This is a genomic window from Mycobacterium palustre (assembly GCF_002101785.1).
Lineage (GTDB): Bacteria > Actinomycetota > Actinomycetes > Mycobacteriales > Mycobacteriaceae > Mycobacterium > Mycobacterium palustre.
The window spans coordinates 1-94,372 of sequence record NZ_LQPJ01000094.1 but is presented as its reverse complement, the minus strand read 5'-3'; the positions used below and the strand labels follow the sequence as shown (position 1 = coordinate 94,372).

The following is a 94,372-nucleotide window of genomic DNA, read 5'->3' as shown; positions in this document are numbered from 1 at the left end:
CAGAAAATCCCAACGCACCGCGAAGGGGGGGCCAAAACTAGCCGTCACACTGGGGCCACTTCAAGTTGACATTGCCAGGCATGTCCGGCAGTTGTTCGATCATCAGGTTCTCCTTTTTCGCTCCCGCCCTGTCATTCCGACGCTTTGTGGGGCATCTCCGGTGCGGACGGGATAGCGGTCGCGGCGCGCGGTGGCATCGCAGCCACCAGCGGCGTGTCGACACCGAGCCGGCCTACGTTGGCCGCGCCACCAGGGGATCCCAGCGGGCCGTCCCGGCCGGGGAGCGGCCGATCGAAAAAGGCAGCGTTGTCTTCGAGGTGCTCTAACTGGTCATCGGGCAGATCGCCCTCCCAGTAAATCGCTTCGACGCGGCAAGCCGGCTTGCAAGCGCCGCAGTCCACGCACTCGTTGGGATTGATATACATCGCTCGGGCGCCCTCATAGATGCAGTCGACGGGGCACTCCTGAAGACAGGACTTGTCCATCACGTCTACACAGGCGGCGCCGATCACATAGGTCATAAGCTTTGAAGCTAGCCCACCGGTGGCGGGGTTGCTCTTGCCGAATGGCCTCAACTGTGATGACCAAAGACCCTTGTGTGCAATGCCGTACGGCTATCTGGCGCGAACGACAACGACCGGAACTCGTGCCGCCTGCGCCACGGCAGAGCTGACCGAGCCGAGAAGCATGCCGGGAAAGCCCCCGCGGCCGTGGCTTCCCAACACCACCAGCTGAGCGCGTTCGGACTCCTTGAGGAGCCACTGGGAGGGCTTGTCGCAGAAGAGCAATCGCTGGACGTGCACGTCCGGATACTGTTCTTGCCAGCCGGCGAGGCGCTCGGCGAGGATTTCCCGCCCTTCGCGCTCGCGGTCACGCCAGTCCATGCCGAGCACCGGAAATACCCCCACGTCGCTCCACACGTGTAGCGCCAGCAGTTGGACTTTACGGCGCGAGGCTTCATCGAAAGCCAGGGCGGTCGCCGCTTCAGACGCCGGCGATCCGTCGATGCCCAGCAGCACAGGCGCGTCGGGATCGGGAGTTGCGCCTTCTTCGGAGTGGACAACCGCGACCGGACAGTGGGCGTGGTGAAGCAGTCCCGTCGTGACGGAGCCCAGCAGCAGGCGGGCCAGCGCGCCCAGGCCCTGGCTGCCGACGACGATCATCCGGGCATCCTTGGAGGCATCGATCAGCGCCCGCATGACGACGGAATAAACGATCTCCGTGTGTATTTCGGGCGGCTCTGAGTCACCAAGGCTGGCGCTCAGCGTCTTGCGCGCCCGGTCGATGACATGCTGCGCATCGTCTAGCTGCCACTCGGGCATGTCCGCGTACAGTTCACCCGCCGGCCACCCGGCAATCACGGGCGCAACAGCGTGCATCAGCGTGATGGGCAGCCGACGCATGGCGGCCTCTCGGGTGCCCCAGGCGACGGCGGCGTCGGACGCGGCCGATCCGTCGACGCAGACTAATATTCCGAATTTAGCTGTAGTTTCTGGCATTTCGTCTCCCTCGTTATGACCTCTGCCGCGGACGTCGGCGTCTTGTCATCGAAATCGGGCAAATCGATCTCCAGATGACGAACCGTTCCGTATTCGGCGGGCTTTCGACGCCAGCCGAGATCGGATAGGACCATGAACATGAGATGGTTCTGGCCCAGGACGTCGGCGACAAACCGTCGAATCCCGCGAGCGCGTGCGATTCGGGCGAGATGTTTAAGCAGGGCCGTTCCCACGCCCAGCGAGTGGTCTTCGTGGGCGACCGTAACCGCGATTTCGGCGGCTTCGGGGTCGTCGCTGCGGACGATGTAGTTCGCAATGCCGATCAGCCGGTCGGCGTCGAATGCGCCGATAGCGTACTGGCCCTGTGAAGGCTCGGTCATCGTCTCGACGAGCTTGTCGAGATCGACTGGATTCAGCGTGAAAAAGCGGAAGTATCGATCGTGGTCGGTGAGGTGCTGATGGAGTGCCAGCGCGGCCGCGGTGTCGTCACCGGTGAGGCGGCGTAGCGCAACGACTCGTCCGTCGAGCAGTTCAGCGCTAGCCGCGGATTGCACCGGTTGATGGCTCATCATCCCTCCTCACCTGCACATGACGGTATGCCCGGCCCGCGCAGGTTGGGCAGGGCCGTTGGACTCTCACCCCGGCGCCATTGGTCCCCGTGCGGCCGAGCCTCAGGCCTGCGATCGGCCGGCGTCACGACAAGCCCCGCAACAGGTTCCGGGCGTTAGTGATCCGTCAGCGGAGCGGTCCATTGAACGCGAGTACCGCCCTCGGGTGGACGGGAGATCTCGCACCGGCCGCCAACCTGTTCGGCGCGATACAACATATTGGCAAGGCCGCTGCGGCGCGGATTGTCGGCGGGCATCCCGCATCCGTTGTCGATGATGTCGAGAGTCAGCATGTCGGCGACACTGACCGCGACGGTCAGGCGCGAGGCACCGGAGTGGCGGACGGCGTTGCTGACAGCCTCCGCGGTGACCGCTTCGGCATGCTCGGCAAGTTCCCCGCCAATGGCGGTCGTCGGTCCGTGCATGCGGACGGTGGTGACGATGTCACGGTTCTCGGTTAGGTCGGTGACCACTCGTTGAATCCGATGCCGGAAGCCGCCGTCGTTCTCCGACGTGGATTTCAGCCGGAAGATGGTCGTGCGGATCTCTTCGATGATGGTTTGGAGATCGTCCAGTGTGCGGTTGAGTCGGTCGACAACCTCGGGTGAACGTGCCCGGGCGACGGTGCCCTGGAGATCCATGCCCGCGGCGAACAACCGTTGGATGACGTGATCGTGCAAGTCGTGCGCGATGCGCTCGCGCTCGGCCACAATGGTGAGGCGGCGCGCATGCTCACGACCGGACGCGAGCATGAGGGCTATCGCGGCGTGGGTCGCGAAATCGCTTACCAACTCCAGGTAACGGTCGTCGAACGGTGGCTGGCCCGCGCCCCGCGCGACGGCGATCACGCCGACGACTTCGTCGTCGGTCCGCAGCGGCATCACAATCGCGGAGCGCTGCCCGACATCGGTGAATGCCTGAATCGGGTAGTTCAAGGCCTCGGTGATCAGCGGCTTGCCAGAGAGGAAAACACCACCGGTGGTGGAAGCGTCCACCGGAATCCGTTGGCCGATAACCTCGGAGGCATGCAGCCCCACCGCCGCGGATACGACAAGTGTCTCGATTTCATCGGCAGGGAGGTCTGCGTCGCCCGGAACGAGCACTATCGCCTGTTCGGCTTCGGTTAGCGCGCACGCGCGTTCCGCGATCAACTGCAAAGGGCTCAGGCTCGGTTCGACACTGGACAGCAACGCCGTTGTGATTTCCCGGCTAGCGTCCATCCACTTCACCGCTGCGCGCTCGCGCTCGAATATCTGCGCATTATCGATGGCGACCGCAGCCGCGAATGCCAATGCACGAGCGGCCACCTCGTCGGATTCGGAGAACAGCCGACCTGGCTCGTCGTGGGTCAGGTAGAGGTTGCCGAATATCTTCCCCCGGATGGTGATCGGCACACCAAGAAAAGCTTGCATCGTTGGATGGTGCTCGGGGAATCCGACCGCAGCAGGGTGCTGAGCCACATCGTCGAGACGCAAAGCTGGCGTATCGAAGAGCGACAGACTGAGGACCCCCTTGCCAACCGGCAGGGACCCAATTCGCCGCGCGGTGTCATCGTCGATTCCAGCGTGAAAAAACGAGATCAACATGCCGTCGGGATCACGTACAGCCAGGGCGCCGTAGGGGGCGGATGTTAGGTCCCTGGCCGCCCGGATTATCCGCCGCAGCGTTGCGTCGAGATCGAGATCTGAACCGATCTCGACGATCACCTGGAGCAAAAGTTCCATTTGATCGCGCGCTGCCAGCAACTCGTCGAGTTGCTCGTGCATCCTATTTACCAGGCCACGCTGGCCGAGCCCAGCAAAAGCCGACACGCTGTCATCGCCGGCCACCCGACCCGATACCTCCACGACACTTGAGCCCCGTACAACCTCCGCGTTACGCAACGCCACAACTAAAACGGGGCAACACGAAGGTGCTCGGCCAGCTTAGTCCGGTTTGGATCGAACCCCAAGAATTAAAGATCCGCCCGCGAAGACGGTCACCTAAGTCAGTTACCGGTGGCCGGCGGGGCGGACTGTTGGCCCAGCTTCGAGGCGAACACCGCTGCCTGGGTCCGCCGTTCCATGCCGAGTTTGGCCAGCAATCGCGATACGTAGTTCTTCACCGTTTTCTCGGCGAGAAACATCCGGGCGGCGATCTGCCTGTTGGTCAAGCCCTCGCTGAGGAGTTCCAGTAGCGTTCGCTCGCGCTCGGTCAATCCAGACAGTGGATCCTTGTGCTCCGCGGCCCCGCGAAGTTTTGCCATCAACGCCGCTGCCGCCCGATTGTCCAGCAGCGATTTACCGGCACCGACGTCCTTGATCGCTTGCGCCAGTTCCATCCCCCTGATGTCTTTGACGACGTAGCCGCTGGCGCCGGCCAGAATCGCCTCGAGCATTGCTTCATCGGAGGTGAAGGATGTCAACATCAGACACCGCAGCTCCGGGAGCTCGGACAGCAGGTCGCGGCACAATTCGATTCCGTTGCCGTCGGGAAGACGCACGTCAAGCACGGCGACGTCAGGCTTCAACGCGGGTATGCGCACCATCGCCTCGGACACCGAGCCGGCGTCACCAATGACCTCGAGGTCGGGATCCGACGCCAGCAAATCGGCGAGGCCACGACGAACGACTTCATGGTCGTCGACCAGGAAAACCTTAACCATCGCGAGTCCTTCCAGCTGAGCGTTCGAGGAAAGATCATCAAACCCTGACCCAATATCCCACGTTTTCACGTTCGCCGATTTCACAGATGTTGGCGGTTGACGATGAGCAGCGAGCAGTCGGCGTCGCGCAGTACGGCGCCGCCGACTGGTCCGACGAGTTCCCTGAGATGCTCGCGGTTGCCTGCGCCGACAATTACCAGCTGCACCGTTCGGCAGTTGTAAGCCAGAAACTCCATGAAAGTGGTGCCTAGGGCCACCGACTCGACGTGGAGATCCGGATAACGGCGTCTCCAACGGGCCAGCCGGCGGTCGAGGTCAGCGAGTGCCCGGCGATCCCCTTCGCCTTCTGCCGCCGTATCGTCCGACACGCTTCGCCGGCAGACGATCGCCTCGACGGTGGCGTCGCGCAGCCGGGCTTCTTCCATGGCGACGCCGAGCAACACGTCGTTGTCGGGAGCGGGAGCCTTGTCCACTTCGACAACGATCCTATGGACTGGCAGTCGTCGAGGCTGCTTGCGGGGCTCGCGAACGATGGCCACCGGGCACCGCGCCGAGAGAGCCAGGGCCGCGGCGGTAGAACCCACCCGGGACGGTTGAAAGTGGAGTAATCCGACCGAACCGACGCACACCATGGCCGCCGATGCCGACGCGCGGATCAACGACTCGATCGGGGGGCCCTGGACGATCTCCTGCTCGATTTTTACCGGCTGGCCTGTGGCCTCGATTGCCGTGAACGCGCGAACCGCGGTTTCTGCGGTGACGAGCTTGCGCTCCGCTTCCAGGGGGTCGCCCGACTCGATCGCAGAAAGCAGACGCAGGGGGACGTCACGGCTGACCGCCTCGTCAACCGCCCAGAGCGCGGCGCGCGTCGCGGCCTTTGAGCCGTCGATACCGACGACGATCGGCCGAGGTGCAGCTAACTCGTTCATAGCGAGCCTTTCGGACTCAATCACGGATGACAAGCACTGAGCAGTCGGGAAAGCCCATGATTGGATGGCAGTTGGGAGTGGCGAGCTCGGCGATCCGATCGGCGTCAGCCTTGCCTACAACGGCCAGTTCGATTGCGGTGCTGTGGTTTTCGGAGGACTTCACGCCGGTGCCTGCGGCGACGATTTGGACAGGTACATCCGGATAGCGTCGAACCCAGCTGTTCAGCCGCCGATCGATCTGCCGCACAGTGGCGTTGCGGCGCCGCGCTTCCTCCATGGCTTGGTGCACAACTTCGTCGTTGTCGGGCTCGTCGTTGAGCACGACGGCGATCACGCCCGGCTCTGCGGCCGTTCCGTCGGGATTGCTTCGGATGATTGCTACCGGGCAGTGTGCCCGCGACACCAACGCGGCCTCGACTGTGCCCAGCAACTTGTCGGCCGTCCATCCGCGCCGATCGGTGCCGACACAAACCAGGGCTGCGTCCTGCGATTCGTTGATCAAGACTTGCTCGGGGTCACCCGAGAGAACAACCGTTTCGACCTCGACCGTTCTTCCTGCCGCCCGGGCCGCGCTTTGCACGGCGACCTCCGCCTGGTGAAGCATCGCTTCGCCAGATTCGACCTGCCAGTCGGAGGTCTTTTCCGACGCGGATCGCGTCCCTGGGCGCCCGACGACACGGACAAGGCGAAGGGGAACTTGTCGGCGGATGGCCTCGTCGATTGCCCACTTGGCGGCGTTAACGGCTGCTTGCGAACCGTCGATACCTACGACCACCGACTTCGAGTGCAGCTGGTTCATGTGGGAAGTCCTGCCTCCTTGGCGAGCGGCCGACCATTCGGTTGGCCCAACCTCAGGCTATTGAGGCCGGGGGCTTGCACGCAGGGCCCTTAGACCTCACATCGCCTGCCGTTCGTCCCCAAGAGTGGCCTCGATGGGGATCGATGGCCGTCAAGCGTTGAACACAGGGCCCAAGTCGCAGGGCTCGGCGGCCAGCTCAAATAACCTTTCGACATGCGCGCGATCGCAGGTCGCGGTGCCGGGGGTCGTCAGCATGGCCGCACCCGCCGCGATGCCCAAACGCACGGACTTGGCGAGCGGCCATCCGCGACACAGGCCTACCGCAATCGCGGCAACCATCGCGTCGCCGGCTCCGACGCCGCTCCCCGCTGGCACCGAAATCGCCGAAAAGCGTTGGCCCGTATGCATAGTCACGAGCAGCGCGCCACGAGATCCCAACGACACCACCACGACCTGTGCGCGACCCCATTCGATGAGTCGATGTGCGGCGGCCACCTGCTCGGGTTCGGTGACCAGGGGCCGCCCGACGCATTCACGCAGTTCTCGTACGCTGGCTTTGAGCAGGTACACCCCGGATGAGACGTGTCGCAAGCCGCCGCCGGAGGTGTCCAAAATCAAACGGATACCCAGATCCCGGCACATGTCGGCGACGCGCTGATAGTAGTCGGGAGGCACGCCCGGCGGCAGGCTACCGCTTGCCACGACGATTTCGGCCGACTCTGCTGCCATCCGTAGTTGGTCCAGGCACAGCGACTGTTCGGCGGACGTCAGCCGTGGCCCGGGGAGGACGAAGCGGTACTGCTGGCCGGTACTCGTCTCGTTGACAGTGAGGCTCTCACGCGTCGACGCCGCGATCGCAACCTGTCGAAATGTCACTCCCGCATCGTCGAGAAGCGACATAACAAGACCACCGGTCGGCCCGCCGGCGGGAAACACCGCTTCCACCGACGCACCGAGCACGTGTCCGACCCGGGCAACGTTGATACCGCCGCCTCCGGGGTCGTAACGCGTTGACCCACAGCGCATTTTGTCGGTCGGTCGCACAACGTCAATGCTCGTTGTGATGTCGAGCGCTGGGTTCATGGTCAACGTCACGATCTGCGCTCGGCTGGGAGCCGGTGCGGCTGGCGCCTCCATATTCGTCGACTCCGCTCTTGGTTTCAGGCCGGTCGGGCGCGACCGGAACGGTACGGATTACGGCGGTGGCTGATCAGTGGCGTCGGTTCTCCCCACATCCCTTATCCCCGAACCCTATCCCCGAGCCCTATCCCCGCATTTCCAAGACATCACTCAATGGTCGTCGCGGCGTCGGCGGTGGAGTCAGCTCGCCCTTGGGCTCGTTGCCGACCCGGATCAAAACCTGCGGCACAAGCGCGGGAGCCGTTGTCAGATCGCGAATGATGTCCCGGCCGGCCTTCAGCTCGGTGATGTGCGTTACCGGACAAGTTGCCAGTCCGGCCATCGTGCACTCCAGCAAAATCGCCGAAAGCGCCTCGCCGCAATTAAGGGCATCGGCTCGCGTATCACCCGGTGTGGATAGCACGAGGATTTCCGCTTGGTCGTGGACGCCCGCAGAGCTCAGCTGGTGCGCGTCGGTGGGGAACCGACGGTTCACGTCGACCCGGCGGTCGTTCGCCTCTGACAGCAGCGCGCTCTGAGGTATCCCATCAACCTGTCTCGACGGCGCTGTCCACCAAAGCAATTCCTGGCAATACCGATCGTCGTAGCGGCGTAGCGCCTCGGTCAGACGAGACGCCTCGGCCAACCGCGGTCGCGCATCGTCGCCCAACACGTCAAGGGTGACGAATTCGTTTGCGAATGCGCTGCGAAGCACGGGTTCGAACGACGACCAGTGCTTCGGCGCCCGAAACGGCAGGCGGTTGGTCCGCCGACGCAGTATCGCGTCGGCGCGATCGCGCCGGGCCGGGGCCACGTAGCCCAGCGAAGCGAAGTCGATCGAGGCGAGGTGGTCGAGGTTGTTCGGGTTGGGAAACTGTTCGACGTTCGTATTCCAACCGACCGCCGCCATCGCGACCCGAAAGTGATCCAGTGCGGCGCCACAGCTGATGATCGCTTCGCGACCCGACGCGTCGGTCGACGTCACTGTTCGGTACGGGTCGACGAATAGGTCGACGCTCGCGCGGCCGGCAACCCAACGCCATGGCTGGCTGTTGTGGATCGAGGGAGCACGACACGCCAACTCGATTGCCGTCGTGATCACCTTGGTGTCCGCGATCATTTGGGTCATCATCCTCACCTGCTCCTGTATGGCTACGACCCTCGGGCATGTGCACGTCGGACGCCAGGGTCCTTGGTCCCCAGCGTCAGGTAATTGGACTCTGACGGGGCGCCCTGGTCCTCTCGTCGAACGTCCGTGTCGACGGGGACGTATGACCCTACTCGGCGACGCTGCCGTCTTCCTAGCGTCGAAACACAACCGCGAACGCGGCGAGAGGTTGACGCCATGCATCCGAAACCAGACACCCAGGTTTTCCAGAGGGCGGTACTGCTCGCATGCCGAGCTCCATCCATCCACAACAGCCAGCCATGGCGGTGGGTGGCCGAAGGCGGACGTCTGCGCTTGTATGTCGATCGTTACCGGGTGGTGCCGGGCGCTGACGATTCGGGTCGAGAGGCGATTATCAGTTGTGGCGCGGTGCTCGATCACCTTCGCGTCGCCATGCTGGCGGCAGGCTGGCGCGCACGAATCGTGCGGTTTCCCAACCCGAATGACCGCGACAATCTGGCATCGATCGAATTCAGTCCAGTCGATCACGTCACCGACGCGGACCGGTTGCGCGCTGCGGCGATCCTGCAGCGCAGAACCGATCGGCTTCCGCTGGAACGGCCCACCTACTGGGATGCCTTCGAACCCATCCTGCGCGGCACCGTCGAAGGCACCCCCGTCACGCTTGATGTGCTCCCCGACGACGTGCGACCACAGCTGGCTCGGGCCTCGCGGCGCGCCGAACAAGTTCGCCGCGACGATCTGTCGTATCACATCGAATTAGATTGGTGGACATCACCATTCGTGGCGGCCGAGGGCGTACCTCCGAGCGCGCTGGCGTCCGACAATGAATACCCCCGCGTCGACGTGGGACGCGAGTTTCCGGTCAGAGGCCACCAGGATCGGCGCCCAGAAGTCGAGGTCGACTGGTCGAAAATCCTTGTGTTGTCTACCCCGGAAGACACCCCAGCGGATGCGTTGAGGTGCGGCGAAGTGTTGTCGACGGTGTTACTGGAATGCACCGTGGCCGGGATCTCGACCTGCACCTTGACCCATCTGATCGAGGTCGACGAAAGCCGCGAAATCGTGCGTGGCCTGACCGCTCAGGAGGGTCGGCCACAGGCGCTGATCCGCGCCGGGATAGCGCCGCCGATAGAACATCTTCCCGCGCCCACACCGCGACGCCCGTTGGACGAAGTCTTGCAGGTCCGCTAGTCCTCGGCACTTACTACCGACGCTGTGTCGTCGCGGCCACCGCAACCGGCCAATCGCAAAAGACGGCACCTCGTGGTCGAACAACTTTTGTCCCTGCGAGGCGGGACTTTCGGCAGGCGCAACGTCGCCGCTTTCGTTAGTAGCCTCAGCGGTATGACGTACCAAATCGACGATGGAGTCACCATTTTGCCGCAGCACGAATGCTGGGATCTCCTGGCCGGCGTAACGCTGGGGCGGCTGGTCACCAGCGTCGACGGCCAGCCCAAAATCTTTCCCGTCAACTACGTCGTCCAGCACCGCACGGTGCTGTTTCGCACCGCGGCGGGCACCAAGCTGGTCAGCACCGCGATAAACAACCGCGTGCTGTTCGAGGCCGACGACCATAACGTCGCCGAAGGCTGGAGCGTGATCGTCGAGGGCAGGGCGCACTCGCTTCGCAGGGACGAGGAGATCGAGCAAGCCGAGCGTGCCCAGTTGCTGCCGTGGACGAAATCCGAGAAGACGCACTATGTCCGCGTGATTCCCGAGACCGTCACGGGCCGCCGGTTCCGATTCGGTCCGCCAGTGCTGGGGAGCACCGACCGCACTTGAGTGCGCGAGAGCCGCCGCATTGGCGCACCAACCGTTGGGCGGCTCGGTTCGCGACGAATGTCCCAACGGTACGGGACCTCAGTCCCTCCCATCGCGCCTCGGTCAAATGCTCAACTGGCGCTACGGGATGGAAATCTCAAACACAACGGAGGCATGAGGAAATGGGTACTTCAGAACAACAGCTCAGGACGCGTATGTTCGCCCGCGTGCTCGGCCCGTTCTTCTTCATCTTCGCCGCCACGACGCTGGCCCGCACATCGGATATGCGAACGCTGCTTTCGGACTTCGAGGCCAACGCCGCGTCGCCGTGGGTGACAGGCGGCTTTCTACTTCTAGCGTCCCTTGTCATCATCGCGCTCCATCAGTACTGGCGAGGTGCAGCGGCAATCACCGTGTCTGTCGCGGGCTGAGTTCTCGCGCTACGCGCCTTGTTTCTCATGGCCTTTCCGCATGCCTTCGTGGCCGCCGCCGACGCCGCGATCCGTGTCAGCGCCGTGTGGATGAGCGTCGACATTTTCATCGGGCTGGTCGGGCTGTATCTAAGCTACGTCGGGTGGAAGCCGGCGCCGACTCAACCAGTGGCGCAGCCGCAAACATCGACCCCGGATCTCCCGCGCGCCGCATGAGGTACACGCCGGGATGGTGTCAAACCGGCGCGTGATTGCCGTCCTCCCCGCGGGTGAATCCCGGAGGGAGGACGTGGCCCTGGCGCCGACGCCGGAATCCGCTCCGGCCGCACCCGATCCAGCAGCTGGCCACCATCTGAGCGTGCTGGCCTGCGACATGAACGGCGAACCGCTGAGCCATGGCCACGGGGTACCGCTGCGGCTGCGCAACGAATTGCGCCTGGATGCGGCAGCGAAGTGCTCAAGGTATCGAGTTGAAGGTGGGAAGGGCTTCCATATAACCAGGCCATGCGGTAGAGTTTACACAATCTATATTGTAAAAACTCGGGAGGTGCGAAAGCCCATGGTCGACAACGAACTTGACGTTCGGGGGCTGCGAAAGGCGGATAAGCACCCGATGATTTTCGCGGCCTACGGCGGCTTACCGGTCGGGGGCTCGTTCGTGCTGGTTAACGATCACGATCCCAAGCATCTGCACCAGGAGTTCGAGGCCGATTACGCCGGCAGCTATGGCTGGGACTACGTCGAGAAGGGGCCCGCGGTTTGGCGGATCCGGATCAGCAAGCACACCGCCACCCCGCTTCCCCGCGTCCTGGCCAACACCGCCGACATCGCTGCCGAACCGGACGTGGCCGGGGCGGTGTGGAAGCTGGAAGTCCGGGAGCGCGACCTGGACTCGAACGTCATCGCGCTGGCTCCCAACCGCGAAATCGGCATGCATACCGGGGCCGACGTCGACGTCTTGATCCACGTGTTGTCCGGCAGCGGGCGACTCACCACCGAGCAGGGCACGATCGATCTCGCCACCGGCGCCCTGCTGTGGTTGCCGAAACGTTCACAGCGACAGTTCACCGCTGGCCCGGCCGGGTTGCGCTACCTGACCGTGCACCAAAAGCGGGACATCCTGCCGCTGGTCCCCACCGTGCGGCAGGCCGTCTGATGGGCGGCACCGGGAAGACCGGTCAACCAGCAGCGATGCCGCACGCGAACCGCGGCGACGACGCCGTGCAGGGGCACTGGCTGCTGGCCCGGCTGGGCAAGCGGGTGCTGCGCCCGGGCGGTATCGGGCTCACCCGCACGCTGCTGGCCCGCGCCGAGGTGACCGGCGCCGACGTGCTGGAGTTGGCGCCGGGTTTGGGCCGCACCGCGACCGAAATCATTGCGCGCCATCCGCGCTCGTATCTGGGCGCCGAACAAGACCCCGACGCCGCTCGGTCGGTTCGCGAGCTCGTCAGCGGACAAGGCGGCGTCCGAGTCACCGATGCCGCCGATACCGGCCTGCCCGATGCCAGCAAAGACGTCGTCATCGGTGAGGCGATGATGACCATGCAGGGTGATGCGGCCAAGCATCACATCGTCGCCGAGGCGTCGCGGGTGCTGCGGCCGGGTGGACGCTACGCCATTCACGAACTCGCGTTGACGCCGGACACCGTTTCCGAGGAGATCAAGACCGACGTGCGGCAGTCGCTGGCCCGGGCGATCAAGGTCAACGCCCGTCCCCTGACGGTTGCCGAGTGGTCGCGACTGCTGTCCGACCACGGTCTGGTCGTCGAGCATGTCGCGACCGCGCCGATGGCACTGTTGCAGCCGCGACGCTTGATCGCCGACGAAGGCCTGCTGGGAGCGCTGCGGTTCGCCAAAAACCTCTTGACCCACCGCGACGCCCGCCGGCGAGTGCTCGAGATGCGCCGCACCTTCCGTCGACACCGCGAACGGCTCGTCGCCGTCGCGATCGTCGCCCGCAAAGGCCTATCGTGACCGCCGAAGCGCCCCCCTAGGGGCGATGACTCACAAGTTCAGCGTGCGACCAGGTCGTCGAGTTCTGGTGTGTCGGTGCCGGTGAGCCGGCGGTGCATGGCCCAGGCGATCCTGCCGGCTTGGGTTTTCGCGTGTTCGGCAACTGGCCCGCAATACATTTCGTCGACGGTGTGGTTCCACGTGGTCAGCCAGCGGACGAAGTGATCGCCGCTCAGCGGAGTTCGTTGGTGCACGTTCCGGTGAGCATGCAATGCGCTACCCCGATACAAACCGGCGCGGAACAAGACCGTCTCCCAGAAGTCGCACATCACCGGGATGTGCGAATCCAGACCCCTGACCCGCAATTCACTGAAGGGCTCGGCGAGGACACCGTCGACCAGCACCCGGCCATAGAACCGGCGCAACAGCGCCTCCACGTCGGCGCGGGTGGCCAGATCCGTGCGCTCTTGGGGTAGCACGTCAGCCATGTGCGATCACCCGCGCGATACATAACTCGGGCTCGACAAACGGCTCCAGCTCGGCATGCAAGCCCGACCGAGGTGATTTCTTCGCCCGGCCTCCCGCTGCCGCGCTAGTCAGCAAACCCTGCAGCAGTCCCCGGTGCAAGGCACACCCGACCTCCGGGTGGGCGCGGGCCAGATTTCGTACCGGGCAGGCGCGCAGACGAATGGTTCGTTGGCTTTCGGCCGTCGCCGTCGCGGCCGGGGTCAGCTCGGGATCGAACCCCATCTTTGCGAACGCCGCCGCGACCATCGCAGCTTCGTCGTCGAGGGTCTTCCCCGGCCGCACGCTGTCCGAAACAGCGACTCCCCCAACATCTTCGCGCGCTGACCCCGCCTCGATCCGCGTTGCCCATCGCCGCCCAGCGGCCTCGGCGCGTCGACGCCGCTTGTCGGCGGTGTCGCCCAGCTCCAGCGCCAGAATCTCGGCCAGGCCCTGATAGTCCAGCCGCTCCCGCACCGCGAGGTACCCGGTGCGGGGACGACCCCTACCGACCCGTGTGATCCGGGTACGCTCGATCGCTCCTTCGCCACACAACGCGTCGAGGTGAAAGCGCACCGTGGTGATGTGCAGTCCCATCCGCGCAGCGAGCTCGCCCGCATCGACCGCGCCTTCATGCTCGCGCACCAGCTCAAGGATCCGTTGACGCTGCCGGTGGCGGGGCCCGCGGGGCTGTCGCCGGGTTCCCCGGTCGGTTTGGTCGTCCACCGCGAGCATCCCCTCAGCACTTGGTTCCATCGTTATTTAGAGGATATTATTCATTAATAATAAGACTGGTGCAAGGGCCGAAGGAGCGGTGGCCATGTCAGCACTGATTGCGCGGGCCGTGCCAGAGGTCACGGTGGAAACCCAGGTCATCAAGGATGCGGTGCAGTTGGCGTGCCGGGCCCCGTCGCTGCACAACAGCCAACCGTGGCTGTGGGTGGCCGACGGCGCCCGACTGGACTTGTTTCTCGATCTCAGCCGAGTCCTACACACGGATCGATCGAGGCGGCAGGCACTTATCAGCTGCGGCGCGGCACTCGACCACCTGCGGGTGGCGATGGCGGCCGCGGGATGGACGGTCTGCCCGGGTGGTCAAAAGCGAGGAGTCGGCGCACTTTGACGTCGGGGTAGCGCTCTTTCCAGCCGGCCAGATACTCGGCCAGACTGCGCTCCGCTTCCTCCGTGCTCGGCATCGGTATCTGTGGAAACGTCGGCACGAACGTCTCGAACATGTGGACCAGGGTGCTGATCGAGTCGTATCTCTGAACGCGAGAATCAGGACGTAGGGCCGGCCGCGCGGACATACTGCGCGGCGCGCTGCGGCGCCACGCCCGCCATTCGCAGCAACACTTCCGCGCACGTCAGATCGGCCCGGTCGCCGAGTCGCCCGTCGACGATGCCGTGGATCACCTCGAAGGCCGCCGCCATGGACATCGTCAGCGTGGTCTCGAGGTCGTCGATGGCGAAAACGCCCTCGGCCACGCCGCGTTCCAGCAATGCGCCGGCCTGGGGGCGGATGATGCGCTCGAAGCGCGCTTCGGCTTGGCTGAGGTTCACCAATAGCCTTGCCAGACCGGGGTCTTCATAGGCGATCCGGACGATCGCCCGGGTCGAAGCGACGTGCGCCTCCGCTGGGTCGGCGAATGCGGGGGAGTCGGCGATCGAGTTCGCCAGGCCGACGAGCGTTTCCGCGATGACGGCTTCGACGATGTCGTCTTTGGTCTTGAAGTGGTTGTAGAAGGTGCCGAACGCCACGTCGGCGCGTTCGGTCACATCGCTCACCCGCAGGCCCTCGAGCCCCCGCTCGGCGATGATCTCGCGCGCGGCCCTGATCAGGTCTGCCCTCGTCTTGGCCTGCCTGCGCGCCGTGCGGGACGTGCCGCGCGCCGTTTCGGTCGTCACAAGACGAGTCTAGATCTGATTTGCTAATCATTCTTGAATGGCAGATCATTAATCGCTATGGTGAACCGGTGACCTTCGAGGGGCGGACCGCGATCGTCGGTGCGGGCATAGCCGGTCTGGGCGCGGCGCGGCGAATCCAGCAGTCGGGTGGCACACCCGTGGTGTTCGAGGCCGAGGACCGAGTTGGCGGACGCATCAAGACGATTCGCCGTGACGGCTTCGTGTTCGACGTGGGTGCCTTCATCTATCTCGGCAGCTACGCCGAGGCAACACACGAGATGCGCGATGTCGGGCTTGGTCCGCAGATGCACAAATTCGACGCATTCGGGGCGATGCCCCGCGGCGGAGAACTCAACTTCCTCGACCTGAGCAAGCCGCTGAGTCTGCTAAGGACCCGTTACGTGTCCGGTCGCGCCAAGCTGAAGCTCGCCAAGCTGCTGTTCTTCCTCGCCAGGCACTGGAAGGACCTCAACTACGCCGACGCGTCGGGCGTCGCGGCGATCGACACCGACACGGTCACCTCGTACAGCCGGCGCGAGCTCGGCGAGGAACTCCTGGATTACGTTGCCGCCGTGGTGGTCCGGGGCCCCTGGCTGTCGGACCCATCGTACGCGTCGGTCGGCCAGCTGCTATGGACGCTGAAGAACTTCTTCAAGCCCTACTTCTACGGCCTCGATGACGGCATGGACGCGCTGCCGCGGGCGATGGCGGCGCGGTTGAGCGACGTACGGCTGGCCACGCCCGTCACCAACGTCACCGACGCCGGCGACCGGGTCGAGGTGACGTTCGTCGAATCCGGCCGGGAGCGGACCGAGGAATTCGCCAACGCGGTCATCACCACCACGACCGGAGCCGCGCTGCGCATCTACCCACAGCTCTCCGGATTCGCGCGGGAATACTACGAAAACACCGATTACATCTGCAGCATCAATTGCCACATCGCGCTGTCGCAGCGGCCGTCGAATCCGGCGACTTACATCATGTGTTCGCCGCGCGAGCAGCCCGACCTGTGCGGCGTGATCGTCGATCACCTCAAGGCCGCCAACCGCTGCCCGGCCGGCAACGGCCTGCTGACGACGTTCTGTCGCCATGAGTGGTGCCTGGACAACCTGGACAGCCCCGACGACAAGGTCATCGACAGCGTCCTGGCTTTCATCGCGCCGTACTACGGCGACTTGAGTTCGCAGATCGTCGATTACGAGATCGGCCGCTGGCGTGACGTCGTGCCGATCATGCGTCAGGGGCGGTTCCGCGCGGTGGATCGCTTCATGCGCGAGACCGACCCAACGGCACGTGTTCAGCTCGCCGGCGACATCGGGCCGATTCCCGGCGTCAACGGGGCCTTGGTGTCCGGTCAAGCCGCCGGCGATCGGGTCGTTGACCAGCTGGCCGCGACCAGGAGCGTGGTGGTATGAGTGCCCTTCGCGTCAGCCAGGTCACACCGCGGCAGGCGCCCGCCGGCATGGACGAAGAGGCGTCACGCCCCTGGCGCCCCGTGCTCGCGTGGGCTGCCGCCGGTGCGGCGTTGCTGGTGTTCGAAACGGTGGTACTGGCGCGATGGGTGTTGGGTCCCAACTTCAAATCCACTCCGCCCGGTCCCGATCAGATTTCCGCGGGTCAACAGGTCCTCTTCATCGTGCTGCAGATCGCGGTGCCGCTCGCCGCCGTTGTCGCCCTGTACTTTTGGGTATTCCGTCCTTGGCGGCGCGAAGGACGCCTGACCACCGACGGCATGCTCACCTTGAGCGCCGGCATGGTCTTCTTCTGGGACATGTCGATGAACTACACGTCGGTGTCGCTGCTGTACAACTCGCACCTGGTCAACCGCGGGGCGTGGGCGAACGGATCGTGGCCGGGTTGGGTCAGCCCCAATGCGAATTACCTGCCGGAATCGCTGTTCATCACCATCCCCGGGTACGTCGCGTTGGTGTTCTCGCAAGTCGTCCTCGTGTTGTGGATCCTGCGCAAGATCAAAGCGCGCCGGCCACGCCTCGGCGTGGGCGCGAGCGTGGCGATCATTTTCTTCGGGCTGATCCTCATCGACACGATCATCGAAACCTTGCTGTTGCGCAGCGAAATATATGCCTATCCCGGGGGGATCCGAACCATCACGTTGTTCGCCGGCCACACCTACCAGGTGCCCCTGTCGGAGACCGTGCTGTTCGGGGGAGTCACGCTCGGCGCGATCGCGTGCCTCAGCCACTTCCGCGACGACCGGGGCCAAACGGTTGTCGAACGCGGCCTCGACAAGCTCCGCGTCGGCACGAAATCCAAGCAGCTGATCAAGTTTCTCGCGATCTTCGGCGCCGTGCACCTAGCCTTCCTGGTGCTCTACATGGTTCCGCAGCAATGGTTTGCGGTCCATTCCGGCCCGTTTCCCGCCGGATACAAGTCCTACATGGTCAACAACATGTGCGCCGCGGGCGGCGACGGAAGAACCTGCCCGGGCCCCGGCGTGCCCATGCCGAGGGGGCCATGGCGACCTTAGATCGCGGTCCTTCGGTCGATCGCCGAATCGCCCAACGCAACAGAGCGACCCTGTGGGTGGCTCACGGCGCGCTGTGGTTCGGGCTGATCTGCTATTGCTGGACGGCGTGGGTGGTCAGCGGCGACTTCAAGACCAACACGCTCGGACGCGGTCAGGAGCCCGGCTGGTACGTCGTTTTGATGCGCGGCTGGGAGGTCTTCGCGCTCGTCGTCACCGTTGTCATCCTGTGGGTCTTCGTGATTCGGCCCAAACTTCGGGATGGTCGCCTGTCCTTCGACGGATTGTTCGTGCTCGCATGCGGCTTGATGTTCTTCCAGGAGCCGTGGATCGACTGGACGAGTTACCAATTCCTCTACAGCACCACCTCGATCAACTTCGGCAGCTGGCTGGGCCACATCCCGGGGTGGAGCTCGCCGAACGCCGCGTTGATACCCGTGTCCATGTGGGCGGGCACGGCTTATTTTTGGCTGGTCGCGATCCCCGCGATGGCCGGCTCGCGATTCATGGGCTGGTTGACCCGGCGCACTCCGGGCATCAGCAAGCTGCGATTGATCGCATTGACATACCTGGTGTTTTGCGCGTTCGACCTCGTGCTGGAAGCCTTCATCACCCGAACCAATCTGTTCAGCTACGCCAGCGTCATCCCGCAGCTGAGCCTTTTCGCCGGAACCGATCACCAATTTCCGGTGTACGAAACGATCAGCTGGGCAGGCACATACGTGTTCCTATCCAGCGTCCATTTCTTCCGTGACGATCACGGCCGTTCGCTACCCGAACGCGGGATCGACGCCTTTCGGGTCGGCGGCGACCGGCTGAAGACCTTCCTGCGCTTCCTCGCGATCGTCGGCATGTGCCAGCTGTCGATCCTGCTGACCTACAACATTCCTTACCAGCTGTATGCGCTGCATTCGGACATGTCCAGCGTGTACCTGAAGCAACCGTGGCGGCTCGGCGGCGTGTGCGGCCCGAACACCGACTTCGATTGCCCGGGACCGGGCGTCCCCATCCCCAGGCGGGACAGCACGACCAACCGCGTCGATCAGAGCCATCCCAGCTCCGGCCCGAGGAGATAACGGCATGCTCACGCCCCAACCCCCGCTCGATATGGCCGTCGACAAGACCGCGGAATTCGGCATTACCGCGGCCCTGGCCGGCATCGTGGCCGTCGCCCTGGCCGTGTCGTTCATCGATTGGTATCGCACCGGTCGGCCACTCATGTTGTCTCTCATGCTTTCCGGGGGCGCCATCATGGTGTTCGAACCGATGGTCGACACCGTGGGCGGCTGCTGGTTCCCGTCGAATTCATGGACCGCGTTCAGCGCCTGGGGCCGACCTTTGCCGGTTTGGTTGTGCCTGGCGTACTTCTTCTACTTCGGCATCGCCACCTCCACGATCTGGACGGCCATGCGCAAAGGCCTGACACAGCGTCAGGTCTGGGTGGTGTTCTGCGCGGCGATGCTGGGGGACCTGGCCTTCGAAACCGTGCTGCTGACGATGAATCCCTATGTCTATTACGGGTATCAGCCTTTGCTGCTCGGTAGGTTTCCGCTGTGGTGGATGGCGGTCAATGCCGCCATCCCGCTCGTGCTCGCGGCGCTGATCTACCGCTTCGATTCCTACTTCCGCGGCCGGAAAACCCTCGCCGTCATCCCGTTGGCGCTGACCACCAGCGCGGCGGTGAACGCCGCGCTGGGTTGGCCGTCTTGGCTCGTCATCAACACCGACGTCGGCTGGCTGCTGACGCAGGTGGGCGGGCTGGCCACCTTCGTCGTGGCGTGCTACGTCGTCAAGCTGGTGGCCACCGTGGTGGCGAGTCCGGTCACCGGTCGCGAAGCATTGCCGCGCGCGACCCGGCAGGTGCCGACGTGAGCGTCACCGCCGCGACCGGGAGCACGGCGCGGGCCACGATCGCGGCAGACCGCGTGACCGTTCCCGCGAAATGGTGGGCGACGCTGGGCGCGGCGATCCTGGCGTTTCAGGCGTTCGTCTTGGTCCGCTGGCTCACCGGGCCGTACTTCAAGCACGTCGAGCCCGGGCCGACGCCGCTTCCCGGCTGGATGAAGGTCGCCCTCACGTTGTGCCAGATCGTGTTGCCGGTCGCCGGGATCTGTTGCCTGTACTGGTTTGTCGTGCGCCCCTGGCGACGCGAGCGGCGCGTCGGGCTGGAGGGGCTGATGGCGATCGCGTTCCTGACGCTGTCTTTCCACGACCCACTCAGCGCTTACGTCGGCCACTGGTACACCTACAACGCCTGGCAGGTGAACATGGGCTCGTGGCTGCAGAGCGTGCCCGGCGCGCTGTCACCGGGCACCCCGGATCACCAGGTCGCCTACCCGCTGCTCATCGTGCCCGGCGCTTACGTGGTCGTCTTCCTGCTGGTGACCGGCATGGGCGTGGCGATCATGCGCCGGGCGAAGGCGCGCTGGGCCACGATCCCGCGAATCGGGCTGGTGGCCATCTGCTTCGGGGTCATGGTGCCCTTCGACCTGGTTTTCGAGGGCATCGTCTTCATGCCCCTCGGCTCCTGGGAGTACCCCGGCGGACACGTCAAGATCTTCGCCGACACCTTCCACGCATATCCGCTGAACGAAGCGCTCACGACCGGCGCCATCTTCACGATGTTCGCCTGCATCAAGTACTTCACCAACGACCGCGGCCAATCGCTTGCCGAACGGGGCGCCGAACGGCTCGGGGGTGGACCCATGCGCGTCAACGCGGTCAGGGCGCTGGCCGTAATCGGACTGGTGACGCTCGCGATGACGCTGGGGTACACGATTCCGAACACGTGGTTCGGCGCCCACTCCACCGCCTGGAACAGGGACATCCAGACCCGCTCGTATCTGACCTACACGTGCGGCGAAGGTCCGGGCATCGCCTGCCCGGCCCCGGATATCCCGTTGCTGCGCAACGACAACCGCGACCGGGGCGCCAACGGCCGCGACTTCGGGCGAAACTACCCGCCGCAGTTCCGGTATAACCGCGGATAGCGGGGACCATTCAGGCCGAACGACAAGAGACCTCACGATGAGCGATCAGCGCATGCAGAAATGATGTCTCACGCTAGCCCGTACCGTGATGCGCTGACCACTGGGGCGGGACCGCAACCGCGCGCGGGAGACTTCGTCCTGCAACGCGATCGCTTTGAACAGCAAAACCGCCATCACGATCATCCATGCGAAGAACGTGACCACGGGTGCCCAGAACGCCAACAGGCCGTTCCGGCAAAAGGACCCGAACGGGTGAGAAAGGCGATAGCGCCGGCCTCGAACATCAGCGCCGTCCATGCGGTGTAGTACCCGAACCACCGTGGAAACAGGGGTATTCGCGGTGTTGGGTATGAGGGCGACCGCGATCGCCACCCACATGAAAATGTAGTACTGATCCGTCATGACGAACGTCAGCATCGCAAGCTCGCGCATGATCGCGGCGATCTCGGGGGTCCGCGTCGGGGTAAACGCCGCGACGCCCCAGTAATCGGGGGAAGCACCAACGGGATTGACATCAAAGTGCCACCGGCGAGCGCGAGGGCCGCACCGACAGCGAGGATGGTCGGCGTCGTGCGGTGCAGGGGTTGATCTTCACCGCGGTGTATTCGCGGCACATGTTCGTATGGCCGACGTATCGGCAGACGCTGAACGATGTGGTCACGGGGTTCGAAGCCGCGTGGGCATTCTTTGGCGGGGTGTTCGCCGTGGTGATTCCCGAAAGTATGAAGGCCATCGTCGAGCGCGCGGATGCGACCGATCCGAAGCTCAATGACGCGTTCGGCGAGTGTGCCCAGGCCCGAGGATTCGCGATAGACCCAACCCGCATCCGGAGCCCCAAAAGACAAATCCAGGGTGGAGCGGATGGTGCAGTATGTGCGCGACAACTTCTTTGTCGGAGAGGACTTCCGGGATCTCGGTGACTGCCGCGCTCGCGCCGAGGACTGGTGTGGGCAGGTGGCGGGAATGCGGCTGCACGGCACCACCCGGCGACGTCCCGCCGAAATGTTCGCCGCCGAGGAGGCGCCTCAACTCAAACCGGTGCCCGAGGAGGTGTTCGACATCCCGACCTGGACGCACCCCAAGGTGGCCCCGGATCGGCATCTGCAGGTCGTCAAGGCGCTCTACAGCGTTCCCGGTGAGCTGGTCGGGCGTCGGCTGGATGCCCGCGCCGATGCGCGCACGGTGAAACTCTACTGGCGCGGTGAGCTGATGAAGGTCCACCCAGTGATGGCGCCGGGACGTCGCCACACCGACCCCGCCGACCTACCGGCCGAGGTATCGGTCTATGCGGTGCAGGACCTGAACACGCTACTGGGGCCGACAGCAAGTTCGCCGCGAGGGCCCGAGTCGCCTTGCATGCGGTCGATACGTCACGGTGACGTTTTGTAGCGCCAATCCGGCTGTGCATCAGTATATTTCAGTCCTCTCTTGGATAATTCTATTGTCCATGGAATTGCCTCGGCTAACGGGTACGCGCTTCCGGTGGCCCAGGCCATTGCGCCCGGCGACGCGAGGGGTTGGTGCAAGTTCCTAGCGTGGGGATGCTGTTGAGATACCGAGCTCGGCTGCTGCTGAGAGCATCCGGGTGTCATAGGTGATGACCGCGCGTAATGAACTGCCGGCTCGCTGTGCGGCCGCGAGGTGGATGGCATCGAGGCTGCGCAGGTGCGATGGTCGCAGGGTGCCCGCGTCGTCGAGCAGCTGTCGCGTCAGCATCACGGTGTCCAGTCTCTCGAGTATGTCACGAGCGGCAGCGATGGCCCGGGCCCCGCTTGGTGCCACGGCGCGGATCAGCTCCGTGCGCGCCAGCGCCGCTGAGAACCAGCTGTCGTCAGCGTGCGCGCTCAGAAAATCCTTCAGAGCTTGCGATTCTTTTTCTTTGACAACGAGTTTGACCAACGCCGAGGTGTCTAAATAGATCCGCATGCGCTAGCGCTCGTCACGTCGAAGCCGCGCAAGGCTTTCAGAGGCACTCTGCCGATATGCCGCGGGCTTGAGGTCGTCGGCTTCCATTGGACGAGCCGCCCTGACAACTTCGCCAGCGTTGATAAGGTCCTCCCAAGGATCGCCAGTGATTGGCACCAGACGCGCGATGGGATGACCGCGGTCAGTGATCTCGATCGATTCCCCGGCAGCTACGTATTCGAGATACTTGCTTGCGTGTTGGCGCAGTTCGCGTACCCCTATCGTCTTCATGTGCTACATGGTAGCACATGAAGACGATAGGTAAACCGGCTAGGTAACCCTTTCGGTTCGTTCCGGTTGAGCCCGATCGCTTCACTGAGCGAATGTGACTTCCGTGAAAAAAGCCAAGGTCCTGGGCCCCCGAGCCGCGCGGGTGGTGGAGGCGCCGGTGGCGCTGTCCGGGCAGCGGCTGCGGGTGGTCGAGTACGTGCGCGCGCGCTCCCCCGTGCGGGTCGTGGATGCCGCCGCGGCTCTTGCCTTGAGTTCGTTGACGTCCTGGCTGCGTAACTTGACAGCAAAAGCTCTGGCTAGCTTGAACGTTCGCTGCATTTCGACGTGTCCGTTACAGACTTGGCGATCGCGCTAGCCTGTCCGCACAACACCGCTCGGGGTGTCGGTCTTGCCCCGCCGACGCCGCTGTGCACGGTCGCCACGATTGACCTCAATCACCGTGATCGTTTCTGCGTAGAGGTAGCGCGCCAGCGCGGCGCCATAAGATCCAGTGCACTCCACCCCGGCCCGACGCACCGACCCGGACCCGCGTGCCCACGCCAGCAGCTGACGATAACCCGCGGCAGTGGTCGGAAACGTGCAGGTCGCCAGCAGAACCCCCAAGGTGGTCAGCACCGCTGCAACGTGTACGTCCTTATGAAGTGTCGACCTCGAGGCTAGGCCCCAGACAACGCGGACCCGTTGCCGCCAACGCCGCGACACCGACTCTGGCGTCGTTGTGGTCAGCACCCTGACCTCATTCACATCCGATTCTGGGGCACTCCAATCAATTTAGCGGCGCACCACCAGCAGCGAGCATAAATCGGCGACCGATATGGCCGCGTCGGGAATGAATCGCGTCAAGGGGGCGAGTTGGCCACTGCCGATGACGGCCAACTGGATGGGTTCTGGGCTCTCGGCAATGAACTCGGCGACTCCGCCGGGTGCGCGCATCGTGTGAACCCGCACTTCGGGGAATCGGTGCCGCCATGACTTCAGGCGGTGGTCTAAGCGCTCACCGCTGGTGAGGGCTGCCCCGACACCCAGTGCCATCAGCGGGGCGTTGCGCAGCCCGGCTTCGAAGAAGCCAGTCTTAATGATCAGATCACTATCGGGCGAATTATCAACGCTAACAACAATCCACCCGCCGCCCGGTGTGGACCTTGTGTCGTCGGGACAGATGATGGCCACTGGGCAAAACGCCGCGTTGCCCAGGGCAGCGGCGGTTGATCCCAGTACGTGGCCGACGCGTGGGATGCCCAGTGAGCCCACACACACCAGTTCTGCCGCGCGTGATTCGCTGATCAAGCCTGCCCGTGGTCCCGCGGTGACAACGCTGGATTCGACTTTGACGGTCTTGCCGGTGGCGGCCACCGCCGCCGCGGCGGCGCGCAGCATCGGTTCGGCGTCCATGAGGTGCCGCCGAAAATCCTGGCCCGGCCCGGACGGCATGACCGTGGAATCGGCGGCATGGATTAGCCGCAATGGCACATCTCGGGCGATGGCCTCGTCGGCGGCCCACAGGGCCGCGGCGATGGCCGCATCTGAACCATCGATACCCACCACGACCGACGAAGGCACATGCGACGGGGCCACATCCATTCTCCGTGGATGCCGAGCTGGCCCATAACAGCCCTGATGTTCAGTCATGAGCGACGCCGGGGATGCGTGGGGTTGAAGGCGGTGACCGCAGCCGGCGCTTCGACGTGGGACTGCCCTGTGGATTGAGCAGGTTCACTCATCGCGACCTTCCTGCCGAGAGTTCCTCAGGATGGGTGAGGCTAGGGTAGCCAGCGGTGCCCGGCCCGTACAGGGTCGTTAGCCCTCTGCTAGGGGCCATAGGTCCCGATCCGGACCTCGCACAACCGCTTTGGTGATCGCCACCGTCGGCCTCGAAGCCCAACGGCCCCACGAGGCCGCGAGCCCACCCCGGCGATAATCACCGAATGCACTTCAAGTGGGTGAGCGAGCTTCCCACGGACACGTTCACTCTAGGCTTGCCGTGGTGGCCGCCGTTGCGGTTGTTGAACTTTAGGCTGCGGCTCATCGCTAGCGCTCAGCGACGCCAATAGCTGCCCCCTCACGCGAAGGGCTTGGTCATCCAGGACATGCGGTGGCCAATACATTCAGCTGGCGACCGCAGTCCTTGTCGTTGACGGCAGGCGGACCACTCGCCGGAAAATTTCATTGCTCGGCTTGTGTCGAACTCGACGCCGATTACCGATCTGATCCCGCCGAAGAGCTCTCTTTCCCTCCTCCGCAGCCTTGATGCACGCTGATGGAAGTCATGCGCCGGCCGCCTGAGCGTGATGACCATGTTGTGCCTGTCTCGGCCCACCGGCGAGCTGATGTATGTCCGAGGTGGATTCGATTCCGGCGCGGGCTCGCCAAACTGCGGCCATGATGGCCGGCACCGATCGCCGACTTGCGCTGACAAACCTGCGCATCCCCACCGTCATCTTGCACGGTCAGCAAGATCGGCTGATCCGCCCCGACGGTGGACGCGCTAACAGCCGCATTCGCTGACCACCTTGTCCGGCAGCGGCATCGACGCCGAGTAGGTGCGGTAGGCCAGGATGCCCATCACCAAAAAGCCGAAGATCATCACCAGGGCGACACCCTGAATCCAGCCTCGCCCAACCAACGGCTGCGAAGATGACTGATCGGAAAGTGACGAGTGTGCCGGCTGTGCTGCCATGACGACGACCTCTTTCGCGAGGGGGATGTATCGGCAGGTATGCGGAACGCGACGAAAACACAGTACTCGAATTCTTATCTATTGAGAACCAATCCGGCTGTTTAGAAGTGGAATATCCCTGCACGACAGCACCTTCCGCCACTGACGTCACCTCAGCCAAGGTGGCGGGTTTCGATGCGGCCGCCTTGATGGGTTTCAATCCCGGCCATTAGCCCGCCTGCCCGCGCGAACTCGGCTGATTGCGGCTGATTTCGGCCACCGCCAGGTCCACGACTTCGGGCACGGCCGCCGCGACCTGCGGGGTCAGGCCGATGCCGTGGCCGGTGTCGGCCACTTCGATGGCAAACAGGACAAACTCGTCGGGCACTCGTCCAAGCGCCTGACCAAGCGCATGGGTGCGGCCGATATCGACGCCGTGCGAACTCAGCCCGCCGGGCGCGGCAAGTGCCTCACCCAAGGTGCAGCGGCGAACGCGGCCCGGCCCTGACGGGGTCGCGACCGCGGCGTCGATCACCACGGCTAGCCTGGCACCAGACCACGCCTCAAGCAGACCCATAGGTTCCACGATGCCGGTCACCACCTCAACGCCCGGCAAGGCGAGGTCGTTCAGCGCGGCGGCGGCGGCGATACCCACGCCGTCGTCGCTGCGGTAGGTATTGCCGAGTCCGACAACGACGATCTCCCCGGTCATTCCCGATGCACCGTCAGCGTCAAGAAATGCGCGGAGCATGAGATGCACGGGTCGTAGCTGCGAATCAATCGCTCGCACATCGCGGTCAGCGCCGCATCGTCGAGAGCGAGATTGTCGGACACGAGACGGGCCAGGTCGGCTTCGATGGCCGCTTGGTTCTGAGAGGTCGGCGGGATGATCGTCGCCGCGGAAACCAGCCCGTCCTCGCCGATCCGGTATCGGTGATACAGCAGGCCGCGGGGCGCCTCGCTGACCCCATGTCCGACACCGGCTCGCGCCGGGACCTCGACGAAAGGCCGCGACGGACGCTGGTACTCGGCGATGATCCGCAGCGCCTCTTCGATCGCATAGACCACCTCGACCGCGCGGACGATGATGCTGCGGAAGGGATTTCGGCACTCGGACGCCAGGCCCGCGTTCGCGGCCGACTGCGCGGCGATCGGCGAGAGCGCGGACGAGTTCAGCGAAAACCGCGCCAGTGGCCCGGTCAGGTAGCGGCCGCCATCCAGTGTCGCATGCAAGGCGGTGGAGTACGGCACCTGCGACTCGGCGACGTGGCCGGGGAAATCGGCGACCGGAAACGACGAGCCCGCGCTGCGCGTGATCTCCCCATTTTCGATCGGGTACCTTCCGGACGCGGTAAGTGCTAACAACTCGTGGTCAAGCTCTAGGTCGGGGAACTCAAACCCGGACACCCACTCCACCGTTGCCAGCGCGCTGTCCAGGGCACGGCGCAGCTGTTCGGCCACCGGCTTGAAATCCATTCGGGTTGGCACAGAATAGAACCCGCCCAGCCGAACGTTGATGGGATGTATTGCCCGCCCACCAACGAACTCCATCAGCTGATTGCCGACCTTCTTCAGCGCCAGCCCCCGCTCGACCACCGCGGCATGGTCGCGCGCCATGCCTACGATGTCGGAATAGCCGAGAAAGTCTGGTGCGTGCAGCAGGTAAATGTGCAACACGTGACTATTGATCCATTCCCCGCAGTACAACAACCGCCGCAGCGCGGCGACGTCATCGTCGACCTCGACGCCACAGGCGTCCTCGATCGCGTTGCAGGCGCTGACCTGATAGGCGACCGGGCAGATTCCGCATACCCGCGCGGTCAGGTCGGGCGGCTCGGTATAAGCACGTCCGCGCAGGAAGGCTTCGAAAAACCTTGGGGGTTCGTAGATGTTGAGTTCGACGCTCTCTAGCGCCCCGTCCTTCAGCGTGACGTGCAGCGCGCCTTCGCCTTCCACCCGGGTCAGTGTGCCGACGCTCAGCGTGCGGGTGGACGGATTCACCGCTCGTTCCGTTCGGCGGCGAAGTTGGCGACGTTGAACGTCGAGAACACCCGGTCGACGGCCCCGTCGGACATCCCGTCGCGGCGCAGCAGCGGGATCAATGTCGCAGTTCGGGGTGCCGCCGACGGGCCGAAACAGCCGAAGCAGCCACGATGGTGGCGGGGACACAGCGCCCCACAACCCGCGTGGGTGACCGGGCCGAGGCACGGGATTCCTTCGGCGACAACGACACACGTCACACCGCGGAGTTTGCATTCAGTGCACACCGTCTTGGCCGGAAGCCGGGGTTTGCGCCCGATCAGCAGGGCCGCGAGGGTGTCGAGCAGCTGGCCGCGGTCGATCGGGCAGCCCTGCACCTGGTAATCAACCTTGACGTGCGCCGACGCCGGCGTGGAGGTCGCCAGTGTGTCGATGTACTCCGGCTTGGCATAGACGACGGAACTGAACTCCGCGACGTCAGCGAAATTGCGCAGCGCCTGCACTCCCCCGGCCGTCGCGCACGCGCCGATAGTGACCAACAGCTTTGACTGTTCCCGGATTTCACGGATGCGTTGCTCGTCGTGGCGGGTGGTGATAGATCCTTCGACCAGCGACACGTCGTAGGGGCCGCCGACCATCGCACTGGAGGCCTCGGCGAAGGTGGCGATCTGCACTTGGTCGGCGAGGGTGAGCAGCTCGTCCTCGCAGTCCAGCAGTGTCAGCTGACAACCATCGCAGGAGGCGAACTTCCACACGGCCAGCGTGGGTCGGCTCATCTAAAGCTCCTTCACCCGCAACAGCGGGCCCGCTATGTCGTAGCCGACGACAGGCCCATCTCGGCAAAGCAGTAGCGGTCCCAGCTGGCAATGACCACACCAACCGATTCCGCACTGCATGTTGCGTTCCAGTGAAACCCGAATGTCCTCGCCGGGTACGCCTTTCGCCATCAGGACCTCCGCGCCGAATCGCAGCATCGGCTCCGGCCCGCACAGGAATGCGGTGGTGCGATCGGCGTCCAACTCCAGTCGGCTCAGCGGCGCGGTGACCAACCCGACCTCGCCGCTCCAGCCTGGTGTCGGGGCGTCGACGATCAGATGCAATTCGATCTGCGGTTCTTCGGCCCACTTTTCCAGTTGCGCGGCGAACACGAAGTCGGCCCGCGAACGCGCACCCACGATGAGCGTCACCTTGCCGTAGCGCGACCGCTGCGCCAGCGCGCCGAGCACCGCCGGGCGCAACGGACACAAGCCCACGCCGCCGGCGACCATGACTAAATCCCGACCAGCGGCTTCGGCCAACCCCCACGTGGTGCCGAAAGGACCCCGCACCCCGATGACAGCGCCGGGTTCGGCATCGTGCAGGGCTCGACTGACCGCGCCGACCGCGCGGATGGTGTGCGTGATCGAGCCGTCGGTCACCGTGGGATCGCCGCTGATCGAGATGGCCGCCTCGCCCACACCGAACGCGTAGAGCATCATGAACTCGCCCGGTTGCGGAGTCCGTAGTGCTTCGCCGATCGGAATCAGGGTCAGCGTCGCCGAATCTGGGCTCTCCACAACGCGGTTGCACACCCGATACGGGACCGGCGCCATCGCGGACGCCAGTGGAGCGGAGCTGATCGCCCCGTCAGGCATCGTCGGCCATCTTGTTCATCTCGGCGGTGATGTCGATCCCGGTCGGACACCAGGCGATGCATCGCCCGCAGCCAACGCAGCCTGACATGCCGAACTGGTCGTGCCAGGTGCCCAGTTTGTGGGTTAACCAATGGCGATAACGTGATGCGCCCGACTGCCGGACGCTGCCGCCGCCGTGGATGAAGGTGAAATCGAACTCGAAACACGACGCCCAGTGCCGCCAGCGTTCGGCGTGCTCACCGGTAAGGTCGCTGACATCTTCGGTGCTGGTGCAAAAGCACGTCGGGCACACCATGGTGCAGTTTCCGCAAGTCAGGCAGCGGCTGGCCACCTCGTCCCACTGCGGCGACTCGCGTGACTCGATCAGCAGGTTGCGCAGATTTACGTTCGGCATCTGGCGACCCATCCGATGCGACGCCGCCGCGACATCGCTGCGCGCGCAACGGATTTCCTCACTCGTGGCCGCCCGGTGCGGGATGGCCGAGAGCACCTCGGCGCCCTGTTGACTGCCGATGTCGACCAGGTACGACGGCACGCCAGCTTCGAGGCGCTCTGTTAGGGCGAGGTCGTAGCCCGGTCCGACCGCGGGGCCGGTGCCCATCGATGCGCAAAAGCACAACCCGCCGGGTTCGGTGCAGTTCGCCGCGACAACGAAGGCCAGTCGCCGCCGGCCGACAAAAGAGCTGTCAGGATACTCAGAACGGCCTAACACCCGGTCAAGGGTGGCGATTGCGGCCAGGTCGCACCCCCGCACCCCGAGGAATGCGTACCGCGGGGCCTCCTCGTCGGCTTGCGCATCGCTGGTCCCGTCCCGAGCACCGGCCCACAGTCGCTGCCGCGGCGGGTGCAAGAACTGTTTCCAGGACTGTGGCCCTGCCGAATGCCCGAACGCCGCGTCGTCGTCGCGCCGGCGCACCCGGTAGTGCCCCGGACCCACATCGACGCCCCAGCCGCGCGGCAGATCGTCCGCCGAGTCCAGTTCGGCCAGCACGATCGCGTTGTCTCGCAACGTCGGACCGACCACGCGGTAGCCACGCTCGATCAGCACCTCGACAAGGCGATGCAGCCCAGCCGTGTCGAGCAACGCGGCTTCGGGATTTTCACCGTGCCTGCTCATCGACACATCATCCGTCCGGTCGACGTGCTGCGCATAGAGGCGTTTGTCCTACGAGCCGAAATCCGACGACCATCAGTGCTGGTTTGTGCGGCCTCCGTCTTCTTCCAGGCATCTAAGCTGATGCTCCCAGTCAGCGTCGCGTGCTCGATCGAGCCGTAGAAGCACGCCAGACAGAACCGATGTGATCCCGACTCCCACACACAGCAGCATCGCGAGTGCAGCCCCGGACGCGTCGCACACGGCATGCCATGTCGGGGTTGGCGGCTCTACTTGATTGCCGTCCCCGTCCACCCAGATCTGGACGCGGTCACCGACGTTGACCGCAGCGGTGAGCTCAGCCGGGCCGGTGTGCAAGCCAGCCGCGACCGGCCACCTGACGTCTCCGACGGTCATGCTCGAGCCCTCGATCTGCTTGTCGATGACTGTTGCCGGGACGGTGTGTCGCTCATGCGCCTCCTGGGCGTACCGGCTCTCACTCGCGCTATAGACCGCAGCGGCCACCACACCCGCGGCGGGTATCGCAAGCAGCGACACCACGAGCGCGGCCAGCCTGACCAAGGCCTCGATGCGATCGGCCCGCCGAATCAACGGATTGCGACCAAAGATGTGGCCGATCCGCCAGCAGCGCGGGTCTAACGTGAACGTGTCCATCACAACTCCCTTGAGCCTCAACCATTCAAGGTTTCGCCCGACTATCGTCGGTCCTCGCGTCTTCGGCATCGAGAGTCGTTTGACCCTGCATGCCATGGCCGGGAGTCATCAAAATCGCGAGTCACGTTCCGCCGACTAGTTCGCGCCGTCGAAGTGGTGGAAGCGCGCCGCGCGCCGTCGGATGCGATGGTCGCGTCCGCGGGCGCGATGAGGCTGCCCGACGAGGCGTATCGGCTCGGCGTAGAACATGACCTTGGCCAGTTCCACAAGAACCAGATAACTGATCACGAAGGCGCCCAACACGGCATAGAACTGCCACGGCAGTGGCGTGAAGCCCAAGGTATGAGCCGGCGGTGAAATCGTGAGCACGACGCCGATCGCGACCACCGCGAAAGTGGTGATTGCCAGCGCCAGGCTGGGCCGACTACGCAAGAACGGAATCTTACGAGTGCGAATGGCGAAGATGATCAAAGTCTGGGTGGCAAGCGATTCCACGAACCAGCCGGTGCGGAACTCGATGGCGCCCGCGTGCAGCACTCCCAACATCAACCCGAATGTCAAGAAGTCGAACAGCGAGCTGATCGGGCCGAAGATCAGCATGAACCGGCGGATGAACGCGACATTCCAATGCGACGGTGCCTGTAACTGCTCCTCGTCGACCCGGTCGGTCGGAATTGCCAGCTGCGAGCTGTCGTAGAGCAGATTGTTCAACAGGATCTGGCTGGGAAGCATCGGCAGGAACGAAAGCAGCGCCGAGGCGGCGGCGGCGCTGAACATATTGCCGAAATTGCTCGATGTACCCATGAGCACGTACTTGATGGTGTTGGCGAAAATCCGCCGGCCTTCCGCCACCCCGGTGGCCAGCACACCGAGGTCTTTTTCCAAAAGGACCACGTCGGCGGCGTCCTTGGCGACATCGGTGGCACTGTCGACCGAGATTCCCACATCGGCCGAATGCAGGGCCAGTGCGTCGTTGACGCCGTCACCCAGGAAGCCGATAGATCGCCCGTGGCTTCGCAGCGAGACGATCAGCCGTGCCTTCTGCTCGGGGGAGATGCGAGCGAAAATGGTGTGGTTTGTCGCGGCATCGGCGAATGCGTCGTCGTCGAGCGCCTCGAGCTGGGCGCCGGTCACGGTGCCTTTCGACGCCAAACCGAGCTCAGCGCAGACCTTTTCGGCAACCCGCGGATTGTCCCCGGTGGCGATCTTCACCTCAATGCCAAGGTCCGCCAGCGCGGACAAGGACGGGCGTGCGGCTGGTTTGGGTTCGTCGGCGAAAACCAGAAACCCCGCCAACAGCAGATCGCATTCGTCGCCGGGCGTGACGGTGGTCAGCTCGGCCGCGGGTTTTACAGCGACGGCCACCACCCGACGCCCCGCGGCAAACAAGGTCGCGAGGACGTCGGCCGCGGTGGTCGGGGTTGCCCGGCATTGGGCCAGCACCTGTTCGGGCGCGCCTTTGACCACGAGCACCCGTTTGCCATCGTCGTCAACCAGCACCGAGGTCGCGCGGCGCTCATGGTCGAACGGCAGCATCGCCACCCGGTGCACCCCGCTGCCCACCAATTGCTGTGGCTGCGGGGACTCCCAAAGCGCGGCGTCGAGCGGGTTGGCGCTGACGCCACCCGATTCCGGGTCCACGTCGGTGGCCAGCAGCCCAAGGCGGCGGACGGGCTCGCTGTGCGCACCGGCGAGGTCAACCGTGTCGAGCAGGCGGATCCGGCCTTCGGTCAGGGTTCCGGTCTTGTCGGTGACCAAGATGTCGATGTCGCCGAGATCCTCGATGCACACCAACCGCTTGACGAGCACTTTGGCCTTGGCCAGCCGCCGCGACCCGGTCGCGAGGCTGGTGCTGACCACGGCGGGCAGGAGTTGCGGCGTGATGCCGACCGCGATCGCCAGCGAGAACAGCACGGAATCGATGACCGGCTTCCGCAGAAGTAGGTTGCTGATCAAGATGACGACAATTAGCGCGACCGCGACCTGCAACAACAGGTAGGAGAACCGGCGCAGCCCGACCTGGAAGCCGGTTTCCGGCTGCCGCTCATCCAAACCCGCTGCGATGCGCCCGAATTCGGCGCGCCTGCCGGTGGCGTAGACCACCCCGGTCCCCTCCCCGGCGCTGACGATGGTGCCCATGAAAGCCAGGTCGGTTGATTCGGCTAGTTCGGTGCCGCCAGGTACTGGTTGCGGCGATTTTTCCGAGCCGGTCGATTCCCCGGTCAGGATGCTTTCGTTACATTCCAGACCGCTGCCGTCGATCAGCCGGACATCGGCCGGTACGGCCTCGCCCAGCGACAGCCGAATCACATCGCCCGGAACCAGGTCGGTGACACTGATCGTGGCGAATTCCCCGTCGCGGCGCACCACGGCCTTGTGCTCCATTTCCGCATGCAACTTGGCGGCGGCCCGCTCGGCGCGATACTCGTTGACAAAGCCCAAACCTATGCTGGCCGCCAGAATCACGCCGATGATCACCGCCTGCGTGCTGTCGCCCAAAAAGAACGAGACGATCGCCGTGCCGGCCAACAGGATGAGCACCGCGTTGCGCAGTTGACGACCCAACACGGCGAGAACGCTGACACGATGGGTCCGCACCGCATTCGGGCCGTAACGCGCTAGTCGGGCGGACGCCTCCGTACCGGACAATCCGGCGGCCGAGGTGTCCAACCACTGCAGGACCTCGTCAACGGAGGCCGCGGCGACCTGCTTGGCGGTCAGCGCCGCAGAGCCTGGCGCATCAATCACCATTGGCGCGAACGACATTGCGAGGCCCTCCTCGATTCGGGTCCGGGATGCGGCGACGTCTCACTCGCTGTCGGCCATCCACTCCACGAAGTCGGAGAGTTCGCGTCGCGGCGTCGACGGCAAGGGGTCCGCGTTGATCGGCGCCCAACCGACCCGCAGCAGCATTTGCGGATAGCTGCTATCGCCGAAGATTTGGGAGCGGACCGCCTGACGTGTTTCGGCCATCTCCAGCGGCTCGGTGACCGGGCAACTCGCCAAGCCCATCGATGTCGCGGTCAGAAGCACGATGCTGGTTGCCTCACCGCCGCGCAGCTGGGCCAGCCGGTCGTCGGCCCGAGTTCCCAGCGCCAGCACGACGGCGTTGTCCTCGGCGGCTGACGAACCCGACGGCATCGGCAGCGCGGAACCGGCAAAGAACCGACCCGGTATCTTCGCGCTGCGGTCGGATTTTGGGGTATTGCGGGCCGGGACGCCGGCCACCGAGGCGTAACGCCCACTCCACCTGGCCAGTTCGGCGAGATAGTCATGGTTCATGTGATCCCAGACAGATTGAGCCACGATCGTACGCAGTTTGTCGGTGTCTTCGACTTGACACAGCGTCACCCCATTGCGAGCGGCCCGGGCGGCCATCAACGCGATATCGCCCACCGGTACCGGCCAGGAACTGTAGTGGCGCCGGTCAGTTCGCCGCCTCGGTATCGCCGCGGCAAGCGCAATATCGACGGGATCGGCCGCAGAGCTCGACAATTCGATCGAGGCGAGGTGATTAGGGTCAGCCGGATTGGGCAGGCGGGTCACCTTGGCTCGCCAACCAACCGCCGCGAAAGCAACGACGCAGTGATTCAACGCCGCACCGCAACTCAAGATTAGATCGCGGCATTCCGGATCGGTGTTGGGCAGTTGCCGGTTCGCGTCGGAGTAGAGATGCAGGCTTTCGGCACCCACGAGCCACCGCCACGGTTGCGTGTTATGGACGGACGGAGCTCGCGATGCCAGAGCCAAAACCGTCCGAATTGTGCCCGCATCGGGGAAACCTGCTTTCATCGCCTTCGGTCCCTTCCATACAACGTCTATCAACGATTGCGTATTTGCGCAGCACGGACGAGAGGACGATGTCCCCCAGTCCGGAAGGACTTTGTGCCACGAGCGCCTGGGCAAGACACGGTTATGCGGTGCGGAGCTACGCCGCGCCGCGACGTCCTTGGCGTAGTAGATCGCAGCCTGCCGAAAGCCGTTCACGCCCACCCGGACAGCCATAGTGATCTCCTCGTAGTTGTGTGGTCCCGGCGCCCCAGCGGTTGGCCGCCACCCCGAGTTTGGCCGGGCTTGCCGCCGAGCAGCAGAGGACAAAGTCCTTGCTTCCCGGCATGCAGGACCGGCTATCCGGGGTTCGAAGAGCAACTGCGCCGCGAGGCTGCGCAGAAGTCAGGTCTGGGTCGCGGCCCGCAGATGGGCTCGCTATGCCGCGCGATGCGGGATTCTCAAGTGGGCCGACGTCGCGCTAGGTCGACTTGTCGGTCGTGGCGGGCTTTTCCGTCTCTTCGGCAGCCTGGCCCCGCGCGGCCACCGCGCCAGCGATCGATGTGGCGGCGATGGTCAGCAGGGCTCCGAACATCAACGCCGACGATTCGCCCGCGGCCAGCAAATGTCCCTCGGTACCGATGGTGGCGGCGGCAACCGGCACACCCAGCTGCGAGGCCGAGAGCACCGCGAGCGTCAGCGGCTGGCCGAAAAGCCTTCCGGCGCAATGCGCCAGCACCGCACCGAGACCCAGGCCAATCCCGAGCAGGATGAATTTCGGGTGCGAACCCAGATCGCGGACCTGCAGCGTGGCACCCAGCCAGACGAAGAACAGCGGCCCGAAGAACCCCTCGGTGATGCCGAAGAGCTGACGCGCCAACCGGCGCGGCTCTCCGATCAAAGCGATCACCAAGCCCAGCGCGAACCCCGCCAGCATGATCGACACGTGGCTGCTCACCGCGAGCGCCGCCAGCGCGAACAGCACGACGAGGTTGAACCGCAATTCCAGAGCGAATCGGCGGTCTTCCGAATAGCGGTGCACCCGCTGGGTCCAGCCACGGCGGTCGATTACCCGAAGCAGCGCATACAGGACGACGGCGCAGCCGGCGATCCCCAACGCACCGAGCGCCGCCGTCGGAGCCCGCTTACCGTCAATCACCAACGGCAGCAAAACAATACAGGCGGCGTCCGCGACGGCGATCTGCGCGGTCACGGAAAGCACGTGCGGTCCGCGCAGGCGCAGGGAATCGATCACCGGCAGCGCCACCGCCGCCGACGACGAGGCCATCAGCACCGCGTACAGCGCCGCGTGGCCGGTGCCGAACCCGGTGGCCAACCCGACACCCAACGCCGCCGCGACGCCGCCGGCGACCACCGCGCGGCCCGTAGCCTTGGGCACCGCCGCGCGCAGCGCGCCGCCGCGCACCGGGACGTGGGTGCCGACGACGAACATCATCAACGCGAAGCCGATGTTGGCGAGGAGCTCGAAGGTCGGATTGGCGACGTCGACGACGCCGAAGCCGGTCCTGCCGATGATCAGTCCCGCGGCGAGCTCGCCGACGACCACCGGGATCCGCAGCCGCGGCACCGATGCCAGCAGCGGGCCGGCGAAGCCTATCGCGGTCAGCAGCGCCAACGTGTGGAACCCGAACGCCGCCACGTCAGCGGCCGTCCCGCGGCGCGGCGCACCTCGCAGTCAGCATCGTGTCATTGTGCAAGAGCCGCCGGGTTCCCATCCGTGTTGCGACGCCGACGCTGGACCATCCGCGTCACAGACACTCGAAACCTTCCCCGAGAACTTGACGGTTGGAGATGCTAGCCGCAAGCCTGACCGTCGCTGCCGGTCGACAGCGGCGGCCACGTTGCCATCGGCTTACGCCGGAAGACCCATGAAAGTGCCGAACACGACCGGCGCGAGCGACGCCGTGGCACCGACGCCCGATGTCGTCGCCGACGAATCGGTTGAGGCGGCGCTGGGATGCCGGGAAGCCTGATACATTGATAAATGTCCTCTACATTCGAGTATCGGGGCCGTCACTGCCCGCAAGTTGGACGCCGGGGATCTCGTGGTTGTCAGCAATTTGGGTACACACCAGCGACAGGCACACGCCAACGCTCCGACATACCGATGCCTGCCAGCTCGACCATTAAGGGGGAAACGTTATGCAGATGAGCGGCAACACAATCTTGGTTACCGGAGGTGGCACCGGGATCGGCCGTGGGTTGGCCGAGTCCTTTCATCGGCTGGGTAACGACGTGGTCATCGCCGGGCGCCGCCGCGAACCACTTCAGACCGCCAGCGAGGCGAACCCGGGCATGCAATTTCTGTTGTTGGACCAGGGCGACGCGGCCGACATCGCCCGATTTTCGGCGGAACTGTTCGACCGCTACCCGGACCTGAACGTGTTGATCAACAACGCCGGCATCCAGCTGCGGGAGGACCTGACCGCAGGCGATGCCGGCGCGGCCGAGCAGACCGTGGCGATCAATTTGCTCGGGCCGATCCGGCTCACCGCGGCACTGCTGCCCGCGCTGCTCAAACAACCGCGCGCCACCATCCTCAACGTCACCTCGGGTCTCGCCTTTATGCCGCAGGCGCTGACACCCACCTACTGCGCCACCAAGGCCGCGCTGCACTCCTACACCCAATCGCTGCGCTTTCAGCTGCGTGAATCCCCCATTCAGGTGATCGAGATCGTTCCGCCGAAAGTGCAAACGGCGCTGCAGGGCGAGCACGGATTCGACCCCGCCGCAATGCCTTTGGACGACTACATCGCCGAGACGATGACGCTGCTGCACAACCAGCCGGACGCCGACGAGATCGTCGTCGAGCGAGCCAAGGGGTTCCGGTTCGCCGAGCGCAGCGGCAAGTTCGATGAAATCCATACCTCGTTGAACACCAAAATCTATGCCGAGCTCCGCCCTACATCTGGAAGCTAGTCAATTCCAACTTTCGAGGAGAACACCCCATGCAGGTCTTGATGGTCGGAGCGACCGGGACTTATGCCCACTGGGTATTGCGCGCCCTCACCGACCGTGGCGTCGTCGTGCGAGCGTTGGTCCGCAATGAGGAACGCGCGCAAGTCGCGCGAGACAACGGTGCCCACGAGGTCGTCATCGGTGACCTCGCCGAGCCGGCCAGCCTCTCCCCCGCGGTCGCCGGGGTCGACGGTGTCTTCCACATCGGCCCCGGGCATGCCGCCGGCGAGGCCGACATGGGTGTGGCGATGGTCAATGCCGCCCGGGCCGCCGGTGTGCGAAAGTTCGTGTTCTCCGGGGTGATTCACCCTTCGATCTCGGCGCTGACCAATCACGCCGCCGCCAAATTGCCCGTCGAGGACGCGCTTTACACCTCGGACCTCGACTTCACGGTGCTGCAGCCGGCCCGGTTCATGCAAAACTTCGACTTGTTTTGGAACGACGTCGTCGAGCACGACCGGTTGTCGCAGCCCTACGCCCTCTCGTCGAGGTTTTGCTGGGTGGATTACCGCGACGTCGCCGAGGTCGCGGCGATGGCGATGACCGGCTCCGAACTCAGCTACGGCACGTTCGAACTTTGTGCCCCGGGAAACTTCGACAGCTACGAGGCCGCTGAGATGCTCAGTGAGGTTCTCGGACGGCCGATCACCGCCTCGCGACTCCCGGCGGAGCAGTTCACTTCGACAATGCCCGAAGGAGCCTTCCGCGACGGCATGACCCGCATGCTGGCCCACTACGACCGCCACGGCCTACCGGGCGGCAACGCTTTGGTGTTACGCGCGATTCTTGGCCGGGAACCTCGATCGTTGAAGGACTACTTTCGCGAACTGGCGTCGCGCTGAGACAGAACAACCGCGACATCCCAAGGAGTCACATGGTCAAGTCGTGGATGTTCTACATCCCCGGTGTACGCCACCTTGCCGTGGCAGGCAAGGGTGATCCGGCGCCGCGCGCAACGCTTTCTCGATGAGCACCTCGAACGGACACCCTGGGCCGGGCCAGGGGAATCGCCTACCGGTGCAGGAATTTTTGCCGGTCAACTATCACGCGATCGATTTCACCGTGGGCAACAAGCTGCCCTGAATCGTCAGTGGCCTTCACTTGGAAAGTGAGAAGTCGCCCATCGGTCGGCATTGGCTCGGCGGTGACCTCCACGATGCCGCCAACGTGGGTGGCGCGCCGGTGCTCGATGCGCACCGCGGTGCCAACGGTCGTCTCGCCAGGATCCACGAACGGCGCGGCCGCTTGCACCGTGGCCGCTTCCAGCCATGCGATTAGCCGTGGGGTCGCAAGCACCGGCACATCGCCGCTGCCGACCTGCGCGGCGGTGTCGGCGTCGGTCACTTCGTAGCGCATCACTACACGCTAACGCTTTCGCGTCGTCGCCGGGCCGCTAAGGCGTTGAAAATTAACAAATTTGGCTTATGGAACAACAAGCTCGGTGTATTGATGACTCGAATTACTCGCCAACTCACAGCTGCTCGTATGCCACCCCGCAGAGTCCATAGTTAGCGTCGTCTCGGTCGTTACTGAGCATGGGATAGGGGGTTGTGCATGGGCCGCGCGCACCGCATTTCGAATTGGGATCCCGAGGACGCTGTGGCATGGGAGGCCGGCAATAAGAAGGTCGCGCTGCGCAACCTGATTTGGAGCGTGTTCGCCATGCACGTCGGCTATTCGGTCTGGTCGATCTGGTCGGTGATGGTGCTATTTATGCCCCGGTCCGTATACGGCCTTTCGCCGGCGGACAAGCTCCTGCTGGGCGCCACCGCGACCCTCGTCGGTGGCTGTCTGCGCATCCCCTACGCGGTGGCAGTGACGAAGTTCGGCGGCCGTAACTGGATGGTGTTTTCCTCGCTGGTGCTGTTGATTCCGACGGTCGGCACGATACTGCTGCTGGCCCACCCCGGGCGGCGACTGTGGATGTATGTGGTGTGCGCGGCGCTAACGGGCATGGGCGGCGGCAATTTCTCTGCAGCGATCGCCAATGTCAACGTGTTCTACCCGCAGCGACTCAAGGGGCTGGCGTTGGGAATTGCCGGTGGCGGCGGCAACATCGGGGTGCCGGTGATCCAGGTCGCGGGTCTGGTGGTGCTGGCGACCGCCGGCAACCGGCAACCCTACTGGGTATGCGGGATTTACTTGGTACTGCTGTCGCTGGCCGCGTTCGGGGCGTCCCTGTTTTTAAACAATGTGGAGCTGCCCCGCGGTGAGCACAGGCCCATGCGAGCGGCTCTGGTTCAGCGCGACACTTGGGTCCTTTCGATGCTCTACGTGACGACTTACGGTTCGTTTATTGGGTTTTCCTTCGCCTTCGGCCAGGTGCTGCAGATGAACTACTTGGCCGCGGGGCAAGGTGCTCTCCAGGCGTCGTTGCATGCCGCTGAAATCGCTTTCCTGGGACCGCTCCTCGCGTCGCTGGCCCGAATGTACGGCGGCAGGCTTTCTGACCGCCTCGGCGGCGGCCGCGTCGCCTTGGCAGTGCTGTTTGGCATGATGGCCGCCGTCAGTGTGCTGATCGCGGTGAGCAGTCACGCCGACCACCGCTCCGGTGTCTTGGGCGCGAGCACCATGACCGGCTACATCATCGGCTTCATGGCCTTATTCGCCTTATGCGGGATCGGCAACGGAGCGGTCTACAAGATGATCCCCGCGGTCTTCGAGGTACGCAGCCGCTCGGTGAAGGCCACCGACGCCGAATGCCGCCACTGGGCACGCGCGATCTCCGGCGTCGTGATCGGAGTCGTCGCCGCGATCGGCACGCTCGGTGGCGTGATGATCAACATGGCGCTGCGGCAGTCTTACCTGAGCACCGGCTCGGAGACAACGGCGTTCGGGTTTTTCTTGTTGTGCTACCTCGTCGGGTCGGTGTTGACGTGGTCGATGTATGTGCGGCGCTCCTCCGCCGTCGGGTCGACCGTGACACGTGCCCAGGCGGCGCCCGAACTGTCCCCCGCCGAGATTTGAGCCGGTCCTAGACGACCCGCGACTACCAACCCCGTGGCGGCAGACGCATGTCTCGGGACATCTGTCAACGATGTCCCGAGACATGACATTGGTAGCGGGGACAGGATTCGAACCTGCGACCTCTGGGTTATGAGCCCAGCGAGCTACCGAGCTGCTCCACCCCGCGTCGGTAAATGACAGGTTACCGAAACCGCGTGGCGACGGCCAAATCGCGCCCTGACCTGGACCTTTCTACCGGGAGGCGCGCGCGGAGAGCGGGGTGAGGCGCTGGAAGGCCGACGCGGGCTGCAGGCCGACCATCAGTCGCCCGTCGACCAGCCACGCCGGTGTGCCGTCCAACCCGAGTTGGCGGCCGATCCACTCGGCCTGGCTGACCGCCCCCACGGCGGAGCCGTCGGCCAGGGCGAAATGCAGGGCGCGCACGTCGACGCCGACCGCCGCCCCGACCCGATCGATGACCGCCTGGTCGTCGATGGCATCCCCCGCGACGAAATGCGCCTCGAACAGGCCGCGCTGAAATTCGCCGAACGCGGCGGCCTGGTTGCGCCGCACCCACTCCGCGGCCGCCAGCGCCGGCCGGGAATGCGGGAGCCGCCGCGGCCAGCGCAGCGCCAGCCCCGCCGCTCGGGCCTCCTGTTCGAGCGCCGCGTACCCCCGCCCCTGGCCCGGCTTGACCGGCAGGCCACCGCGCGGCATGCCCGGGTGGGCCTGGAAGGGCAGCGCCACCACCTCGAACCCCGCCTCGATCAGCAGCGCGTTCCTCGACTGCCCGACGTAGGAAAACGGGCAGGCGAAGTCATACCAGTGCAGCACCCGGCGCCGCTGGTCGTCATGCCAGTGCTCATTCATGGCTTGCTCCCTCCCTGCGGTCTCGAAAATCGTCGCGGTGTGCGCCGCACTCGCGAATCAGCTGATCGGTCACTCGGGTCAGCAGCTCTTCGGCGTGCTGGATGCAGCGCCGGGGATCGGGCTCGAGTTCGCCGAGGGTGCGCACCGCGGTGAACCCCGCCGCGCGCGCCTGCGTACCGGTCAGGGTCGACACCCCCGCGATGGCAAGGGTGGGCACGCCATGTTTGTGGGCGCGCCGCGATACCCCGGTGGGCGCCTTGCCGCGCAGGGATTGGGCGTCCAGGGATCCTTCACCGGTCAGGACGAGCTTGGCGCCCATTAGGTTTCGGTCCAGCTCGATCAGCTCGAGAATCAGCTCGATGCCGGGACGCATCCGCGCGCCCAGCACGGCCAGCGCGGCGAATCCCACGCCGCCGGCGGCGCCGGCCCCGGGAGCGTCGCGGCAGTCGGTGTGGGTGACCCGGTCGACGAGGTTCGCCCAGCGGTGAAGACCGCGCTCCAGCGCCGCCACCTGTTGCGCGTCGGCACCCTTCTGTGGCGCGTACACGGCCGCGGCGCCGTGGGGTCCGCACAGCGGGCTGTCGACGTCGGCCGCCAGAGTGAACGCGCTGCCGGCGATGGCCGGGTGCAGTTCGCTGAGGTTGAGGTGCACGGCGTCGGCCAGCCCGCGGCCGCCGGGTCCGATCGGCTTGCCGCGGCGGTCGAGGACCGCCGCGCCCAGGGCCATGAGCATGCCCGCGCCGCCGTCGGTGCTGGCGCTACCGCCGATGGTGATGACGATGTCGCGGCAGCCGTCGTCAAGGGCTTGGGCGACAACGCTTCCCAGCCCGTAGCTGGTGGCGGTCATCGGCGCCGGTGTGGCCGTGGGCAGCCGCTGCAGGCCGCAGGCGTCGGCCATCTCGATGACGGCGCGCCTGCCCATCCGGGCGTAGGCGGTTTGTACGGCCGTCCCCGTCGGCCCCTTGACGTAGGCGGGGATGCGTTCGAACCCGGCGGCCAGGACCGCGTCGAGGGTTCCCTCCCCGCCGTCGGCGACGGGGCAGGCGACGGTCGTGACCCTGGGGTCGGCGCGCCACACGCCGTGCGCCATCGCCCGCGCGGCCTGCTGGGCGGTCAACGACCCCTTGAACTTGTCGGGCGCCAGCACGATGTGACCGCTCATGAAACGACCATCCACCCGAGCCAGGAGGTGCTCTGCAAATACACCAGCACGCACATCAGGGCGAGCAGCAGCATGCTCCACTTGAACACCTTGCGGAACAAATCGCCTTCCTTGCCCTTCATCTGCACCGCGGCGGTGGCGATGACGAGGCTCTGCGGCGACAGCATCTTGCCGATCACCCCGCCCGAGGAGTTGGCCGCCGCCAGCAGGGTCGGGCTGATGCCGGCCGCGTGCGCGGCGCTGACCTGCAACACCCCGAACAGCGAATTGGAGGAGGTATCCGAACCGGTCACGGTGACGCCGAGCCAGCCGATGACCGGCGAGACGACGCCCAGCAGCGCACCGGCGCCGGCGATCCACAGGCCCAGCGTGGTGGTTTCGCCGGACAGATTCAGCAGGTAGGCGAGCGCTAGCACCAAGCCGACTGTTAGTGCGGCGCTGCGCAATTGGATGGCCGCGCTCACATACGCACGTCCCGCCTGGCCTGCCGAGGTGCGCAGCACGAGCATGGTCAGCAACCCGCTGATGAGCAGCAGCGTGCCTGCGCTGGAAAGAAAGTCGAGCTTGAAGACGGCCAGCGCGGAGGGTTTGTGCGCGGCGTTGGCCACGTGCAGACCGGGCCAGGCGAAGCTGGTGCCGCCATGCTTGAGCAGGGCGGTGAACGGCTTCCACATCGAGAGCGTGAAGATCGCGGTGACCATCACGTAGGGCGCGTAGGCAAGCACGACGTCCTTGCGCGAGTCGATCACCTCGTCACGCACTCCGCTCGCCGGCCGCGCGGTCAACACCGACACGTCCGAGCGGTCGACGTGCGTGACGGCCAACGGCGCTGTCACGCCTTCGGATTCGGGCCGGCCCGCCGCTTCAAGGGTTGCGCCGTGCACTGGAGCCTGCGGCCGCCAGACCCGCAGCAACAACACGATGGAACCGGCGCTGATGATAGATCCGGCGATGTCGGTGAGCTCGACGGAAAAGAAGTTCGAGCAAAGGAACTGAACGATCGCATAGACGCCGCCGCCCATCGCCGCGGCCGGCCAGGCCTGCCTGAGGCCTTTTCGGCCGTCGACCATGAAGATCAGGACCAACGGGACGATGCAGGCCAGGATCGGGGTCTGGCGACCGACCATGGCGCCCAGCGCGTCCAAAGACAGCCCGGTGACTCCCGAAAGCGCGACGATCGGAATTCCCAAGGACGCGAACGCCACCGGGGCCGTGTTGGCCACCAGCGCCACGGCGGCGGCCTTCAGCGGCGAAAAGCGCAGGGCGACCAGCATCAGCGACGTGATGGCGACCGGGGTGCCGAAGCCGGCCAGGCCCTCGATGAGCGCGCCGAAGCAAAACGCGACGATGACGGCCTGAATCCTGTGGTCGGGTGAGATGGACGCCATCGACCGGCACAGCACGTCGCGATGGCCGGTCTGGACGGTCAGGTTGTAGATCCAGATGGCGTTGAGCACCAGCCACATGATGGGGAACATCCCGTAGGTGAACCCCAACAGCGCCGAGTCGGCGACCTGCGCCGCCGGCATGTGGTAGACGCCCCACGCAATCAGCGCGGCCGTGGCGACCCCGACGGCGGCCGCGATGGGCGCCCGCACCCGAAGCCCCCCGAGGAGCACGAACATGATGACCAGCGGCAGTGCGGCGACCGCGGCGCTCCAGCCGAGGGAGTGGGCGATCGGTGTGTAGTCGGGCTGAAACATGCTAGAGCACCGCCCCGGGGTTGAGGATGTTCTGCGGATCGAGCGCGTGCTTGATGCGGCGGGTCAGGTCCATCACGTCGGGCCCGACCTGGTCGGGCAGCCAGGGTTTCTTGAGGCGTCCGACGCCGTGCTCGCCGGTGATGGTGCCGCCGAGTCCTATTGCCAGGTGCATGATCTCGCCGAAGGCGAGGTGCGCGCGCCGCGACTGGTCGGGGTCAGCCGGGTCGTGCACGATCAGCGGGTGGGTGTTGCCGTCGCCGGCGTGGGCGATGACGGCGCAGACGATGTCGCGGTCGGTGGCGATGGCCTCGATGCCTTCGATCAGCGCGGGCAGCGCCGGCAGCGGCACGCCGACGTCCTCCAGCAGAAGGTCGCCCAGGCGCTCGACGGCCGGAATGGCGAATCGCCTCGCGGCCGTGAACGCCTCGCCCTCCACCGGGTCGTCGGTGGCGAAGACGTCGGTCGCGTTGGCGTGCACGAAAGCTTGTGTGATGAAAGCCAATTCGTTCTCCCGGTCGCCAGGCGAGTCGGACTGGGCGATGAGCATCGCGCGCGCGTTTCGGTCCAGGCCCATCTTGAAGTGGTTTTCGACCGCGGCGATCGCGGTGCGGTCCATGAATTCCAGCATCGCCGGGCGCATCACGCGGGTGATGTCGCAGATGGCGTTCGCGGCGTCGCGCACCGAGGAGAACGACGCCACGACGGTGCTGGCGGGCGGTTGCGGCGGCAGCAACCGAAGGGTGAGTTCGGTGATGACCCCGAGCGTCCCCTCGCTCCCGACGAACAGCTTGGTGAGCGAAAGCCCGGCGGAGTCCTTGAGGCGCGGTCCGCCGAGTCGCACCACCGTTCCGTCAGCGAGGACGACCTCGAGTCCCAGAATGTAATCCGTTGTCACGCCGTACTTTACGCAGCACAGGCCGCCCGCATTGGTAGCGGCGTTGCCCCCGATGGAACAGAACTCGAACGACGACGGGTCCGGCGGATACCACAGCCCGTGTTCGGCGACCGCGCGCTTGACCTCGGCGTTGATGAGGCCCGGTTGCACCACCGCGGTGCGCGTGACCGGGTCGACTTCGATGTTGCGCATCAGCTCGGTCGACAGCACGATGCCCCCGTCGACCGCCGTCGCGCCGCCCGACAGCCCGCTGCCCGCGCCGCGGGGCACCACCGGAACGTTCTCGGCACTGGCCCAGCGCATCACCGCCTGCACCTCCTCGGTGCTGCGGGCGCGCACCACCGCGAGCGGCCGCCCCGCGTCGGGGTCCTTGGCGCGGTCGCGCCGGTAGCCTTCCGTGACATCCGGGTCCGTTATCGCGTGGACGCCGGGGATGCCGAGGACGAGGTCGCCACTGCGCTCGTCTAATGCCGTCATTGGCGGGTGTCCTTCCTGTGGCAAGCCAGCAGCTCCCTTGCATTCCGTGATATGGAATGCCAATTTCAGTCGATTCAACGTGTCATGGCTCACGTTTGCGTGTCAAAGGAAACCAACGTTGTCAGTACAACTGGCGCGAATCCTGAAGCGCGCAAACGGCTTTACGACCCGACCCCGGCTCGGCGGGGGGTTGACACGACGGCGGCACATGGCATTGACTTATTCCGTATTTCGAGGATTTGATTTCGTATTACGGAATTGCCGGGTCCCGTGTAGCGCGGGCCGATAGTTGTTGGGGCGCGCCGGCGTGCCGGCGCCCGCCACGGGAAGGACTGCGGTGGCGACTGCGACCTACACGGTGAACTGTTCGATCGTCTTCCCCGACCTGCCGCTGCTCGCGCGGCCGGCCGCCGCCCGGGAGGCGGGCTTCGAGGCGGTCGAATTTTGGTGGCCATTCGCCGAACCGACGCCGCCCGACGCCGACGTGGACGCATTCATCCGCGCGATTCACGACGCCGGGGTGCAACTGAGCGGGCTGAACTTCGCCGCCGGCGACATGCCCGCCGGCGACCGCGGCATCCTGTCCGATCCCGCGCTGGTGACCGCGTTTCGTGACAACGTCGACGTCGCCGTCGGCATCGCCAAAACGCTGGACACCCGGGCCTTTAATGCGTTGTACGGCAACCGCATCGAGGGCACCACGGCGGCGGTCCAGGACGACACGGCGGCGGACAATCTCGCCTACGCCGCCCAAGCGGCTCGACGCATCGGCGCGACGGTGCTCATCGAGCCGGTCAGCGCGGCGCCGCGATACCCCATTCGAACCGTGGCCGACGCGGCCCGCGCCATCGACCGGGTGCGCGACCGCGGCGGGCACGACAACCTGCGAATACTGGCCGACCTGTATCACCTCTACGTCAACGGCGACGATGTCCCCGGCGCGCTTGCCGCCCACGCCGATCGGATCGGGCACGTCCAAATCGCCGACGCGCCCGGACGCGGGGAACCCGGCACCGGGAAGATTCCGCTCGGCGACTATCTCGGGGCCCTGCTCGACCGCGGGTACGGCGGCTACATCGGCCTGGAGTACCGGCCGACCCGGCCCGGCCCCTTCGACTGGCTGCCACCGGCCGAGCGTGGCCGCGGCGGTCTCAACATCGAATCCCTCGCCACACCGGCAGGATTGAGGAATCAATGAGCACCATCGCTTTCATCGGCCTGGGCATCATGGGCAGCCCCATGGCGTGTCACCTGGCACGCGCCGGCCACGACGTCATCGGCTACAACCGGTCGCCGGCGCGCACGGCGGCGCTGGTCGAGGCCGGCGGAACCGCGGCGGAGTCGATCGAGGAGGCGGTGAAGGACGCCGAGGTCGTCGCCGTCATGGTTCCCGACTCCCCCGACGTCCAGGACGTGTTGCTTTCGGAGGGCGGCGTTTTCGACCATGCGCATCCCGGGACGCTGGTGATCGATTTCTCGTCGATCCGGCCCGACGTGACCGTGCAGCTCGCCCGCGAGGCGACCCGGCGGGGGCTGCGCCTCATCGACGCCCCCGTCTCCGGCGGCGAGGTGGGGGCCAAGAACGCATCGCTGTCGATCATGGTCGGCGCCACCGACGACGATTTCGCCTCCGCCAAGCCGATTCTCGACGTCGTCGGCAAGACGATCGTGCACGTCGGCCCCAACGGATCGGGGCAGACGGTCAAGGCCGCCAATCAGCTGATCGTGGCGGGCAACATCGAACTGCTCGCCGAGGCGATGGTGTTCCTGCGCGCCTACGGCGTCGACCTCGACGCCGCGGTCAAGGTGCTCGGCGGCGGTTTGGCCGGTTCGGCGGTGCTGGACCAGAAGGCCGCAAAGATGTTGAGCCGCGACTTCGAGCCGGGCTTCCGAATCGAGCTGCATCACAAGGACATGGGCATCGTGACCGGCGCGGCCCGCGAGGCGGACGTGGTCATCCCGCTGGGCGCGCTGGTCGCTCAGCTGATGGCCGCCGCGCTCGCCAACGGCGACGGTGCGCTGGATCATTCCGGCCTGCTGCTGGGCGTCGAGCGGCTGTCGGGGCGCGGGGAGGGCTAGCGTAATGACGCGAATGCGCACGGTCGACGCGGCCGTCAAGATCCTCGAAATCGAAGGCGCCACACAAGCGTTCGGCCTGCCCGGCGCGGCCATCAACCCCTTCTACTCGGCGATGCGCGCCCACGGGGGCATCCGGCACGTGTTGGCGCGCCACGTCGAGGCCGCCAGCCACATGGCCGAGGGATACACCCGCGCCGCCGCCGGCAACATCGGCGTGTGCATCGGCACCTCCGGCCCGGCCGGCACGGACATGATCACGGGGCTGTATTCGGCCGGCGCCGATTCCATCCCCATCCTCGCGATCACGGGCCAGGCGCCCGTGAACAAGCTGCACAAGGAGGACTTCCAGGCCGTCGACATCGCCGCGATCGCGGCACCGGTGACGAAAATGGCGATGACGGTCCTCGAACCCGGGCAGGTCCCCGGCGCCTTCGCCCAGGCCTTCCACCTGATGCGCTCGGGCCGGCCCGGGCCGGTGCTGATCGATTTGCCCATCGACGTTCAGCTGGCCGAAATCGATTTTGACCCAACGACATACGAACCGCTGCCCGTCTACAAGCCCGCCGCGTCGGCCACCCAGATCGCCAAGGCGCTCGACATGCTGCAGACGGCGCGGCGGCCGCTCATCGTCGCCGGCGGCGGCGTCGTCAACGCCGACGCGTGTGACCTGCTCGTCGAACTGGCCGAACTGCTGGGCATCCCGGTGGTGCCCACGCTGATGGGCTGGGGCGCGATCCCCGACGACCATCGGCTGGCCGCGGGGATGGTGGGCCTGCAGACGGCCCACCGCTACGGCAACGCCACCATGCTCGAATCCGATTTCGTCCTGGGCATCGGCAACAGGTGGGCCAACCGGCACACCGGCGGGCTGGACACCTACCGGCGCGGCCGGCGCTTCGTGCACATCGACATCGAGCCCACCCAGATCGGCCGGGTCTTCGCCCCCGACCTGGGCATCGTCTCCGACGCCAAGGCCGCGCTGGAGCTGCTGGTGTTCCTCGCCGCAAAGCGCGCCGCCGCCGGGACACTGCCCGACTGGAGCGCGTGGGTCCGCGACTGCCAGCACCGCAAGAAGACGATGCATCGCAAGACCCACTTCGACGACGTCCCGATCAAGCCGCAACGCGTCTACGAGGAGATGAACCGGGCCTTCGGCCGCGACGCCCGCTACGTCACCGCAATCGGGCTCTCCCAGATCGCGGGCGGCCAGTTCCTGCAAGTCTTCAAGCCGCGGCACTGGATCAACTGCGGACAGGCCGGACCCCTCGGGTGGACCGTGCCCGCCGCGCTCGGCGTGGTCGCCGCCGACCCCGCGGCCACGGTGGTCGGGCTCTCGGGCGACTACGACTTCCAATTCCTGATCGAGGAGCTGGCCGTCGGCGCGCAGTTCAACCTGCCGTACGTCCACGTCGTGGTCAACAACTCCTACCTCGGCCTGATCCGCCAGGCCCAGCTCAACTTCGACATGAACTACTTCGTCTCACTGGCCTTCGACAACATCAACGCCCAGGAGTCCGGCGACACCGACCTGCCGAAGGGATACGGGGTCGACCACCGAGGCGTCGTGGAAGGGTTGGGCTGCAAGGCCATTCAGGTCACCGAACCCGACCGGATCGGACCCGCCCTCACCCGGGCGCAGCGACTCGCGCGCGAACACAAGGTGCCCGTGGTGGTGGAGATCTTCTTAGAGCGCATCACCAACATCGCGATGGGCACCGACATCGACAACATCGACGAATACGGAGAATTGGCGACCTCGATCGACGACTGCCCGACCGCCGCGTTGCTCTACGACTAGCCGCCGGGGCGCCTTGTGGCTGGCCTTCGTTTCGTGATACGAAATAGCCCGTTCAAAATGACGGGCTCCCACCCGGGGCGGATCGGAAGCGGTGATGGCTCGCGACACTCGCGGAACTCGAGGCACGGGCGGTGTTCAGTCGGTTGAGCGGGCATTCGAGCTGCTGGAGATCTTGGCCACCATGGGTGGCACGGGCGCGCTCGGCGATCTGGCGGCGCGCGCGCACCTTCCGGCCCCGACGATTCACCGGCTCGCCCGCACCCTGCTGGGCATGGGCTACGTGCGGCAGCTGCCCAACCGCAACTACTCCTTGGGCCCCAAGCTGATCCGGCTGGGTGAAAGCGCCGGTCAGCTCGTCGGCGTGTGGTCGCGGCCGCACCTGTTGGAACTGGTGGAGCGCACCGGTGAGACCGCGAACATGGCGCTGATGGACAACGACATGGCCGTCTACGTCGCCCAGGTCCCGTCGCCGCACTCGATGCGGATGTTCACCGAGGTCGGCCGGCGCGTGTACCCGCACTGCACCGGTGTGGGCAAGGCGCTGCTGATGCAGCTGCCCGACGACGCGGTGCGGGCTTTGGTGTCGCGCACCGGGATGCCCGCGCCGACCGAGAACGCCCACACCACCGCCGAGGAATTGCTGGCCGACATCCAGCTGTGCCGATCGCGGGGCTATGCCGTCGACGAGGGCGAGCAGGAGGTCGGCGTGCGCTGCTTCGCCGTCCCGGTGCCCGACGCGCCGTCGCTGACCGCGATCTCGATCTCCGGTCCCGCGGCGCGCGTCACCCTGAAATCCGCGGCCGAGGTGACCCCGCTGCTCAAGCGCGTCGCGCGCGAGATCGCCTCGGAATTCGACAAAGAGGCCGCGCCCTAGCTTCAGGCGTGTCGCCCCGCAACCTTTAGACGTCGGGCAGGCGCTTGCTCAGCGCCTCCATCGTCAGCAGTTCCCGGCGCTCGTCGTCGAGGTAGGGGATGCCGATGCCGTACTCCTCCCAGCGGGCGGCCACGCGGGCCTCGAGCTCCGGGGCGATTTTGTTGATCGCCGGGTAATGCCGCCCGCCCCACTCGGGGCGTGGCTCGAACTCCCAGCTGCGGGTGGCGTCGACGAGCACCCGGTGCCATTCGCCGCTGCCGTACTTGGCCATGTTCGCCTTCTCGGGAGGGGTGGACGGATCGAGCGGTGAGCCCAAAGTCGGCCCGTAGAAGGTGATGTCGCCGAGGCCCGCATTGACCCGGTAGGCCAGGGCCCAGTCGAGCGCCTCGGGGTCGTGGATGTCGATGTCCTCCTCCACGACCATGACGTGCTTGTAGAACCAGCCCGACCCGCTGGTACCCCACAGCGCCGCGGCGACCTGCTGGGCGTGGCCTCGGTACGCCTTGCGGATCTGCACCACGATGTTGGTGCCGTTAGACACCTGCGACATCCACACGTCGGTGACGCCGCCAATTCCCGCGCCCTCGAGCAGATTCCACGCGATCGCCGAGCGCGCGTAGTTGCACATGGAATCCTCAACCAAAAAACCGGGCCGCATCCCCTCGAGGGTGCCGCGTAGGATCGGATCGTTGCGGTGGGTGATGCGGGTAACGCGCAGAACAGGTGTCGGCGCCGGGTGGCCGTCGAGGTAGCCTGGGTACTCCGCGAACGGCCCCTCCTCCATGAAAGTGGCGGGATCCGGGTCGAGGTAGCCCTCGACGACGATCTCGGCGCTCGCCGGAGCGTGCAGCGGCACCGATTCGCAGGCCACCAGGTCGACGGGGCGGCCCAGCAGGGCGCCCATCATGTCCCATTCGCAGACGGCCTTCGGGAACGGACTGCCGCCGCAGAACGGCAACACGTCGTGCCACCCGTACACGACGGCCACCGGCATCGGTTTTGGCTTGTACTCCTGGAAGTGGCCACCCCAGCCTTGGGTCGGCACCATCAGTTTTGCGATCTTGTCGCGGTCGACGATCATGCCGCGGTAGACCCCGATGTTGTCCCGCCCGGTCACCGTGTCCTCGGTCACCACCCCGCAGAACGTGTCGATGTAGCGGCCGCCGTCGGTGGCATGCCACTTGGGAGCGGGAAACTGCCACAGGTCGATGTCGTCGCCGGAGACGATGTTCTCCTTGACGGGGCCGGTCTGGACGACGCGCGGGGCGACGGGGGTATTGAACGCGTCCTTCAGGTGACGCACGATCGCCGAGTCGCTGGTGTCTTCAGGCAGGCCCAGCAGGAGCTGAATTTGGCGCCGGTTGCCGATGGCCGATGTCAAAAACTTCGTGCACCTTGTGCTCTCATGACCGACGATGTTTTCGAACAATAGCGCGGGCCCGCCGAGTGACAGGTTGGCGCGGGTGATCGCGCCGATCTCCTCGTCCCAGTCGACGCGGGCGGTGACGCGGCGCAACTGGTTCGCGGCCTCCAGGGTGGCCAGCCAGCTGCGCAAATCGGGACCGGCCTCCCCCGCCACCGACCGGTCCGTGAAGGCGCTTGTGGCCGTGCTCATTTCGCTTCCTCCGCGGCCAGCAGCAGCCCCGCGTCGGTCACCGACGGCTCGTCTTTCCAGCGTTTGATCAGTGAGTGCTCGATGTCAAGCTGGTCGAGGATGCGACCGACGACGCTGTTGGTCACCTCTTCGACGGTGGTCGGACGGGAGTAGTACGAGACCGTGGGCGGGAAGATCACAGCGCCCATGCGGGCGAGGTGGTGCATGTTCTCCAGGTGGATCTCGCTCAGGGGAGCCTCGCGGGCGACCAGGACGAGCCGGCGGCGCTCCTTGAGCGTGACGTCGGCGGCGCGGGTGATCAGGTTGTCGCTAAAGCCGATTCGGATGGCGCTTAACGTCTTCATGCTGCACGGGCAGACGACCATGCCGTCGGTGCGGAAGGATCCACTCGAAATTCCGGCCGCGAGATCGCGGGCGCTGTAGGAGCGAAAAGCGAGCCCGCGCACCTCGTCGACGGTCTGGTCGGTTTCTAGCCTGATCGTCGCACGAGCCCAGTCGCTGAGAACCAGATGAGTCTCTACCTCCAGCTCCCTAAGAACTTCGAGCAGCCGGATGCCGAGAGCGGCGCCGGTCGCTCCAGTCATGGCAACCACTAAACGCATCGTTCTGTCCTTCCAGCTAGGCAACCCGGACGGGCCCATGGTTTCGACGTCGACCGGTGCGGCGGCGTTGAGGTCTGCAGGCGACACGGCGGCGGCCGGGGGCGCGGCGACGGTGTCGTGCGCCGATTGCCGACGCACGAGGCCCCACAGAATCAACGCCACGGAAACGAGGAAGGCGTAGCGCATGCTACGGAATCCGAGCAGCACAAGCCGCTCCTGCCGCGGCGTTCCGCGGTGCCCCTCCGACAGGGTGGGGTTCGCGGCGGCCGTACCGAGGGCGGCGCCAAGCGCGGTGAACAGCCAGTTGCCATACGTGCCGTAGAGCGCCGTCCATCGGGCCGCCCGGCGCATGGCGGCGGGGAGCTCGACCTCACCCCATATCGCGCCCAGTGCCATCAGGAAGGTGCCATTCATGACGCCCTCTAAGTGAGCCGAAAGCGCCATGCGCATGTTGGCGAAGCGCCGCTGTTGCGTGCCGGTCACCAGCCCGATGAAAAACAGGAACACGCCGTGCCGTATCAGTCGACGGTCGGCCGTAGGCGTCTGGGCCATGCGGCACCTCCTCGGGCGACCAGCCGCCTACGCCGTCCCGTTCTCGGATTTGAGCAGCCACGCCTCTTTTTCCAGCTGATCGATTATCGCGTGCAGGAGATCAGCGGTCGAGGGATCGGCGGCATCGACGTCGTCGTGCACGGTGCGGATGGTGCCGACGACGGCGTAGATGCGGTCGGTGATCATGTCCACCGTCTCGGTGGCGCCGACCAGGCCCGGCGGTACGGCGGGGACGGTCGTCGTTGCGACAACGGTGTCGGAGCGCCCGTCGGGAACGGCGTCCAGCGCACGCATGCGTTCGGCAATGGTGTCGCTGGCTTCGCGCGCGGCGTCGACGATGCCGTCCAGCTGCAGGTGCAGGTCGCGAAAGTTCGTTCCCACGAGATTCCAGTGGGCCTGCTTGCCTTGCAGGTGCAACTCGATCAGGTCGACGAGCACTTGCTGCAGGTCCTGGAACAAGCTGGCCGGGGCGCGAAAAGCGTGCACATCGCCGGCGTTACGCCGGTTGGCGGACAATGAGGTCGTCATGGGGTTCCTTTCAGTCGGCGGGCTGGATAGCGGCGACGAGCGCTGCCAGGTTCATCGAGGACCGCGACCTCCGCAGCGCGGGCAGGTCTTGCGGGCGTAGTCGTGCGCGGGGCCAGTATTCGGGTGTCATCGCCACTTCAATTCCGTTGTCAACCCGAAGCATGCCGCGCGCCGGCGCGCCGTCGCATCCGCCGGTGGCCAGTCGAGTTGGCCCCGCGCATGAGCGGGCGACCGGGACGGCTCGCACGAACGGCGGCGCTGATATCACTGGTCAACTATCGACCGGCGGACGAAGCCGCGAACCATGAGTTTGCGACGTGATTCCCACAATTTGCGCATTTTTGCGGGCCTGTGCGGCGCGGGCCGCCGCGCTGTCCAATCGGTATGCCGGGAATGCCGCGCGCTTGGCTTCCAGAAAGGAGCGACGCGCTGGTATCCGTCGCGCTTGTCGCCGCCGCCGGAGCATCGCGACGCGACCGCCTGTTGTAGCGCGAATCTTCGTAGCGGCGTGTGCATCGTGTTCAGGAGAGGGCCTGCCGGCGGTAATCCGTTGCGGTCATGCCGAGGCGCCGACGCATCACAGCCGCGAGATGTTGAGAGCTCGAAAACCCGCATCGGTGCGCGATGTCGGTGATGCTCAGGGAGGGGTTTCCCAGCAGCTCGCAGGCGCGCAGGAAGCGGCGGTTCATCAGCCACCGATGCGGCGGTTCGCCGGTGCCCTCACGGAAGATGTCGCCGAGGCGGGCAGGTGACAAGTCGACCACTTTAGCGAGCTGGTCGAGGCCGACGTCGTCGGATAGGTGTGCTTCGAGGTATTCGATCGCGCGCCGCAGTCGCCAATCCCGATAGCCCGGGCCGCGGCCGCCGGCCAGGGCCGGCGACCCGGACACGCTCGAGTGTTGTCGAAGGAGCCGGATAACCAATTGTTGGCCGAGGACGTCGATCATCATGCGTGAACAGCCGTCACCGGATGTCATTTCACGGATGATCTGTCGGCAGATCGACTCTGCGATGGGGTCATTCGAGCACATCGGATCGATCAGCCTCACCGTTCGACCGGATGGTATGGCGCCGCTTTCCACCGCCAGGCGCTCGACCAGCGTGTGCGGCACATAGACGTGCAGGTAGGAGAACGGATGCTCGGCGGCGAATATCGCTCTGGGTTGCTCATGGGCCACCACAAAGTTCATATGAAAAGCCGGATGGATGCGACTCCATCTCCGCCGCCCATCCGCGAAGTAGGTGTGGCGGTGGCGACCACTAATTGACATCACAATGATGTCGGTGTCGCGATTCGCGTGGCTTTGCAGTTCGTAGAGCGGTTTACCTTGGAAGCGCCAGATGGCCGCTGAAAGGCTTCCACCGGCTGCCGCGATGCGCCGCACCGGCGCAAAACCGAGCGGAGCGGCGACGTCGTCGGCTGTCAGGATGCCCCGTGGGCTCACCGCAGTGCCCCCGAATCCCGCGCTGGCACTGCCGATGTGGGACGACGCCGGGGTATCGGGGTCGGTGCATGGGTGAGCGCCTCGCTCAATTCGGCTGTCTCCTTGGCGATGACGGCGTGACCCCGGTAAAGCCGGGTGCCAGTGGCGGTTCTTCAGTCAAGCTTCGCGGAAGGTCGTTCTAAAGTTCGGCGTTCAGTATGGGTTCGGCCCGGCGCGACCACCCGCGATAACGAGACACATTTCCCACAGATAGCGCCATCGCGGCGCTCTTCCCCTGGCGTCCCCGCTCATCAACGGCCGGGCACGCAGCCTCGGGCCGCACAATGTGGTTGCCGTGGCCCCACGAAACGGCCCAACCGAATGGTGCTCCCTCACAGCCGCATCGGCACCCACGCGCGCCTCGTGTACACAGCACGCGCCACAGAAACGTCTTTCCGCCGATACCCCGGTAGATGTGACACGGACGCCTCACCCGAGCCGCACCTAGCCCGAGTTCATCGACATCGTTGAGGAATGCATTGAGTCCCATACACCTGGACGGCGAAGATCCGTCCATCCCACCGGCGGCACGGCCCGCCCAATACAGAGGCGCCGGCCTGTCATCCGGTCACTGCGATGCCTGTGACTGGTCGCCGCGGCCGGCATCCCACTCGCAGCGCCAAGCCCCGGCTCCACGGCGCCTGCTTCTACACGGCGTCATCGCCATAGTGCTGGCAGCCGCGATCATCATCCTCTACGCGGCGACCTTCGGAAGGCTCGCTCGGTTCGAGACGCTAGACAACTCGAATCGCCTGCAGCACAACGATGGATCGGTCGCATCGGCCATTCGGTTCGATCACCTCTCGAATCTGCCCGACCGCGAATGGAGCTACGAGCTTGCCTGAATCCGACCGATCCGCGGTGGTTCTTGGGGCGAGCGTTGCCGGGCTGCTTGCGGCCCGGGTCCTGGCCGACTTCTACCGCACCGTAACAATCGTCGAACGCGACGTGCTACCCGAGCGACCGGTCAGCCGGCGCGGGGTTCCGCAAGGTGCCCTCCCCCACATTCCGGCGGCGCGCGGTATGCAGATTATGGGCGAACTTTTCCCCGGCTTCCTCGACGAGTTGGTGCTCGCCGGCGCAAAGGTTTGGAACGACGGTGACCTGTCACGGCTTTGCGTCTCGTTCAACGGGCACCGATTGCTGAGCTCGGGCAACATTCCCGACCCCAGCTCCGTGTCCATGTACTACGTGCACCGGCCGTTTCTCGAGTGGAGCCTGCGTCGCAGGGTGACGACCATTGCCAATGTGCAGATCGTGCAGGGCCACGACGCGGTGGGACTGAGATCGACCCGGAACGGCGACCGAGTGACCGGTGTCGTAGCGGCACGGCGCGACTCCGGCGCGCAGATCGACCTTACGGCCGATCTTGTGGTTGACGCGACCGGGCGCGGCTCGCGGGCACCGGTGTTTCTCGACGCCCTGGGCTACCCCCGACCACGCGAGGATACGCTGACCGTCAACGTCACCTACGCGGGCGTGCCGATCCGCCTCCGCCCGGAGACATTGCGCGAGTACATCGCCTTCGCCGCACCACAACCCGATAGGCCTCGCGGCTACGCGATGTTCGCGGGGCACGGCGACACCTACATGCTGGCGGTCCAAACGGTGGCCGGACACAAAGCCCCCGCCGATCATGCCTCGCTGTTGGACTCTCTGGCCGAGATGGCACCCCCGCACGTGCTGGCCGCCGCGCGCCGCGCCGAGCCGCTCGCGGACGTCACCCGGTATCGGTTTCCCTCCAACCGATGGCGTCGCTACGACAAGTCGGCCCGCACGCCCGACGGCCTGCTGGTCATCGGCGATGCGCTGTGCAACTTCAACCCCCTGTACGGGCAGGGCATGTCCGTCGCCGCCATCGAAGCTCTCGTTCTCAGGGATTGCTTACGGCATGGCGACCGCGACCTACCGCGTCGGTTTTTCCGTCGCTCGGCCAAGGACATCCGCGTGGCATGGCGCGCCGCGGTGAGCTCGGACTTGGCGCTGCCCCAGATCGCGGGGAGGCGGCCGGCATCCATCCGGATCGCCAACGCTTATATGGAGCGGGTGCTCGCCTCGGCCGAATCCGATCCCGCCCTGGTCCAGCAATTCATGCGGTCGCTCAACATGATTGACCGTCCGTCCCGCTTGCTGCGCCCATCGATGGTGCTCCGGGCGTTCAAGGCATCACGAAACCGCGGCGGCGCCGGAACGGACCTGGGCCAGAAGCCGGAAATCTCGTCGCAACCCAAATCCCCCGAAACGGCACCCAACTGAAAGCGCCAAGCCATGTTCAAAGTCGGTCTGATCGAGCAACCCCCGTCACCGCCGCGGGCTTGTTTTTCGTCATGACCGGTCGCAGCCGCCACGAGGTCGACGAGGCCTTGGACTCTCACCCGGTCAAAGCGTTTGCGCTCAACGTGTCCGCCGAATCGTGGGCCCGCCAAGGCGCGACTCATCCATTCGGCGACGACTTCCGCGGCGCACAAGACCTGATCCCGCAGAAGCTGGAGGAGCAGACCGTTCTGTCCGCGACGGACGTTGTCCCTCCGTCTCTTTTGCGGGAAACGCTCCTAGCCGGGCCACCCGGCGACGTCATCGAACAAATCGCCGTACGGCGTGACCATGGCTTGCAGTACCCGGTCATCGGCAATGTCAGCGTAATACAGCCATGCCTGCGGCGTCACCTGGCCGCAAGCCGTCCGTTTGCCAAAATCCTTCGCGGACTGCGGAAGCTATAGCGAGACCGCGACCGGCCCCGGCTGCGGCGCGGGGCCGGCGAAGCCTTCGAAATCGGAACCTGACTCGAAAGGTATGCGTTGCAACCAACGTCGACGTATGTGTTGATTCCCGGCGCCTGGCTCGGGGCATGGTGTTGGCGACCGGTCGCCATGCGGCTTCGCGCGGCCGGCCATCGGGCGATCGCCTTGACGCTGCCCGGTTTGGGCATCGGGGATGACCCGTCGTGTTGCGTCCTGAACGATGCGGTCGACCGCATCGTCGGCGAGGTGCGGCGACTCGAACTGGACCGCGTGACTTTGGTCGCGCATAGCTGGGGCGGTTACCCCGGTACCGCCGCCGCTCGCCTGCTCGGCCACCGGGTCGACAAGCTCGTCTACTACAACGGGCTGGTGCCGTCGCGGGGCATATCCATGGCCGACGACCACCCGGCGCGCGTCAGGCGCGAGTTGATCCTGCGGCTGATCGACGAATCGCCCGTCGGGGCCATTGCGCCCTATCCGGAACTCGTGGAGCAGGAACTGATGCAAGGCGTGGCCCCGGCGCTGCAGCGAATGGTTACCAATCTCCTGGCCCCACAGCCCGGTCGTTACTTCCTCGACGCCCTCGACACCGATGTCGCTGCGCTCGGCGTTCCCACCGCATACCTCGCCGGCGACGACGATCGTGCGTTGCCACGTCCGGCGGCCGCCCTCGCCGCCCGTCTCGGCGTCAAACCCACCTCCGTCCCTGGCACCCACCTCGGAATGCTGACCCACCCCGCCGACTTAGCCGAGGCGATCATGACGGCCTGAGGGGCCCCGCGGATTCCGAAGATTAATTGTCAGATCATTGTGAGCGTCGGGTTTCCCGGCCAGCGGTGCCACGTAGGAAGATGAAAGTTCCGAGTCACGCCCTGTCACGCGAACAATATCGACGCCGTTATTCCGACCGCCGCGTTCTCCTCGGGTGAGGCCAGCCAGTACCCGTATCGGCTCGCAGTCTCGCCGAAGTTCGCGAGGTCCTGCCCGGTGGGGGGCGGCGAACCAATCGGTCGGCCGACTTCGCGGAAGAAGGCGCTCACGCGTGGTGCGGTGATGATCAGGTCGACGGCGGGTTCGGCGGAGACGTTGCAGAGAGCGTGGGGAACGCCCGCGGGCACCCGGACGTAATCGCCGGCGCGAGCATCGCGCCATTCGCTCCCGATAAGCACCTCGTAGGCACCGCCTAGGATGTAGAAGCCCTCGAAGTCGCCGTGGCTGTGCAGCGACACGGTCACACCCGGGGGCATGGTCGCGCATCACGCACGCCCGTTCTTGGCCCTCCGGCGTCATGAATTCAATGACAAACCCTCAAAGCGTTCAGAGCGACGCGCTCGCTATGTGGCGTCAATGTTTCTGTCCCCCAATTTCCTTCGGAACCCGTTCGCTATTCGGGCCGGGTCTTCTTCATGATGATGTCGGCGAAGCTCTCGCGGACGAACGTAGGGCCGAGGTGCGCCAGCACGTCGGCGTCGCGGTGTCGCTGGGCGAGACCCAGGTCGTGGACCATCGCCCTCGGAGTAGAGCAGTTCCAAGTCGAACAGTAGGTCGTCTTCGGCATCGCGGATGTAATCGGTGATCCCGCGCACCGGGTCGGTGTCGTGCATTGCGATGTCGGAGATGGTTTCCGGCGACTGGATGGCATGATCTTGTCTTCTTTTATCCCACGGCGGCCAGGCCTTCCGCCTGGTCCTGAGGTGGCCACAGCGGCCGAGGCACCTCGATGCCTAACGGCGCGTCCCACTGGTTTCGGGACGAAACCTCATGCACGGGGCGGCGATTGGCGGCGACGCCCCATCTGCCCAGGGGGTAGCCGAGGGTCAGCATGGCCGACATCTTCCAACCCTGCTCAACGGGGACGCCCAGCAGCTCGTTCACTTCGTCCTCGAAGTTGCGCAGCACCATCGTCATGACGCCGCCGACGCCCTCGGCGCGGGCGGCCAGCAAGATGCTCCAGATGGCCGGGTAGATGTTGGCCCCGCCGAGGTCGTCGATCGAATACACGAAGAGCAACAAAGGAACCTCTTCGAAATGGTCTGCCAGGTAGTTGCCCGAGCCTTTGATGCGGCGCATCGTTTCGGCATGCGCGGCCGGGTCGGCGCCGGGCGCCGGCACCGCCATCGGTCCCTGCCCCGCTTGGAATTTGTCGTATTCGATGGCGCGGGCCTGCCGGAACAGTTGGGCGAACTTGCGTTTGAGCTCCGGGTCGTCGACGGCGACAAAGTGCCAGCGCTGGGTGTTGCCCCCGTTGGGGGCGCGAACGGCCGCGTCGAGGATGCGGGCCTGGGTGTCCAGCGGGATCGGATCCGGCCGCAACCGCCGCATCATCCTGGTGGTGTACAGCGCCTCGTAGACGTCCATTTGTCCGCTCCTATCCGCGCGTGTCATTCGGGCCAGGGACTGTCGTAAATCGCGTCGACCATGTTGCGGGGTTTGAAGTTTGGATCGAAGTGCGCCAGCACGTCGTCGTTCATCGTGCCGTAGGTGGTCTCCGGGCGGTGCTTCATGCCGTCGTGAAAGGCGGCCAGGATGCGGTTCTTGAAATCGGGACGTGGGTGGGCCGCCGTTACCGCCTCAATCGCGCCCGACGCGAGGGCCTCTCGACCGGCGCCGACTACGTCAGTCGCGACACCGGCTACGAGCAAACCGATTTCGGGGTCCAGCCGGGCCGGCACCCCGGGCGTCGTGTGGAGGGCGATGCCCAGCCACACCTTCTGCGCCTCGGACGGGTCGACGCCGTGTTCCATCAAGAAGTCGCGCGCCGCGTCGGCACCGTCGATCTCGAAGCGCTCGGTGGACGTCCGATACCGGGCCGTGAGGCCCAGGTCGTGGAACATCGCCGCCACGTAGAGCAATTCCAGGTCAGGCCTTAGGCCGAGGCGGCGCCCGTGCAGCGCGCCGAACAGGTATGCCCGCCGGGAATGGTGGAAGAGAACGTCGTCCTCGGCGCTGCGAATGAATTCGGTGGCCTCGCGCACCAGTGCGGTGTCGGGTATGACGATGCCGGCGATCGTTTCCATTGCCTGTGTGGCCATGGCCGCTTCTCCTTCACTGGCTCGGGCTCAGTGTGCGCCGCCGCAGGCTCGTTAACCAGAGGGGTTGCGGCCGCTGATCCCACAGAATCCGACACCTCTCGCGGGTTCCCGCGCCGGTCAAGCGGCCAGGATGGCCCTGGCCACCCCGTCGGGATGGGTCAGCGACCGGGCTGAAGCGTCAACAGATCGGCCACCAGCCGCAGCAGGTCGCCGGAATGGCGCCCACCGGGGATTCGCCTATCCAGCGGAGCGCCGAAAAGCGCTTGTCGGGCGGGTTTTCGTCGATCAGCGACCTGTCGGGAAGCGGCACGTGCCCGTTGTAGTACACGAGCTTTTCGACTCGCCCGGCGACCAACTGAGCCGCGCCGGTGGCGGGGAAGCCGCCTTAGCTGTGCGCGACCAGGATGACGTTGCCGCGCGTTCGGCGCCGCACCTCCCGGGCGATGTGCTCGTTCGCATCCCGGATGCCGATACCCCCAGGGGTTGTCGCCGTCGTTCATCCCCGGCGGCGTCAGGGTGATCGCCTGGTGCCCCGCCACGCGAAGCCGCTCGGCGACCGGTCGCCACGACCAGGCCGCGTGCCAGGCTCCCGGGATCAGTACGTGCGTCGGCACGCGTGTCAGCCGTCCTCGAGCAGCCAAGCGGTGGACTGCGCGACACCAAAGTTCGCTTTGCGCACCACAGTTGGCCGGTGATCGCGCATGCCGATTCTCAACGTGCGCAGGCCGGCCGCCGGCCACGCCAACGGGCGGGCGCGCAAGTCCAACCTCGATCGCGGGAAGGCGCCGAAGATGCGGGCGCCGTTGTCATGTCGTTGCACGATGCTCTTTTCGCTTCGGATGCAGGCCGTTTCGCGGCCTGCCGAGCAGGCGTGCCATCGTCGACGGGTGAAGGAACTCCGAACGGTCACTGACCATGTCGTCTTCGCCCGCGAACATCGCGAATGCCGTTGGGCGCCTTGGCTCGGCGGCGGTGATGGTGAAATTCTCCCGCAACGTGCCCGGCGCGAGCTGGACCCGTCGGCTGGAGTAGGTGCCGTGCACCATCAGCGTGTCTTCGCGCGGGCGGCCATAGCCGAGTTGCTCGAGGAACAGCGGCGTCCGCGAGCCACGCCCCGTCGCGTCCACGACCAGGTCCGCCTCCAGGGTTTGTTCGGCGCCCGAGTCGCGCCGAGCCAGCACGAGGCCGGTCACCCGGCCGCGGTGCCGGGTCGACGTCAGCCGCACCGCGTCGTGGCCATCCAGGAACGTCACGTTGCGAAGGGCGCGCACGCGGCGGCGCACGTTCCATTCGGAAAAGGGCCGGTGCGCGTAGTGAAGACGATCGACTGCGGTTCGGGAACCTTACCGGAGCGAAGCGGCTGGCGCTCGCCGAAGGCCAAGCGGAGCCGCGACAGGTCGCCGTCGTTCCAGACCTTCGCGCCTTCGCCGACCAGCTCGTCGAGGAAGCCGGGAAACCGTTGGTCCGCAATCCCCGCGACCCGCGCCGCCAGGGTGTGCGGCTGCCCGCCCTGCGGCACTCAGCGACGCGTCAGCGGCCCCTCCGGGGGGACGTCACGTTCGACCACGGTGGACGGTGCCGTAGAACTCGGCAAGCAGCCGCGCGGCCAGCAGACCGGCGATGCTGGCCCCGAGAACCACTGCGGTGCCGTCTGATTCGGGCAAGTCGTCTCCCAGCTGTCGTGCGGTCGGCAACCGCGACACGGTGACGTCCCGGGCCAGGCGCCCGGGACGTGTGCCCTGTCTGCGGCGGCGACCGCTCAAGCGCCGGTGCGATTTCGGACGGTTATGCCCACGACTTCCGCCACCACCGGCCCGCGGCGGCGGCGCCTATTCGGGCCAGGCGTTGGAAAGGATGATGTCGACGAAGTTGTCGCGGGCGAACGTCGGGTCGAAGTGCGCCAGCACGTCGGCGTTGACCGTGCCGAAGGTGCTGTGCGGGCGGTGCTTCATGCCGTCGTTGAACGCCGCCAGGATGCGCCGCTTGAAATCCGGCCGGGGATGGGCGGCGGTGACGCCCTCGAGGGCGGCGGGGGATAGCTCGTCGCGGCCGATGCCCAGCACGTCGGTCTCGACACCCGCTGTGACCAAAGCGATTTCGGGTTCGAGGAACTCGGGGACGCCGGGCGTGGTGTGCAGCGCAATGGACAGCCACACCTTGTCGGCGTCGGCCTTGTCGACGCCGCGTTGCGCGAGGAATTCGCGGGCCGCGTTGGCGCCGTCCACCTCGAAGCGCAGCGTGGAACCGCGGTAGCGGTCGGTGAGACCGAGGTCGTGAAACATCGCCCCGGCGTAGAGCAACTCGAGGTTGGGTTCCAGTCCGCGGCGCCGGCCCTGCAACGCGCCGAACAAAAACACCCGCCGCGAATGGTCGAAGAGCAGGTCGTCTTCGGCGTCGCGGATGAACTCGGTGATCTCGCGCACAAGCGGGGTGTCCGGGACGACGATGTCGGCGATACTTTCGATCGGCTGCGTGACCATGATCCCTCCTGGGTCGGGCGACGGTATCAGCATGCGCGCGATCGGCTCCCGCCACCCGCGGGCATTGGTCCGTCTTCACCACAGATAGCGACGCCGCTGGTGGCCACGGGCCGCCCGCCACCGTCCGATGTGCCATGTTTCCCACACTTTGCGACACAATGGGTCCGTGGCTGAAGCGGGTGGGCCGTCGCGGGTGATGGTCATCGTCGTCTTCGACGACGTGACCATGCTGGACGTCGCGGGCGCGGGTGAGGTCTTCGCCGAGGCCAACCGCTTCGGCGCCGACTACCGCCTCAAGATCGCGTCCGTGGACGGCCGCGACGTCACGACCTCGATCGGGACGCGGTTGGGTGTCACCGACGCCCTCTCCTCGATCGAATCCGCCGACACCGTGATGGTCGCCGGGAGCGACGACCTGCCGCGGCGCGGGATCGATCCCGCGCTCGTCGACGCGGTCAAGTCGATCGCCGGCCGGACGCGGCGCCTGGCGTCGATCTGCACCGGATCGTTCGTCCTGGCGCAGGCCGGCCTGCTCAACGGTCGGCGCGCCACCACGCATTGGCATGCCGCCCGGTCGTTCGCCCGGGCCTTCCCGGACATCGCCGTCGAGCCGGACGCCATCTTCGTCCGCGACGGGGAGGTCTTCACCTCGGCGGGGGTGTCGTCGGGCATCGACCTGGCGCTGGCGTTGGTCGAGATGGATCACGGCACCGACCTGGTCCGCGACGTAGCCCGCTGGCTGGTGGTGTACCTCAAGCGCGCGGGCGGCCAGTCCCAATTCTCGGTGCTGGTCGAGGCCGACCCGCCGCCGCAGTCCGCGCTGCGCAAGGCCACCGACTCGATCGCGGCCGACCCGGCGGGCAACCACGACGTGAAAACCCTTGCCGCGCGGGCCTCGCTGAGCACCCGGCAGCTGACCCGGCTGTTTCAGTCCGAGCTCGGTACCACGCCGGCGCGCTACGTCGAGATGGTGCGCATCGACGCCGCCCGCGCCGCGCTGGACGCCGGCCGCAGCGTCGGCGAGACCGCCCGGCTGGCCGGCTTCGGCAGCACCGAAACCCTGCGGCGGGTGTTCGTCGACCACCTCGGCGTCTCCCCCAAGGCCTACCGGGAGAGGTTTCGCACGGCATCGCGCGGCTGACACCCGTCGGCCCGCCGGTTTGGGGCATAGTGTTCGGCCATGCACATCGACGTGATGACGGTCCCGCAGCCCCTCGACAAGACCGGCGACCTGGCCCGCCGGGCGCAGGCCGCCGGATTCTCCGGCCTGCTGATCACCGAGACCGGTCGCACGCCCTACCTCAACGCCGCCGTCGCCTCGCAGGCCGCGCCCGGCCTCGAGCTGTCCACCGGGGTGGCGGTGGCTTTCCCGCGCAGCCCGTTCGTCACAGCGGCCGCGGCGTGGGAGTTGCAGGAGGCGACCCGCGGCAAGTTCCGCCTGGGCCTGGGCACCCAGGTGCGCACGCACGTGGTGCGGCGCTACGGCATGGCTTTCGAACGGCCGGGCCCGCGGCTGCGCGACTACGTGCTGGCGGTGAAGGCCTGCTTCGCGGCCTTCCGCACGGGGAAGCTGGATTACCACGGCGAGTTCTACGACCTGGACTTCATCACCCCGCAGTGGAGCGCGGGCCCGATCGACGCGCCCGACCCCAAAGTCGATGTGGCCGCGGTCAATCCGTGGATGCTGCGGATGGCCGGCGAGGTCGCCGACGGCGTGCACGTGCATCCGATCGGCGAGCCGGGTTATTTGATTCGCCACGTCGTGCCCAACCTGGCCGCGGGGGCGGCCAGAGCCGGGCGTTCCCCGTCGGACCTCGCGGTGATCGTCCCGGTGCTGACGATCGTCGGCGACAGCGACGAAGAGCGCGACGCCCAGCGGGAATCGGTGCGGGCCAGCATGGCCTTCTACGGAAGCACCCCCAACTACGCGTTCATCTGGGACGAGGCCGGTTTCGAGGGAACCACCGCGCGGATCCGCGAGCGGCAGAAGGCCGGCGACTTCGCCGGGATGGCCGCCCAGGTCACCGACGAGCACGTCGCCGCCTTTGCCACCGAGTCGACGTGGGACGGGTTGGCCGACGCGCTGAGCGCGAAGTACGCCGGGATCGCCACACACCTGGTGCTGTACAACGCGCTCGGTGACGACGAGCGCCTCGAGCGCTACGGCGAGGTGGCCCGCCGGATGCAGGCTGGCTAGCACCGCCGCCCGTCAGCATCCCGACGAGGGTGCACAGAATGCCAGGAATTACGGCGTGTCGCCGTACAAACACGCACGCTCGCGGTAACGAAGGCGAGCTACTTGGCGGCGTTGTACTTGTTGATCGCGTCGTCGAGGCGCTGCAGCGCGGCGCCGTAGGCGGCGAAATCGCCCTTCTTTTGGGCGTCCTTGGCGGCCCCGATCGCCGCCTGGATCTCTTGCAGCGCAGCGGCTTTGGCCGGCGACAGCGTCACCGACCCGTCGGGAGCCGGCGGCACCGCGGCGGCCGGCGGCGGCGGACCGGGTGTCGCGGCGGGCGCGGGGGGCCCCGCGGGGGCGGCGGCGGGCGGGTTCGGCGGCACGCCCGCGTCGGTGGGTTGTATCCCGGTCGCGGTCGCGCCCGCGCCCGGCCCGAACAACCCGTTGAGCGCATCGCCCACCGTCGGGCCGTATCCGATCTTGTCGTTGTACATCATCGCCACCCGGATCAACCGCGGGTAAGACGACGCGGCGTCGCTGGCCCCCGGCGAGGCGTAGACGGGTTCGACGTAGAGCAGGCCACCCTGGCCCACCGGAAGCGTCAAGAGGTTGCCCCACCGGATCCGGTTCTGGTTGTCGCGCCCGATCACGCCGAGGTCCTGTGACACCGCGGGATCGGTGGTGATCGCGTTGTTGGCCAGCTTCGGGCCGTTGACCTGACCCGGGATGGTCAGCACGGTGATCTTGCCGTACGTCGCCGGGTCGGAGCTGGCGCTGATGTAGGCCGCCAGGTAGTCGCGCTTGAACCGGTTCATCGCGCTGATCAACTGGTACGACGCCGAATTTTCGTTCTTGGCAATGTTTTTCGCGACGATGTAATACGGCGGCTGATAGCTGCTGGCCGTCGGGTTCGGGTCCAGCGGCACGTCCCAGAAGTCGGACGTGGAAAAGAACGTCACCGGGTCGTTGACGTGGTATTTGGCCAGCAGCATCCGCTGCACCTTGAACAGGTCCTCGGGGTAGCGCAGGTGCTCGGCGAGCTCGGGGGTGATGTCGCTCTTGGGCTTGACGGTGCCGGGGAACACCCGCATCCACGCCTTGAGCACCGGATCCTGCTCGTCCTGCTGATACAGGGTGACGGTGCCGTCGTAGGCGTCGACGGTGGCCTTCACCGAGTTTCGGATGTAAGACACCTGTTTGTCGGGCGCCAGCCGGTTGAACGCCACCTCGTTGGAGTCGGCGGTCGCCGACGACAGCGAGGTCAGCTCCGAGTACGGGTAGTTGTCCAGCGTGGTGTAGCCGTCGATGATCCACACCAGCCGCTTGTTGACGATCGCGGGATACACGGAGCTGTCGGTGGTCAGCCACGGCGCCACGGCCTCGACCCGGCGGGCCGGGTCGCGGTTGAACAGGATCTTGCTGTTGGAGCCGATCACGTTGGAAAACAAGAAGTTTCGCTCGGCGAACTTCGCCGCGAAGACGCTTCGCGATATCCAGTCGCCGATGGGGACCCCGCCCAGGCCGGTGTAGGTGTAGTTCTTGGTCTCCGTGGAAGTCTCGTAGTCGTATTCGCGGTCGGCGCCGTTGCGCCCGACGATCGCGTAGTCGGCGGAGGTGTTGGAGATGACGGGGCCGAAGTAGATGCGGGGCTGGTCCAGCGGCGCCGGCCCGTCGGACACCACGCTGCCGTTGGCGCCGACGACGTTGACGAGAAACTCGGGATATCCGCCGTTTTGGTTGGGATCGTTGGCGATCCCGCGCACCGTGTTGGCCGGCGACGCGATGAACCCGTTGCCGTGGGTGTAGACGGTGTGCCGGTTGATCCAGTCGCGCTGGTTTTCGATAAGCCGGTCGGGGTTGAGCTCCCGGGCCGCCACGACGTAGTCGCGCAGCGCGCCGTTGCGGTCGAGGTAGCGGTCGATCGACAGCTGGTCGGGAAAGTAGTAGAAGTTCTTGCCCTGCTGGAACTGGGTGAAGGCCGGGCTGACGATGGTCGGGGCGAGCAGCCGGATGTTGGAGGTGGTCGCGCGGTCGGCCGCCACCTGCAGGGCGGTGGCCTGGCCGTCGCCGGTGTAGTTGCGATAGGTCACCACGTCGGCCGTCAGCCCGTAGGCCTGCCGCGTCGCGGCGATGCTGCGGCTGATGTATTCGCTCTCCTTCTGCGCGGCATTGGGCCTGACGCTGATCTGCTCGACAATCAGCGGCCACGCCGCGCCCACGATCAGCGACGACAGCAGCAACAACACCAGGCCGATGGCCGGAATCCGCAAGTCGCGCAACGTGATCGCCGAGAACACCGCGGCCGCGCAGATCAGCGCGATCGCCATCAGGATCAGCTTGGCCGGCAACACGGCGTTGATGTCGGTGTAGCCGGCGCCGGTGAACGGCTTGCCGCCGCGGGTGTGCGACAGCAGCTCGTAGCGGTCCAGCCAGTAGGCGACGGCCTTGAGCAACACCAACGCCCCGACCAGGCTGACCAGCTGGATGCGCGCCGAGCGGCTCAGCGCCCCGGTCCGCCCGGACAGCCGGATGCCCCCAAAGATGTAGTGCGCCAACAGGTTCGCGAGGAAGGCCAAAAACACCGCCACGAACATGTAGGACAGCAGCAGTCGGTAGAACGGCAGGTCGAACGCGTAGAAGCCGAGGTCCTTGCCGAACTGCGGATCCCGGATGCCGAAGTCCCCGCCGTGCAAAAACAGCTGGATGCGCACCCAGTAGCTCTGCGCGATGATGCCGGCCAGCACGCCGATCGCCGCCGGGATCCCGATTCCCACCAGGCGCAGCCGGGACATGACGACCGCGCGGTACCGCGCCACCGGGTCGTTGGTGTTGTTGGGGACGAACACCGGGCGGGTGCGGTAGGCCAGCGCGAGCCCGCTGAACACGATGCCGCCGACCAGCAGGCCCGCGACCAAAAACACCAAGAGGCGGGTGACCAGCACGGTGGTGAACACCGAGCGGTAGCCGAGCTCCCCAAACCACAGCCAGTCGACGTAGGCGTCTATCAGCCGCGGGCCGGCGAGCAGCAAAACGATCACACCGAGTGCGATGAGGATCAGAATCCGGCTACGCCGAGTTAGCTTCGGCATCCGTGCGGTGGGCCGCATCCCCACTGGCTGCTCCCTGATCGGTATTACTGGCTTGGGATTTCTAGCTCACAACTGTACGCACCTCGCGCCGGGGCGAGCGGCCTAGCAACTGGGCGGCTGACCGCCCGAGGTGATCGCGTGCAGCGCGTCCACCGCCTGGCTGAGCGTCTCCACCTTCACCAACCGCAACCCCGACGGGTTGTCCGACGCCGCCTCGTAGCAGTTCTTGGCGGGCACCAGAAACACGGTGGCGCCCGCGGCGTGGGCGGCGGCCATCTTGTGGGTGATGCCGCCGATCTGGCCCACCTTGCCGTCGACGGAGATGGTGCCGGTCCCGGCGATGAAGTTCGACCCGGCGAGTTCGCCGGTGGTGAGCTTGTCGACGACGGCCAGGCTGAACATCAGGCCGGCCGACGGCCCGCCCACGTTGGCCAGGTTGAAGTCGACGGCGAACGGCGCCCACGGCGCGTCGAGCACGGCGACGCCCATGAAGCCGTAGTCGCGATCCTTGTTGGTGCCCAGCGTTATCTGCGCCACCCCGGCGGGCTCGTTCTTGCGGCGGTAGTCGATGGTCACCACCTGACCCGGTTTGGTGTTCTTCAAGAACCCGGTGAACTGCTCGACGTTGGCCACGGGCACGCCGTTGACCGCGTCGATGGCGTCCCCGGACTTCAGCTTGCCGGCCGAGGGTCCGGGATCGGTGACCGTCGCGACGGTGACCGCGGGGGGATACTTCAAATAACCCAGGGCGGCGTAGGCGGCGCTGTCCTCGGACTGCTTGAAGTCGGCGTTGTTGGCCTTGTCCACGTCCTCGCGCGACTTGCCCGGCGGGTAGACGAGATCGCGCGGTATCAGCTGCTCCTGGCCCGACAGCCACAGCGTCAGCGCCTCCCCCAGCGTCAGGTCGTCACGCTGCGACACCGTGGTCATGTTGAGGTGGCCCGTCGTCGGGTGCGTCGCCGTGCCCTGGATCGCCACGACCTGCTTGCCGTCGACCTCACCGAGAGTGTCGAACGTCGGCCCCGGCCCCAGCGACACGAACGGCACGGTGACCACCGCCAGCAAGACGCCGAAAACCACGATCGGCACCAGCGCGACGATCAGGGTCAGAATCCGCCTGTTCACGCCGCTTACCCTAACGGGAGCCCTGCCCGGGGCCGTTCAGCTACGAGCGTGACCCGAGCCCGCACCCGCCGTTCCCGCGGTGAGTACCGTTGACGGTATGGCCGACCTGCCTTTCGGCTCCTCCTCGGGAGACGACCCGGACCGCGAGGAGCACCAGAAAAAGCCCGATCCCGGCTCGGGATCGTCGGACCCGTCGGGCCCGTTCGGCATGGGCGGGGACTTCGGCATGGGCGACCTGGGCCAGATCTTCACCCAGCTGGGCCAGATGTTTTCCAGCGCGGGCACCGTGATGGCCGGGGGCAAGGCCTCGGGACCGGTCAACTACGAGCTCGCGCGGCGCGTCGCGTCCAGCTCGATCGGGTTCGTCGCGCCCGTCGCCGCCTCGACGAGCAAGGCGATCGCCGACGCGGTGCACCTCGCCGAAACGTGGCTGGACGGGGCGACCGCGCTGCCCGCCGGCACCACCAAGGCGGTGGGCTGGACCCCCGGCGACTGGGTCGAGAACACGCTGCAGACCTGGAAGCGGCTGTGCGACCCGATGGCCGAGCAGATCGCGACGGTGTGGGCGTCGTCTTTGCCCGAGGAGGCCAAGGGCATGGCCGGCCCGCTGTTGGCGATGATGTCGCAGATGGGCGGCATGGCGTTCGGCTCCCAGCTGGGGCAGGCGCTGGGGCGGTTGTCGCGCGAGGTGCTCACCTCGACCGATATCGGGCTGCCGCTGGGCCCCAAGGGAATCGCCGCGATCCTGCCGGACGCCCTCGAGTCGTTCGCCGCCGGGCTCGAGCAGCCGCGCAGTGAGATCCTGACGTTTTTGGCCGCCCGTGAGGCCGCGCACCACCGGCTGTTCAGCCACGTCCCGTGGCTGTCGAGCCAGTTGCTGGGCGCCGTGGAGGACTACGCGCGCGGCATGCAGATCGACATGATTGGCATCGAGGAGCTGGCCCGCGAGTTCAACCCGGCGTCGCTGGCCGACCCCGCGGCCATCGAAAACCTGCTCGGCCAAGGGGTGTTCGAGCCCAAGGCGACGCCGGCGCAGAAGCAGGCGCTGGAACGCCTGGAGACGCTGCTCGCCTTGATCGACGGCTGGGTGCAGGTGGTGGTCACCGCGGCGCTGGGCGACCGGATCCCGGGCACCGCCGCGCTGAGCGAGACGCTGCGCCGGCGCCGGGCCAGCGGCGGCCCGGCCGAGCAGACGTTCGCCACCCTCGTCGGCCTGGAGCTGCGGCCCCGCAAGCTGCGCGAGGCCGCGGCGCTGTGGGAACGCCTGACCGAGGCCGCCGGCGCCGACGCCCGCGATGCCATCTGGCAGCACCCGGACCTCCTGCCCGACGCCGAGGACCTCGACGAGCCGGCCGGCTTCATCGATCGCGTGATCGGCGGGGACACCAGCGGCATCGACGAGGCGATCGCCAAGCTGGAAGACGAGAGCAACCCGGACGATCCCGGCCCCCGCGGCGCGGCGGATGACTGATCGGGGCGGCCTAAGCTAGCTGCCGCGGCCGCCCGCCTTGATGATCGCGAGGCGTTCCTTGAGCAGTTCCTCAAGTTCCTCGATCGAGCGGCGTTCCCGCAGCATGTCCCAGGGTGTGCGCACCTTGGTCTTCTTCGGTTCGGGCAGGTCACCACCCTCGATCAGGGTGCCCTCCATGCCGTTGCGGCACACCCAGGTGGCGGGGACCGCGGCATCGTGGGCGAATGGCATCTCGAACTCTTCGCCGTTGTCGGTGCGATAGCGCGCGATATGACGTGGCGCCAGATCGTGGTTGCGGTTGGTCTCGTAGCTCACGGCTCCCAGGCGACTGCCCCTCATGACGCGATCAGCCATCATCAAGTCCCCGCTGACGTTCCACCTGGTCGGCGGTAGCGCGCATCCGGCCAGACAATCGGAGCAGAGCGTGCTCGCCGACACCGCCGGGCAGGGTGTAGGCAAGTTGCCGTAACTCGACGGCGTAGGTGCGCAAGTCCTGGCGGAGCTGCGCCTCGAAGGAGGGCATGATTTCTTCCTGGGGCAGGGATTTACTGGGACGCTCGGACGTTGCGTACAGCCGGACCTGAAATCTGATGCCGTCCAGCTGCCTGTCCGTGATGCACCTGAGGGTGTTTTAGCGTCTCCCAGCCGCGTCCGCCACCCTACTCCGCTGGCTGGCTAACCACTACGCGCCGACCCGTTTCGGAAGGTCGCCGGCTTCAAAGAACCCCAGCGCAACGGCGGCCCTGTGGATAGCTTGAGCGTGGCGGTTCCCGTCACGCGGCTCGTTGATGCAGGCGTTACGACCGAATGCCGGCGGCCACGGGGCCGGGCCGCGTCGATCCGCATCCACGGCCGCGGCCCGCCGTCGGAACTGCTCGCCGACGCGCTGCGCTGCTCGGGGGCCCGCGGCGCGCAGCTGGTACCGCAGTTCGGTTACCCAGGACCCGCAGGCGGGCCGCCGCTCAGTGTCGAGCAGGCCGACGGCGCAGGCGGTGACGGTCACGGCGGCGGCCGAAACGGCGCCGATCAGTACCCACCTGCGTAAAGTGCATCCCCGACGCCGGTCAGCCCCACCAAAACGACGCTGCGATGATCCCGTAGAGGACGACCAGGGTGGCGCCTTCGAGCCACGTCGACTCGCCGTCGAAGGAGATAAAGGCGGCAAGCACGACCGCCAGCAACAGTGCCACCACCAGCATCGGGCTGAACACAAGCGTCAGCGCGGCCAGACCGGTGGCCTGCGCGATGAGCACCAGGAGCGGTGCCAGCACCAGCGAGATCTGCAGCGGGGAGTTGAGCACCACAGAAAACGCGTACCGCGACTGCCCACGGGCGGCAAGCTGGATGCCGACGAAGTTCTCCACGGCATTGCCCGCGATCGCGACTACCACCAAGCCCGCGAATGCCTCGGAAACCTTCAGCGCGTCCATAGCCGGTTTGAGCGCAGCAACGAACCACTCCGACACGAACGCGGCCAGAACACCGGCCGCGGCAAGCATGCCAAGCGCGAGCCAGACCGGCCAGCGCGGCTGTTCGTGGGACCCGGCAACCTGGAGCTCGTTAGGCTCCCGGCGCAGTGAGACCGGCAAGAACAGCGCGAACAGTCCCAACAAGAGCACCGAAACGACGATCGACAGAGCGTCCTCGTGCTTTGCGGCCGGAGTGTGGATCCAGTAGGCCACCGACGGGATCGACATCGCCGTCACAGAAAGCAGCATCAGCACCGTGATAGTGCGCGCCCGGTTCGAGCCGAGCTGTTGGGTGCCATGGCGCAGCCCGCCAACCATGAACGCGAGCCCCAGCACTAGCAGGAGATTGGCCAGGATGGAGCCGACCAACGCGGCGCGGACCACGTCGATCAAGCCCGCCCGGAGGCTGAACAGGCAGATGAACAGCTCGGGAAGGTTACCGAGTGCCGACTGGATCACGCCGGTGGCTCCGGCTCCGAAGCGGTCGCCGAGCTGGTCCACGCTGCGGCCGACCAGCGCCGCGAGAACGGCGACGGCCGCAGCCGCGACAACGAACGCGAGCACCGAGTTCCAGCCGCCGAAATGGGCAAGGCCGGCGCACAGCGCGAACATCCCGGACAAGATCAGCAGGACCCGATCGGAGCGGACCAATACGGGCGACGCGGCGGCGACCGACATGGGCCCACCGTAATGCGAACCTGTGGATAGCTGAGCGCGGCGGTTCCGATCGGGCTGGCACAGTGTCAACCCATGACTCAGGCCACGGCCGGGCCCGCGGTGTCGCGATACGCGCTGGACCCGGCGCTGCCCGTGCTGCTGCGACCCGACGGCGCCGTCCAGGTCGGCTGGGATCCGCGCCGCGCCGTGCTGGTCCGCCCGCCCGGCGGCCTGGGCGCCGCCGAGCTGGCCCGGCTGCTGCGGAACACGCGCTCGCCGACGCCGATAGCCGACCTGCAGCGGCAGGCCGCCGAGGGCGGGCTGACCGACCTCGACGGCCTGGCGAACCTCGTCAGGCAGCTCGTCGACGCGGGCGTGGCGACCGAATACCGGCGGCCACGGGGCCGGGCCGCGTCGATCCGCATCCACGGCCGCGGCCCGCTGTCAGAGCTGCTCGCCGACGCGCTGCGCTGCTCGGGGGCCCGCGTCGCGCACAGCAGCCAGCCGCACGCCGCGGTGTCACCGGACTCGGTCGATCTGGTCGTGCTGACCGACTACCTGGTCGCCGACCCGCGCATGGTGCGCGACCTGCACCGCCAGGGCGTGCCGCACCTTCCGGTCCGGGTGCGCGACGGCACCGGCCTGGTGGGGCCGCTGGTGATCCCCCGCGCGACCAGCTGCCTGGGCTGCGCCGACCTGCACCGCAGCGACCGCGACGCCGCGTGGCCGGCCATCGCCGCCCAGCTGCGCGACACCGTCGGGGTCGCCGACCGGGCCACCCTGCTGGCGACCGCGGCGCTGGCGCTCAGCCAGGTGAACCGGGTGATCGCGGCGGTGCGCGGACAGGAGTCGGTTCCCGATCCGGCGCCGCCCGCGGCGCTGAACGCCACGCTGGAATTCGACGTCAACGCCGGCTCGATCGTCGCGCGGGAGTGGACCAAGCACCCGCTGTGCCCGCTGTGTACGTGCGGTTAGCCCAGGCGCCCCCGGTCGGGGCCGTTCGTCGACGCCGCCGCGTGCGCCCTGGCCAGCGTTCCAGAATGTCGGCGGTCACGGTGCCGTCGTTTCGGTTCTTGCCAGTGTTTCGATGATCGCCCGGTACAAGGCGTCGGCGGCGCCGTGCTGCGTCTGCTTGGCTGACATGGCTGTGTCGGTACCAACCTTCGGCTAAGTCGCGGCGGTGTGACGTGCAAGGCACAACCGAAGGCCGGATCTACAGCACCGCTGCGTGGCCGTCATGGATGATGGATGCGTGGCAGACATCAAACGCGGCCGGGCTGCGCGCAACGCGAAGCTGGCCAGCATTCCGGTCGGCTTCGCCGGCCGGGCGGCGCTCGGCTTCGGCAAGCGATTGACCGGGAAGTCGAAGGACGAAGTCCAGGCCGAGATGTTGGAGAAGGCCGCCAACCAGTTGTTCACCGTGCTGGGCGAGCTCAAGGGCGGGGCGATGAAGGTCGGCCAGGCCCTGTCGGTCATGGAAGCCGCCATCCCCGAGGAATACGGCGAGCCGTACCGCGAAGCGCTGACAAAGCTGCAGAAGGACGCCCCGCCGCTGCCCGCCGCCAAGGTGCACCGGGTGCTCGACGCCCAGCTGGGCACCAAGTGGCGCGAGCGGTTCAGCTCGTTCGACGACACGCCGGTCGCGTCGGCCAGCATCGGCCAGGTGCACAAGGCGGTGTGGTCCGACGGCCGCGAGGTGGCCGTCAAGATCCAGTACCCGGGCGCCGACGAGGCGCTGCGCGCCGACCTCAAGACGATGCAGCGGATGGTCGGCGTGCTCAAACAGCTGTCGCCGGGCGCCGACGTCCAGGGCGTGGTGGATGAGCTGATCCAGCGCACCGAGATGGAACTCGACTATCGGCTCGAGGCCGACAACCAGCGCGCCTTCGCCAAGGCCTATCACGACCACCCGCACTTCGCGGTGCCGCGCGTCGTGGCCAGCGCCCCCAAGGTGGTGATCCAGGAGTGGATCGACGGGGTGCCGATGGCCGAGATCATCCGCGATGGAACCCCCGCGCAGCGCGACCTGATCGGCACGCGGCTCCTCGAGCTCACCTTCGACGCGCCGCGCCGGCTGGGCATGATGCACGGCGACGCCCACCCGGGGAACTTCATGCTGCTGCCCGACGACCGGATGGCCGTCATCGACTTCGGCGCCGTCGCGCCGCTGCCCGGCGGCTTCCCCATCGAGCTGGGCATGATCATGCGGCTGGCCCGCGAGAAGAACTACGACCTGCTGCTGCCGACCATGGAGAAGGCGGGTTTCATCCAGAAGGGCCAGCAGGTGTCGGTGCGCGACATCGACGAGATGCTGCGCCAGTACGTCGAACCCATCCAGGTCGACGTCTTCCACTACACCCGCAAGTGGCTGCAGAAGATGACCGCCGTGCAGATCGACCGGTCCGTCTCGCAGATCAAGACCGCCCGGCAGATGGACCTGCCGGTCAAGCTGGCCATCCCGATGCGGGTGATCTCGTCGGTGGCCGCCATCCTGTGCCAGCTGGACGCGCACGTGCCGATCAAGGCGCTGTCGGAAGAACTGATTCCCGGTTTCGCCGAGCCCGACAGCGTCGTCGTCTAAGCGCCTCGTCGGTGCGCTACGCCGCGACGACGTCCTTGCGGGGACGGCCGCGCGGGCGCTTGGCGCTGACGATCGAGCCCCGCTCGAAGATCTCGCCGCCCCACACGCCCCACGGTTCGGCGCGCTCGAGCGCCGCCGTCAGGCACTGGCGCCGGACGGGGCAGTCCGCGCAGAGCGTCTTGGCGCGCTCCAAGTCGGCGGGGGTCTCGACGAACCACAGGTCGGGGTCGTCGGCATGACACGGCAGCGTCGGTCTGGGGACTGGCAGTGCCGTCATGTCCTGCTCACCTGCTTCCTGGTCGGGGTAGCTGTCCTGTGCGGTGATCCGGACCAGGCGGGCTGTCGGCCTGACAACTATGGCCACGGATCCTTCTGACTTCGGGTCCGTGGCCATTTCGGGAGATTCGGGCTAGTTAGGTATGGCCCCAATCCACGGACGCGTCGGTCGCGGCGGCGAAACGGTGCTTGACCGCAGCCGCCGGCGCGGCGGCGTGGGCGGCATGCAGGGTCGCCGCGGCCTTCGCCGCGGCAGCCACGCCTACACCGAACGCGTTGGTGATCATGGTGGCGACCCTCCTCTCGATACGCCCGTGCGCGCCGTCAGCCGGCAGCAAAACGCGGTTTCGAGGGTAAACGCTACCGGCAGATACCCACAACCGATTTTCTGACCTGCGGCTTTTTTGCGATTCAGCGGGATTGCCGCACCAGCTCCAGCACGTCCGGCCCGTACTGTTCGAGCTTGCGTGCGCCGATGCCGGGGATCGCGATGAGGGCCGCCTCGTCGTCGGGCAGCAGCTCGGCGATGGCGATCAGCGTGTTGTCGGTGAACACGACGTAGGCGGGCACCTTCTGTTCCTTGGCGACGTCGAGCCGCCACTCCTTGAGCCGCAGCAGCAGGTCCTCGTCGATGTCGGCCGCGCAGGTCTCGCAGCGGCGCAGCATGATGGCCGCCGGCGTGGTCAGGCTCTTGTTGCAGATCCGGCAGCGGGTCGCCGTGCCGCGGTTGCGCCGGGCCCTGGCGGGCGCGGTGTCGGCGCGGGTCTGCGGGGCGATGCCGTTGAGGAACCGGGACGGCTTGCGGCTCTGCCGACCCCCCGGGCTGCGTGCCAACGCCCAGCTGAGCGCCAAATGGATTCGCGCCCTGGTGATTCCGACGTAGAGCAGGCGGCGCTCCTCCTCGACGGCCTCGCTTTCGGCGCCGTGCGCCAGGGCGTGCGAGATGGGGAGGGTGCCGTCGGCCAGTCCGACCAAAAACACCGCGTCCCACTCGAGCCCCTTGGCGGCGTGCAGGGACGCCAGCGTGACGCCCTGCACCACCGGGGGGTGGCGCGAGTCGGCGCGCATCCGCAGCTCGGCCACCAGCCCCGGCAGGTCGAGCTGCGGGCGCTGCGCGACCTCGTCGTCGACCAGCTGGGCGAGCGCCGTCAGCGCCTCCCAGCGGTCGCGGGCCCGGGCGCCGGTGGGCTCCTCGGCGGTGAGGCCCAGCGGCTCGAGCGCCGCGCGCACCACGTCCGGCAGTGGCCCGCCGGTGTTTTCCGGACCGCGCTCGGCCGCGCGCTGCAGGGCCAGCAGCGCCTGCTTGATTTCCTGGCGGTTGAAAAACCCCTCGCCGCCGCGGATCTGGTAGGTGATGCCAGCCTCGGTCAGCGCCTCCTCGTACACCTCGGATTGCGCGTTGACCCGGTAGAGCACCGCGATCTCCGACGGCGGGGTGCCGCCCTCGATCAGCCGGGCGATCGACGCCGCGACGGCGGCGGCCTCGGCCGTCTCGTCGGGATGCTCGTGAAAGCTCGGCGCCGGTCCGGGCGCGCGCTGGCCGACCAGCTGCAGCTTGCTGCCGGCGACCCGGCCGCGGGCGGCGGCGATCACCTGGTTGGCCAGCGACACCACCTGCGGCGTGGACCGGTAGTCGCGTTCCAGGCGCACCACCGTCGCGTCGGGGAACCGACGCGAGAAGTCCAGCAGGAAGCGGGGCGTGGCGCCGGTGAACGAGTAGATGGTCTGGTTGGCGTCGCCGACGACGGTCAGGTCGTCGCGGTCGCCCAGCCAGGCCGCCAGCACGCGCTGCTGCAGCGGGGTGACGTCCTGGTATTCGTCGACGACGAAGCAGCGGTAGCGGTCGCGGAACTCCTCGGCCACGGCCGCGTCGTTCTCGATCGCGGCGGCGGTGTGCAGCAGCAGGTCGTCGAAGTCGAGCAGCGTGACCGATTCGTCGCGGACTTTGAGGGCCTCGTAGGCGTCGTAGACGGCCGCGATCTTCGCGGCGTCCATCGGGAGGTCTCGGCCGGCGGCGGCCACTGCGGACGGGTACTGCTCGGGGCCGATCAGCGACGCCTTGGCCCACTCGATCTCGCCGGCCAGGTCGCGCACGTCATCGGTGCTGACGTTGAGCCGGCAGCGGTTGGCGGCCCTGGCCACCACGGCGAACTTGGTGTCCAGCAGCTGCCAGCCGGTGCCGCCGACCACGCGCGGCCAGAAGTAGCGCAGTTGGCGGTGCGCGGCGGCGTGGAACGTCAGCGCCTGCACCGCGCCGACCCCGGCGCCGGTGCGCGCGGCCGCCGCCAGCGCCCGCAGCCGCGACCGCATCTCGCCCGCCGCGCGCTGGGTGAAGGTGACCGCCAGGACCTGCCCCGGCGCGACGTGGCCACCGGCGACGAGCTGGGCGATGCGGTGCGTGATGGTGCGGGTCTTGCCCGTGCCCGCTCCGGCGAGCACGCACACCGGTCCGCGCGGGGCCAGCACCGCTTCGCGCTGCTCGTCGTCGAGCTCGGCGGTCAGTGCGTCGGCGACCATCGGCATGGCGTCCATCTTGTCAGCGGTGCCCGACAAACCGGGCGCAGCGCCACACCTTGCCCGGGCGCGGAATGCGTCACCGCCCAAGGTACGTTGTCTTGGCTATGGCCAATCCTTCGCTCACCGTTTACACGACGTCGTGGTGTGGTTACTGCCACCGGCTCAAGACGGTGCTGAAGTCCGCCGGCGTCTCCTACGACGAGGTCGACATCGAACACGACCCCGCGGCGGCGGAATTCGTCGGCTCGGTCAACGGCGGCAACAGGACGGTCCCGACGGTCAAGTTCGCCGACGGTTCGACGCTGACCAACCCGAGCGCGGCGCAGGTCAAGGCGAAGCTGGCCGAAGTCGGCGGTTAACGTAGCGTCACTCGAGCGCGGCCCAGGATTCGATGATGACGCGCGCGATCGAAATCGAGCCGGGCAGAAGCAGTTTCGAGTCCGTCGAGGTTGACGCGCTGCTCCAGTCACCGGCGTCCAGTGCGGCGCGCACCTCGTCGCGGGTGAACCACTTCGCCTCGGCGATCTCGCCGTCGTTGAACGAGAACTCCTCGGTGGGGTCGGCCAGCGCGTGGAAGCCGACCATCAGCGATCGCGGGAACGGCCACGGCTGGCTGCCCAGGTAGCGCACGTCGCGCACGGTCAGGCCGATTTCCTCGCGGATCTCCCGCGCGACGCACACTTCGAAGGACTCGCCCGCCTCGACGAATCCGGCCAGCAGGGAAAACATCCGCTCCGGCCACACCGCCTGTCGGGCCAGCACGGCGCGGTCGGCGCCGTCGTGCACCAGGCAGATCACCGCCGGGTCGATGCGCGGGAACTCCTCGTGGCCGGTGACCGGGTTGATCCGTGACCACCCGGCTCGGGCCGGCCTCGTCGGCGAGCCGTCGACGGCGCTAAACCGCGACCTGTCATGCCAATTCAGCAGGGCGACGGCCGAGGACACCAGCTGGCTGCTGGTGTCGTCGAAGATCGGGCCGAGGTCCCGCAGGTTGAGGACCTCGGTTTGCACTTCCGGGTCCTCGGGGGCCTGCAGCGGGCCGCGGATGGCCCAGACGTGGCGGCCGCCCTCGATGCGGCCCAGGAACACGGCGTCCGGTGGCGGCTTGTCGGCCAGCGCCGCCGCGGCGCCCAGCACCACCCTGCCGTCGGCCACCAGGACCTGGTTGCGTGAATCCACCCGCAGCAGCGCCGCTTCCGCCCACCCCGCGGTGGCCGCATCGACGTCCGTGCGCAGCTGATCGGCCCGGTCGGCCCCGATGCGCGACAGCAACGGAACCTCCCGCAGCTGGAAATCCGTTCGCGGACCGCGGTTTTCGTGGCGACCCGCTTCACCCGGCTCCGCCGCGCTCGCGATCGCCACGGGCTCGTCTTCGTGGCGACCCGCTTCACCCGGCTCCGCCGCGCTCGCGATCGCCACTAGTGCCCGGCGTTTCTGATGTACAGCAGCCGGTCGCTGGCTTCGATGGCATCGACCTCGGGGGCGCCGATGCGCAGCAGGTGGCCGTCGCGGACCACGCCGAGCACGATGTCGCGCAGGTGCCGCGGAGACCCGCCGACCTCGGTCTGCTCTACCGGGCGTTCGGCGATGGCCAGCCCCGCGTCGGGGGTGAGCAGGTCCTCGATCATCTCCACCACGCTGGGCGTGGTGGTTGCCAGTCCGAGCAGCCGGCCGGCGGTTTCGGAGGAAACCACCACCGAGTCCGCCCCCGATTGCTGCAGCAGGTGCTGGTTCTCGGCCTCGCGGATCGACGCCACGATCTTGGCCTTGGGCGCGATCTCACGCGCGGTCAGCGTGACCAGCACGGCGGTGTCGTCGCGGTTGGTGGCGACGACGATCGACGCGGCATGCTGGGCCCCGGCCAGCCGCAGCACGTCGGACCGCGTGGCGTCGCCCTGAACAGTGACCAGCCCGGCGCTGGCCGCGTGTTCGAGGGCGGACCGGTCGGTGTCGACGACGACCACCTCGCCCTGGGCGGCCTCGTCACCGAGGATCGCGGCGACGGCGGTCTTGCCCTTGGTGCCGTAGCCGATCACGACGGTGTGGTTGCGCACTTTGCTCCTCCAACGCTGGATCTTCCACGCCTGCCGGGACCGCTCCGAGAGCACCTCGAGCGTGGTGCCGACCAGCACGACCAAAAACGCGATCCGCAGCGGCGTGAACACCACGGTGTGGACCAGGCGCGCGGTTTCGGTGTACGGGGTGATGTCGCCGTACCCCGTGGTCGACAGCGACACCGCCGCGAAGTACACGCAGTCCAAAAACGTCAGCGGCTCGCCCCGCACGTCGCGGTAGCCGTTGGGGTCGAGATAGACGATGAGGGCGGCGCCGAACAGGACCACCAGGGCGATCGCCACCCGGCGGGCAATAACCCGGATGGGACCGGGGTGGTCTTCGGGGATGCGCAGCACGCCGACCAACTGGTGTCCCGGCTGGGCGGTGAGCCGTTCGTCCAGATTGCTCAGCTTGCGCGATTTACCGTTGCCCACCAGGCTCCGTCACCGCCTCGATCCCCGCGCACGAGACACGCACGATACTCAATGTAACCACGATCATGGGCCGGCGCCCGCGGGGGACAGCCCCGCGAGCGTGGCCGGATCGGGCAGCTCGTCGGGTGCGACCGTGGCGCCGGTGCGCACGTAATAGAAGGCGGTGCGCACCGACGACTCCGGGAGCCCGGACAGGGCGGCCCACGCGGAGCGATAGACGGCCAGCTGAACCGCGGCGTGGCGCATGGCGTCCGGCCCGCGCGGCGGCTCGCCGGTCTTCCAGTCCACCACGGTGGCGCCGCCGTCGGGGTCGGCGAACACCGCGTCGATGCGGCCGCGCACCACGGTGTCACCGATGGGCATCTCGAAGGGAACTTCGACCGCGACGGGCGTGCGGGCCGCCCACGGCGATTCGGCAAAGGCCGCCTGCAACGCCGCCAGGTCTCGGGTGTCGCCCACGTCGGAGTCCGCGGCGCCCGGCAGGTCGCCGAGATCGAACAACGAGTCGGCGCCGTAGAACCGCTGCACCCAGGCGTGAAAAGCGTTGCCGAGCATGGCATGCGGGTCCGGGCGCGTCGGCAATCGATGCCTCAACCGCTGCGCCGCGCCCGCGGGGTCGCGCGCCAGGTCGACCAGGCCGCTGACCGACACCTGGCTGGGCAACCCTGGGGCGGCGGGGCGCTCCGCTCGGGCCCGCTCGGCCAGCAACGCATCGACGTCGGCGGCCCAGCCCTCGAGGTCGGCGCCGGGCTCGGCGGTGCCGGCCGCCATGGCTTCGGCCACCAGCACCGCACCCCGTTCCACGTCCCCACGGCGCGCCCCCAGCGGGTCGGCGGGCCATATCGCTTCAATTACGGTGTCGCGCAGTGGGTTTCGCTCGCCGTCGGCGGGCGCGGGGGCCCACTGATCCACCACGCCGCAGGGCTCGCCCGCGGCGGCGGAGCGGTCGATGATGTCCTTGAGTTCGCACAGGAAATCCGACGGTCCGCGCGGCTTGATTCCGGTGGCACCCCACTGGTGGCCCGACACCAGCAGGGTGTCCTCGGCGCGGGTGATGGCCACGTACAGCAATCGGCGTTCCTCGTCGACGCGCCGCTGCTCCAGCTGGCGTCGATGCTCGAAGATCTTGTCCGACAGCTGCTTTCGGTTGGTGACGTCCGAGGTGTCCAGCACCGGGATGCCCAGCGCCCCCGCCGGGGCGCGGTCGCCGCGCAGCAGCGGCGGCAGCTCGGCGGGGTCGGTGAGCCAGGTGCTGCGCGACGCGGTCGACGGGAAGATTCCGCCCGACAGGTGCGCCACCGCCACCACTTGCCACTCGAGGCCCTTCGCCGAGTGCACGGTGAGCACCTGCACCCGGTCCCGCGCGACCGCCGTCGCGGCGGGCGGCAGACCGTTTTCGACGGCCTCGGCGGCGTCCAGGTAGGCCAGCAGCCCGGCCACCGTGGCGGCGGCCGGCGCGCCCGCCGAGGTGGTCGTTCGCTCGGCGTAGCCGGCGACCACGTCGGCGAAGGTGTCGAGGTGCTCGGCGCCGGTCCAGCCGGCCGACACCCCCGCCGCGGCGCGGGCCTCGCAGTCGACGCCCAGCGCCCGGCGCACCTCGGCGACCAAATCGGGCAGCGAATGCCCCAGGTGGCCGCGCAGCGTGCGCAGCTCGGCGGCCAGCGCGCTGATCCGCCGATACCCGGCGGGCGAGTAGGAACCGGGCGGCCCCGGATCGCTGATCGCGTCGGCCAGGCACGCGGTGTCAGCGTCGACGTCAAAGGCGGCGGCCCTCGCGATGGACTCCGCCGAGGGCGCCTCGCCGCCGCGTCCGCCGCCGCCGAGCGCGACCGCCCGCCGCCACAGCGCGGCGACGTCGCGACCGCCGAGGCGCCATCGCGGACCAGTGAGCACGCGCAGCGCGGCGGCGCCGGCCGTGGGTTCGGCGACCAGCCGCAGCATGGCTACGACGTCGGCCACCTCGGGCACCGACAGCAGCCCCGCCAGACCCACCACCTCGACCGGGATGCCGCGCGCGCGAAGCGCGTCGGCGATCGGGGCGGCGTCGGCGTTGCGGCGCACCAACACCGCCGCGGTGGGCGGGGCGGCCCCGTCGGCGTGGGCTCGGCGGTAGTGCTGCAGGAGCTGGTCGGCGATCCACTCCCGTTCGGCCCGCACGTCGGCCAGCAACGCGCACCGGACGGTGCCGGGCTCGGCGTCCGGGCGCGGGCGCAACGCGTGCACCGCGACGGACCGGCGCCGCGCCTCCGCCGAGATGGCGTTGGCCACCTGCAGGGTGCGCGGCGGATTCCGCCAGCTGGTGCGCAGCTCGAGGACGGGTGCCGGGGTGCCGTCGGCGCGCGGAAAGTCGGTGGTAAAGCGCGGCAGGTTGGTGGCCGACGCGCCGCGCCAGCCGTAGATCGACTGGATCGGGTCGCCGACGGCGGTCAGCGCCAGCCCGTCGTCGGCGCCGCCGCCGAACAGCGCGGACAACGCGATGCGCTGGGCGTGGCCGGTGTCCTGGTACTCGTCGAGCAGCACCACCCGGTAGCGGCTCCGCAGGTCGTCTCCGACCTGGGGGAAGGACGCCGCCAGCCGGGCGGCCGACGCCATCTGGGCGCCGAAGTCCATCACCTTCGCGGCGCGCATGCGCTCGCTCAGGGCGTCGAGCAGCGGCACCAGTTCGGCGCGCTCGGTCTGGGTGGCCAGCAGCCGCAGCAGCCACTGGTTGGGTCCGCGCTCGCGCTGGTAGGGCCCGGCGGGCAGGCTGTGGATCAGCCGCTCCAGCTCGAGGTGGGTGTCGCGGAGCTGGCCGGTGTCGACCAAATGCTCGGCCAGCTGGCCCCACAACGCCAGCACCATCGAGGTGACGGCGGCCGGGGTCTTGTCGGTGTGCAGCTCGCCGCGGTAGCCGTTGACCACGTCGAAGGCCAGCTGCCACAGCTCGGTCTCACCGAGGAGCCGGGTGTCGGGCTCGACGGGCAGCAGCAACCCGTAGTCGCGCAGCAGCGAGCCGGCGAACGCGTGGTAGGTGCTGACGTCGGGGGCGCCGGGTTCGTCGCGCCGCCCCCCTAACCCGATCCCGGCCAACCGCGCCAGCCGGGACCGGACCCGGCGCAGCAGCTGGCCGGCCGCCTTGCGGGTGAACGTAAGGCCGAGCACCTGACCCGGTTCGGCGTAGCCGTTGGCGACCAGCCACACCACCCGCGCGGCCATCGTCTCGGTCTTTCCCGCCCCGGCGCCCGCGATGACCACCAGCGGCCCCGGCGGCGCCGCGATGACGGCGGCCTGTTCGTCGGTGGGCGGGAAAAGCCCTAGCGCACCGGCCAATTCGGCGGGGCTGTAGCGCGGGTTCACGGTGCCGACCCGTCGGCGTGGGCGGGACAGCAGGGCCGCATCGGGCAGTGCGCGCAGCCGTCGTTGCGCCGCGCGACGAACCGCGGCCCGGCCGTCGCGTCGGCCGCCTGGCGGAGCCGGGCGCGCCATTCGTCGCGGGCGGCCGGCGTGAGCGGATCCTGCTCGCGCACCGTGGCTCCGGAGGCGCCCGCCTTGCCCACGTACACCAGCCGCGCGCCGCCGGGCTCGGTGCCCGCCGGCAGCAAGCCCTCGGCGACGGCCAGCTGATACATCGCCAGCTGCGCGTGCTGTTGGGCGTCGTCCTTGCTCACCGGCGTCTTGCCGGTCTTGATGTCGACGATCACCAGCCGCCCGGCGCTGTCGCGTTCCAGCCGGTCCACCCGCCCGCGCACCCGGATCGCCCCGCCGTCCCGATGCGGTGCGGCCAGCGCCCCGTCGACGTCGACCTCGACGCCGATCTCGGTCAACTCGGCGCGGGTGTGCGCTCGCCACTCGACGAACGCCTCGATCATCGCGCGGTGGCGGGCCAGCTCGTTGGCCGAATGCCACTCGGCATCGAAGGGCAGATGCGCCCACGCCCGCTGCAGGTCGGCCAGCAATTCCGTTTCCGTCTTGCCCGGTTGGGCGACCAGCGCGTGCAGCACCGAGCCGATGGTGGAACGCAGGTCGCGCGGGTTGGTCCCGCCGTGCCGTTCGGCCAGCCAGCGCAGCGGGCAGTCGGTGAGCGTCTGCAGGGTCGACGGCGTCAGCGTCACGACGTCACCGGCTCGCCGCAGCGGTTCGGCGCTGCTGACCGGCGTCAGACCGTGCCAGCCGGCCGGGTCGGCGCCCGGCACACCGGCCGCGGCGAGGCGCGCCAATTGCCTTGCGGCACAACCGCGGACGGCGTCGTCCACGGCCCCGTCCGGCGCGCACACGACGCCGCGCAGCCGGCCCACCAGCGCCGCCGACGACAGCACGCGGGGCGCTGAAACCGGTTGCTCGGCAACAGAATTGGCGCCGCCGTCGGCCCACCGCGCAATCTCGGGAAAGAACACCGACGGCAGCGCGGCCTCCAGGCCCGGCCCATCGGCGTCGCTGTCCACGGCGGTCACCAGCAGCCGGCGCCTGGCGCGGCCCATGGCCGACACCAAAAGTCTGCGCTCCTCGGCGAGCAGCGGCGCCCGCACCGAGGCGTCCTCGCCGACCCCGTCCACGACGTCGAGCAGCCGTTGCGTGCCCAGCACGCCGCCGCGTGGAACGGTGTTGGGCCACAAGCCCTCCTGCAGCCCGGCGATCACCACGAAGTCCCATTCGTGGCCCAGCGCGGCATGCGCGCTGAGCACCTGGACCTGCTCGCCGTCGGCGAGCGGGCCGTGGTCGGCGCTGGGCAGCTGCAGGCCCGCGACGTGCTCGACGAGCCCGCGCAGCGACGCCCCCGGCGTGCGGGAGACGTAGTGATCGGTGACGTCGAACAGCGCGGTCACCGCCGCCAGGTCCCGGGTGGCCTGGGCGCCGGCGGGGCCGCCGCGCTCGGCGGCCGCCAGCCAGCGGCGCTGCAGGCCGGACCGATGCCAGGCGGCCCACAGCGTGTAGCGCGGGTCTTGGCCGTCGCCATGGCAGCGCGCGGCCGCGTCCAGCACCGCACGCACCCGGCGCAGGGGCGAAGGCGGCGGCGCGCCGGCGCGCAGCGCCTCGACCAAAAGCTCACCGAAGTCGCCGGGCGCGTCGTCGGCCTTGGGGCGCCGCAGGGCGCGGCGCAGCTGGCGGAGCGCCACCGGATCGACGCGGCCGATGGGCCCGGTCAGCAACGCCAGGGCCCGTTCTCCGGTGAGCCCGTCGGCGGTGGCGGCCAACACGGTCAGCAGCGCCTGGGCCGCCGGCTCGTCGGACAACGCCCCGCCCAGCGGCGGCGCGGCCACCGGGACGCCGGCGGCGGCCAGCGCCCGCGGCAGCCGGGCGCCGGCCCGCGGCAGCGACCGCACGATGACCGCCATCTGCGACCAGGGGACCCCATCGATCAAATGCGCGCGCCGCAGCGCGTCGGCGACCAGCGCCGCCTCGGCGTGGGCCGAGGCGGCCAGCCGCACCGCCACGGATCCGTCCTCGCGCCCCGAGCCGTCGATCCGCCTGCCGGCGCTGCCGCCGGGGAGGCGGCTGGCGATGCCGCTGACCGCGCGGGCCACCGCCGGCGCGCACCGATGCGACACCGTCAGCGTCACCGCCGGCAAATCGTCGCCCAACAAGCCGGCGGCCTCGCCGCCGCGAAAGCCGAACACCGCCTGGTTGGGATCTCCGGCGACCAGCGTCAATTCCGCGCCCGCGGCCAGCACCCGGACCAGGCGCGCCGCCTGCGGGTCGAGTTGCTGGGCGTCGTCGACGAGCAGCAGGCGGACGCGGGCGCGTTCGGCCGCCAGCAACTCCGGGTCGACGGCGAACGCCTCCAGCGCGGCGCCGACGAGTTCGGCCGCACCGAGCGCCGGCGTGGTCGCCTGCGGCGCCGCCGTCCCGACCGCCGCCCGCAGCAACATCACCTGTTCGTACTGTCGCGCGAACTGACCGGCGGCGACCCATTCCGGCCGCCGGTGCCGGCGGCCCAGCCGCTCCAGTTCCTGCGGGTCCACGCCACGTTCGGCGCAGCGCGCCAACAGGTTTCGCAACTCGGTGGCGAAGCCGGCGGTGGTCAGGGCGGGCCGCAGCTGGGCCGGCCACGCGCTGGCCGCGCGCGGCCCGTCCTCGAGGTCACCGGCCAGCAATTCGCGGATGACGGCGTCTTGTTCGGCGCTGGTGACCAGGCGCGGGGGCGCATCGCCGGCCCGCTCGGCGGCCCGCCGCAGCACGGCGTACGCGTAGCTGTGCACCGTGCGCACCACCGGCTGCCGGACGGCACCCGTCGGCCCCGAACGCAGCAACGCCGTCGTCAACGCGCTGCGCGCCGTCATCGGGAGCCGGCCCGAACCGGTAAGGAACAGAACCGATTCGGGATGCAGGCCGGCGGCGATCCGGGCGATTGCGGCGTCCACCAGCAGGCTGCTCTTACCGGTGCCGGGCCCGCCCAGGACGCGCACCCGTCCGCGCAGGCCAGGCGCCAATACGGTACGCGCCTCGGCGTCCCAGCTGTGTGACATGGCTGCATGCAATCACGAGGGTCTGACATCCGGCCGGAATTGCGGGGATACTGGACCGGGATACTGGGGGGAAGCCGAAGCACTTCGCCAGGTAAGGAGGGGTTGTAGATCGTGAGCGACCTCGAGGGCAATGGTCCCGATGCCGGGGTGCCGGAAGCGGACGCGGTGGAACAGAGCCTGCCCGCCGCGTACGAGGACGAGGCCGGCTTGGACACCACGTACTTGACCGACGCCACGGATCGCGACGCCAACGAAGCCGATGTGATCGAGCAGGCTTTCATCGTTCCCGCCGTGGACGACGATTGGGCCGAAGATCAGTAGGCCGGACGCCCGGCAACACCTTTACGTGCACCGCTACGGCCCGGCCGGTCCGGTGCGGCTGCTGGCGATTCACGGGCTGACCGGCTACGGGGGGCGGTGGCGCAGCCTGTCCGGTCAGTTGCCCGAAATCGCCCTGGCCGCACCGGATCTTCTGGGCCACGGCAGGTCGTCGTGGGCGGCGCCGTGGACGATCGACGCCAACGTCTCGGCGCTGGGCGGGCTGCTCGACGCCGAGGCCGACGGGCCGGTGCTGGTGGTGGGGCACTCGTTCGGCGGCGCGCTGGCGATGCGGCTGGCCGCGGCCCGCCCGGACCGGGTGGCGGCGCTGCTGCTGCTCGATCCGGCGGTGGGCTTGGACGGCGGGTGGATGCGCGACATCGCACAGCGGATGTTCGCTTCGCCCGACTACCCGGACCCCGAGGAGGCCCGGGCGGAAAAGGCGACCGGGTCCTGGGCGGACGTGGATCCCGCGCTGCTGGACACCGAGATCGACGAGCACCTGATCGAGCTGCCCAACGGTCGGTACGGCTGGCGCGTCAGCCTGCCCGCGATGATGTCGTACTGGAGCGAGTTGGCCCGCGACATCGTGTTCCCGCCGGCCGGGACGGTGACGACGTTGGTGCGGGCCAAGCAGACCGCGCCGCCGTACGTCAGCGACCGGCTGATCTCCGGGCTGCAGCAACGCCTCGGAACCGATTTCCGGCTGCTGGATTTCGACTGCAATCACATGGTGCCCAACGCCAAGCCCGCCGAGGTCGCGGCGCTGATCCGCGAGCTGCTTCAGGCCGGCTGAGCGTGGCGGCGGTGACCGACGAACAGGTCGAGCGGGTGCGGTCGCTGGTGGCGGCCATCCCGTCGGGTCGGGTCGCCACCTACGGCGACATCGCCGCCGTCGCAGGGCTTTCCAGCCCGCGCATCGTCGGATGGATCATGCGGACCGACTCCTCGGACCTGCCCTGGCACCGCGTGATCACCGCGTCGGGGCGCCCCGCGCGGCACCTGAGGACCCGGCAGCTCGAGCTGCTGCGCGCCGAGGGCGTGCTCGCCGTCGACGGCCGGGTCGACCTGGGCGAGGTCCGCCACGAGTTCCCGCCGGGGAGCTAGAGGACCAGCCGGACCAGCGCGGCGGTGCGGGCCAGTCCGGGGAACGCCTCGGCCGTCGACCGCGGGTGCAAGGCGTGGACCGCCAGCCGAAACATCAACGCCCGCAACAACATCTGCGGCCACTCCGGCAGGGCGTTCCAGCGCTCGATGAGCCCGTCGTCGGCCTCGCCCCAGGACAGCGCATCGACGACGGCCACGCCGGCGGCCCACGAGGCGGGCCGCCAGTAGGGCGTGATGTCGGTGATGCCCGGCGCCGCGGTACCGATGAAAAGCACTGTCCCGTAAAGGTCCCCGTGCACCAGCTGGTTGGGGCTCTTGGTCGGCCGGCGCAAGGTGGCGAGCTGGTTGATCAACTCGACCGATCGCTGGGCATCGGCCGACGGGGGCGCCGTGCGCGCGCCGGGCGGCACCGACGCCAACGGCCGTTCCTCCCAGGCGGCGCGGTCGGCGGCGATGAAGACGTCGACGTCGCTCCACGGCGCCGTGGGGCCCTGGGTCAGGAATCGGGGGCGTTCCAGCTTGCCGGTCGCCTCGTGCAGGCGCACCGCGGCCGAGACGACCTCGTCATGCCTGGGTTCCGGCGTGCCGGCGACGAAGGTGTCCGCCCGCCACCCCGACACCACGTAGCGGCCGTCGGTGGAGCGAACGGGCCGGGCCAGCCGCACCCCGTCGACGAAGAGCGTCTCGCGCACCCGTGCCGACCAGGCCGCGCGGGCGTGGTCGGCCACGATCGACAGGACGACCTCGCCGCACCGCCAGCCGCCCTCCCAGCTGGCGCCCAGGGCCACGGGCTTGACACCGGTCAAACCGAACGCCGCCAGCACATGCTCCGGCGGTGGTTCGACGGCCAAACCCACTGTCACACGGGTAGCGTAATGGAGCGCATCCCCGGTGATAGCTCAGTACATGACCATGTCGGGCTGCATCTGTTTGGCCCAGGCCACGATGCCGCCCTGCAAATGCACCGCATCGGAGAACCCGGCCTTCTTGACCGCGGCCAGCGCCTCGGCCGAGCGCACGCCGGTCTTGCAATACAGCACCGTCTTGCGGTCGTGCGGCAGCTGGGCCAGGCCCTCACCCGAGCTGATCAGCGACTTCGGGATCAGCTGGGCGCCGTCGATGTGATTGATGTCCCATTCGACCGGCTCGCGGACGTCGATCAGGGCGAGTTTGCCGCCGGAGTCCAGCAACTCGCGCAGCTCCTGCGGGGTGATGGTGGAGTCGGCGGCGGCGGCCGCGCCTTCCGCGGACACCGCGCCGCAAAATTCCTCGTAGTCGATCAGCTCGGTGATCGTGGGCGTCGCCGGGTCCTTGCGGATCTTGATCGTGCGGTAGCTCATCTCGAGCGCGTCGTAGATCATCAGCCGGCCCAGTAGCGGTTCGCCGATCCCGGTGATCAGCTTGATCGCCTCGGTGCCCATCACCGACGCGATCGAGGCGCAGATGATGCCCAACACGCCGCCCTCGGCGCACGAGGGCACCATGCCGGGCGGGGGCGGCTCGGGGTAGAGGTCGCGGTAGTTCAGGCCGCGCCCGCCAGGGGCGTCCTCCCAGAACACCGAGACCTGGCCCTCGAACCGGTAGATTGACCCCCACACGTAGGGCCTGCCGGCCAGCACCGCGGCGTCGTTGACCAGATACCGGGTGGCGAAGTTGTCGGTGCCGTCGATGATCAGGTCGTACTGCTCGAACAGCTCCACGGCGTTGGTGCGGTCCAACCGGAACTCGTGCAACCGCACGTCGACCAGCGGGTTGATCGCGGCGATCGAGTCGCGCGCGGACCGGGCCTTGGGCCGTCCCACGTCGGCTACGCCGTGGATGATCTGGCGTTGCAGGTTGGATTCGTCGACGACGTCGAAGTCGACGATGCCGATGGTGCCGACGCCGGCCGCGGCCAGATACAGCAGCGCCGGCGCGCCGAGCCCCCCGGCGCCGATCACCAGCACCCGAGCGTTCTTGAGCCGCTTCTGACCGTCGACGCCGAGGTCGGGGATGATCAGGTGGCGGCTGTAGCGGGCCACCTCGTCGCGGCTCAGCTCGGCGGCGGGCTCGACAAGTGGCGGCAGCGGCGTCTGGGATGTCGGCACCGAACATCTCCTCGGTTGGCTTTCGTCAGCTGTATCCATCACAGCAGCTGGCGAAATCAACGGCAAACAATCGCGGTTCCTTCCCCGGTTTCCCGGTACCGCGCGTCACGGCGTCAGGCGATCGGGTACGGCCAGGGGTTGAACCGGCACACCTTGCCGTCGGCCTTGACGAAGTCGGGGTCGAACTTCGCGGCGTCGTCGTTCGACGTGGAGAACGTCTGCTGCATCATCACCGGCGCCAGGCCGCCCTGCTGCTCGCAGGGTTCGTGGCGCACGTACCCGATGGCGTGGCCGACCTCGTGGTTGATCACGTACTGCCGATACGAGCCGACGTCGCCCTCGAACGGCACGGCGCCACGCACCCAGCGCGCCTCGTTGATAAACACCCGCGCCTGCCGGTCGGCGCCGTAAACCGGGTTGTAGCAGGAGGTTTCCAGCCGAAACTCGTAGCCGCAGCCGTCGCGCACCGTGACCGGGGACACCAGCGAGATCCGAAAGTCCGGCTTGCCTCCATCGGCCGGATCGATCCGCACGAACGCGAATTGCGGGTTGTGCGTCCAGCCCTTGGGATTGGACAGCGTCTGGTCGACCATCTCGGCGAAGGCGTTGTCGCCGCCGAACATAGCGGGATCGATGCCGTTCTCCACCTCGACCGTGTAGTGGAACACCTTGGCGGTGCCCTGACCGACCTGCGGCGTCGCACCCGGCACGACGTGCCAAGTCTTTTCGCCCGCCTCGGTGAACGGCCCGCCTTCCGGCAGGGTCCCGGCCGGCAGGTTGGCGTCGAACGCGGCCAGGCCGCGCGGGGGCGCGTCGATGATCGCGGTGCCCACCGCGCCGATGTCCGGCGGGCCCTGAATCTGTTGTGTCACAATGGGTTTGGGCGCGCCGGTGCCCGTCACGGTCTGGTAGATCACCAGCCCGGTGAGCACGATCAGCGCGGGCAACGCATAGGCACGCCAGCCGTAGGTGGACACGAACCGGCCCAGCCAGGTCTGCTTGCGCCACTGGCGCAACCGGTCCCGCTCGGATCGGGGCCGTCCGGCGTCCCGGGCGATCGGATCGCGCAGCGCGCGAAGCGGTTCTCGCCACTCGTCGCGCAGCATCGGCACTTGACCGGTGCGCCGCACGGGTCGCTGGGACGTCATTTCCCCAGGATTGCACAGCCGGGACCCCCGAAACCTCAAGGCCGCCTTCGGCGCGCCCGAACGACGGCGGCGACACCGCTTCTGCCAGCGGTGATGGCCGCGATGGCAATCGCGAACCGGTCCCGGTAGTAAGGTCTTTGCGACGGGCTGCGAGCGGCTGGCCTGGACGGCGTCGATAGCCGCTTGCCAACGATCAGATGAGGACTCGATGAGCGATCTCGCCAAGGCGGCCGCACGACGCGCCGTCAGATCGGCCGAGCGCAGTCGGCCGGGCGACGGCGTGGCCGCCGCCAACCGGCGCGGCAACCGCCTGCCCCGGGACGAGCGTCGCGGCCAATTGTTGGTCGTCGCCAGCGATGTCTTCGTCGACCACGGCTACCACGCGGCCGGCATGGACGAGATCGCCGACCGGGCGGGCGTCAGCAAACCCGTTCTCTACCAACATTTTTCGAGCAAGCTGGAGCTGTACCTGGCGGTGCTGGCCCGCCACGTCGAGAACCTGGTGTCCGGCGTGCAGCAGGCGCTGCGCACCACCACCGACAACCGGCAGCGGTTGCACGCGGCGGTCCAGGCGTTCTTCGACTTCATCGAGCACGACAGCCAGGGTTACCGGCTGATCTTCGAGAACGACTACGTCACCGAACCCGAGGTCGCCGCGCAGGTCCGGGTCGCCACCGAATCGTGCATCGACGCCGTGTTCGCACTGATCAGCGCCGATTCGGGGCTGGACCCGCACCGCGCCCGGATGATCGCGGTGGGCCTGGTCGGAATCAGCGTCGACTGCGCCCGATACTGGCTGGACTCCGACCGTCCGATATCCAAGGCCGACGCCGTCGAGGGGACCGTTCAGTTCGCCTGGGGCGGCCTGTCACACGTGCCGCTCACTCGTTCTTAGCCACCTTGCCGGCGAGCCGGGCCGCCTCCGCGCCGATCCCGAATCCGACCCGGCGCGCGTCGGCGGCGCCGATCTCCACGTAGGCGATCTTGGCCGTCTGAATCAAAAAACGGCGGCCGCGTTCGTCGGACAGGCTGAGCAGGTCGCTACCTTCGCGGAGGGCCGACGTGACGAGTTCTTCCACCTCAGCGGGCGTCTGCGCGCTGGCTAAGACCAGCTCGCGCGGACTGTCCGTGATTCCGATCTTGACCTCCACGGTCGCCCCTTCCGGTTCGTTTCCATTCGTTTTTAAGGCAGTGCTTCGTCGGACGTGTCAGCAGCAGGCTAGTGGACGCTTCCGGTCGCCACTGCGTCCCGGGCCCGTCGCGCGCTTCGCGGTAAGCGAAACGCGGCCGGGGCCGCAACATAACGATTGGCTTTCGGCTGGGCAACGTGGCCCGAGACGGCCGACCCGCGCGTAGTCACATCGGTAACATCGGCACCATCAGAAACATGGTGACCGAGCCCCTCGGCCTAGCTCGCGGCGACGCCCACGACTACCCCGATGAGGGCTATGACGAAGACGGAGCCGACCCGGGGTTCGACGGCTACGGCGAGCTCGCCTGGCCGTCCGACAGCCGCTGGCGGCCGCTGGTGGCGATCGTGGGCGCCGTGGTCGCCGTGGGCGCCGTGGCGACCGCGGTGATCATCAACAGCGGCGACAGCGCGACGACCAAGGCGACGGTGGCGCCGGCGCCGCGGCCGCTGACCACCGCGCCGCCGACGCCCAAGAGCTCGGCCCCCATGCCGCCGCCCAGCGCGCCGCCGCGCACGTCCGCGGCCCAGCTGCCCCCCGAGACGTTCACCACCGTGACACCGCCCAGCGCGCCGCCGAGCCTGGTCCCGGCGGCCCCGCCCCCGACGGCCGCCCCGCCTCCCGCGGTGGCCCCGGGCATCGGTGTAGACC

Annotated in this window: 91 protein-coding genes, 1 tRNA gene and 6 pseudogenes; 36 read left to right on the top strand and 62 right to left on the bottom strand. The window is 67.4% G+C overall.

Annotated elements, in window-relative coordinates; translation table 11 throughout:
- Nucleotides 1–131 precede the first annotated feature (131 nt).
- The 9 genes from fdxA to AWC19_RS10855 form a co-directional block, all read right to left on the bottom strand.
- Nucleotides 132–521: a ferredoxin gene (gene fdxA / locus AWC19_RS10895; protein WP_085078060.1), complete on the bottom strand. Its 390-nt coding sequence runs from the start codon at nt 519–521 to the stop codon at nt 132–134.
- Between the two features lie 93 nt (nt 522–614).
- Complete coding sequence (locus tag AWC19_RS10890) at nt 615–1,499, bottom strand: universal stress protein (protein WP_085078059.1); 885 nt, start codon at nt 1,497–1,499, stop codon at nt 615–617.
- Nucleotides 1,466–2,068, bottom strand: coding sequence for a GNAT family N-acetyltransferase (locus AWC19_RS10885; protein ID WP_158090858.1), 603 nt, complete (start codon nt 2,066–2,068; stop codon nt 1,466–1,468). The genes AWC19_RS10890 and AWC19_RS10885 overlap by 34 nt, the downstream gene beginning before the upstream one ends.
- Before the next feature lie 155 nt (nt 2,069–2,223).
- Nucleotides 2,224–3,873 (bottom strand): GAF domain-containing sensor histidine kinase, encoded by a 1,650-nt coding sequence (locus tag AWC19_RS10880; RefSeq protein WP_085078057.1) that lies wholly within the window; start codon nt 3,871–3,873, stop codon nt 2,224–2,226.
- A gap of 221 nt (nt 3,874–4,094) precedes the next feature.
- A complete protein-coding gene (locus AWC19_RS10875; protein ID WP_085078056.1) occupies nt 4,095–4,751 on the bottom strand; it encodes a response regulator in 657 nt (218 codons plus the stop codon).
- Nucleotides 4,752–4,831: 80 nt separating this feature from the next.
- On the bottom strand, nt 4,832–5,680 hold the full coding sequence (locus AWC19_RS10870; protein ID WP_085078055.1) for a universal stress protein: 849 nt from the start codon (nt 5,678–5,680) through the stop codon (nt 4,832–4,834).
- 16 nt (nt 5,681–5,696) lie between these two features.
- The gene (locus AWC19_RS10865; RefSeq protein ID WP_085078054.1) at nt 5,697–6,479 is read right to left on the bottom strand and encodes a universal stress protein; all 783 of its coding nucleotides are present in this window, start codon (nt 6,477–6,479) and stop codon (nt 5,697–5,699) included.
- Nucleotides 6,480–6,629: 150 nt separating this feature from the next.
- A complete protein-coding gene (locus AWC19_RS10860) occupies nt 6,630–7,616 on the bottom strand; it encodes a 1-phosphofructokinase family hexose kinase (protein WP_085078053.1) in 987 nt (328 codons plus the stop codon).
- Between the two features lie 127 nt (nt 7,617–7,743).
- Nucleotides 7,744–8,730: an Acg family FMN-binding oxidoreductase gene (locus tag AWC19_RS10855; protein WP_085078052.1), complete on the bottom strand. Its 987-nt coding sequence runs from the start codon at nt 8,728–8,730 to the stop codon at nt 7,744–7,746.
- Between the two features lie 213 nt (nt 8,731–8,943).
- Between AWC19_RS10855 and AWC19_RS10850 the strand changes: the two genes are divergently transcribed.
- The 5 genes and pseudogenes from AWC19_RS10850 (at nt 8,944) to AWC19_RS10830 (ending at nt 12,896) form a co-directional block, all read left to right on the top strand.
- Nucleotides 8,944–9,921 (top strand): Acg family FMN-binding oxidoreductase, encoded by a 978-nt coding sequence (locus tag AWC19_RS10850; RefSeq protein WP_085078051.1) that lies wholly within the window; start codon nt 8,944–8,946, stop codon nt 9,919–9,921.
- Nucleotides 9,922–10,074: 153 nt separating this feature from the next.
- Nucleotides 10,075–10,512: a pyridoxamine 5'-phosphate oxidase family protein gene (locus AWC19_RS10845; protein ID WP_085078050.1), complete on the top strand. Its 438-nt coding sequence runs from the start codon at nt 10,075–10,077 to the stop codon at nt 10,510–10,512.
- A gap of 194 nt (nt 10,513–10,706) precedes the next feature.
- Nucleotides 10,707–11,138 (top strand): annotated as a pseudogene (locus AWC19_RS10840) (hypothetical protein).
- A gap of 343 nt (nt 11,139–11,481) precedes the next feature.
- The gene (locus tag AWC19_RS10835; RefSeq protein ID WP_085078049.1) at nt 11,482–12,078 is read left to right on the top strand and encodes a DUF2249 domain-containing protein; all 597 of its coding nucleotides are present in this window, start codon (nt 11,482–11,484) and stop codon (nt 12,076–12,078) included.
- Nucleotides 12,078–12,896, top strand: coding sequence for a class I SAM-dependent methyltransferase (locus tag AWC19_RS10830; protein WP_085078048.1), 819 nt, complete (start codon nt 12,078–12,080; stop codon nt 12,894–12,896). Before AWC19_RS10835 ends, AWC19_RS10830 begins: the two co-directional genes overlap by 1 nt.
- Nucleotides 12,897–12,934: 38 nt before the next feature.
- Here the strand turns inward: AWC19_RS10830 and AWC19_RS10825 are convergent, their stop codons facing one another.
- Together AWC19_RS10825 and AWC19_RS10820 are read right to left on the bottom strand one after the other, a co-directional pair.
- A complete protein-coding gene (locus AWC19_RS10825; protein ID WP_085078047.1) occupies nt 12,935–13,363 on the bottom strand; it encodes a group III truncated hemoglobin in 429 nt (142 codons plus the stop codon).
- Nucleotides 13,356–14,105 (bottom strand): helix-turn-helix transcriptional regulator, encoded by a 750-nt coding sequence (locus tag AWC19_RS10820; protein ID WP_372508530.1) that lies wholly within the window; start codon nt 14,103–14,105, stop codon nt 13,356–13,358. Before AWC19_RS10820 ends, AWC19_RS10825 begins: the two co-directional genes overlap by 8 nt.
- A gap of 94 nt (nt 14,106–14,199) precedes the next feature.
- Here AWC19_RS10820 and AWC19_RS10815 point away from each other — a divergent pair.
- Nucleotides 14,200–14,460 (top strand): annotated as a pseudogene (locus tag AWC19_RS10815) (NAD(P)H nitroreductase); the annotation flags it as partial.
- A 197-nt stretch (nt 14,461–14,657) separates the two neighbouring features.
- Here the strand turns inward: AWC19_RS10815 and AWC19_RS10805 are convergent.
- Complete coding sequence (locus tag AWC19_RS10805; protein WP_085078044.1) at nt 14,658–15,284, bottom strand: TetR/AcrR family transcriptional regulator; 627 nt, start codon at nt 15,282–15,284, stop codon at nt 14,658–14,660.
- Between the two features lie 68 nt (nt 15,285–15,352).
- Between AWC19_RS10805 and AWC19_RS10800 the strand changes: the two genes are divergently transcribed.
- From AWC19_RS10800 to AWC19_RS10780, 5 genes are read left to right on the top strand one after another with little or no spacing between them, the layout of a single operon-like run.
- Nucleotides 15,353–16,699, top strand: coding sequence for a protoporphyrinogen/coproporphyrinogen oxidase (locus AWC19_RS10800; protein ID WP_158090857.1), 1,347 nt, complete (start codon nt 15,353–15,355; stop codon nt 16,697–16,699).
- A complete protein-coding gene (locus AWC19_RS10795; protein WP_085078042.1) occupies nt 16,696–17,772 on the top strand; it encodes a spirocyclase AveC family protein in 1,077 nt (358 codons plus the stop codon). The genes AWC19_RS10800 and AWC19_RS10795 overlap by 4 nt, the downstream gene beginning before the upstream one ends.
- Nucleotides 17,760–18,845 (top strand): spirocyclase AveC family protein, encoded by a 1,086-nt coding sequence (locus AWC19_RS10790; RefSeq protein ID WP_085078041.1) that lies wholly within the window; start codon nt 17,760–17,762, stop codon nt 18,843–18,845. Before AWC19_RS10795 ends, AWC19_RS10790 begins: the two co-directional genes overlap by 13 nt.
- A gap of 4 nt (nt 18,846–18,849) precedes the next feature.
- Entirely contained in the window at nt 18,850–19,641 is a 792-nt protein-coding gene (locus tag AWC19_RS10785) for a hypothetical protein (protein ID WP_142281114.1), read from the top strand.
- Nucleotides 19,638–20,759 carry a spirocyclase AveC family protein gene (locus tag AWC19_RS10780; protein ID WP_085078039.1) on the top strand — a complete coding sequence of 374 codons (1,122 nt, stop codon included), beginning with the start codon at nt 19,638–19,640 and terminating at the stop codon, nt 20,757–20,759. The genes AWC19_RS10785 and AWC19_RS10780 overlap by 4 nt, the downstream gene beginning before the upstream one ends.
- Nucleotides 20,760–20,804: 45 nt before the next feature.
- On the opposite strand, the gene AWC19_RS10775 is transcribed toward AWC19_RS10780, so the two are convergent.
- Entirely contained in the window at nt 20,805–21,191 is a 387-nt protein-coding gene (locus AWC19_RS10775) for a hypothetical protein (protein WP_085078038.1), read from the bottom strand.
- A gap of 429 nt (nt 21,192–21,620) precedes the next feature.
- On the opposite strand from AWC19_RS10775, the gene AWC19_RS30525 reads away from it, so the two are divergent.
- Nucleotides 21,621–22,148, top strand: coding sequence for a Mu transposase domain-containing protein (locus AWC19_RS30525; RefSeq protein WP_245848892.1), 528 nt, complete (start codon nt 21,621–21,623; stop codon nt 22,146–22,148).
- 141 nt (nt 22,149–22,289) lie between these two features.
- On the opposite strand, the gene AWC19_RS10765 is transcribed toward AWC19_RS30525, so the two are convergent.
- Nucleotides 22,290–22,685: a type II toxin-antitoxin system VapC family toxin gene (locus AWC19_RS10765; RefSeq protein ID WP_085078037.1), complete on the bottom strand. Its 396-nt coding sequence runs from the start codon at nt 22,683–22,685 to the stop codon at nt 22,290–22,292.
- Between the two features lie 3 nt (nt 22,686–22,688).
- Entirely contained in the window at nt 22,689–22,955 is a 267-nt protein-coding gene (locus tag AWC19_RS10760; protein ID WP_085078036.1) for a type II toxin-antitoxin system Phd/YefM family antitoxin, read from the bottom strand.
- Nucleotides 22,956–23,097: 142 nt separating this feature from the next.
- Between AWC19_RS10760 and AWC19_RS30520 the strand changes: the two are divergent.
- Nucleotides 23,098–23,217: pseudogene (locus AWC19_RS30520) on the top strand (transcriptional regulator); the annotation flags it as partial.
- 89 nt (nt 23,218–23,306) lie between these two features.
- On the opposite strand, the gene AWC19_RS29640 reads toward AWC19_RS30520, so the two are convergent.
- The 12 genes and pseudogenes from AWC19_RS29640 to AWC19_RS10695 form a co-directional block, all read right to left on the bottom strand.
- Nucleotides 23,307–23,657, bottom strand: a complete 351-nt coding sequence (locus AWC19_RS29640) for an IS110 family transposase (RefSeq protein ID WP_264072193.1) — start codon at nt 23,655–23,657, stop codon at nt 23,307–23,309.
- Between the two features lie 69 nt (nt 23,658–23,726).
- Entirely contained in the window at nt 23,727–24,536 is an 810-nt protein-coding gene (locus tag AWC19_RS10745) for a universal stress protein (RefSeq protein ID WP_158090855.1), read from the bottom strand.
- 910 nt (nt 24,537–25,446) lie between these two features.
- Nucleotides 25,447–25,632: pseudogene (locus AWC19_RS10740) on the bottom strand (hypothetical protein); the annotation flags it as partial.
- 208 nt (nt 25,633–25,840) lie between these two features.
- Nucleotides 25,841–26,323: a hydrogenase maturation protease gene (locus tag AWC19_RS10735; RefSeq protein WP_085078032.1), complete on the bottom strand. Its 483-nt coding sequence runs from the start codon at nt 26,321–26,323 to the stop codon at nt 25,841–25,843.
- On the bottom strand, nt 26,320–27,612 hold the full coding sequence (locus tag AWC19_RS10730; RefSeq protein ID WP_085078031.1) for a Ni/Fe hydrogenase subunit alpha: 1,293 nt from the start codon (nt 27,610–27,612) through the stop codon (nt 26,320–26,322). The genes AWC19_RS10735 and AWC19_RS10730 overlap by 4 nt, the downstream gene beginning before the upstream one ends.
- Nucleotides 27,609–28,367 (bottom strand): NADH-quinone oxidoreductase subunit B family protein, encoded by a 759-nt coding sequence (locus tag AWC19_RS10725; RefSeq protein WP_085078030.1) that lies wholly within the window; start codon nt 28,365–28,367, stop codon nt 27,609–27,611. Before AWC19_RS10725 ends, AWC19_RS10730 begins: the two co-directional genes overlap by 4 nt.
- Nucleotides 28,368–29,225: an FAD/NAD(P)-binding protein gene (locus AWC19_RS10720; protein WP_085078029.1), complete on the bottom strand. Its 858-nt coding sequence runs from the start codon at nt 29,223–29,225 to the stop codon at nt 28,368–28,370.
- Nucleotides 29,218–30,342 (bottom strand): 4Fe-4S dicluster domain-containing protein, encoded by a 1,125-nt coding sequence (locus tag AWC19_RS10715; RefSeq protein ID WP_085078070.1) that lies wholly within the window; start codon nt 30,340–30,342, stop codon nt 29,218–29,220. The genes AWC19_RS10720 and AWC19_RS10715 overlap by 8 nt, the downstream gene beginning before the upstream one ends.
- A gap of 72 nt (nt 30,343–30,414) precedes the next feature.
- Nucleotides 30,415–30,993, bottom strand: a complete 579-nt coding sequence (locus AWC19_RS10710; protein ID WP_142281113.1) for an Rv1733c family protein — start codon at nt 30,991–30,993, stop codon at nt 30,415–30,417.
- A gap of 135 nt (nt 30,994–31,128) precedes the next feature.
- On the bottom strand, nt 31,129–33,759 hold the full coding sequence (mgtA, locus tag AWC19_RS10705; RefSeq protein WP_085078027.1) for a magnesium-translocating P-type ATPase: 2,631 nt from the start codon (nt 33,757–33,759) through the stop codon (nt 31,129–31,131).
- 42 nt (nt 33,760–33,801) lie between these two features.
- A complete protein-coding gene (locus AWC19_RS10700) occupies nt 33,802–34,785 on the bottom strand; it encodes an Acg family FMN-binding oxidoreductase (protein ID WP_085078026.1) in 984 nt (327 codons plus the stop codon).
- A gap of 457 nt (nt 34,786–35,242) precedes the next feature.
- Nucleotides 35,243–36,421 carry a cation:proton antiporter gene (locus AWC19_RS10695; RefSeq protein ID WP_085078025.1) on the bottom strand — a complete coding sequence of 393 codons (1,179 nt, stop codon included), beginning with the start codon at nt 36,419–36,421 and terminating at the stop codon, nt 35,243–35,245.
- Nucleotides 36,422–36,924: 503 nt separating this feature from the next.
- Between AWC19_RS10695 and AWC19_RS10690 the strand changes: the two genes are divergently transcribed.
- Together AWC19_RS10690 and AWC19_RS10685 are read left to right on the top strand one after the other, a co-directional pair.
- Nucleotides 36,925–37,701 (top strand): SDR family oxidoreductase, encoded by a 777-nt coding sequence (locus AWC19_RS10690; RefSeq protein WP_085078024.1) that lies wholly within the window; start codon nt 36,925–36,927, stop codon nt 37,699–37,701.
- A gap of 29 nt (nt 37,702–37,730) precedes the next feature.
- Nucleotides 37,731–38,582 (top strand): SDR family oxidoreductase, encoded by an 852-nt coding sequence (locus tag AWC19_RS10685; protein ID WP_085078023.1) that lies wholly within the window; start codon nt 37,731–37,733, stop codon nt 38,580–38,582.
- 169 nt (nt 38,583–38,751) lie between these two features.
- On the opposite strand, the gene AWC19_RS10680 is transcribed toward AWC19_RS10685, so the two are convergent.
- Nucleotides 38,752–39,096: a thioesterase family protein gene (locus AWC19_RS10680; RefSeq protein ID WP_085078022.1), complete on the bottom strand. Its 345-nt coding sequence runs from the start codon at nt 39,094–39,096 to the stop codon at nt 38,752–38,754.
- Nucleotides 39,097–39,294: 198 nt separating this feature from the next.
- On the opposite strand from AWC19_RS10680, the gene AWC19_RS10675 reads away from it, so the two are divergent.
- Nucleotides 39,295–40,707: an MFS transporter gene (locus tag AWC19_RS10675; protein ID WP_085078021.1), complete on the top strand. Its 1,413-nt coding sequence runs from the start codon at nt 39,295–39,297 to the stop codon at nt 40,705–40,707.
- 89 nt (nt 40,708–40,796) lie between these two features.
- Here AWC19_RS10675 and AWC19_RS10670 read toward each other — a convergent pair.
- The 5 genes from AWC19_RS10670 to AWC19_RS10650 all read right to left on the bottom strand — a co-directional run bounded on the left by AWC19_RS10670 (nt 40,797) and on the right by AWC19_RS10650 (nt 45,793).
- A tRNA-Met gene (locus AWC19_RS10670) sits at nt 40,797–40,873 on the bottom strand.
- 65 nt (nt 40,874–40,938) lie between these two features.
- Entirely contained in the window at nt 40,939–41,556 is a 618-nt protein-coding gene (locus AWC19_RS10665) for a DsbA family oxidoreductase (RefSeq protein ID WP_085078020.1), read from the bottom strand.
- Nucleotides 41,549–42,718 (bottom strand): glycerate kinase, encoded by a 1,170-nt coding sequence (locus AWC19_RS10660; protein WP_085078019.1) that lies wholly within the window; start codon nt 42,716–42,718, stop codon nt 41,549–41,551. Before AWC19_RS10660 ends, AWC19_RS10665 begins: the two co-directional genes overlap by 8 nt.
- A complete protein-coding gene (locus AWC19_RS10655; protein WP_085078018.1) occupies nt 42,715–44,421 on the bottom strand; it encodes an L-lactate permease in 1,707 nt (568 codons plus the stop codon). Before AWC19_RS10655 ends, AWC19_RS10660 begins: the two co-directional genes overlap by 4 nt.
- 1 nt (nt 44,422) lies before the next feature.
- Nucleotides 44,423–45,793, bottom strand: a complete 1,371-nt coding sequence (locus AWC19_RS10650; protein WP_085078017.1) for an FAD-binding oxidoreductase — start codon at nt 45,791–45,793, stop codon at nt 44,423–44,425.
- 337 nt (nt 45,794–46,130) lie between these two features.
- Between AWC19_RS10650 and AWC19_RS10645 the strand changes: the two genes are divergently transcribed.
- The 4 genes from AWC19_RS10645 to AWC19_RS10630 all read left to right on the top strand — a co-directional run bounded on the left by AWC19_RS10645 (nt 46,131) and on the right by AWC19_RS10630 (nt 50,544).
- A complete protein-coding gene (locus AWC19_RS10645) occupies nt 46,131–46,991 on the top strand; it encodes a hydroxypyruvate isomerase family protein (RefSeq protein WP_085078016.1) in 861 nt (286 codons plus the stop codon).
- Complete coding sequence (locus AWC19_RS10640; RefSeq protein ID WP_085078015.1) at nt 46,988–47,872, top strand: 2-hydroxy-3-oxopropionate reductase; 885 nt, start codon at nt 46,988–46,990, stop codon at nt 47,870–47,872. The genes AWC19_RS10645 and AWC19_RS10640 overlap by 4 nt, the downstream gene beginning before the upstream one ends.
- Before the next feature lie 4 nt (nt 47,873–47,876).
- Nucleotides 47,877–49,670, top strand: coding sequence for a glyoxylate carboligase (gene gcl, locus AWC19_RS10635; protein WP_085078014.1), 1,794 nt, complete (start codon nt 47,877–47,879; stop codon nt 49,668–49,670).
- Nucleotides 49,671–49,764: 94 nt separating this feature from the next.
- A complete protein-coding gene (locus tag AWC19_RS10630; protein WP_085078013.1) occupies nt 49,765–50,544 on the top strand; it encodes an IclR family transcriptional regulator in 780 nt (259 codons plus the stop codon).
- A gap of 25 nt (nt 50,545–50,569) precedes the next feature.
- Here AWC19_RS10630 and AWC19_RS10625 read toward each other — a convergent pair whose 3' ends face one another.
- From AWC19_RS10625 to AWC19_RS10605, 4 genes are all read right to left on the bottom strand, one after another.
- The gene (locus AWC19_RS10625; protein WP_085078012.1) at nt 50,570–52,159 is read right to left on the bottom strand and encodes a UbiD family decarboxylase; all 1,590 of its coding nucleotides are present in this window, start codon (nt 52,157–52,159) and stop codon (nt 50,570–50,572) included.
- Nucleotides 52,156–53,313 (bottom strand): UbiX family flavin prenyltransferase, encoded by a 1,158-nt coding sequence (locus AWC19_RS31585; protein ID WP_276042643.1) that lies wholly within the window; start codon nt 53,311–53,313, stop codon nt 52,156–52,158. Before AWC19_RS31585 ends, AWC19_RS10625 begins: the two co-directional genes overlap by 4 nt.
- Before the next feature lie 27 nt (nt 53,314–53,340).
- Nucleotides 53,341–53,841 carry a Dps family protein gene (locus AWC19_RS10610; RefSeq protein WP_085078011.1) on the bottom strand — a complete coding sequence of 167 codons (501 nt, stop codon included), beginning with the start codon at nt 53,839–53,841 and terminating at the stop codon, nt 53,341–53,343.
- A 521-nt stretch (nt 53,842–54,362) separates the two neighbouring features.
- Nucleotides 54,363–55,286 carry a helix-turn-helix domain-containing protein gene (locus AWC19_RS10605; RefSeq protein ID WP_085078010.1) on the bottom strand — a complete coding sequence of 308 codons (924 nt, stop codon included), beginning with the start codon at nt 55,284–55,286 and terminating at the stop codon, nt 54,363–54,365.
- Between the two features lie 707 nt (nt 55,287–55,993).
- Here AWC19_RS10605 and AWC19_RS29635 point away from each other — a divergent pair.
- From AWC19_RS29635 to AWC19_RS10590, 4 genes are all read left to right on the top strand, one after another.
- Entirely contained in the window at nt 55,994–56,170 is a 177-nt protein-coding gene (locus AWC19_RS29635) for a hypothetical protein (protein WP_158090854.1), read from the top strand.
- Nucleotides 56,163–57,581, top strand: coding sequence for an FAD-dependent oxidoreductase (locus AWC19_RS10600; RefSeq protein ID WP_085078009.1), 1,419 nt, complete (start codon nt 56,163–56,165; stop codon nt 57,579–57,581). The genes AWC19_RS29635 and AWC19_RS10600 overlap by 8 nt, the downstream gene beginning before the upstream one ends.
- Before the next feature lie 71 nt (nt 57,582–57,652).
- On the top strand, nt 57,653–58,045 hold the full coding sequence (locus AWC19_RS10595; RefSeq protein ID WP_142281112.1) for a hypothetical protein: 393 nt from the start codon (nt 57,653–57,655) through the stop codon (nt 58,043–58,045).
- 99 nt (nt 58,046–58,144) lie between these two features.
- Nucleotides 58,145–58,837 (top strand): alpha/beta fold hydrolase, encoded by a 693-nt coding sequence (locus tag AWC19_RS10590; protein ID WP_085078007.1) that lies wholly within the window; start codon nt 58,145–58,147, stop codon nt 58,835–58,837.
- Nucleotides 58,838–58,941: 104 nt separating this feature from the next.
- On the opposite strand, the gene AWC19_RS10585 is transcribed toward AWC19_RS10590, so the two are convergent.
- From AWC19_RS10585 to AWC19_RS10555, 9 genes are all read right to left on the bottom strand, one after another.
- The gene (locus tag AWC19_RS10585) at nt 58,942–59,301 is read right to left on the bottom strand and encodes a cupin domain-containing protein (RefSeq protein ID WP_245848888.1); all 360 of its coding nucleotides are present in this window, start codon (nt 59,299–59,301) and stop codon (nt 58,942–58,944) included.
- A gap of 149 nt (nt 59,302–59,450) precedes the next feature.
- Complete coding sequence (locus AWC19_RS31170; protein WP_264072189.1) at nt 59,451–59,573, bottom strand: hypothetical protein; 123 nt, start codon at nt 59,571–59,573, stop codon at nt 59,451–59,453.
- A 149-nt stretch (nt 59,574–59,722) separates the two neighbouring features.
- Nucleotides 59,723–60,424, bottom strand: coding sequence for a nitroreductase family protein (locus AWC19_RS10580; protein WP_085078006.1), 702 nt, complete (start codon nt 60,422–60,424; stop codon nt 59,723–59,725).
- Nucleotides 60,425–60,447: 23 nt separating this feature from the next.
- Nucleotides 60,448–61,098, bottom strand: coding sequence for an HD domain-containing protein (locus AWC19_RS10575; protein WP_085078005.1), 651 nt, complete (start codon nt 61,096–61,098; stop codon nt 60,448–60,450).
- A 178-nt stretch (nt 61,099–61,276) separates the two neighbouring features.
- The gene (locus tag AWC19_RS31165; protein ID WP_264072190.1) at nt 61,277–61,408 is read right to left on the bottom strand and encodes a hypothetical protein; all 132 of its coding nucleotides are present in this window, start codon (nt 61,406–61,408) and stop codon (nt 61,277–61,279) included.
- 309 nt (nt 61,409–61,717) lie between these two features.
- Entirely contained in the window at nt 61,718–61,918 is a 201-nt protein-coding gene (locus AWC19_RS10570) for a hypothetical protein (RefSeq protein ID WP_085078004.1), read from the bottom strand.
- Nucleotides 61,905–62,351, bottom strand: a complete 447-nt coding sequence (locus AWC19_RS31160) for a hypothetical protein (protein ID WP_281255277.1) — start codon at nt 62,349–62,351, stop codon at nt 61,905–61,907. Before AWC19_RS31160 ends, AWC19_RS10570 begins: the two co-directional genes overlap by 14 nt.
- Nucleotides 62,348–62,617 carry a hypothetical protein gene (locus AWC19_RS10560; RefSeq protein ID WP_085078002.1) on the bottom strand — a complete coding sequence of 90 codons (270 nt, stop codon included), beginning with the start codon at nt 62,615–62,617 and terminating at the stop codon, nt 62,348–62,350. Before AWC19_RS10560 ends, AWC19_RS31160 begins: the two co-directional genes overlap by 4 nt.
- 310 nt (nt 62,618–62,927) lie before the next feature.
- Entirely contained in the window at nt 62,928–63,578 is a 651-nt protein-coding gene (locus AWC19_RS10555) for an HD domain-containing protein (RefSeq protein ID WP_085078001.1), read from the bottom strand.
- A gap of 196 nt (nt 63,579–63,774) precedes the next feature.
- On the opposite strand from AWC19_RS10555, the gene AWC19_RS10550 reads away from it, so the two are divergent.
- Nucleotides 63,775–64,719: a GlxA family transcriptional regulator gene (locus AWC19_RS10550; RefSeq protein WP_245848897.1), complete on the top strand. Its 945-nt coding sequence runs from the start codon at nt 63,775–63,777 to the stop codon at nt 64,717–64,719.
- A 39-nt stretch (nt 64,720–64,758) separates the two neighbouring features.
- Nucleotides 64,759–65,775, top strand: a complete 1,017-nt coding sequence (locus AWC19_RS10545; RefSeq protein ID WP_085077999.1) for a TIGR03617 family F420-dependent LLM class oxidoreductase — start codon at nt 64,759–64,761, stop codon at nt 65,773–65,775.
- 98 nt (nt 65,776–65,873) lie between these two features.
- Here the strand turns inward: AWC19_RS10545 and AWC19_RS10540 are convergent, their stop codons facing one another.
- Nucleotides 65,874–68,867 (bottom strand): UPF0182 family protein, encoded by a 2,994-nt coding sequence (locus AWC19_RS10540; protein WP_085077998.1) that lies wholly within the window; start codon nt 68,865–68,867, stop codon nt 65,874–65,876.
- 78 nt (nt 68,868–68,945) lie between these two features.
- The gene (locus AWC19_RS10535; protein WP_085077997.1) at nt 68,946–69,968 is read right to left on the bottom strand and encodes a YlbL family protein; all 1,023 of its coding nucleotides are present in this window, start codon (nt 69,966–69,968) and stop codon (nt 68,946–68,948) included.
- A 79-nt stretch (nt 69,969–70,047) separates the two neighbouring features.
- Here AWC19_RS10535 and AWC19_RS10530 point away from each other — a divergent pair, with 79 nt between their 5' ends.
- Entirely contained in the window at nt 70,048–71,439 is a 1,392-nt protein-coding gene (locus AWC19_RS10530; protein ID WP_169718105.1) for a zinc-dependent metalloprotease, read from the top strand.
- Between the two features lie 15 nt (nt 71,440–71,454).
- On the opposite strand, the gene AWC19_RS10525 is transcribed toward AWC19_RS10530, so the two are convergent.
- Both AWC19_RS10525 and AWC19_RS29875 read right to left on the bottom strand, forming a co-directional pair.
- A complete protein-coding gene (locus AWC19_RS10525) occupies nt 71,455–71,793 on the bottom strand; it encodes an RNA polymerase-binding protein RbpA (RefSeq protein WP_085077995.1) in 339 nt (112 codons plus the stop codon).
- A complete protein-coding gene (locus tag AWC19_RS29875) occupies nt 71,786–71,962 on the bottom strand; it encodes a hypothetical protein (protein WP_169718104.1) in 177 nt (58 codons plus the stop codon). The genes AWC19_RS10525 and AWC19_RS29875 overlap by 8 nt, the downstream gene beginning before the upstream one ends.
- Before the next feature lie 249 nt (nt 71,963–72,211).
- Here AWC19_RS29875 and AWC19_RS30510 point away from each other — a divergent pair.
- Nucleotides 72,212–72,346: pseudogene (locus AWC19_RS30510) on the top strand (cyclodehydratase); the annotation flags it as partial.
- A gap of 157 nt (nt 72,347–72,503) precedes the next feature.
- Here AWC19_RS30510 and cax read toward each other — a convergent pair.
- A complete protein-coding gene (gene cax / locus AWC19_RS10515; protein WP_085077993.1) occupies nt 72,504–73,586 on the bottom strand; it encodes a calcium/proton exchanger in 1,083 nt (360 codons plus the stop codon).
- Nucleotides 73,587–73,658: 72 nt separating this feature from the next.
- On the opposite strand from cax, the gene AWC19_RS10510 reads away from it, so the two are divergent.
- Together AWC19_RS10510 and AWC19_RS10505 are read left to right on the top strand one after the other, a co-directional pair.
- Nucleotides 73,659–74,540 (top strand): TOMM precursor leader peptide-binding protein, encoded by an 882-nt coding sequence (locus AWC19_RS10510; protein ID WP_085077992.1) that lies wholly within the window; start codon nt 73,659–73,661, stop codon nt 74,538–74,540.
- Nucleotides 74,541–74,802: 262 nt separating this feature from the next.
- Nucleotides 74,803–76,146 (top strand): macrolide-binding ATPase MABP-1, encoded by a 1,344-nt coding sequence (locus AWC19_RS10505; RefSeq protein WP_085078066.1) that lies wholly within the window; start codon nt 74,803–74,805, stop codon nt 76,144–76,146.
- 16 nt (nt 76,147–76,162) lie between these two features.
- Here the strand turns inward: AWC19_RS10505 and AWC19_RS10500 are convergent, their stop codons facing one another.
- The 3 genes from AWC19_RS10500 to AWC19_RS10495 form a co-directional block, all read right to left on the bottom strand.
- On the bottom strand, nt 76,163–76,423 hold the full coding sequence (locus tag AWC19_RS10500; RefSeq protein WP_085078065.1) for a WhiB family transcriptional regulator: 261 nt from the start codon (nt 76,421–76,423) through the stop codon (nt 76,163–76,165).
- A 136-nt stretch (nt 76,424–76,559) separates the two neighbouring features.
- Nucleotides 76,560–76,709, bottom strand: coding sequence for a hypothetical protein (locus AWC19_RS29870; RefSeq protein ID WP_169718103.1), 150 nt, complete (start codon nt 76,707–76,709; stop codon nt 76,560–76,562).
- Between the two features lie 124 nt (nt 76,710–76,833).
- On the bottom strand, nt 76,834–78,945 hold the full coding sequence (locus AWC19_RS10495) for an ATP-dependent DNA helicase UvrD2 (protein ID WP_169718107.1): 2,112 nt from the start codon (nt 78,943–78,945) through the stop codon (nt 76,834–76,836).
- 98 nt (nt 78,946–79,043) lie between these two features.
- On the opposite strand from AWC19_RS10495, the gene mrx1 reads away from it, so the two are divergent.
- A complete protein-coding gene (gene mrx1 / locus AWC19_RS10490) occupies nt 79,044–79,298 on the top strand; it encodes a mycoredoxin Mrx1 (RefSeq protein WP_085077990.1) in 255 nt (84 codons plus the stop codon).
- Between the two features lie 7 nt (nt 79,299–79,305).
- On the opposite strand, the gene nudC is transcribed toward mrx1, so the two are convergent.
- The 4 genes from nudC to AWC19_RS10470 all read right to left on the bottom strand — a co-directional run bounded on the left by nudC (nt 79,306) and on the right by AWC19_RS10470 (nt 87,871).
- Complete coding sequence (gene nudC / locus AWC19_RS10485; RefSeq protein ID WP_085078064.1) at nt 79,306–80,295, bottom strand: NAD(+) diphosphatase; 990 nt, start codon at nt 80,293–80,295, stop codon at nt 79,306–79,308.
- A gap of 62 nt (nt 80,296–80,357) precedes the next feature.
- The gene (locus AWC19_RS10480) at nt 80,358–81,428 is read right to left on the bottom strand and encodes a potassium channel family protein (protein WP_085077989.1); all 1,071 of its coding nucleotides are present in this window, start codon (nt 81,426–81,428) and stop codon (nt 80,358–80,360) included.
- A gap of 63 nt (nt 81,429–81,491) precedes the next feature.
- Nucleotides 81,492–84,764 carry an ATP-dependent helicase gene (locus AWC19_RS10475; protein WP_085078063.1) on the bottom strand — a complete coding sequence of 1,091 codons (3,273 nt, stop codon included), beginning with the start codon at nt 84,762–84,764 and terminating at the stop codon, nt 81,492–81,494.
- A complete protein-coding gene (locus AWC19_RS10470) occupies nt 84,761–87,871 on the bottom strand; it encodes an ATP-dependent helicase (RefSeq protein ID WP_085077988.1) in 3,111 nt (1,036 codons plus the stop codon). The genes AWC19_RS10475 and AWC19_RS10470 overlap by 4 nt, the downstream gene beginning before the upstream one ends.
- 111 nt (nt 87,872–87,982) lie before the next feature.
- Here AWC19_RS10470 and AWC19_RS10465 point away from each other — a divergent pair, with 111 nt between their 5' ends.
- Genes AWC19_RS10465 through AWC19_RS10455 form a run of 3 tightly spaced genes read left to right on the top strand, consistent with a single transcriptional unit; the run spans nt 87,983 to nt 89,296 of the window.
- Nucleotides 87,983–88,192: a hypothetical protein gene (locus AWC19_RS10465; RefSeq protein ID WP_085077987.1), complete on the top strand. Its 210-nt coding sequence runs from the start codon at nt 87,983–87,985 to the stop codon at nt 88,190–88,192.
- A complete protein-coding gene (locus tag AWC19_RS10460; protein WP_245848895.1) occupies nt 88,185–88,985 on the top strand; it encodes an alpha/beta fold hydrolase in 801 nt (266 codons plus the stop codon). The genes AWC19_RS10465 and AWC19_RS10460 overlap by 8 nt, the downstream gene beginning before the upstream one ends.
- Before the next feature lie 2 nt (nt 88,986–88,987).
- Nucleotides 88,988–89,296 carry an MGMT family protein gene (locus AWC19_RS10455; protein ID WP_085077985.1) on the top strand — a complete coding sequence of 103 codons (309 nt, stop codon included), beginning with the start codon at nt 88,988–88,990 and terminating at the stop codon, nt 89,294–89,296.
- On the opposite strand, the gene AWC19_RS10450 is transcribed toward AWC19_RS10455, so the two are convergent.
- From AWC19_RS10450 to AWC19_RS10440, 3 genes are all read right to left on the bottom strand, one after another.
- Entirely contained in the window at nt 89,293–90,147 is an 855-nt protein-coding gene (locus AWC19_RS10450) for a TIGR02569 family protein (RefSeq protein ID WP_085078062.1), read from the bottom strand. The genes AWC19_RS10455 and AWC19_RS10450 overlap by 4 nt on opposite strands.
- A 48-nt stretch (nt 90,148–90,195) precedes the next feature.
- On the bottom strand, nt 90,196–91,422 hold the full coding sequence (moeZ, locus tag AWC19_RS10445; RefSeq protein WP_085077984.1) for an adenylyltransferase/sulfurtransferase MoeZ: 1,227 nt from the start codon (nt 91,420–91,422) through the stop codon (nt 90,196–90,198).
- A gap of 74 nt (nt 91,423–91,496) precedes the next feature.
- Nucleotides 91,497–92,531 (bottom strand): DUF3152 domain-containing protein, encoded by a 1,035-nt coding sequence (locus AWC19_RS10440; protein ID WP_085077983.1) that lies wholly within the window; start codon nt 92,529–92,531, stop codon nt 91,497–91,499.
- Nucleotides 92,532–92,739: 208 nt separating this feature from the next.
- Between AWC19_RS10440 and fasR the strand changes: the two genes are divergently transcribed.
- A complete protein-coding gene (gene fasR / locus AWC19_RS10435; RefSeq protein WP_085077982.1) occupies nt 92,740–93,426 on the top strand; it encodes an HTH-type transcriptional activator FasR in 687 nt (228 codons plus the stop codon).
- Here the strand turns inward: fasR and AWC19_RS10430 are convergent.
- Nucleotides 93,413–93,682: a DUF3107 domain-containing protein gene (locus AWC19_RS10430; RefSeq protein WP_085077981.1), complete on the bottom strand. Its 270-nt coding sequence runs from the start codon at nt 93,680–93,682 to the stop codon at nt 93,413–93,415. The two genes, fasR and AWC19_RS10430, sit on opposite strands and share 14 nt — an antisense overlap.
- 236 nt (nt 93,683–93,918) lie before the next feature.
- Here AWC19_RS10430 and AWC19_RS29020 point away from each other — a divergent pair.
- Nucleotides 93,919–94,372 (top strand): annotated as a pseudogene (locus tag AWC19_RS29020) (MmpS family transport accessory protein); the annotation flags it as partial.

Bases quoted from the DNA above. Each gene is read 5' to 3' on its own strand.
- fdxA (WP_085078060.1), bottom strand. From the start codon at position 521: ATGACCTATGTGATCGGCGCCGCCTGTGTAGACGTGATGGACAAGTCC.
- AWC19_RS10890 (WP_085078059.1), bottom strand. From the start codon at position 1,499: ATGCCAGAAACTACAGCTAAATTCGGAATATTAGTCTGCGTCGACGGA.
- AWC19_RS10885 (WP_158090858.1), bottom strand. From the start codon at position 2,068: ATGAGCCATCAACCGGTGCAATCCGCGGCTAGCGCTGAACTGCTCGAC.
- AWC19_RS10880 (WP_085078057.1), bottom strand. From the start codon at position 3,873: ATGCACGAGCAACTCGACGAGTTGCTGGCAGCGCGCGATCAAATGGAA.
- AWC19_RS10875 (WP_085078056.1), bottom strand. From the start codon at position 4,751: ATGGTTAAGGTTTTCCTGGTCGACGACCATGAAGTCGTTCGTCGTGGC.
- AWC19_RS10870 (WP_085078055.1), bottom strand. From the start codon at position 5,680: ATGAACGAGTTAGCTGCACCTCGGCCGATCGTCGTCGGTATCGACGGC.
- AWC19_RS10865 (WP_085078054.1), bottom strand. From the start codon at position 6,479: ATGAACCAGCTGCACTCGAAGTCGGTGGTCGTAGGTATCGACGGTTCG.
- AWC19_RS10860 (WP_085078053.1), bottom strand. From the start codon at position 7,616: ATGGAGGCGCCAGCCGCACCGGCTCCCAGCCGAGCGCAGATCGTGACG.
- AWC19_RS10855 (WP_085078052.1), bottom strand. From the start codon at position 8,730: ATGATGACCCAAATGATCGCGGACACCAAGGTGATCACGACGGCAATC.
- AWC19_RS10850 (WP_085078051.1), top strand. From the start codon at position 8,944: ATGCATCCGAAACCAGACACCCAGGTTTTCCAGAGGGCGGTACTGCTC.
- AWC19_RS10845 (WP_085078050.1), top strand. From the start codon at position 10,075: ATGACGTACCAAATCGACGATGGAGTCACCATTTTGCCGCAGCACGAA.
- AWC19_RS10835 (WP_085078049.1), top strand. From the start codon at position 11,482: ATGGTCGACAACGAACTTGACGTTCGGGGGCTGCGAAAGGCGGATAAG.
- AWC19_RS10830 (WP_085078048.1), top strand. From the start codon at position 12,078: ATGGGCGGCACCGGGAAGACCGGTCAACCAGCAGCGATGCCGCACGCG.
- AWC19_RS10825 (WP_085078047.1), bottom strand. From the start codon at position 13,363: ATGGCTGACGTGCTACCCCAAGAGCGCACGGATCTGGCCACCCGCGCC.
- AWC19_RS10795 (WP_085078042.1), top strand. From the start codon at position 16,696: ATGAGTGCCCTTCGCGTCAGCCAGGTCACACCGCGGCAGGCGCCCGCC.
- AWC19_RS10790 (WP_085078041.1), top strand. From the start codon at position 17,760: ATGGCGACCTTAGATCGCGGTCCTTCGGTCGATCGCCGAATCGCCCAA.
- AWC19_RS10785 (WP_142281114.1), top strand. From the start codon at position 18,850: ATGCTCACGCCCCAACCCCCGCTCGATATGGCCGTCGACAAGACCGCG.
- AWC19_RS10775 (WP_085078038.1), bottom strand. From the start codon at position 21,191: ATGCGCGAGCTTGCGATGCTGACGTTCGTCATGACGGATCAGTACTAC.
- AWC19_RS30525 (WP_245848892.1), top strand. From the start codon at position 21,621: ATGGTGCAGTATGTGCGCGACAACTTCTTTGTCGGAGAGGACTTCCGG.
- AWC19_RS10765 (WP_085078037.1), bottom strand. From the start codon at position 22,685: ATGCGGATCTATTTAGACACCTCGGCGTTGGTCAAACTCGTTGTCAAA.
- AWC19_RS10760 (WP_085078036.1), bottom strand. From the start codon at position 22,955: ATGAAGACGATAGGGGTACGCGAACTGCGCCAACACGCAAGCAAGTAT.
- AWC19_RS10745 (WP_158090855.1), bottom strand. From the start codon at position 24,536: ATGGATGTGGCCCCGTCGCATGTGCCTTCGTCGGTCGTGGTGGGTATC.
- AWC19_RS10735 (WP_085078032.1), bottom strand. From the start codon at position 26,323: ATGACCGGGGAGATCGTCGTTGTCGGACTCGGCAATACCTACCGCAGC.
- AWC19_RS10725 (WP_085078030.1), bottom strand. From the start codon at position 28,367: ATGAGCCGACCCACGCTGGCCGTGTGGAAGTTCGCCTCCTGCGATGGT.
- AWC19_RS10720 (WP_085078029.1), bottom strand. From the start codon at position 29,225: ATGCCTGACGGGGCGATCAGCTCCGCTCCACTGGCGTCCGCGATGGCG.
- AWC19_RS10715 (WP_085078070.1), bottom strand. From the start codon at position 30,342: ATGAGCAGGCACGGTGAAAATCCCGAAGCCGCGTTGCTCGACACGGCT.
- AWC19_RS10710 (WP_142281113.1), bottom strand. From the start codon at position 30,993: ATGGACACGTTCACGTTAGACCCGCGCTGCTGGCGGATCGGCCACATC.
- mgtA (WP_085078027.1), bottom strand. From the start codon at position 33,759: ATGTCGTTCGCGCCAATGGTGATTGATGCGCCAGGCTCTGCGGCGCTG.
- AWC19_RS10700 (WP_085078026.1), bottom strand. From the start codon at position 34,785: ATGAAAGCAGGTTTCCCCGATGCGGGCACAATTCGGACGGTTTTGGCT.
- AWC19_RS10690 (WP_085078024.1), top strand. From the start codon at position 36,925: ATGCAGATGAGCGGCAACACAATCTTGGTTACCGGAGGTGGCACCGGG.
- AWC19_RS10685 (WP_085078023.1), top strand. From the start codon at position 37,731: ATGCAGGTCTTGATGGTCGGAGCGACCGGGACTTATGCCCACTGGGTA.
- AWC19_RS10680 (WP_085078022.1), bottom strand. From the start codon at position 39,096: ATGCGCTACGAAGTGACCGACGCCGACACCGCCGCGCAGGTCGGCAGC.
- AWC19_RS10675 (WP_085078021.1), top strand. From the start codon at position 39,295: ATGGGCCGCGCGCACCGCATTTCGAATTGGGATCCCGAGGACGCTGTG.
- AWC19_RS10665 (WP_085078020.1), bottom strand. From the start codon at position 41,556: ATGAATGAGCACTGGCATGACGACCAGCGGCGCCGGGTGCTGCACTGG.
- AWC19_RS10660 (WP_085078019.1), bottom strand. From the start codon at position 42,718: ATGAGCGGTCACATCGTGCTGGCGCCCGACAAGTTCAAGGGGTCGTTG.
- AWC19_RS10655 (WP_085078018.1), bottom strand. From the start codon at position 44,421: ATGTTTCAGCCCGACTACACACCGATCGCCCACTCCCTCGGCTGGAGC.
- AWC19_RS10650 (WP_085078017.1), bottom strand. From the start codon at position 45,793: ATGACGGCATTAGACGAGCGCAGTGGCGACCTCGTCCTCGGCATCCCC.
- AWC19_RS10640 (WP_085078015.1), top strand. From the start codon at position 46,988: ATGAGCACCATCGCTTTCATCGGCCTGGGCATCATGGGCAGCCCCATG.
- gcl (WP_085078014.1), top strand. From the start codon at position 47,877: ATGACGCGAATGCGCACGGTCGACGCGGCCGTCAAGATCCTCGAAATC.
- AWC19_RS10630 (WP_085078013.1), top strand. From the start codon at position 49,765: ATGGCTCGCGACACTCGCGGAACTCGAGGCACGGGCGGTGTTCAGTCG.
- AWC19_RS10625 (WP_085078012.1), bottom strand. From the start codon at position 52,159: ATGAGCACGGCCACAAGCGCCTTCACGGACCGGTCGGTGGCGGGGGAG.
- AWC19_RS31585 (WP_276042643.1), bottom strand. From the start codon at position 53,313: ATGGCCCAGACGCCTACGGCCGACCGTCGACTGATACGGCACGGCGTG.
- AWC19_RS10610 (WP_085078011.1), bottom strand. From the start codon at position 53,841: ATGACGACCTCATTGTCCGCCAACCGGCGTAACGCCGGCGATGTGCAC.
- AWC19_RS10595 (WP_142281112.1), top strand. From the start codon at position 57,653: ATGACCGGTCGCAGCCGCCACGAGGTCGACGAGGCCTTGGACTCTCAC.
- AWC19_RS31170 (WP_264072189.1), bottom strand. From the start codon at position 59,573: ATGGTCCACGACCTGGGTCTCGCCCAGCGACACCGCGACGCCGACGTG.
- AWC19_RS10580 (WP_085078006.1), bottom strand. From the start codon at position 60,424: ATGGACGTCTACGAGGCGCTGTACACCACCAGGATGATGCGGCGGTTG.
- AWC19_RS10575 (WP_085078005.1), bottom strand. From the start codon at position 61,098: ATGGCCACACAGGCAATGGAAACGATCGCCGGCATCGTCATACCCGAC.
- AWC19_RS10555 (WP_085078001.1), bottom strand. From the start codon at position 63,578: ATGGTCACGCAGCCGATCGAAAGTATCGCCGACATCGTCGTCCCGGAC.
- AWC19_RS10550 (WP_245848897.1), top strand. From the start codon at position 63,775: ATGGTCATCGTCGTCTTCGACGACGTGACCATGCTGGACGTCGCGGGC.
- AWC19_RS10545 (WP_085077999.1), top strand. From the start codon at position 64,759: ATGCACATCGACGTGATGACGGTCCCGCAGCCCCTCGACAAGACCGGC.
- AWC19_RS10525 (WP_085077995.1), bottom strand. From the start codon at position 71,793: ATGGCTGATCGCGTCATGAGGGGCAGTCGCCTGGGAGCCGTGAGCTAC.
- AWC19_RS29875 (WP_169718104.1), bottom strand. From the start codon at position 71,962: ATGCCCTCCTTCGAGGCGCAGCTCCGCCAGGACTTGCGCACCTACGCC.
- cax (WP_085077993.1), bottom strand. From the start codon at position 73,586: ATGTCGGTCGCCGCCGCGTCGCCCGTATTGGTCCGCTCCGATCGGGTC.
- AWC19_RS10510 (WP_085077992.1), top strand. From the start codon at position 73,659: ATGACTCAGGCCACGGCCGGGCCCGCGGTGTCGCGATACGCGCTGGAC.
- AWC19_RS10505 (WP_085078066.1), top strand. From the start codon at position 74,803: ATGGATGATGGATGCGTGGCAGACATCAAACGCGGCCGGGCTGCGCGC.
- AWC19_RS10500 (WP_085078065.1), bottom strand. From the start codon at position 76,423: ATGACGGCACTGCCAGTCCCCAGACCGACGCTGCCGTGTCATGCCGAC.
- AWC19_RS29870 (WP_169718103.1), bottom strand. From the start codon at position 76,709: ATGATCACCAACGCGTTCGGTGTAGGCGTGGCTGCCGCGGCGAAGGCC.
- AWC19_RS10495 (WP_169718107.1), bottom strand. From the start codon at position 78,945: ATGCCGATGGTCGCCGACGCACTGACCGCCGAGCTCGACGACGAGCAG.
- mrx1 (WP_085077990.1), top strand. From the start codon at position 79,044: ATGGCCAATCCTTCGCTCACCGTTTACACGACGTCGTGGTGTGGTTAC.
- AWC19_RS10470 (WP_085077988.1), bottom strand. From the start codon at position 87,871: ATGTCACACAGCTGGGACGCCGAGGCGCGTACCGTATTGGCGCCTGGC.
- moeZ (WP_085077984.1), bottom strand. From the start codon at position 91,422: ATGGATACAGCTGACGAAAGCCAACCGAGGAGATGTTCGGTGCCGACA.
- AWC19_RS10440 (WP_085077983.1), bottom strand. From the start codon at position 92,531: ATGACGTCCCAGCGACCCGTGCGGCGCACCGGTCAAGTGCCGATGCTG.
- fasR (WP_085077982.1), top strand. From the start codon at position 92,740: ATGAGCGATCTCGCCAAGGCGGCCGCACGACGCGCCGTCAGATCGGCC.